Origin of the sequence: Janthinobacterium sp. NKUCC06_STL, from assembly GCF_019345455.1 — a bacterium.
GTDB lineage: Bacteria > Pseudomonadota > Gammaproteobacteria > Burkholderiales > Burkholderiaceae_D > Janthinobacterium > Janthinobacterium rivuli.
In genome coordinates this window covers 170,445-283,762 of the sequence record NZ_JAHKQY010000005.1, presented here as the reverse complement: position 1 = coordinate 283,762, position 113,318 = coordinate 170,445, and the positions used below count along the sequence as shown (strand labels likewise).

General features: G+C 63.6%; 111 protein-coding genes (2 of these 111 cut by a window edge). 53 read left to right on the top strand and 58 right to left on the bottom strand.

Going from position 1 to position 113,318, the window contains the following annotated elements; translation table 11 throughout:
- Positions 1-856 carry the 3' portion of an HAF repeat-containing protein gene (locus KO539_RS18555; protein ID WP_219310864.1) on the top strand. Its footprint begins 272 nt before the window's first position, so 856 of the gene's 1,128 nt are visible here — the last part of the coding sequence; its start codon lies off the left edge, out of view; the stop codon is at positions 854-856.
- A 66-nt stretch (positions 857-922) separates the two neighbouring features.
- Here KO539_RS18555 and rpoD read toward each other — a convergent pair whose 3' ends face one another.
- On the bottom strand, positions 923-3,481 hold the full coding sequence (gene rpoD / locus KO539_RS18550; RefSeq protein ID WP_035826456.1) for an RNA polymerase sigma factor RpoD: 2,559 nt from the start codon (positions 3,479-3,481) through the stop codon (positions 923-925).
- 568 nt (positions 3,482-4,049) lie between these two features.
- Here rpoD and KO539_RS18545 point away from each other — a divergent pair.
- From KO539_RS18545 to KO539_RS18535, 3 genes are read left to right on the top strand one after another with little or no spacing between them, the layout of a single operon-like run.
- Positions 4,050-4,559, top strand: coding sequence for a ProQ/FINO family protein (locus KO539_RS18545; protein WP_034758713.1), 510 nt, complete (start codon positions 4,050-4,052; stop codon positions 4,557-4,559).
- Positions 4,560-4,568: 9 nt separating this feature from the next.
- The gene (locus KO539_RS18540) at positions 4,569-5,219 is read left to right on the top strand and encodes a 3'-5' exonuclease (protein ID WP_219310863.1); all 651 of its coding nucleotides are present in this window, start codon (positions 4,569-4,571) and stop codon (positions 5,217-5,219) included.
- Between the two features lie 16 nt (positions 5,220-5,235).
- Positions 5,236-5,664 (top strand): SMI1/KNR4 family protein, encoded by a 429-nt coding sequence (locus tag KO539_RS18535; RefSeq protein WP_219310862.1) that lies wholly within the window; start codon positions 5,236-5,238, stop codon positions 5,662-5,664.
- 6 nt (positions 5,665-5,670) lie between these two features.
- On the opposite strand, the gene KO539_RS18530 is transcribed toward KO539_RS18535, so the two are convergent.
- Positions 5,671-7,089: a PLP-dependent aminotransferase family protein gene (locus KO539_RS18530; RefSeq protein ID WP_219310861.1), complete on the bottom strand. Its 1,419-nt coding sequence runs from the start codon at positions 7,087-7,089 to the stop codon at positions 5,671-5,673.
- Positions 7,090-7,236: 147 nt separating this feature from the next.
- Here KO539_RS18530 and KO539_RS18525 point away from each other — a divergent pair, with 147 nt between their 5' ends.
- The 4 genes from KO539_RS18525 to KO539_RS18510 all read left to right on the top strand — a co-directional run bounded on the left by KO539_RS18525 (position 7,237) and on the right by KO539_RS18510 (position 9,968).
- Complete coding sequence (locus tag KO539_RS18525) at positions 7,237-7,938, top strand: c-type cytochrome (protein WP_257626349.1); 702 nt, start codon at positions 7,237-7,239, stop codon at positions 7,936-7,938.
- Positions 7,935-9,209 (top strand): cytochrome c, encoded by a 1,275-nt coding sequence (locus KO539_RS18520; protein ID WP_219310859.1) that lies wholly within the window; start codon positions 7,935-7,937, stop codon positions 9,207-9,209. Before KO539_RS18525 ends, KO539_RS18520 begins: the two co-directional genes overlap by 4 nt.
- 64 nt (positions 9,210-9,273) lie before the next feature.
- Entirely contained in the window at positions 9,274-9,555 is a 282-nt protein-coding gene (locus KO539_RS18515; protein ID WP_035828903.1) for a type II toxin-antitoxin system HigB family toxin, read from the top strand.
- Entirely contained in the window at positions 9,543-9,968 is a 426-nt protein-coding gene (locus tag KO539_RS18510; RefSeq protein WP_099402639.1) for a type II toxin-antitoxin system HigA family antitoxin, read from the top strand. Before KO539_RS18515 ends, KO539_RS18510 begins: the two co-directional genes overlap by 13 nt.
- 46 nt (positions 9,969-10,014) lie before the next feature.
- Here KO539_RS18510 and KO539_RS18505 read toward each other — a convergent pair whose 3' ends face one another.
- A complete protein-coding gene (locus KO539_RS18505) occupies positions 10,015-10,650 on the bottom strand; it encodes an SAM-dependent methyltransferase (RefSeq protein WP_034758744.1) in 636 nt (211 codons plus the stop codon).
- 188 nt (positions 10,651-10,838) lie between these two features.
- Here KO539_RS18505 and KO539_RS18500 point away from each other — a divergent pair, with 188 nt between their 5' ends.
- The gene (locus KO539_RS18500; protein WP_219310858.1) at positions 10,839-11,633 is read left to right on the top strand and encodes a head GIN domain-containing protein; all 795 of its coding nucleotides are present in this window, start codon (positions 10,839-10,841) and stop codon (positions 11,631-11,633) included.
- Between the two features lie 60 nt (positions 11,634-11,693).
- Here the strand turns inward: KO539_RS18500 and KO539_RS18495 are convergent, their stop codons facing one another.
- Positions 11,694-12,236, bottom strand: a complete 543-nt coding sequence (locus KO539_RS18495) for a YaeQ family protein (RefSeq protein ID WP_034758748.1) — start codon at positions 12,234-12,236, stop codon at positions 11,694-11,696.
- Positions 12,237-12,275: 39 nt separating this feature from the next.
- Positions 12,276-13,157, bottom strand: a complete 882-nt coding sequence (gene purU / locus KO539_RS18490) for a formyltetrahydrofolate deformylase (RefSeq protein WP_034786194.1) — start codon at positions 13,155-13,157, stop codon at positions 12,276-12,278.
- A 344-nt stretch (positions 13,158-13,501) separates the two neighbouring features.
- Here purU and KO539_RS18485 point away from each other — a divergent pair, with 344 nt between their 5' ends.
- The 3 genes from KO539_RS18485 (at position 13,502) to KO539_RS18475 (ending at position 15,082) form a co-directional block, all read left to right on the top strand.
- Positions 13,502-14,014 (top strand): phasin family protein, encoded by a 513-nt coding sequence (locus KO539_RS18485; protein WP_219310857.1) that lies wholly within the window; start codon positions 13,502-13,504, stop codon positions 14,012-14,014.
- Between the two features lie 60 nt (positions 14,015-14,074).
- A complete protein-coding gene (locus tag KO539_RS18480) occupies positions 14,075-14,458 on the top strand; it encodes a KGG domain-containing protein (protein WP_219310856.1) in 384 nt (127 codons plus the stop codon).
- Between the two features lie 111 nt (positions 14,459-14,569).
- Complete coding sequence (locus KO539_RS18475; protein WP_099402635.1) at positions 14,570-15,082, top strand: YgjP-like metallopeptidase domain-containing protein; 513 nt, start codon at positions 14,570-14,572, stop codon at positions 15,080-15,082.
- 111 nt (positions 15,083-15,193) lie between these two features.
- Here the strand turns inward: KO539_RS18475 and KO539_RS30275 are convergent, their stop codons facing one another.
- The 13 genes from KO539_RS30275 to KO539_RS18410 form a co-directional block, all read right to left on the bottom strand.
- The gene (locus tag KO539_RS30275) at positions 15,194-15,787 is read right to left on the bottom strand and encodes a PEP-CTERM sorting domain-containing protein (protein WP_257626355.1); all 594 of its coding nucleotides are present in this window, start codon (positions 15,785-15,787) and stop codon (positions 15,194-15,196) included.
- Positions 15,788-16,099: 312 nt separating this feature from the next.
- A complete protein-coding gene (locus KO539_RS18465; protein ID WP_035828900.1) occupies positions 16,100-16,645 on the bottom strand; it encodes a TIGR00730 family Rossman fold protein in 546 nt (181 codons plus the stop codon).
- 11 nt (positions 16,646-16,656) lie between these two features.
- Positions 16,657-17,430 carry a hypothetical protein gene (locus tag KO539_RS18460; protein ID WP_219310855.1) on the bottom strand — a complete coding sequence of 258 codons (774 nt, stop codon included), beginning with the start codon at positions 17,428-17,430 and terminating at the stop codon, positions 16,657-16,659.
- A gap of 41 nt (positions 17,431-17,471) precedes the next feature.
- Positions 17,472-18,143: a TetR/AcrR family transcriptional regulator gene (locus tag KO539_RS18455; protein ID WP_034758777.1), complete on the bottom strand. Its 672-nt coding sequence runs from the start codon at positions 18,141-18,143 to the stop codon at positions 17,472-17,474.
- Between the two features lie 138 nt (positions 18,144-18,281).
- Positions 18,282-18,887 carry a phasin family protein gene (locus KO539_RS18450; RefSeq protein ID WP_219310854.1) on the bottom strand — a complete coding sequence of 202 codons (606 nt, stop codon included), beginning with the start codon at positions 18,885-18,887 and terminating at the stop codon, positions 18,282-18,284.
- Between the two features lie 150 nt (positions 18,888-19,037).
- The gene (locus KO539_RS18445; protein ID WP_219310853.1) at positions 19,038-22,676 is read right to left on the bottom strand and encodes an EAL domain-containing protein; all 3,639 of its coding nucleotides are present in this window, start codon (positions 22,674-22,676) and stop codon (positions 19,038-19,040) included.
- 302 nt (positions 22,677-22,978) lie between these two features.
- Complete coding sequence (locus KO539_RS18440; protein ID WP_219310852.1) at positions 22,979-23,935, bottom strand: triacylglycerol lipase; 957 nt, start codon at positions 23,933-23,935, stop codon at positions 22,979-22,981.
- Positions 23,932-25,572 (bottom strand): GMC family oxidoreductase, encoded by a 1,641-nt coding sequence (locus KO539_RS18435; RefSeq protein WP_219310851.1) that lies wholly within the window; start codon positions 25,570-25,572, stop codon positions 23,932-23,934. The genes KO539_RS18440 and KO539_RS18435 overlap by 4 nt, the downstream gene beginning before the upstream one ends.
- A 7-nt stretch (positions 25,573-25,579) precedes the next feature.
- Positions 25,580-26,107, bottom strand: coding sequence for a hypothetical protein (locus KO539_RS18430; protein WP_219310850.1), 528 nt, complete (start codon positions 26,105-26,107; stop codon positions 25,580-25,582).
- A gap of 72 nt (positions 26,108-26,179) precedes the next feature.
- Positions 26,180-26,752 carry a hypothetical protein gene (locus tag KO539_RS18425; protein WP_219310849.1) on the bottom strand — a complete coding sequence of 191 codons (573 nt, stop codon included), beginning with the start codon at positions 26,750-26,752 and terminating at the stop codon, positions 26,180-26,182.
- Between the two features lie 39 nt (positions 26,753-26,791).
- Positions 26,792-27,376, bottom strand: a complete 585-nt coding sequence (locus KO539_RS18420) for an MFS transporter (protein ID WP_219310848.1) — start codon at positions 27,374-27,376, stop codon at positions 26,792-26,794.
- A gap of 91 nt (positions 27,377-27,467) precedes the next feature.
- The gene (locus KO539_RS18415) at positions 27,468-28,370 is read right to left on the bottom strand and encodes a LysR substrate-binding domain-containing protein (protein ID WP_219310847.1); all 903 of its coding nucleotides are present in this window, start codon (positions 28,368-28,370) and stop codon (positions 27,468-27,470) included.
- On the bottom strand, positions 28,367-29,131 hold the full coding sequence (locus tag KO539_RS18410) for an RNA methyltransferase (RefSeq protein ID WP_099402625.1): 765 nt from the start codon (positions 29,129-29,131) through the stop codon (positions 28,367-28,369). The genes KO539_RS18415 and KO539_RS18410 overlap by 4 nt, the downstream gene beginning before the upstream one ends.
- Before the next feature lie 195 nt (positions 29,132-29,326).
- Here KO539_RS18410 and KO539_RS18405 point away from each other — a divergent pair, with 195 nt between their 5' ends.
- Positions 29,327-30,109: an inositol monophosphatase family protein gene (locus KO539_RS18405; RefSeq protein WP_035826389.1), complete on the top strand. Its 783-nt coding sequence runs from the start codon at positions 29,327-29,329 to the stop codon at positions 30,107-30,109.
- Positions 30,110-30,173: 64 nt separating this feature from the next.
- On the opposite strand, the gene KO539_RS18400 is transcribed toward KO539_RS18405, so the two are convergent.
- The 10 genes from KO539_RS18400 to KO539_RS18355 all read right to left on the bottom strand — a co-directional run bounded on the left by KO539_RS18400 (position 30,174) and on the right by KO539_RS18355 (position 39,137).
- On the bottom strand, positions 30,174-31,112 hold the full coding sequence (locus KO539_RS18400; RefSeq protein ID WP_257626348.1) for a type II secretion system F family protein: 939 nt from the start codon (positions 31,110-31,112) through the stop codon (positions 30,174-30,176).
- 18 nt (positions 31,113-31,130) lie between these two features.
- The gene (locus KO539_RS18395) at positions 31,131-32,099 is read right to left on the bottom strand and encodes a type II secretion system F family protein (RefSeq protein WP_176389497.1); all 969 of its coding nucleotides are present in this window, start codon (positions 32,097-32,099) and stop codon (positions 31,131-31,133) included.
- A gap of 5 nt (positions 32,100-32,104) precedes the next feature.
- Entirely contained in the window at positions 32,105-33,451 is a 1,347-nt protein-coding gene (locus tag KO539_RS18390; protein WP_099402623.1) for a CpaF family protein, read from the bottom strand.
- Positions 33,452-33,500: 49 nt separating this feature from the next.
- On the bottom strand, positions 33,501-34,661 hold the full coding sequence (locus KO539_RS18385) for an AAA family ATPase (RefSeq protein WP_219310846.1): 1,161 nt from the start codon (positions 34,659-34,661) through the stop codon (positions 33,501-33,503).
- A gap of 37 nt (positions 34,662-34,698) precedes the next feature.
- On the bottom strand, positions 34,699-34,971 hold the full coding sequence (locus KO539_RS18380; RefSeq protein WP_219310845.1) for a hypothetical protein: 273 nt from the start codon (positions 34,969-34,971) through the stop codon (positions 34,699-34,701).
- 9 nt (positions 34,972-34,980) lie between these two features.
- The gene (locus KO539_RS18375) at positions 34,981-36,486 is read right to left on the bottom strand and encodes a type II and III secretion system protein family protein (protein WP_219310844.1); all 1,506 of its coding nucleotides are present in this window, start codon (positions 36,484-36,486) and stop codon (positions 34,981-34,983) included.
- A gap of 31 nt (positions 36,487-36,517) precedes the next feature.
- Positions 36,518-37,351 carry a Flp pilus assembly protein CpaB gene (gene cpaB / locus KO539_RS18370; RefSeq protein WP_219310843.1) on the bottom strand — a complete coding sequence of 278 codons (834 nt, stop codon included), beginning with the start codon at positions 37,349-37,351 and terminating at the stop codon, positions 36,518-36,520.
- A gap of 42 nt (positions 37,352-37,393) precedes the next feature.
- The gene (locus tag KO539_RS18365; RefSeq protein ID WP_219310842.1) at positions 37,394-37,954 is read right to left on the bottom strand and encodes a prepilin peptidase; all 561 of its coding nucleotides are present in this window, start codon (positions 37,952-37,954) and stop codon (positions 37,394-37,396) included.
- 115 nt (positions 37,955-38,069) lie between these two features.
- On the bottom strand, positions 38,070-38,243 hold the full coding sequence (locus KO539_RS18360; protein ID WP_071650303.1) for a Flp family type IVb pilin: 174 nt from the start codon (positions 38,241-38,243) through the stop codon (positions 38,070-38,072).
- Positions 38,244-38,447: 204 nt separating this feature from the next.
- Positions 38,448-39,137, bottom strand: coding sequence for a response regulator transcription factor (locus KO539_RS18355; RefSeq protein WP_035826362.1), 690 nt, complete (start codon positions 39,135-39,137; stop codon positions 38,448-38,450).
- Between the two features lie 559 nt (positions 39,138-39,696).
- Between KO539_RS18355 and KO539_RS18350 the strand changes: the two genes are divergently transcribed.
- From KO539_RS18350 to KO539_RS18340, 3 genes are read left to right on the top strand one after another with little or no spacing between them, the layout of a single operon-like run.
- Positions 39,697-40,185, top strand: coding sequence for a TadE/TadG family type IV pilus assembly protein (locus tag KO539_RS18350; protein WP_219310841.1), 489 nt, complete (start codon positions 39,697-39,699; stop codon positions 40,183-40,185).
- Positions 40,185-40,799 carry a TadE/TadG family type IV pilus assembly protein gene (locus KO539_RS18345; protein WP_219310840.1) on the top strand — a complete coding sequence of 205 codons (615 nt, stop codon included), beginning with the start codon at positions 40,185-40,187 and terminating at the stop codon, positions 40,797-40,799. Before KO539_RS18350 ends, KO539_RS18345 begins: the two co-directional genes overlap by 1 nt.
- Entirely contained in the window at positions 40,799-42,172 is a 1,374-nt protein-coding gene (locus KO539_RS18340) for a VWA domain-containing protein (RefSeq protein ID WP_219310839.1), read from the top strand. Before KO539_RS18345 ends, KO539_RS18340 begins: the two co-directional genes overlap by 1 nt.
- A 13-nt stretch (positions 42,173-42,185) precedes the next feature.
- Here KO539_RS18340 and KO539_RS18335 read toward each other — a convergent pair whose 3' ends face one another.
- Both KO539_RS18335 and KO539_RS18330 read right to left on the bottom strand, forming a co-directional pair.
- The gene (locus KO539_RS18335) at positions 42,186-44,036 is read right to left on the bottom strand and encodes an amidohydrolase (RefSeq protein WP_219310838.1); all 1,851 of its coding nucleotides are present in this window, start codon (positions 44,034-44,036) and stop codon (positions 42,186-42,188) included.
- Positions 44,037-44,103: 67 nt separating this feature from the next.
- The gene (locus tag KO539_RS18330; protein ID WP_219310837.1) at positions 44,104-44,757 is read right to left on the bottom strand and encodes a hydrolase; all 654 of its coding nucleotides are present in this window, start codon (positions 44,755-44,757) and stop codon (positions 44,104-44,106) included.
- 218 nt (positions 44,758-44,975) lie between these two features.
- Here KO539_RS18330 and KO539_RS18325 point away from each other — a divergent pair, with 218 nt between their 5' ends.
- Positions 44,976-45,230 carry a hypothetical protein gene (locus KO539_RS18325; protein ID WP_035826351.1) on the top strand — a complete coding sequence of 85 codons (255 nt, stop codon included), beginning with the start codon at positions 44,976-44,978 and terminating at the stop codon, positions 45,228-45,230.
- Between the two features lie 6 nt (positions 45,231-45,236).
- Here KO539_RS18325 and KO539_RS18320 read toward each other — a convergent pair whose 3' ends face one another.
- The 3 genes from KO539_RS18320 to KO539_RS18310 form a co-directional block, all read right to left on the bottom strand.
- Positions 45,237-47,363 (bottom strand): TonB-dependent siderophore receptor, encoded by a 2,127-nt coding sequence (locus KO539_RS18320; protein ID WP_219310836.1) that lies wholly within the window; start codon positions 47,361-47,363, stop codon positions 45,237-45,239.
- A 74-nt stretch (positions 47,364-47,437) separates the two neighbouring features.
- Positions 47,438-48,865, bottom strand: a complete 1,428-nt coding sequence (locus KO539_RS18315) for a M23/M56 family metallopeptidase (protein ID WP_219310835.1) — start codon at positions 48,863-48,865, stop codon at positions 47,438-47,440.
- 3 nt (positions 48,866-48,868) lie between these two features.
- Positions 48,869-49,246, bottom strand: coding sequence for a BlaI/MecI/CopY family transcriptional regulator (locus KO539_RS18310; protein ID WP_035826344.1), 378 nt, complete (start codon positions 49,244-49,246; stop codon positions 48,869-48,871).
- Between the two features lie 416 nt (positions 49,247-49,662).
- On the opposite strand from KO539_RS18310, the gene KO539_RS18305 reads away from it, so the two are divergent.
- The 6 genes from KO539_RS18305 (at position 49,663) to KO539_RS18280 (ending at position 54,306) form a co-directional block, all read left to right on the top strand.
- Positions 49,663-51,033, top strand: coding sequence for a DEAD/DEAH box helicase (locus KO539_RS18305; RefSeq protein ID WP_035826342.1), 1,371 nt, complete (start codon positions 49,663-49,665; stop codon positions 51,031-51,033).
- Positions 51,034-51,164: 131 nt separating this feature from the next.
- Positions 51,165-51,965 (top strand): 2-oxo-tetronate isomerase, encoded by an 801-nt coding sequence (gene otnI / locus KO539_RS18300; RefSeq protein WP_035826339.1) that lies wholly within the window; start codon positions 51,165-51,167, stop codon positions 51,963-51,965.
- A gap of 88 nt (positions 51,966-52,053) precedes the next feature.
- Positions 52,054-52,860: a hypothetical protein gene (locus KO539_RS18295; protein ID WP_219310834.1), complete on the top strand. Its 807-nt coding sequence runs from the start codon at positions 52,054-52,056 to the stop codon at positions 52,858-52,860.
- Positions 52,845-53,315 (top strand): hypothetical protein, encoded by a 471-nt coding sequence (locus tag KO539_RS18290; RefSeq protein ID WP_099402609.1) that lies wholly within the window; start codon positions 52,845-52,847, stop codon positions 53,313-53,315. Before KO539_RS18295 ends, KO539_RS18290 begins: the two co-directional genes overlap by 16 nt.
- Before the next feature lie 80 nt (positions 53,316-53,395).
- Complete coding sequence (locus KO539_RS18285) at positions 53,396-53,815, top strand: VOC family protein (RefSeq protein WP_035826338.1); 420 nt, start codon at positions 53,396-53,398, stop codon at positions 53,813-53,815.
- A gap of 110 nt (positions 53,816-53,925) precedes the next feature.
- Positions 53,926-54,306, top strand: a complete 381-nt coding sequence (locus KO539_RS18280) for a TraR/DksA family transcriptional regulator (protein WP_219310833.1) — start codon at positions 53,926-53,928, stop codon at positions 54,304-54,306.
- 165 nt (positions 54,307-54,471) lie between these two features.
- On the opposite strand, the gene phbB is transcribed toward KO539_RS18280, so the two are convergent.
- A complete protein-coding gene (gene phbB, locus KO539_RS18275; protein ID WP_219310832.1) occupies positions 54,472-55,218 on the bottom strand; it encodes an acetoacetyl-CoA reductase in 747 nt (248 codons plus the stop codon).
- 168 nt (positions 55,219-55,386) lie between these two features.
- Between phbB and KO539_RS18270 the strand changes: the two genes are divergently transcribed.
- The gene (locus tag KO539_RS18270; protein WP_219310831.1) at positions 55,387-56,253 is read left to right on the top strand and encodes a universal stress protein; all 867 of its coding nucleotides are present in this window, start codon (positions 55,387-55,389) and stop codon (positions 56,251-56,253) included.
- A 21-nt stretch (positions 56,254-56,274) separates the two neighbouring features.
- Here the strand turns inward: KO539_RS18270 and KO539_RS18265 are convergent, their stop codons facing one another.
- The 7 genes from KO539_RS18265 to KO539_RS18235 form a co-directional block, all read right to left on the bottom strand.
- A complete protein-coding gene (locus KO539_RS18265) occupies positions 56,275-56,631 on the bottom strand; it encodes a hypothetical protein (RefSeq protein WP_099402604.1) in 357 nt (118 codons plus the stop codon).
- Between the two features lie 174 nt (positions 56,632-56,805).
- The gene (locus KO539_RS18260) at positions 56,806-57,372 is read right to left on the bottom strand and encodes a glycine zipper domain-containing protein (RefSeq protein ID WP_219310830.1); all 567 of its coding nucleotides are present in this window, start codon (positions 57,370-57,372) and stop codon (positions 56,806-56,808) included.
- 105 nt (positions 57,373-57,477) lie between these two features.
- Positions 57,478-58,221, bottom strand: coding sequence for an amino acid ABC transporter ATP-binding protein (locus KO539_RS18255; protein ID WP_219310829.1), 744 nt, complete (start codon positions 58,219-58,221; stop codon positions 57,478-57,480).
- Complete coding sequence (locus KO539_RS18250) at positions 58,218-58,910, bottom strand: amino acid ABC transporter permease (protein WP_219310828.1); 693 nt, start codon at positions 58,908-58,910, stop codon at positions 58,218-58,220. Before KO539_RS18250 ends, KO539_RS18255 begins: the two co-directional genes overlap by 4 nt.
- Complete coding sequence (locus KO539_RS18245) at positions 58,910-59,587, bottom strand: amino acid ABC transporter permease (RefSeq protein WP_219310827.1); 678 nt, start codon at positions 59,585-59,587, stop codon at positions 58,910-58,912. The genes KO539_RS18250 and KO539_RS18245 overlap by 1 nt, the downstream gene beginning before the upstream one ends.
- A gap of 20 nt (positions 59,588-59,607) precedes the next feature.
- The gene (locus KO539_RS18240) at positions 59,608-60,438 is read right to left on the bottom strand and encodes a transporter substrate-binding domain-containing protein (protein ID WP_219310826.1); all 831 of its coding nucleotides are present in this window, start codon (positions 60,436-60,438) and stop codon (positions 59,608-59,610) included.
- Positions 60,439-60,529: 91 nt separating this feature from the next.
- On the bottom strand, positions 60,530-62,620 hold the full coding sequence (locus KO539_RS18235; protein ID WP_219310825.1) for a serine hydrolase domain-containing protein: 2,091 nt from the start codon (positions 62,618-62,620) through the stop codon (positions 60,530-60,532).
- A gap of 164 nt (positions 62,621-62,784) precedes the next feature.
- Between KO539_RS18235 and KO539_RS18230 the strand changes: the two genes are divergently transcribed.
- Positions 62,785-64,434 (top strand): histidine kinase, encoded by a 1,650-nt coding sequence (locus KO539_RS18230; protein ID WP_219310824.1) that lies wholly within the window; start codon positions 62,785-62,787, stop codon positions 64,432-64,434.
- The gene (locus KO539_RS18225; protein WP_035826317.1) at positions 64,431-65,120 is read left to right on the top strand and encodes a LytTR family DNA-binding domain-containing protein; all 690 of its coding nucleotides are present in this window, start codon (positions 64,431-64,433) and stop codon (positions 65,118-65,120) included. Before KO539_RS18230 ends, KO539_RS18225 begins: the two co-directional genes overlap by 4 nt.
- 9 nt (positions 65,121-65,129) lie before the next feature.
- Here the strand turns inward: KO539_RS18225 and KO539_RS18220 are convergent, their stop codons facing one another.
- Positions 65,130-66,002, bottom strand: coding sequence for a zinc-dependent peptidase (locus tag KO539_RS18220; RefSeq protein WP_035826313.1), 873 nt, complete (start codon positions 66,000-66,002; stop codon positions 65,130-65,132).
- Between the two features lie 232 nt (positions 66,003-66,234).
- Entirely contained in the window at positions 66,235-66,735 is a 501-nt protein-coding gene (locus KO539_RS18215) for a winged helix-turn-helix domain-containing protein (RefSeq protein ID WP_223278908.1), read from the bottom strand.
- A 480-nt stretch (positions 66,736-67,215) separates the two neighbouring features.
- Here KO539_RS18215 and KO539_RS30595 point away from each other — a divergent pair, with 480 nt between their 5' ends.
- The 12 genes from KO539_RS30595 to KO539_RS18155 all read left to right on the top strand — a co-directional run bounded on the left by KO539_RS30595 (position 67,216) and on the right by KO539_RS18155 (position 80,221).
- Positions 67,216-67,452 (top strand): hypothetical protein, encoded by a 237-nt coding sequence (locus KO539_RS30595; protein ID WP_035826310.1) that lies wholly within the window; start codon positions 67,216-67,218, stop codon positions 67,450-67,452.
- A 398-nt stretch (positions 67,453-67,850) separates the two neighbouring features.
- Complete coding sequence (locus tag KO539_RS18205; protein ID WP_035826308.1) at positions 67,851-68,852, top strand: ABC transporter substrate-binding protein; 1,002 nt, start codon at positions 67,851-67,853, stop codon at positions 68,850-68,852.
- 42 nt (positions 68,853-68,894) lie between these two features.
- Complete coding sequence (locus KO539_RS18200; RefSeq protein WP_370385376.1) at positions 68,895-69,704, top strand: ABC transporter permease; 810 nt, start codon at positions 68,895-68,897, stop codon at positions 69,702-69,704.
- A gap of 11 nt (positions 69,705-69,715) precedes the next feature.
- The gene (locus tag KO539_RS18195) at positions 69,716-70,507 is read left to right on the top strand and encodes an ABC transporter ATP-binding protein (RefSeq protein ID WP_034786306.1); all 792 of its coding nucleotides are present in this window, start codon (positions 69,716-69,718) and stop codon (positions 70,505-70,507) included.
- A gap of 30 nt (positions 70,508-70,537) precedes the next feature.
- Positions 70,538-72,439 (top strand): ATP-binding protein, encoded by a 1,902-nt coding sequence (locus KO539_RS18190; protein ID WP_219310823.1) that lies wholly within the window; start codon positions 70,538-70,540, stop codon positions 72,437-72,439.
- Positions 72,440-72,442: 3 nt separating this feature from the next.
- A complete protein-coding gene (locus KO539_RS18185) occupies positions 72,443-73,789 on the top strand; it encodes a sigma-54 dependent transcriptional regulator (RefSeq protein ID WP_034758888.1) in 1,347 nt (448 codons plus the stop codon).
- 116 nt (positions 73,790-73,905) lie between these two features.
- Entirely contained in the window at positions 73,906-74,340 is a 435-nt protein-coding gene (locus KO539_RS18180) for a hypothetical protein (protein ID WP_219310822.1), read from the top strand.
- 27 nt (positions 74,341-74,367) lie between these two features.
- Positions 74,368-74,832 (top strand): hypothetical protein, encoded by a 465-nt coding sequence (locus KO539_RS18175; RefSeq protein ID WP_219310821.1) that lies wholly within the window; start codon positions 74,368-74,370, stop codon positions 74,830-74,832.
- A 165-nt stretch (positions 74,833-74,997) separates the two neighbouring features.
- Entirely contained in the window at positions 74,998-75,327 is a 330-nt protein-coding gene (locus KO539_RS18170) for a hypothetical protein (RefSeq protein ID WP_219310820.1), read from the top strand.
- A 69-nt stretch (positions 75,328-75,396) separates the two neighbouring features.
- Positions 75,397-76,077 (top strand): hypothetical protein, encoded by a 681-nt coding sequence (locus tag KO539_RS18165; protein WP_219310819.1) that lies wholly within the window; start codon positions 75,397-75,399, stop codon positions 76,075-76,077.
- 92 nt (positions 76,078-76,169) lie between these two features.
- Positions 76,170-78,485 (top strand): DUF3274 domain-containing protein, encoded by a 2,316-nt coding sequence (locus KO539_RS18160; protein ID WP_219310818.1) that lies wholly within the window; start codon positions 76,170-76,172, stop codon positions 78,483-78,485.
- The gene (locus KO539_RS18155; RefSeq protein ID WP_219310817.1) at positions 78,482-80,221 is read left to right on the top strand and encodes a DUF2875 family protein; all 1,740 of its coding nucleotides are present in this window, start codon (positions 78,482-78,484) and stop codon (positions 80,219-80,221) included. The genes KO539_RS18160 and KO539_RS18155 overlap by 4 nt, the downstream gene beginning before the upstream one ends.
- A gap of 2 nt (positions 80,222-80,223) precedes the next feature.
- On the opposite strand, the gene pbpC is transcribed toward KO539_RS18155, so the two are convergent.
- Entirely contained in the window at positions 80,224-82,314 is a 2,091-nt protein-coding gene (gene pbpC / locus KO539_RS18150) for a penicillin-binding protein 1C (protein ID WP_219310905.1), read from the bottom strand.
- A 17-nt stretch (positions 82,315-82,331) separates the two neighbouring features.
- Positions 82,332-87,995 carry an alpha-2-macroglobulin gene (locus KO539_RS18145; RefSeq protein ID WP_257626347.1) on the bottom strand — a complete coding sequence of 1,888 codons (5,664 nt, stop codon included), beginning with the start codon at positions 87,993-87,995 and terminating at the stop codon, positions 82,332-82,334.
- Positions 87,996-88,543: 548 nt separating this feature from the next.
- Here KO539_RS18145 and KO539_RS18140 point away from each other — a divergent pair.
- Together KO539_RS18140 and KO539_RS18135 are read left to right on the top strand one after the other, a co-directional pair.
- The gene (locus KO539_RS18140) at positions 88,544-89,569 is read left to right on the top strand and encodes an OmpA family protein (RefSeq protein WP_035826268.1); all 1,026 of its coding nucleotides are present in this window, start codon (positions 88,544-88,546) and stop codon (positions 89,567-89,569) included.
- Between the two features lie 70 nt (positions 89,570-89,639).
- On the top strand, positions 89,640-90,587 hold the full coding sequence (locus KO539_RS18135) for a YihY/virulence factor BrkB family protein (protein WP_035826263.1): 948 nt from the start codon (positions 89,640-89,642) through the stop codon (positions 90,585-90,587).
- A gap of 62 nt (positions 90,588-90,649) precedes the next feature.
- On the opposite strand, the gene KO539_RS18130 is transcribed toward KO539_RS18135, so the two are convergent.
- From KO539_RS18130 to KO539_RS18120, 3 genes are all read right to left on the bottom strand, one after another.
- Entirely contained in the window at positions 90,650-91,846 is a 1,197-nt protein-coding gene (locus tag KO539_RS18130) for an AI-2E family transporter (RefSeq protein WP_374106442.1), read from the bottom strand.
- Positions 91,847-91,918: 72 nt separating this feature from the next.
- Positions 91,919-92,230: a BON domain-containing protein gene (locus KO539_RS18125; protein WP_096234579.1), complete on the bottom strand. Its 312-nt coding sequence runs from the start codon at positions 92,228-92,230 to the stop codon at positions 91,919-91,921.
- A gap of 82 nt (positions 92,231-92,312) precedes the next feature.
- Positions 92,313-92,867 (bottom strand): hypothetical protein, encoded by a 555-nt coding sequence (locus tag KO539_RS18120; RefSeq protein ID WP_219310816.1) that lies wholly within the window; start codon positions 92,865-92,867, stop codon positions 92,313-92,315.
- Positions 92,868-93,136: 269 nt separating this feature from the next.
- Between KO539_RS18120 and KO539_RS18115 the strand changes: the two genes are divergently transcribed.
- Genes KO539_RS18115 through KO539_RS18105 form a run of 3 tightly spaced genes read left to right on the top strand, consistent with a single transcriptional unit; the run spans position 93,137 to position 94,142 of the window.
- The gene (locus KO539_RS18115) at positions 93,137-93,583 is read left to right on the top strand and encodes a glycine zipper 2TM domain-containing protein (RefSeq protein WP_034786328.1); all 447 of its coding nucleotides are present in this window, start codon (positions 93,137-93,139) and stop codon (positions 93,581-93,583) included.
- A 59-nt stretch (positions 93,584-93,642) separates the two neighbouring features.
- A complete protein-coding gene (locus tag KO539_RS18110) occupies positions 93,643-93,795 on the top strand; it encodes a DUF3309 family protein (protein ID WP_010396415.1) in 153 nt (50 codons plus the stop codon).
- Positions 93,796-93,839: 44 nt separating this feature from the next.
- Positions 93,840-94,142 (top strand): hypothetical protein, encoded by a 303-nt coding sequence (locus tag KO539_RS18105; protein ID WP_219310815.1) that lies wholly within the window; start codon positions 93,840-93,842, stop codon positions 94,140-94,142.
- 168 nt (positions 94,143-94,310) lie between these two features.
- Here the strand turns inward: KO539_RS18105 and KO539_RS18100 are convergent, their stop codons facing one another.
- The 7 genes from KO539_RS18100 to KO539_RS18070 all read right to left on the bottom strand — a co-directional run bounded on the left by KO539_RS18100 (position 94,311) and on the right by KO539_RS18070 (position 98,698).
- Positions 94,311-95,465 carry a patatin-like phospholipase family protein gene (locus tag KO539_RS18100; protein ID WP_219310814.1) on the bottom strand — a complete coding sequence of 385 codons (1,155 nt, stop codon included), beginning with the start codon at positions 95,463-95,465 and terminating at the stop codon, positions 94,311-94,313.
- Positions 95,466-95,611: 146 nt separating this feature from the next.
- Complete coding sequence (locus KO539_RS18095; RefSeq protein ID WP_035826249.1) at positions 95,612-95,950, bottom strand: hypothetical protein; 339 nt, start codon at positions 95,948-95,950, stop codon at positions 95,612-95,614.
- Between the two features lie 21 nt (positions 95,951-95,971).
- Positions 95,972-96,358 carry a phage holin family protein gene (locus KO539_RS18090; protein WP_034758936.1) on the bottom strand — a complete coding sequence of 129 codons (387 nt, stop codon included), beginning with the start codon at positions 96,356-96,358 and terminating at the stop codon, positions 95,972-95,974.
- A gap of 18 nt (positions 96,359-96,376) precedes the next feature.
- Complete coding sequence (locus KO539_RS18085) at positions 96,377-96,679, bottom strand: YqjD family protein (protein ID WP_035826246.1); 303 nt, start codon at positions 96,677-96,679, stop codon at positions 96,377-96,379.
- 58 nt (positions 96,680-96,737) lie between these two features.
- Positions 96,738-97,298: a bacterioferritin gene (locus KO539_RS18080; protein ID WP_374106441.1), complete on the bottom strand. Its 561-nt coding sequence runs from the start codon at positions 97,296-97,298 to the stop codon at positions 96,738-96,740.
- Positions 97,299-97,361: 63 nt separating this feature from the next.
- Positions 97,362-98,261 (bottom strand): OmpA family protein, encoded by a 900-nt coding sequence (locus KO539_RS18075; protein ID WP_034758945.1) that lies wholly within the window; start codon positions 98,259-98,261, stop codon positions 97,362-97,364.
- 32 nt (positions 98,262-98,293) lie between these two features.
- A complete protein-coding gene (locus KO539_RS18070; RefSeq protein ID WP_219310813.1) occupies positions 98,294-98,698 on the bottom strand; it encodes a DUF4398 domain-containing protein in 405 nt (134 codons plus the stop codon).
- Between the two features lie 256 nt (positions 98,699-98,954).
- Here KO539_RS18070 and KO539_RS18065 point away from each other — a divergent pair, with 256 nt between their 5' ends.
- Together KO539_RS18065 and KO539_RS18060 are read left to right on the top strand one after the other, a co-directional pair.
- The gene (locus tag KO539_RS18065) at positions 98,955-100,994 is read left to right on the top strand and encodes an AsmA family protein (RefSeq protein ID WP_219310812.1); all 2,040 of its coding nucleotides are present in this window, start codon (positions 98,955-98,957) and stop codon (positions 100,992-100,994) included.
- Positions 100,995-101,175: 181 nt separating this feature from the next.
- Complete coding sequence (locus tag KO539_RS18060; RefSeq protein WP_077401543.1) at positions 101,176-101,394, top strand: glycine zipper 2TM domain-containing protein; 219 nt, start codon at positions 101,176-101,178, stop codon at positions 101,392-101,394.
- A 118-nt stretch (positions 101,395-101,512) separates the two neighbouring features.
- Here the strand turns inward: KO539_RS18060 and KO539_RS18055 are convergent, their stop codons facing one another.
- Positions 101,513-102,289, bottom strand: a complete 777-nt coding sequence (locus tag KO539_RS18055) for a Crp/Fnr family transcriptional regulator (protein ID WP_219310811.1) — start codon at positions 102,287-102,289, stop codon at positions 101,513-101,515.
- Between the two features lie 186 nt (positions 102,290-102,475).
- Here KO539_RS18055 and KO539_RS18050 point away from each other — a divergent pair, with 186 nt between their 5' ends.
- From KO539_RS18050 to KO539_RS18035, 4 genes are all read left to right on the top strand, one after another.
- Entirely contained in the window at positions 102,476-103,129 is a 654-nt protein-coding gene (locus tag KO539_RS18050) for a glycine zipper 2TM domain-containing protein (RefSeq protein ID WP_219310810.1), read from the top strand.
- 166 nt (positions 103,130-103,295) lie between these two features.
- Complete coding sequence (locus KO539_RS18045) at positions 103,296-103,538, top strand: hypothetical protein (RefSeq protein WP_219310809.1); 243 nt, start codon at positions 103,296-103,298, stop codon at positions 103,536-103,538.
- A 183-nt stretch (positions 103,539-103,721) separates the two neighbouring features.
- The gene (locus tag KO539_RS18040; protein WP_010396376.1) at positions 103,722-103,868 is read left to right on the top strand and encodes a lmo0937 family membrane protein; all 147 of its coding nucleotides are present in this window, start codon (positions 103,722-103,724) and stop codon (positions 103,866-103,868) included.
- A gap of 203 nt (positions 103,869-104,071) precedes the next feature.
- Entirely contained in the window at positions 104,072-104,707 is a 636-nt protein-coding gene (locus tag KO539_RS18035; protein WP_219310904.1) for an OmpA family protein, read from the top strand.
- Between the two features lie 68 nt (positions 104,708-104,775).
- Here the strand turns inward: KO539_RS18035 and KO539_RS18030 are convergent, their stop codons facing one another.
- Complete coding sequence (locus KO539_RS18030; protein ID WP_219310808.1) at positions 104,776-107,622, bottom strand: pitrilysin family protein; 2,847 nt, start codon at positions 107,620-107,622, stop codon at positions 104,776-104,778.
- Between the two features lie 293 nt (positions 107,623-107,915).
- Between KO539_RS18030 and KO539_RS18025 the strand changes: the two genes are divergently transcribed.
- The 3 genes from KO539_RS18025 to KO539_RS18015 all read left to right on the top strand — a co-directional run bounded on the left by KO539_RS18025 (position 107,916) and on the right by KO539_RS18015 (position 110,467).
- Positions 107,916-108,191: a hypothetical protein gene (locus KO539_RS18025; RefSeq protein ID WP_219310807.1), complete on the top strand. Its 276-nt coding sequence runs from the start codon at positions 107,916-107,918 to the stop codon at positions 108,189-108,191.
- Between the two features lie 82 nt (positions 108,192-108,273).
- Positions 108,274-109,821: a TerC family protein gene (locus KO539_RS18020; RefSeq protein WP_219310806.1), complete on the top strand. Its 1,548-nt coding sequence runs from the start codon at positions 108,274-108,276 to the stop codon at positions 109,819-109,821.
- A 67-nt stretch (positions 109,822-109,888) separates the two neighbouring features.
- A complete protein-coding gene (locus KO539_RS18015; protein WP_219310805.1) occupies positions 109,889-110,467 on the top strand; it encodes a DUF3617 domain-containing protein in 579 nt (192 codons plus the stop codon).
- Here KO539_RS18015 and KO539_RS18010 read toward each other — a convergent pair.
- Positions 110,455-111,564, bottom strand: coding sequence for a porin (locus KO539_RS18010; protein WP_219310804.1), 1,110 nt, complete (start codon positions 111,562-111,564; stop codon positions 110,455-110,457). The two genes, KO539_RS18015 and KO539_RS18010, sit on opposite strands and share 13 nt — an antisense overlap.
- A gap of 317 nt (positions 111,565-111,881) precedes the next feature.
- Here KO539_RS18010 and KO539_RS18005 point away from each other — a divergent pair, with 317 nt between their 5' ends.
- Positions 111,882-113,318, top strand: partial view of a site-specific recombinase gene (locus tag KO539_RS18005; protein WP_035826217.1) — the 5' portion only. Its footprint extends 675 nt past the window's final position; 1,437 of the gene's 2,112 nt are visible here — the first part of the coding sequence; the start codon lies at positions 111,882-111,884; its stop codon lies off the right edge, out of view.

Below are 113,318 nucleotides of genomic sequence, written 5' to 3'. Positions count from 1 at the left end.
TACCCATGGCGTGGTGGTGGGCTCGGCGCAGACGGCCAGCGGCGCCTGGCATGCCTTCCGCTTTGAAGCAGCAGGCGGCATGCGCGACCTGGGCACCCTGGGCGGCAACAGCAGCTATGCCACGGCCATCACGCGCGACGGCATGATCGCCGGCTATGCCGATACCAGCGCCGGCGATTTCCACGCCTTTGTGACGAAAGCCGACCTCAGCCTGCAAGACCTGGGCACCCTGGGCGGCGCCAGCAGCTATGCCAGCGGCCTGAACACACATGGCGTGGTGGTGGGCACGGCCCAGCGCGGCGACGGCTACCGCCGCGCCTTCGTCTACCGCCCCGGCACGGGCATGCAGGAAATCGGCACCCTGCCCGGCGGACGCATCAGTTCAGCCACCGCCATCAATGACGCGGGCCTGATCGTGGGCGCCTCGGAAACGGAGAAACGGCGCTGGCACGCGTTTGCCTGGGACGGCAGGCGCATGCTCGACCTGGGCGCCATGATCGGCCAGGGCGACAGCTACGCCACGGCGGTCAACGCGGCCGGACACGTCGTCGGCAGCGTCAACATCAACGGCTTTGAACCGATGACCTTTGTCTACAAGGAAGGCGTGATGACGGTGCGCCGCCGCGACGACGGCCTGTACCTGACCAACAAGATCACGGACGCCGGGCTGGTGGTCGGCGCCGTCTACACGGGACATAAATTCCAGGCCTTCGCCGTGCCGTCGCAAGCGGCGCCCGCACCGCAGCGCAGCAATCCATTGGACTGGCTGTTCCTCACCTTCATCCTCGGTGCCAGCGGCGTGGCACTGTACCAGCTCCGCGCCGGCCTGCGTGGCCAGCGCACGTATTTCATGTAAGCCAACGCTAGGGATGGACGAAAAAAAAGAGGCTTGCGCCTCTTTTTTTGTTTGCTTGCCCTACGCTTAGTTTTGCGTCAGGAAGGTTTTCAGCTTGTCCGAGCGCGAAGGCTGGCGCAGCTTGCTCATGGCTTTCGCTTCGATCTGGCGGATGCGCTCGCGCGTCACGTCGAACTGCTTGCCCACTTCTTCCAGGGTGTGGTCGTTCGACATTTCCACGCCGTAACGCATGCGCAGCACTTTCGCTTCGCGCGGCGTCAGGGAATCGAGCACTTCCTTGATCACGTTGCGCATCGATGCGTGCAGCGCGGCGTCCAGCGGCGCCAGGGTCGTGTTGTCTTCGATGAAGTCGCCCAGTTGCGAATCGCCATCTTCGCCCATCGGCGTTTCCATGGAAATCGGCTCTTTCGCGATCTTCATGATTTCGCGCACCTTGTTTTCCGGCATTTCCATCTTGACGGCCAGGGTCGCCAGGTCCGGCTCGCTGCCCGTTTCCTGCATGATCTGGCGCGAGATGCGGTTCATCTTGTTGATCGTTTCGATCATGTGCACCGGCACGCGAATGGTGCGGGCCATGTCGGCGATCGAACGCGTGATGGCCTGGCGGATCCACCAGGTGGCGTAGGTCGAGAACTTGTAGCCGCGGCGGTATTCGAACTTGTCGACGGCCTTCAGCAAGCCGATGTTGCCTTCCTGGATTAGATCGAGGAATTGCAAGCCGCGGTTGATGTATTTCTTGGCGATCGAAATGACCAGGCGCAAGTTGGCGACCGTCATTTCGCGTTTCGCGTGACGCGCGCGCTTTTCGCCGGCAGCCATCTGCTTGTTGATCTTGCGCAAGTCAGCCAGCGGCAGGGCCACGCGCGCTTGCAGGTCGATCATCTTCTTTTGCAGTTCCTTGACGGCAGGCACGTTGCGGCTGAGGATGGCGCTGTACGGATACTTGCAATCAACTTCGCGGTCAACCCATTCCAGATCGCATTCATTGCCCGGGAACACCTTGATGAAGTGGGCGCGCGGCATGCCGCATTTGTTCACGCACAGTTCCAGCACGGCGCGCTCGATGTGGCGTACTTCTTCCATCTGGCCGCGCAGGGTGTCGCACAGCTTTTCCACGACCTTGGCCGTGAAGCGGATGCCCAGCAATTCCTGCGAAATGGCTTCCTGCGCCTTGATGTAGGCTTTCGAGTTGTAACCCTCGGGCGCCTTGCGCATCTTGTCGTACTGCGTCGAAATGACGTTGAATTTCTCCAACGCATTCTTTTTCAGCTGGGCCAGCTGCTCGCTGGAGAAACCGGCCGCGCCGCCATTGGCGTCGCCGTCTTCTTCTTCGGCTTCTTCTTCCTCTTCCTCGTCGTCACCGCTGGCGGCAGCGGGCGCGGCGGCAGCGGCGGGCGCCGGGGCATTGCTTTCGTTCAAGTCGACAAAGCCGTCGACCACTTCATCGACCTTGATTTCGTCGCGCGCGATTTTTTGCGACAGCGCAACGATTTCGCCGATGGTGGTCGGGCAGGCGGAAATGGCCTGGATCATGTCTTTCAGGCCGCCTTCGATGCGCTTGGCGATCTCGATCTCGCCTTCGCGCGTCAGCAGCGCCACGGCGCCCATTTCACGCATGTACATGCGCACGGGGTCGGTGGTGCGGCCGAAGTCGGAGTCGACGGTCGACAGGGCGGTCGCGGCAGCCGCTTCCACTTCATCGTCGCTGGTGACGGTGGCGACGTTGTCAGTCAACAACAGGCTTTCCGCGTCAGGGGCGCGCTCGTAGACGGCGATGCCCATGTCGTTGAAAGTGGCGATGATGCCTTCGATCGCTTCCGGATCGATGATGTTTTCCGGCAATTGGTCATTGATCTCGGCATAGGTCAGGAAACCGCGTTCCTTGCCCATGTTGATCAGGCCCGTGATCTGCTTGCGGCGGCGTTCCAGGTCCGCTGCCGACGCTTCCGGATCGCCCAGTGCATCGGCCAGGCCACCCTTGGCCTTGCGGTCGCGCGCTTTCGACACGGCCTTCAGTTCGGCGCGTTCGACGGCGTTGAGTGCTGCCACTTCATCGTTTTCCGGCGTGAATTCGCTAGGCTTGCGGCCACGGCGGCCTGGTACCTTGACGGTTGGCAGGAAGTAATTCGACGTGTCGATGGCGGCCAGGGCGTCGGCGTCCGTGGTCTTGCTGACCACTTGCGCGCCGGTGATGATGGTCACGGGCGCCGCTTCAGGCTTGGCGCGCACGACTTTCGAACGGGCTGCCGTCACTACTTTATTCGTGGCGGCGCTTTCGCTGACCTTGCGCGGCGCGGCCGGAGCCTTGGCGCCGGGGGCGATCTTCACGCTCGGCGTTTTGGCCGGTGCCGCTTCAGCGGCCTCGGTCACGTCGGCAACAGCCTCGGCGGCCGGGGCGCTGACGGCCGCTTCCGCAGCCGTTTCGGCCGCTGGCACGGCAGCCAGGCGCGAGCGGCTTTTCTTCACCACGGTGACGACGGTCGGCGCCGTCGTGACGGTGGCTTCCGGATTCGCTTGCGCATTATCGATGAAGTAAGATAAAGTCGTTTTGGGTACGGCAAGTGGCGCCGCGGCTGGGCGTGGCGCCTTGGCGGACAACGTTAAAGTTTTTGGCGTATTCTTCATGAGATATCTCTTAATGCGAGACCAGATGGTGTCGGCGCGAAGTGAATGATTCCACCTAAGCCTGCGAAACCGGACTCGATGGAGCGTATTGTTGCGGCTACCGTGTTAACGGCAGCGGCGCCTGTCTATCGGGACGTTCAAAGCCCGCGCATCCGTCATGGGGAGCGGCGGGCCGAAGCCGGGTCAGATAAATAAGCGATGTACATTGCGGAATGAAAAAAAGCCCGTACCAGAACGGGCTTGAATCTATTGTTGTTCAGTGAAGACACAGCGGAGAGCAAGATTATGCACGACGGCCAGTTATCTGGATAATTGATAAACAAAATATCTGATATCAAAAATACTAATAATTGGGGGCCTGCACCGCACTGCTCCTATCCCCTGCACACCTGAGCCAGACCTTTAAAAACAGGGTCCAGTCATCAGCGCAAGCCGACATTATACACATTTCCCGCATTTCGCGCTGTGCCGGCTGTCGCGCGCAGCCGCTTATTGCAGGTCAAGTTGCCAAAAAAGACAATGCACTTGCCTGTGGCGCGTGCTATGCTCCCCTTTTATAGCCCAACCAATGATGTCGATGACCAGCTCCACGCCAGACCAGCAAGCCACCACTCCTGACACGCCAGTCGATGCAGCCCCAGCGGCGGCACCGGCCGCAGCGACCACGCCGGCGCCAGCCGGCCTGACCGCGCGCGCCCTGCTGAAGCAGTTCCAGGAGCAATTCCCGCCATTCCGCGATTGCCTGCCCTTGTCGATCGGTATCGACAAGCAGATCCTGGCGCGTCTGCCGGACCTGGACCGCAAGCTGATGCGCACGGCGCTGGGCATCCACACGGGTTCGCTGCGCTACCTGCGCGTGATGGAAAAAGCCAAGGTACGCTACGACCTCGACGGCACGGCCGGCGCGGAAGTGACGCAAACCCACCGCGACCACGCCACGCAAGTATTGCAGCAGCGCTTCAAGAAGGAAGCCGAGCGCAAGAAAGCCGAACGCGACGCGGCCGCCGCCGAAGAAGCGAACCGCCTGCGCCTGGAAAAACTGAATCAGCTGACCGCGAAATTCTCGCGCAAAGGCTGATCCGGTTTCATGGACACAGCTGCCGCACCGCCACTGCCCCCGTATCAAGGCATCGCCCTCGACCACGTCAAGCTGGTACGCACCAGCGATGATGCACAGGCGGCCATGGCCGCCCTGCTGGCAGCGGACGCCATCGGCTTCGATACGGAATCGAAGCCGACGTTCGTCAAAGGCGAGTCCTCCACGGGACCGCATTTGATCCAGCTGGCCACCGACGACATCGCCTACCTGTTCCAGGTGGGCAGCACGCCGGCGCCGGCCCTGGCGGAACTCAAAGCCATCCTCGAATCGACCACCACCCTGAAAGTGGGTTTTGGCCTGTCCGACGACGTCAAGCGCCTGCGCAACAAGCTGGGCATCGCACCGGCCCAGGTGCTCGACCTGTCCGTCGCCCTGCGCGGCGGCCAGCGCAACGATCTGGGCGCGAAAACGGCCGTGGCCAAATTCTTCGGCCTGCACCTGCAGAAATCGAAAAAGATCTCCACCACCAACTGGGCCACCTCGCGCCTGACGGAAAAGCAGATTCTGTACGCGGCCGACGATGCGCAAGTAGCCCTGCGCGTGTACCGCCGCTGGATCGCCGACGGCGGCAAGGTCGCGCCGCAAAAAGCCCCGCGCCCGGCCGCCGCGCCACCGGCAGCGCCCGCTTCCCCGGCCTGATTCCACCGTCCATCGCATGCGCAAGAAAAACAGCACCGGTACCAGCGCCGCAGCCATCGCCGCAGCCGAGCAGGCACTGGGCCGCCCGTTGCCGCCATCGCACGCGGCATGGCTGCTGGACAACAATGGCCGCGCACTGGGCGCACTGACCTTGTTTCCCGTCTACGATGCGGACAATCCGCGCAAGACCTGGGAATCGATAGACCGCCACTACCGCGAAGGCTGGCAGGCATGGCTGGACAACTTCGCCGGCAGCGGCATCGATCACGCCAGCCTGCTGCCCTTCGCGCAATTCGGCACGGGCGACTACTATTGTTTCGACTATGCCCAGCCTGGGCCATCGGGCGAGCCGGTGGTCGTGTTGTGGTCGCACGAAACAGGAACCTCCAGCACGGTGGCGCCCGACTTTAGCGCCTTTCTCGCCCTGCCCGGCCGTCCCGGCTGACTAACCCTACGGCGCCAGTTGCTGCGCCGCCAGCCGCCCCAGCGCGGCGATGGCCGCCTCCAGCTGCGCGCTCCACGGGTGGCCGTAATTGAGGCGGATGCAGTGGCGAAACGCGCGCGTAGCGGAAAAGATGGGGCCGGGCGCGATGCTGATGCCGGCCGCCAGCGCGCTGCGGTGCAAGGCCAGCGCATCGATACCGGCAGGCATCTCCACCCAGACAAAATAACCGCCCTGCGGCCGCGTGACCCGCGTGCCGGGCGGAAAATGCACGGCAATGGCTTGCAGCATGGTATTTTGCTGCGCCGCCAGGGTCAGCCGCAGTTGGCGCAAATGGCGGTCATAGCCGCCTTGCGCCAGGTAATCGGCCAGCGCCATCTGCAGCGGTATCGGCGCCGACAGGCTGGTGGTCAGTTTCAGGCGCTCGACCTGCCGCGTGTAGCGGCCCGCCACGGCCCAGCCCAGACGAAAGCCGGGCGCCAGGGTCTTGGAAAACGAGCTGCAATGCATGACGAGACCCGCGCTGTCGTGGCTTTTCGTCAGGCCCGGACGCTGCTTGCCAAAGTACAGCTCGCCATACACGTCATCCTCGATCAGCGGCACGCCATGGCGCGCCAGCAATTCAACCAGTGCGCGCTTCTTTTCCGGCGACATCAGGCTGCCCAGGGGATTCTGGAAATTCGTCATCAGCCAGCACGCCTTGGGCTGGTGGCGCTGCAGCAATTCTTCCAATGCCGCCAGGTCGACGCCGTCGCGCGGGCTGGTGGCAATTTCCACCGCCTTGAGTTCCAGCCGCTGCAGCGCCTGCAGACACGCATAGAAGCTGGGCGACTCGATCAGCACCGTGTCGCCGGGCCGCGTGACGGCTTGCAGGCACAGGTTCAGCGCTTCCAGCGCGCCATTCGTGATGACGATGTCATCGCTGGAAACGGGCACGCCGCTCTGCTGGTAGCGCAGGGCGATCTGGCGGCGCAGCTCGGCATTGCCCAAGGATAAATCCGTGACGGTGCTCCACGGGTCGAGGCGGCGCATGCTGGCCGACACGGCGCGCGCCAGTTTTTCCATCGGGAACAGGTGCGGACTGGGAAACGCCGAGCCGAACGGCACGATATCGCGCGCCCCCACGGCGCCCAGCACCTCGAACACGAGGTCGCTGACGTCGACGGTGGTGCTGGCGTCGAGCGGATGGGAACTGTCCGGCTCGGGCGCCAGCGCGGCGCGCTGCGGCGCCACGTAGTAGCCGGAGCGGGGCCGCGAGACGATCATGCCGCGCGCTTCGAGCAAATAATAGGCCTGGAATACCGTCGACGGGCTGACGCCCCGGCGCGCATGCTGCTGGCGCACGGAAGGCAACTTATCGCCAGGCAACAACAGCTGCGTGCTGATCATGGCGGCCACTTCTTCCGCCAATTCCTCATATCGTTTCAACCCTGCTCCTCAAACTGATCCGTAGTTTTATTGCACAACTGATCCTGTCACAGTGACAGCACCCGGTATATGCTAGGGTAACAACATCCGGGCAGCAACACCGGCACGCGACACAGACCGACAGGTGATCTTCCCATGCGACTTTCCATGCTACTGCATTCTCCCCTCGCGCTGGTGCTGGCCATCGCCGCGCCCACTGCCATCTCCGCCAGCCACGACAGCCTGGAGCAGCGTATCAAGGCGTGCACGTCTTGCCATGCGCAACAGGAAAAGCACGACGCCTTCTTTCCCCGCATCGCCGGCAAACCTGCAGGCTACCTGTACAACCAGCTGCTGAACTTTCGCGAGGGACGGCGCCAGTATCCGATGATGAACTATATGGTGGAACACTTGCCTGACGATTATCTGCGCGAAATCGCCGACTATTTTGCGGCGCAGCACCCGGCCCCGCCGCCGGCACAGCCCAGCAGCGCCGGCGCGACGGCCCTGGCGCGTGGCAAGCAACTGGTGCTGCACGGCGACGCCGGCAAAAAGATTCCCGCCTGTATCGCCTGCCATGGCCAGCAGCTGGCCGGCGTGGCGCCCGCCATCCCCGGCTTGCTGGGCTTGCCACGCGACTATATCAATGCCCAGCTGGGCGCCTGGAAGAATGGCATCCGCCGCGCCCACGCGCCCGACTGCATGGCGCAAGTGGCGCAGCGCCTGTCGGACGCGGACGTGGGCGCCGTTTCGGCCTGGCTGGGCACGCAAGTGGCCAGCGCCGACGCACGCCCCGCCAGCAGCATCGCCCTGCCCTTGCCGCTGCATTGCGGCGGCGTACCGGGCTCCAGCGCGCAGGTGGCGCCATGAAAAAATGGATGATCGCGGCGGGCTTGCTGCTGATTGCCGGCGGCAGCGCCACATTCCTGCTGTATCCAGCCGACGACCTGGGCCCGCCCGCCGTGGCCAGCACCCTGAGCCAGGAACAGCTGGTCGCGCGCGGCGCCTATCTTGCCAAGGCGGGCGACTGCATGGCCTGCCACACGACGCGCGGCGGCGTGGCCTACGCGGGTGGCCGGGCCTTGCAGACGCCGTTCGGCAAGGTGCTCTCGCCCAACATCACGGCCGACAAGGAAACGGGCATCGGCAGCTGGACGGCCGACGATTTCTGGCGCGCCATCCACAACGGCAAGTCGAAGGATGGCCGGCTGCTGTATCCGGCCTTTCCGTACACCAACTACACCAAGGTGCAGCGCGAAGACAGCGACGCCCTGTACGCATATTTCCAGAGCGTACCGCCGCACAAGCAGGCGAACGCGCCGCATGCGCTGCGCTTCCCCTACAACCAGCAGGTCGCGCTGGCCGCCTGGCGCGCCCTGTATTTCAAGCCGGGCGTGTACCAGCCGCTCACAAACAAAAGCATGGAATGGAACCGCGGCGCCTACCTGGTGCAGGGCCTGGGCCACTGCAGCGCCTGCCATAGCAGCCGCACCACCCTGGGCGGCAGCGACGACGGCCTGTCCGGCGGCCTGATCCCAGTGCTGGGCTGGTACGCGCCGTCGCTGACGTCGGACGCGGAAGCGGGCCTGGGCGACTGGGACACGGCGCATATCGTGGAATTGCTGCAAACGGGCGTGTCGCCGCGCGCCACCGTCTTCGGCCCCATGGCGGAAGTCGTGCGGCAAAGCTTGCAGCACATGAGCCACGCCGACGTGCAGGCGATGGCCGTCTACCTGAAGAGCCTGCCAGGCCCGGCGCAGCCCGCGCAACGTTCGCCGCGCGACACGTCGGAGCAAGCCACGCAGCAACTGGCGCTGGGCGCGAAACTGTATGAGGCGCAATGCGCGAGCTGCCACCAGGCCGACGGCAAAGGCGTGCCGCCCGGCTATCCGCCGCTGGCCGGCAACCGCGCGCTGACGACGGAGTCGGCCGTGAACGCCATCCGCCTCGTGCTCAACGGCGGTTTCGCGCCCGGCACCCGCGGCAACCCGCGCCCCTACGGCATGCCGCCGTTCGGCCCCGTCATGGATGACGCGGAAGTGGCGGCCGTGGTGACCTATCTGCGCGCGTCGTGGGGCAATGATGCGCCGGCCGTATCGGCGCTGGAGGTGAATAAATACCGCAGCGTGCCGCTGGAGTAAGATCGTTTGACGATTATCTCAAATTGAGATAATCTGAGAATGATGGCATTACTTCGGCATGCATATGCGCATCGTCGCCAACAAAGCTTTGATGGATTTCGCCAGCAGGCATCCGCTGGCGGGAGAACCCATGCAGGCATGGCGCAAGATCATCGAATCGCGGTCATTTGCCAATTTTGCTGTGATGAAGTCGACATTTAACGCCACCGATCATGTTGGCGATTACTATGTTTTTAATATTGGCGGTAACAAGTACCGGATCATCGCCGCGATTCACTTCAATCGCCAGTTGCTGTTCATCCGGGAAGTGCTGACGCATAAGGAGTACGACGCATGGAAACCTTGATGCATCGTGAAATGATTACAAAAATCACTGTCCACTATCAAGCCTTGTCCAAACTGGTCCCTTTGCAGGCGATTCCTGATGCGGCCGCTTATGAACAAGCTGTCAGCGTATTGCATCAACTATTGGATGCCGGGGCGGCCGATGAAACGCACCCTTTGGCCGGGCTGGTTGACAGTGTCGGCCGGCTGATAGCCGATTACGACCAGGAACATTTTCCACCGCCCCCCGTCTCGCCTGCGGCCACGCTTCGCCTGTTGATGGAACAACAGGCGCTGACACAATCCGACCTGCCGGAAGTGGGAACCCAAGGCGTCGTGTCTGAAGTGCTCAACGGCAAGCGGGATCTCAATGTGCGGCAAATCAAGGCTCTGGCGCAACGTTTCGACGTCCCCACCAGTGTTTTTATTGCATGAGCTCGTAAAAAAACCGGCGCCGGTTTTTCATTTCAAACAGCCGCTTTCAGCGGAACTTGCTTTTGTGCCCCGTCTTCAAATCCAGCGCATAACGCACGCCATTGTCCGTCAGCATGACTTCATCGGGCGGCTCCTCGCCGGCCAGGGCGCCGTCGATCAGGGGCAAGCCTTCACCCTTGCGCATCAGGTCGTCGCAGCGCTCGTACACATTGGCGCAGCCGGTGGAGGCCATCAGCGATTGCACGATGGCCACTTTCCATGCGTCGACGCCGCCGGCGTTGAATTCGCAGATCAGATAGCCTTGCACGCCGCCGAACAGCTGCACCACCAGGCCCGGCAAGCCCTCGTCTTCGCCCTTGATCAGGGTCAGCAGCTGGTTTTCGCCCGCCTTCTTGATGGCTGGCAGTTTTTTCTCGATGGCGGCCTTGACCCGGCGCTTGATCAGCGCGTGGTCGACCGGTTCGTCTTCCTTGAAGCTCCAGATGCGCGCGCGGATCTGCGACTTCGAATTGTAGGCGGCGCGGGCGATGAATTGCTTGGAGGAGCTTTGCACGATGGCCGTCGAGCCGGGCTTCATTTTTTCCTGCGGCTTGCCTTCGACTTTTTCAATCGCGGACGCGTAAATCCACGATTGGCCCAGCAAGCTCTTTTCCTTGCCCTGTTTGATGGTGATGATCAGCATGTAATTCCAGTAGTGTGAGCGGCGCGTGCCGCTCGTCGTATGTCCAATACCGGCATGATACCTCATGCCATCCTGTCGCATCCTTCTGCATTCCATGCCACCGCTGGCGCAGTCTGTCGCAGGACGGTACGCGGGCGCGGCCGGCTGGCATACCATGCAAGTATACCAATTCAAAACAGGGAGCAAGAATGACACAGCCACTTTTCCACCGCCGCCACCGCCGCCACGCCAGCGCCGCGATCGCCCTGCTGCTGGCCGCCTGCGCGCTGGCCATCCCGGCCGCGCCGGCGCTGGCGTCGCCGCTCGACTGGATTTCCGGCAACAGCATCCAGGGCAGCGGCAAGCTGCAAAAGCAGACGCGCGACGTGGGCAGCTTCCACGCCGTGGCGCTGAACGTGCCGGGCACGGTTGAGCTGCGCATCGGCAACACGGACAGCGTCACCGTCGAAGCGGACGACAATATCCTGCCGCTGATCGAGACAGCCGTGGAAAACGGCACCCTGCGCATCCGCCCCGTCAAGCGCAACGCCAACTTCCGCCAGAGCAGCCTGACCATCGTCATCCAGGCGCGCCAGGTGGAGCGCATCAGCGTGGGCGGCTCGGGCAACATCACGGCAACGGGCTTGCGCGCCGAGAACCTGCGCTTCGACGTGGGCGGCTCCGGCTCCATCAATGCACGCGACCTCGACAGCCGCCAGGTCTCCATCGCCATCGGCGGCAGCGGCAGCTTCAAGGCCAGCGGCAAGACGGAGCAGTTGACGGCCTCGATCGGCGGCTCGGGCAATATCGAAGCGGGCCGCCTGGCCGCGCGCGAAGTGCAGGTGAGCATCGGCGGCTCGGGCGAAGCCACCGTGTGGGCCAAGGACGACCTGGCCATCAGCATCGGCGGTTCTGGCGAAGTGAGCTACTACGGCGATCCGCGCATCAGCCGCAGCATGCAGCGTTCGAGCAGCATCCGCCGCCTGGGCAGCGCGCCGAATTAAGCACCCGCAATGACAAAAGCCCGGAGCGATCCGGGCTTTTTGCGTTTCAGACAGCCGACATCAGCGGGCCGGCTTGACCGGTTCGCGGTCGATCAGGACCGTGTTGACGCTGTCCGTTAGCCAGATCTGGCCATCCTGGATCGTGCATTGCAGTTGCATGTTGCGCTGCGCCAGCTTGCTCATGTCCTGCGCCGCTTCCGATGGCAGGTTGATCACGGTCAGATTCTTCGCCCGTTCCAGTTTGTTGGCGATCTGTTTCCACCAGATGTGGCTGGTTGCGCCATAGCTGTAGACGATCACCTGCTCCGAACGCCCGCAGGCCTTCAGGATGCGCTTTTCGTCGGGCTGGCCCACTTCGATCCACAGCTGGATGGCGCCCGTCAGGTCTTTCTGCCACAGGTCGGGCTCTTCCGTATCGAACAGGCCCTTGGTGAAGGTCAGCGCCTCGTCGGCATGGATGGCGAACGCCAGCAGGCGCACCATCATGCGCTCGTCCGTCTCGGACGGGTGGCGCGCCAGGGTCAGCGCGTGATCCTGGTAGTAATTGCGGTCCATGTCGGCGATCTGCAGATCGGCTTTGAAAATTGTTGCTTTGAGGGCCATCGTGTTTCTGTCTCGGTAAAGTGAAGAGTGAAGTCGGTATCAGCGGAAGACCACGGTCTTGTCGCCATTTTTCAGGATGCGGTGCTCGACGAACCATTTCACGGCGCGCGCCAGCACCACGCACTCGACGTCGCGGCCGATGGCCGTCAGGGTCTCGGCATCCATCGCATGGTCGACGCGCTCGACGTCCTGCTCGATGATCGGGCCTTCGTCGAGGTCGCCCGTGACGAAGTGGGCCGTCGCGCCGATCAGCTTGACGCCGCGGTGATGCGCCTGCGCATACGGCTTGGCGCCCTTGAAGCTGGGCAGGAAGGAATGGTGGATATTGATGGCGCGGCCATCGAGCGCCTGGCACAGGCCCGGCGACAGGATTTGCATGTAGCGCGCCAGCACCACCAGGTCGATCTTGTGCGTGTCCATCAAGTCGATGATCTTCGCTTCCTGCGCCAGCTTGGCCGCTTCCGGCGCGCCGGCCGCCAGCGGCAAGTGGTGGAAGGGAATGTTGTAGCTGGCCGCCAGCTGGTAGAACTCCATGTGGTTCGACACGATGGCGGGAATTTCCACGTTCAGCAAGCCGCTCTTGTAGCGGAACAGCAAATCGTTCAGGCAATGGCCGATCTTCGACACCATCAGCATCACGCGCGGCTTGACGCGCGCATCGTGCAACTGGCCGTGGAAGGGGCCATTCAACTGCATGGCTTGCGACAGGTCGGCGAAGTCGCTGCGCAACTGGGCGTCGCTGACGGCGCCGTCTTCCAGCGCGAAATGCACGCGCATGAAGAACAGCTGGGATTCCTGGTCGCCGAACTGGGCGGAATCGAGAATGTTGCAGCCGCGTTCGGCCAGGAAGCCGGAGACGCGGTGCACGATGCCGCGCTGGTCCAGGCAGGACAGGGTCAGGATGTATTCGGGATGCGTCATGGTCGCGGAATCAGGTAAAAAGTAAGGCGATGCTCGGCTCAGCCACGCGCGCCGGCCATCGGCTGCGCTGCCGCGAGCCGGCTATTGTCGCACGGCCGGGCCTGTAAACCTGCATTTTCCACACAGCCATCATGGCGGACGCGACGCGCCATCTCATTCGCGTTCGTTTGATCTGGCGCAAAACCATCGCATTTTTCAAGCAGCCAGGGGCCATTCGCGCCTTAAACGGCCTCCTGGCGTGGAACCTGGCGCGCCATCCGGCGTCTATCTCTTTGCTTGTTTCACCATACGTCGCATCCGGTACACCGGGTGTTTTTTGGATCCGTTTTTCATTGAGGTAGAACATGTTCCCAAACAGTATGCCCCCCAGTTTCAGCCCCGCCCTGAAGTCCCATCTGGAGGCCCAGTGCAATTTCGCCACGGAACTATCGCGCAAGATGTTCGATACGGCGCAGCAACTGAGCGAGCTGCATTTGCGGCTGGCACAAGACTTGCTGCAGGAATGGAGCAACGCCAGCCAACAACTGCTGTGCGCGCGCGACTCGGGCGAATTCATGTCGCTGGCTGCTGGCCAGCTGCAACCAGGCGGCGTGAGGCTGCGCCAGTACCAGCAGCAGCTCGGCAATCTGGTCGCCAATGCCAATGTCGAGATGAACCGCACTGCGGAAACGCATATCCCCGAAGCGAGCCGCACGGCCGTCGCCTTCGCGGACGAAGTGGTGCGCAAAACCGCCGAGGAAACGGAAAAAGCCACGCAGCGCCAGCGTGAAATGATCGAAAAAATGCACGCCGCGGGCCACCGCAATGGCGCCGGCCACAGCCGCGACACCAGCAGGCAATCCGATCAGACGCATTGAGCACTTGAGTTGAACACCTGAGTTGAACACTAGACCCCACTCGACAGCAAGGAGAGCGACATGGCTAACAATCAAGGTAATGAACAGGGCAAAGGCACTGGCAGCAGCCAGAAAGCCGGCGAATCAGGCAGCGGCAAAGGCACAAGCAAGCGCGGCTTTGCCGCCATGAACGAGGAGCAGCAGCGCGAAATCGCCAGCAAGGGCGGCCAGGCAGCCCATCAAAAGGGCACGGCCCATGAATTCGACTCGGAAGAAGCACGCCGGGCCGGGCAGAAAGGGGGCGAAGCCGTCAGCCGCAACCGCGAACACATGGCGGAAATCGGCCGCAAGGGCGGCGAAAGCCGGCAATCGGCCCAGCGCGCCAATGAAAACCGCAGCAGCACGGCGGCACGCAGCGGCAGCACTGTCCGGCAGGGTAACAAGGACGAGGACGACAAGGGCTGATCCGGGGCTGCTCTGGCGGCCCCATGCAAGGGCTGGGGCAGCGCGTGGCGCGGCGGTATGGTACATTCTCGCCTTACCGACACCTCCGCGCCCCGCCCCGCCCTTCCCCGCATGCAGCCATCCCTGAAATACCTGAGCGCCTATTCCGAACAAACGCAAGCGCAAGTGCAGCAACTGATCGCGCAAGACAAGCTAGGCGACGTCCTGTTGAAACGCTATCCGAGCGCGCACGATGTACGCAACGACAAGGCTTTATACCAGTATGTACAGGACTTGAAGAATGAATTCCTGCGCAATGCCGAGCCTATCAACAAGGTGGCGTTCGACAGCAAGATCCATGTGATCCAGCACGCGCTGGGCTTGCATACCTCGATCTCGCGCGTGCAGGGTGGCAAGCTCAAGGCCAAGCATGAAATCCGCGTGGCCACCATGTTCAAGGAAGTGCCGCTGGAATTCCTGCGCATGATCGCCGTGCACGAACTGGCACATGTGAAAGAAAAACAGCATGACAAGGCGTTCTACAAGCTGTGCACGTATATGGAACCGCAATACCACCAGTACGAATTCGACGTGCGCCTGTACCTGACCCAACTCGACCTGTCAGGCCAGCGCCTGTGGTCATGAAGTCCTGACCATAACGGGCCGATCCTGAAGTCCACGAAACAATGCCGCCCAAGGTATCCACTGGGCGGCATTGTTCGGTATGCGCCGGCGGGGCCGGCAGCAAGTTCAGATTCAGGCGGCGTTCTTGCGGCGGCGCAGGAAGGCCAGCAGGCCCAGTCCGCCCAGCATCATGCCGTAGGTGGCAGGTTCCGGCACGGCGCTCACGCTGGCGGCGATATTGTCGACCTGGAAGGTGTGCAAGGCGCCTTCCTTCCACGATGCCGACAGCAGGTTGTTAAAACCCGTAAACGTGTAATCGCTGAAGGTATGGCTGCCATCGAGGCTGAAGGTCTGGCTCACCGTGCCGCCGCCCACCTGATGGCCGACGAAGGTCACGTCGTAGGCGCCAGGCAAGCTCACGAAGTCAGCCAGACTGATCGAGCTCAGCGAGAAAGCGGCGCCGTCGGTACGACTCAAGGTTGTCGTCGTCAGGAGCGTGGCGCCCAGGCCGGCCGAGCCAGCGTAGGCGAAGTTGCTCTGATGCGCAGAACTCAACAGGCCCAGGAAGCTGCTGTCGAAATCGTAACCGCTTTCCGAGTAGGAGTTGAAGACGGATCCGAGGATGCCGGGGTGTTCCAGCGCATCGAAGCCGATAGTGGTGGTTTGTGCGTGGGCGCCGCCAGCGGCGAGAATGGCGGCGACAGCGGTCGCGCGCAGGAAGGTCATGGTTTTCAAAATAGCATCCTTTCAAGATGATGAAGTAGCGAGGTTGTGGCAACTTGCAATACTTAGGCGTCGTCGCGGGAAACGGGAGGTGCCTCGCTGGGTGTCCGACATGCCTGTCTTTTGAACAAGTGCAGTAGAACACATTCATGCATAAAAAGCATCTTGATTTTCAAAAAAACATGCCTCAGTAGAAATATTCTGACCATATTTATATTAATTAGTTTATTGAGCTTGATCAGTTTTCCCGTACAGAAATAAAAAAGCCATGCACTTCACAGTGCATGGCTCTGAGAAAGGTTCCACAGGGAATCTTTACGGCGAAGAATCTTTCAGGCGCTGCACCAGGGTCGCAGGATCGGCGTCGGCATTCAGGAAGGCCGCGTGCTGCGGACGGATAAAACCCTGCTCCTTGCCGTTTTGCACGAAAGCGATCAAACCGTCATAAAAACGGTCGACATTGAGCAAGCCGATGGGCTTGGCGTGCAAACCCAGCTGGGCCCAGGTGAGCATCTCGAACAGTTCTTCCAGGGTGCCATAGCCGCCCGGCATGGCGATGAAGGCGTCGGACAGGCTGGCCATCATCGCCTTGCGCTCATGCATGTCCTTCACGATGAACTGGCGCGTCAAGCCCGTATGGCCCACTTCACGCTCGACCAGCTGGGTGGGGATCACGCCCGTCACCTCGCCGCCCAGGCGCAGCACTTCATCGGCGATCACGCCCATCAGGCCCACCTTGCCGCCGCCATACACGAGCGAGATATTTTCCGCCACCAGCACGCGCGCCAGCTCGCGCGCCGCCACGGCATAGTCCGGCGAGACGCCCGCGTTGGCGCCGCAGTACACACATAAAGCCTTGATCACAGTAATCCCTACCCTTTCAATTCATCGATCGCCGCCTCGACTTCGAGGCGTTCCTTGGCGTCCAGTGCCACGCACTCGGCCGCCTTTTCATACAGTGCCAGCGCTTCCGCCAGCTTTTTCTTTCCATCGAGCATGTTCAAGGCGCGCGCGTATTCGCTGTGCGCCAGCGCCGAATACGGCGTCAGGGCCAGCGCCGTCTTGAAATGCTGATAGCCGTCTTCCTTGTTGGCGCCGTAAGTCAGGCCGCCGATCATGGCGCCGACCTTGTCGATAATTTCCGTATGATAAATCCCAAACGCGATATGCGCTTCCGCATGCATGGGCGCTACAGTCATCGTGCGGTCCAGGCTGTTGCGCACGCGCGCGCCCATGCCCTGTGCCAGCGCCTTGACGACGGACGTGCCCAGCGCATAGCGGCCCAGGCTGTAGGCATGCCAGTAGTAGCCGGCCGGATTGCCGGGTTGCTCGCTCTGCTGGCGCTCGCAGCGCTCGGCGACCTCCTCGTACATGTCGAGTTTGCGGCTGTCGTCCACTTCCAGGTGCGTGGCGTAGATGCAGGTCGCCTTGTGCGCCACCGCATAGCCGGGCACGCCGACGGCCAGGCCCAGCTTCACGGCGCGCTCGAAGTCGCCTGCATGGAAGGCCAGCCAGGCTTGTACCAGCGCAGGGTGGGTTGGAAACGGTTCCACGTCGCCCGCATGCAGGCGCGCCCAGGCCGCTTCCAGGGTTTGCGGCGTGTAGACATATGCTTCGTCCGGATAAGGAAATTGTTTCCAAGCCATATATCTCTCCTGTAATGGACGACGGGGCGCCAGCAGCCGCGTCAGTCGTTCTTGAGTTTGGTCACATACTCTTCCGACAGTTTGCGAAACAGCAAATGCGTTTCATTGCGCAAATACGGCCCGATCAGGGACAGCACCTGGTAGCAGCCGCGCGCCAGCGCATCGGACATCGATTGCTGCTCGCTGTACTTGCGCGGATTGCGCACATACTCGTACGACAGCCAGTAGGTGGCAACGACCACCATATTCGTCGCCATCGCGGCCACTTCCATATCCGAAGCTTCCAGCGACTGTTCGCTGCGCAAGTCTTCGCACAGCTGCGTGGCCACCTTGATCTTGTGCGCCAGGATCAGCTTGAAATGCAATTCCAGCTTGCGGTTGCGCGACAGCAAATCGTTGAGGTCGCGATAGAAAAAACGGTAACGCCAGATCAGTTCGAACATCAGGTGCAAATACAGCCAGACGTCCTCGATATTCGAACGGCGCCCGTCGGGCACGGTCAGGATGCGTTCGATTTCCGCCTCGAACTGAACGAAGATCGAGTTGACGATGTCGTCCTTGTTACGGAAGTGGTAATACAGGTTGCCGGGCGAAATGTTCATCTCTTCCGCAATCACGGTCGTCGTGATATTCGGCTCACCAAACTCATTGAACAGGCGCAGCGACAACTCCAGGATGCGTTCGCGGGTACGGCGTGGTGCTTTTTGTAGCATGGCGGGCAATCTCTCTGTGTTCTGCCTCAAGCATACCACCTATGATAGCTGTAATGAAACACTCCGCCCCCAGGCGCGGGCGAAAAACGCGGACAAGAAAAAGCCTGCTCGCGCAGGCTGGAGGGATGTGGCGCCGGCTCAGGCGGCCGGCGCTTTTTTCTTCGCCGCCGGTTTGCTCACCGGCTTGCTCGTTGGCCTGGCTGCGGCGCGCGGCGCGGTCCTGGCCGCCGGCTTGGCCGGGGCCTTGGCGACGGCCGCCTTGGGCGCGGTTTTCAGCGCAGTTTTTGGTGCGGCTTTCGGCGCCGCCTTCACAGCGGGCCTGGCTGCAGCCTTCGGCCTGGGCGCCGGCGCAGCCTTGGCCGACAGCGCCGCCACTTGGCGGCTCAAGGCATCGATTTGCGCGTGCAGCGCGGCGAGATCCTGTTGCGTGGGCACGCCGATGGCGGCCAGGGCGCGCGCGACGCGCTCTTCAAACACCTGTTCCAGCTTGTCCCAGGAGCCGCTGGCCTGCTTGCCCACGCCATCGGCCAGCTTGCCGACGCTGTCGCTGACGTCGGCCACCTTGTCTTCGGCGCGCTTCTGGAATTCCGTGCCTTCTTTCACCAGCCGGGAAAACACGCGCCCCCCTTCTTCCTGCGCCTTGGCGAAAGCGCCGAGGCCCGCTTGCCAGATCTGCTGCGCGGACGAGCGCACGGCGTTCGCCAATTCCGCGTCTTCCGCCAGTTCCTTCAATTTCTTCACCATCGCCAGCTCCCGTCATGTGAAAGGCCATGCCACTCATGGATGCGTTTTATTCTAGAGAGCAAAACTAGAGACGGGAGTCTAATTCGATGGAAAACGGCTGCGCAAGGTGTGCCAGCGCACGCGGCGGCCACTTGCCAGTACCGCAAGCGCCTACGCCGCCGCTTTCACCTGGCCGTGCAGCAGCTTGTGCAGGCGGAAGCCTTCACGGATATTCTCGCGCAGCACGGCGCCTTTCCACGGTTTCGTGTAGAAGCGGTCGACGGCGCCGCGGTTGATGGCCGCCATGATGGGCGTCAGGTCGGCAAAGGCCGAGAGCATGATGCGGAAGGTGTCGGGGCACAGGTGCTTGACCCGCTCCATGAATTCGGTGCCGCTCATGAGCGGCATGCACTGGTCGCACAGGATCACCTGCACCTTGTGGCGCGCCAGGATGTCGAAGCCCTCGGCGGCCGTCTGCGCCGTCAGGATGCGGTAGCCGTCCTGCGCCAGGAAGTCGCTGAGCACGTCGAGCATGAAGACGTCGTCGTCGACGATCAGCAAGGTTTGCTGCTCTTCGCTGCCCGCATCCTCGGGCGCCTGCAGCAGCTGGCCTTTCATCAGCATCTGCTCGAATTCCTCGTGCGGCACGGGGCGGCTGAAATAATAGCCCTGCATCTCGTCGCAGCCGTGGCGCCGCAGATAGGCCAGCTGCGCATCGTTTTCCACGCCTTCGGCGATCACTTCCAGCTTCATGCTGTGCGCCATGCTGATGATGGCCAGCACGATGGCCGCGTCGTCCGGGTTGCTCGTCACTTCGCGCACGAAGGCGATGTCGATCTTCAGCTTGTCGATGGGGAAGCGCTTCAGGTAAGCCAGGCTGGAATAGCCGGTGCCGAAATCGTCGATGGAAATCTGGATGCCCAGCGCCTTCAGGTTACGCAGCACGGCGATGGTTTCCTCGGCGTTCGACATGAGCGAGCTTTCCGTCAGCTCCAGTTCCAGCAGTTCGGGCGCGATATCGTATTTTCGGATCGCCTTGAGCACCTCCTCTTCCAGGCCGCCGACGAAAAACTGGATGCCCGACACGTTGACCGACAGGTGCACGGGCCCGATGCTGCTGGCGCCCCACTCGCTGATCTTGCGGCACGCTTCGTCGAGCACCCAGTTACCGACGCGCACGATGAGACCCGTTTCTTCCAGCAGGGGGATGAACAGGGCCGGCGAGACCATGCCGTGGCCGGGGCGGCGCCAGCGTATCAGCGCCTCGGCGCCGCTGATGCGCCCCGAGATGATGTTCACCTTGGGCTGGAAGAACAGCACGAATTCCTCGTTGTCGATGGCGCGCCGCAGGGCATTTTCCATGTCCAGCCGCGCCATCGACTGCGCATTCATTTCCGCCGTGAAGAAGCGGAAGGCGTCGCGGCCCGCTTCCTTGGCGCGGTACATGGCCGTGTCGGCATATTGAATCAGGGTGTCCGCATCGACGCCGTCGTCCGGGTACACGGAAATGCCGATGCTGACCGTCACCGTCACTTCATGGCCTTGCAAGTCGAAGGGCTTGCGCATCGCTTCGCGGATCTTGTCGACCACGCCCACGGCATGCTGGGCGCCATCGGGCAGCACCAGGATGGTGGCAAATTCATCGCCGCCGAAGCGGCCGATGGTGTCGCGCACGCGCAGGCAGTCGACGAGGCGGCTGGAAAACTGGCGCAGCAGGTCGTCGCCGATGGTGTGGCCCAGCGTATCGTTGATATTCTTGAAGCGGTCAATATCCATGAACAGCACGGCCACGGCCCATTGGTGCTCCGCCGCCTGCGACAGCGAATGGGTCAGCGAAGCGTAGAACTGGCTGCGGTTCGGCAAACCCGTCAAGGTGTCGAAATGGGCCAGCTTCATCAGGCGCTGCTCGGCATCCTTGCGCTCGGTGATGTCGCGCGCCACGGCCACCAGGATCCAGCTCTGCCCCGAGCGCAGGGTGCGCCGCTGCACTTCCACCGACAGGGGCGAGCCGTCCTTGCGCTGCAGCTGCAATTCCGTCATCGGCCCGCCCTGGTCGCCGGCCAGCAGCTTGTTGTACAGCTCTTCCAGCTGGGATTCTCCCTCGTGCGCGCGGCCCGGCCCCACGCGCAGGAAATCCTCGCGCTCGAAGCCGAGCATGCGGCAAGCCGTCTGGTTCACGTCGACGAAGCACATGCCGGCGCGGTCGACGAGGAAAATCGCGTCGGCCGTGGCATCCATCGCCAGGCGGAAGCGGCGCAAGTCTTCATCGAGGCGGATGCGCGCCGCCATGTCCAGGGTCAGCTGCTCGTGGTGGCGCTTGATTTCGTCGTACAGCAGCAGGTTGTCATAGGCGACGGCGATCTGCGCCGCCACGGTGGCGGCGACCCGCTCGTCGACTTCGGAAAATTCATTCGCCCCCAGCTTGTCGACCAGGTACAGCCAGCCGTGGCTGCGCTCGCGCGAAGCGATGGCCACGCCCAGGAAGGAATGCACGGGCGGGTGCGTGTCGGGCAGGCCCAGCGCGCCGGGATCGCCCTTCAAGCCATTGACCCGGTAGGGCTGGCGCTGCTCCAGCAAGCGGTTCAAAATGCCCGTGCGCGGCGCGCTGGCGATGCGCTCGAGGTTTTTCTCGGCGCCGCACGAGGAAAAATAGCTGAGCTTTTCGGCGCCCTCTTCCAGCACGCCGATGCAGGCGTACCTGGAGACGCAGATATTCTGCGCCACCTTGCAGCCCGCCTCGATCAGGGCGCGCGGATCGCGTTCGGCGCCCAGCTCGATGCCCAGCTCGATCAGGGCCGTCAGGCGCAGGCTGACCGCCTGCAGGCTGGACAGCGAGCGCGACAGGCGCTCCGTCATGACGCCCAGGTCTTCGGGAATGGCGGCCTGGCCCTCGCGCTGGCTGGCCAGCTGCGAAATCTGCTGGCTGCTCGATTCGAGTTCATCAAGATAGCCGCTGACCTGGTGCTCGATGCCGGCCAGCTTGCCCGTGGCGGGAGGGGCCTCACCGCCGCCCGCGCCCGGCGCCGCCGGCACCTGGGCCGCCGGCGGCATCAGCCCCAGCGCCTCGTTGACGGTGCGCACGATGACCTCGGGATCGGACGGTTTGGGCAGCACCCAGCGCACGCCGCACGCCTGCGCCAGCAGGATCGCTTCCTGCTCGCGGTAGGTGGCCGTATAAAAGATGATGGGCACCTCGGTCAGCGCGGGATCGGCATGCACGCGCGTGACGAATTCGTAGCCGTCCATGTTCGGCATGAGGATGTCGGAAATGATCAGGTCCGGCCGCTCGGTACGCAATATTTCCAGCGCGTCGGCGCCATTCGCCGCTTCCAGCAGGCGGTGGCCGCCATAGCCCAGCAGGGCGGTCAGGAACTCGCGGTTCAGCACATGATCATCGACGATGAGGATGGTGGCTATGTCGTTTTTAACTGGCGTCGACGGCGCCCCGGGTAAAAAAGACTCCAGCTCCGCGACGAACAGGTCGGGCTCGATCGGCTTGCCGATGTAGCCATTGAAGCCCGCTTCGAGCAGGCGCTCGCGGTCGCCCACCATGGCCAGCGCCGTCACGGCCAGGGCCGGGATGGTGCGCAGCTGCGGGTCCTTCTTCAGCTCCGCCACCACGCCGTAGCCATCGAGCTTGGGCAAATGCACGTCGCAAATGATCAAGTCCGGCAATTCGCTGCGTGCCATGCGCACGCCCTCTTCGCCGTCATAGGCGGCCAGCGGCGTGTACCCGAAGGCGCGCAGCAAATACACCATCAATTCCATATTGGTGGCGTTATCTTCGATAATCAGGATACGTGCGGACAATTAGCGCCCCCAATAAAAACTGCATGGACTCATTTTCTGCCTGCGTTCAACTTTCCGTTTGCGCGATCTACATAACAATCCTACAACATCTTGCCATACATCCAGAAAAATATCTGTCCGCAGGATGCCTGCGGAACGGCGCAAGCGGCCCCAGGAACAAATTTTCGCCGGCTGTCTTCTGACGTTAGCTTAATACAGTACGCCAGTGGAAAACAGCATTTTCTGCCCCGTGCGTTGTTAAACAGAGGCAACAGCAGAGTCAAAACAGACAGTCTTGCCATGCAGATAAAACACAACAGGAGTCAGGCGAAATGGGGGGAGGAAGGGGGCTGAGCGACTTCGTTCTTGATAGTGATTTCTTCCAGCAGCTGACGCAGCACGCGTGCATCGCTGGCCAGCGCCACGTGGCCGATGCCGCCGAAGGCGAGATTGCGCGCGCCGGGCAGCTGTGCCGACGATTGCGGCGCGACGATATTGTCGTGATGCGAATAGATCGACGTGATCAGCGCGCGCGTCTCCGGCGTCTCGCTGGCGGCCAGTTGCGCCAGCCAGCCGCTCGGCGCGCCATCGATACGGCTCATCTGGCGCGCATTCGTCCCCGCCGCGAGATTGGCCAGCGCCGTGCCGTGGTGCGGCGTGCCGATGGTGATGATGCGGGCCACGCGGGCCGCGCCATGCCGGCGTAGCCAGGCGCGCGCCACCAGGCCGCCCATGCTGTGGGCGACAAGAATCACGCGGTCGCTGCCCGTGCGGGCGCACAGCTCGGTGATGGCTTGCTCGACCTGCGGCACGAACGCCTCGATGTCGCCGTTGATCGGTTCCAGATCGATCGCCTTGTGCACGATACCGGCCCGTGCCAGTTGCCCGCTCAGCTTTGTCCAGTAGCCGCCGTTGCACACATAGCCGTGCACCAGCAGCACCGGCAAGCCCTGGCCAGTGATGGTGTCGGCCGCATGCAGGCGCGGACGCAGCATGCCCCATGACGACGTCCACATGGTGGCGCGCAGTTCGCCGAAAAACAGGCGCGCGGCGCCCATGGCGCCCAGCTGGTACTCAGGCGGCACGGGGCTGCCCAGGCGCCTGCTTTCCCAGAAATTGCGCGCGACGATCAGCGCGCGCACGGCCAGCAGCATGGCCAGCGCCAGCAGCACGGCCATGGCCGGCGAGGCGACGCCCCACGCCTGCATGGCCAGGTACGCCACGCCCAGCACGGCCAGCACTTGCAGCAGCATCAGCCACTTGAGGATGCGCGCGATCATGCCGTCGTCGCAGCAGAGACGGGCACGGGCGCCGGCTTGCCCGTCAGCGCTTGCGCCAGGCCGCTGGCCAGGCGCGCGGCCAGCGCGTAGATCGTCAACTGCGGATTGGCGCCGATCGAGGTGGGGAACAGCGAACCGTCGTGCACGGACAGGTTGCGCACGCCATGGTAGCGCCCATCGGCGCCCGTCACACCCAGGCGCGCATCGTCCGACATGGCGCAGCCGCCCATCACGTGGGCCGACACCACGCGCGCCAGCAAGGCCTTCATCGGCAAGGCGCCGATGGCCTGTTTCGCCTGCGCCCAGCTCGTGTAATGGCTGGCCATTTCATGCACGGGATAGACGCTTTTCGCGCCGGCGGCGAACTGGATTTCCGCCATCGACAGCAGCGCGCGCCGCACGCCATCCCAGATGAAGGGCGTGAGCGGATAGTCGAGCACGGGCGCGCCGAAACCGTCGATCGCAACGCTGCCGCCCGCCGCCTCATGGTGAAAGCCGTCGCGCAGCAGCGCCAGCAAGGCGTGCGCATGGGGGAATTCGCGCATGGTGCGCGCATGTTCGTCGCCGAAGCCGCCCATGGTGGTGGCCATCAGCAGCGGGTGCAAAGGCGGCGCTTCGAGCTTGTAGCCGATGGGACCATCGATGGGCGCGACATGCAGGAAATGGTCGGAATAAATCGTCTGCGGCGCGCCCGCATAGGCGTCGACCCTCTGCGGGAACAGACCCGCCGAGACCACCGTCGGATGCAAAAAGGTGCGCCGGCCCAGCAAACCGTGCGGGTCGGGCGCCTGCGAGCGCAGCAGCAGCGCCGGCGAATTGATGGCGCCGCCGGCCAGCACAAAGTGCTTGGCGCGCAGCGTCAGGCGCACGCCCGTCGGCACTTGCCCGGCCGCGTCGAGCGCCGTCACCTGCAGGCTGTCGACGCGCTCGCCCTTGAAGGTAAAGCGCTCGGCGCGCGCATGCACGAGCAAGCCCGCGCCCAGCGCCAGCGCAGCGGGAATCGTCGTCACCAGCATCGACTGCTTGGCGTTAGTCGGGCAGCCCATGCCGCAGTAGCCGAGATTCCAGCAACCGTTCACGTTGCGCCGGATGGCGGCCGTGGGTATGCCCAGCGCCTGCGCGCCACGCCGCAACAAGTCGTTGTTTTCGTTGGGCGGCGCGGCCCAGTCGCTCACGTGCAGGCGCTTTTCCATCATGGCGAACCACGGCGCCATGGCATCGACGCCATAGCCGGACAAGCCGAAATGCTTGCGCCAGTATTCGAGGGTGCCGGGCGGCGTGCGAAAACTCGAGGTCCAGTTGACGGTGGTCGAACCGCCGACGGTGCGCCCCTGCAGGATATTGATCGCCTTGTCGCGCGTCTTGCGGGCGGCCGATTCCTGGTACAGCGCGGGATAGGCCTGCGCTTCGCGCATCTTGAAGTCTTGCGACGACTTCAGGCCGCCCTCCTCGACGATCAGCACTTTCAAGCCGGCCAGCGCGAGGATTTCCGCCGTCACGCCGCCGCCGGCGCCGCTGCCGATGATGACGACGTCCGCTTCCAGGGTACGGTCGGCGCTCAATGTGCTGGCGTCGGTGACGTTCCAGCCGGCGGCCACGCCGATGGCGATGGGATCGGGTATGGGGGATGTGCTCATGGATGCCTTATGCGCTCAGTTCGGGCAGCGGTCCCGGATAGCCGATGGCGGCCCAGTGGGCGGCATCGGCATACCAGGCGCCGAGGATCAGGTCGTGCAGGGCCAGGTAGGCCGTCTGCAGTGTCGCCAGGCGGTGCGTGCGCCACGACTGCAGAAAGGCGGCTACTTGGACCGGATCGGCGTCAAGCCAGCCGCCATGCACGCCGGCGACGAAGCGCCGCGCGGGTGCCAGCGCCAGCAAGCCAAACAGGTCCTGCACCTCCTGCTGCGCCGCCAGCGGCAAGCCACGGATGGCCGTGTCCACGCCGGTGATGGCGCCGTCGAGCGCCGTGGCGCGCGCGGGGGCTTGCTGCGGCAGCGCGCTGCCCAGCATGGCTGGCACGATGGCCGCCAGCGCCGCGCGCGCCCCGCCATCGAGCATGAAGCGGCCAGGCGGCGCCGGTCCGCGCACGAGACGGTAGGCGGCGCCGCCGGCGGCCAGCACCCCGGCGCCAAGCAAGCCCAGTTTCAGAAACGATCTGCGTTGCATCCCCATGTCTCCCCTTGTTTTGTACGGCCTTTTGCAGGCCAGTGTACGCCAAAGGCAGTGGGCGTTTGAACGCAAAAACTAGAGCGCAGAGTCTAGTTTGCGCGACTGAAACCACAGCAGCAGCATGGCCAGCAGCGCCGCCAGCGCGCCGCCGATGGCGATGCTGGGCAAGCCAAAAGCAACGATCAGCGCACCGCCGAGCGCGCCTCCAACGGCCGTCCCCGCATTGAAGGCGGCGATATTCAGGCCCGCCGCCACGGCGTCGCTGCCCGGGCAATGCTGCTGCGCCAGGCGTAGCAGCCGCATGGTCGACAGGGTCACGAGGGCAAAGAACAGCAAGCCCAAAGTGCCGCACAGGGCCAGCATGGCCAGGGGCTGGGCGCGCAACATATAAAAGCCCAGCAAGTTGAGCGCCAGCGCGGCCAGGGCCAGCACGGTGAAACGCAGCGCGTGGGGACGATCGGCGCACCAGCCGCCCAGCAGGTTGCCGCCGATCGCGCACGCGCCAAAGCACAGCATGGCGGCGCCCAGCCAGCCCGCATCGAGTCCGCCCAGCTGCAGCAGGAAGGGCGACACATACGTAAAGAAACTGAAGGTGGCCACGCTGACCAGCGCCGCCACGCCGGCCGCCAGCAGCAGGGGTGGCTGCAAGATGGCGCGCAGGCTGGCCAGCGCAGATACGACGGCAAGCTACTGGCGCGCGGCGGGCATGGCGTAGCGCAAGCCGGCGCCGCCGCACAAGGCCAGCACGCTGATGGCCGCAAATACCCAGCGCCACGACGAGACGGCGCCCAGCCACGTCCCCAGCGGCACGCCGCCGGCCAGCGCCAGGGTCAGGCCCAGCCAGACGATGGAGAGCGCCCTGCCCGCGCGCGACGGGTCGACCAGGCTGGTGGCCGCATGCGAGGCGACGGCCATGAACACGCCATGCGCGAGGCCCACGGCAAAGCGCACACCGAGCAGCGCGCCCAGTGCCGGCGCCGCCGCCATGGCCACGCTGCCAGCGGCCAGCACGAGCATGGTGGCCACCAGCACCTGACGCGTGGGCCGACGCGCCAGCATGGCCGTCAGGATGGGCGCACCGATGGCCGCCCCCAGCGCATACGCGGCGATGGCGCCGCCGGCCGCCGCCACGCTGGCGTGCAAGTCGCGCGCCATGGGAGACAGCAGGCCGGCGGCGATGAATTCAGATAAACCAAAGGCGAAGCTGCACAGGGAAAGAAGATAAATGGCGGGCGGCAGGGAAGCCGCGGCGCGGACAGAAACAAGGGACATGACGGCTCCAGTACAGGCAAAACGCCATGCTGGCCCCTGGATCACCATCTGTAAAATATCTTATTTATCTTGAAATGAGACCTTGCAAGTCTCAATGCGAGGCAGACAGTCGCAACTGCTCCAGCAGCCGCTCGCGCACGGGCGACGTGCGTTGCGGGTCCCACGCCATGTACAGGTCAAGCTGGCGCAGCGCTTCAGGCGCGCTGCTTGCCAGCGGCAGCATGACGACGCCGGCAGGCCTGGATGCGGCCAGGCTGGCCGGCAGCAGCGCGACGCCGAAGCCGGCCGCCACCAGTCCCAGCACCGTTTGCAAGCGGCGCGCCTGCTGCGCCACGTGCGGCACGAAGCCCGCGTGCAGGCACAGGCTGGCCAGCTGGTCGTGGAAACCCTGGCCCAGCTCGCGCGGCGAGGCGACGAAATCGTCACCGGCCAGCTCCGCCAGGTCCACCCGCGCCTGGCCCGCGCAGCGGTGGTTCAAGGGCAGCGCCACGACGATGTCTTCGCCGGACAGGCGCTCGAAGCGCAAGCCCAGCGTGCTGCGGCCCGGTGCGCGCAGCAGGGCGATATCGACCTCGTTCTTTTCCAGCCACTCGACCTGCTGCTGCGTCGACGCTTCGCGCAAGGTGAATTGCACGGCGGGCGAGGCGGCGCGGAAAGCGCGCAAGGCATCGAGTACGTGGGCATACGGCGTGATGTGGATGAAACTCAGGCGCAAATGCCCCTCGATGCCCTGCGCCACGCGGCGCGCAGCGGCCACGCCCTCTTCCAGGCTGGCCAGCACCTGGCGCGCCGTGGCCAGAAACGTGCAGCCGGCGGGCGTCAAGACAACCTTGCGGTTCGTGCGCTCGAAAACAGGGTAGCCGAGCGCCTCTTCCAGCCGCAATATCGCCTGCGACAACGGCGGCTGCGCCATGTGCAGCCGTTCGGCCGCGCGCCGGAAATTGAGTTCCTCGGCGACGGCGATGAACTGGCGCAGCAGCCGGGTCTCTATCATGGGCCTTTTTTGGCGACCGCCAGGATATGCCGGGCGATGCCGCGCAGGATATTGACTTCTTCCGTTTCCAGCCCCGTGCGCGAAAACAGGCGTTTTAAACGAGGCATCAGTTTTTTCGGATTGTCGGCGTCGAGAAAATCGATGGCCACCAGCGCCTGTTCCAGATGCGCATACATGCCGTCGACCTGCGCCAGGCTGGCCGCGTCGCCATGGAAACCGACGGGACTGGCGGCTTGTCCATCGCCGAGGGCCGCCACGCGGCATTCATAGGCCACCACTTGCGCCGCCTGCGACAGGTTCAGCGAGGAATACTCGGGATTGGCGGGAATGTTGATCAGCACATTGCACTGCTCGACGATCTCGTTGGGCAAGCCGAAGCGCTCGTTGCCGAAGATGACAGCCGCGTGCAGCTCTTCGCCGGCCGCAAGTTGCGCGGCAATGGCGCGCGGGGCCGTGACGGGCGGCGAAAATTCGCGCAATCTGGCCGACACGGCGGCCGCGTAATTGCAGCCTTCGAGCGCTTCGGCGATCGAGCCGACGATGCGCGCGCCCGACAAAATATCCTGCGCGCCGCTGGCGAAGGCCACCGCTTCCGCATCCGTCAAGGCATCGGGAAAACGGGGATTGACCAGCACCAGATCGGAAAAACCCATCGTTTTCATGGCGCGCGCGACGCCGCCAATGTTGCCAGGACGACTAGTTTCGACAAGAATAAATCGCAGGCGTTTGAAAAGAGACGTGTTGATTTCGGGCAGATTCATTTAAAATAGCGCTATTGCGCGGTATCGATACAGGAAATTTCGGGAAACGGGGTCACAAAACGCTGACTCCAGGCCGGGATTTTAACCACTTCAGCACCGCTCCGCTCTTTAATTCATTCTTGCACTCTATCGTACCGGCGCCGAAAGGCGACGCTGGGCGGTCGCGTGCTTTTAACGGAAGCTCACATGCACCCAATGCTCAACACGGCGATCAAAGCCGCCCGCCGCGGCGCCGCCGTCATCAATCGCGCCTCTTTCGACCTCGACCGCGTCGTCGTCACGGAAAAACAACATAACGATTTCGTCACCGACGTCGACCAGGCGGCCGAACAAGCCATCATCGAGGTGCTGTCCAAAGCCTACCCGGACCACGCGTTCCTGGCTGAGGAATCGGGAGCTTCCGCCAACTCGCACGACGAGAATGAATATCAGTGGATCATCGACCCGATCGATGGCACCACCAACTTTATCCACGGCTTCCCGCAATACTGCATCTCGATCGCCCTCGCGCATCGCGGCGTCGTCACGCAAGCGGTCATCTACGATCCGGTCCGCAACGACCTGTTCACGGCCACTAAAGGCGCCGGCGCCTACCTGAACGAAAAACGCATCCGCGTCACCAAGCTGGACCGCATCTCGAACGCCCTGCTGGGCACCGGCTACGTGGCCGGCAGCGCCCGCGCGCTGGACGAATACCTGAAGATGTACGCAATCATGGGCGAACGCAGCCAGGGCGTGCGCCGCGCCGGCTCGGCCGCGCTGGACCTGGCCTACGTCGCTTGCGGCCGCCTGGACGGCTTCTACGAAAAAGGCTTGAAGCCTTGGGATATCGCCGCCGGCGCCCTGATGATCACGGAATCAGGCGGCATCGTCGGTGAGTTCAGCGGCGAATCGGACTACCTGTACAAGGGCGACGTCATCGCCGCCAGCCCGAAGATCTTTGGCCAGATGATCACCCTGCTGACGCCATTCGCCTGATTGCCAGGCAAGAGCTGATGTAAAGAAGCTGCCGGAGGAAACTCCGGCAGCTTTTTTTTGCCTCTCAATTGCCGCGCATGGCCGGCAGCAGCACGCGATAAATCTGCAGGAACGCCGGGCCCATCAGCACGACCATCAGCGACGGGAAGATGAAAAAGATCAGCGGGAACAGCAGCTTGAGGGCGATCCTGGCCGCCGTTTCTTCGGCGCGCTGGCGCCGCTTGGTGCGCAGCTGGTCGGACTGCACGCGCAGCGACGCGGCGATGCTCGTGCCGAAGCGCTCGGCCTGGATCAGCAAGGTCACCAACGCATCGACGTCTTCCACGCCCGTGCGCAGGGCCAGGTTGCGCAAGGCCTTGTCCTTGGCGCTGCCGGCGCGCAGCTCCAGCGTCACCAGTTGCAGCTCTTCGGCCAGGACCGCGCTTTTCAGGCCGATTTCCTGCGCCACGCGCGCCAGCGCCGCATCCATCGCCAGCCCCGCCTCGACGCACACCGTCATCAGGTCGAGCGCATCGGGAAAGGTTTCGAACACTTCGCGCTGACGCTGTTTCAGGCAGTGCGACAGCCAGACATTGGGCAGGTAATAGCCAAGGGCGGCCGCCGCGAGCAGCCACAACGGCATATTGTGCCCGCCCTGGCGCAGCAGAAAATACAGCAGCAGCGGCAAGCCCACGAACAGGCCCGTCTTGGCCGCATAAAACAGGGCCGGCGCGGCCTGGCTGCGCCAGCCGGCATGCACGAAGCGGCTGCGGATGGGCGAACGTTCCCAGCCCTCGTCCGGCAGCGACAGCCTGGCCAGCGGGCGCGTCAGGCTGACGGCGTGCGCCACCCAGCGCCGCCTGGCATGGCGCTCGCGGTCGCCGGCGGCGGCATCGCCGAGCGCCTGCAGCCGCTCCTGCACGGCACTGCCGGCGAACAGGCGCAGCACCAGCACGGCCAGCGCGAAAACAATCAGGAACAGCAGGCCCAGCAAAGCCAACTGCGCCGCACTCATGCCGCTCATCGTGTCTTTTCTTTCATGTCACACCCGGATATGGATAATTTTTCGGATGCCGAGCACGCCAACCATCAGCAAGCCCAGCGCCACGCCGACCATCTTGCGCCCGCCCGCATCCGTGTACAGCACGGCAATGAACTGCGGATTCATCACGTGCATCATCAGCGCCGCGCCAAACGGCAGCAAGCCCAGCACCCAGGCCGACATGCGCCCTTCGGCCGACAGCACGCGCACCTGGCCCAGCAGTTTCAATCGGTCGCGGATGATGGCGCTGATGCTGCCCAGCAATTCAGTCAGGTTGCCGCCCGTTTCGCGCTGGATCAGCACGGCGATGACGAAATAGCGCAAGTCCGTGCTGGGCACGCGCGCGGCCAGGTTGCCCAGCGCATCGGCCATCGCCACGCCAAAACTGACTTCGTCGAACACGGCGCGGAACTCGTCGGCCAGCGGCCCCGTCATCTCCTCGCCCACCATTTTCAGCGCGGTGGGAAAGGCATGGCCGGCGCGCATGGCGCGGCCCATCAGGTCGAGCGCGTCCGGCAACTGCTGCTCGATGCGCACCAGCCGCCGGCTCCTGGCGCGGCGCGCCAGCAGATACGGCAGCGCGGCGCCGCCCGCGCCCAAGCCCAGGCGCACATACCATGGCAGCGGCAGCGCGCTGGCCAGCAGCAAGCCAACCGTCGCGCCCAGTGCGCAATAGCCGAGAAAGCCGGCCACCAGCCAGCGCATGCCCGCCTGCAGCAGCAGTTGCTCGACGCGCCGCGCGCCGGGCAAGCCTTCCAGCACGCCTTGCAGGAAGGGATAGACGCTCAGCGGGCGCTGCTTGGTGATCGACAGCGCCTGTTCGCCATCGCTGGCCGTATACATGGACTGCAAGCGCCGCGCCACCCGCGCCGCGCCCGGCCCCCGCGCCGCTTGCCACGCCAGCCAGGCGCCCGCCACCAGCAGCAGGACGGCCAGGAAGAGGAACACATAAACAAGGTAGGAAAGCATGGCGGTCAGCGCCCCGCCGCCGTGGGCTCGAACAGGGCGGCCGAGACGCCGATGCCAAAGCTGTTCAGGCGTTCGAGGAAACGCGGGCGGATGCCGCTGGCCGAGAAATGCCCGACCACCGCGCCGCCCTCTGCCACGCCCGTCTGCCTGAAGCTGAAGATTTCCTGCATCGTGATGACCTCTCCTTCCATGCCCGTGATTTCCTGGATCGACGTGACCTTGCGCTTGCCGTCGATCAGGCGCGACACTTGCACCACCACCGACACGGCCGAGCTGATCTGCTGCCGGATGGCCTTGCTGGGCAAATTCGCCGCCGCCATGCTGATCATGTTTTCCAGCCGCGTGATGGCGTCGCGCGGCGTATTGGCGTGGATGGTGGCCATCGAGCCTTCGTGGCCCGTGTTCATCGCACCCAGCATGTCGAGCGCCTCGGCGCCGCGCACTTCCCCCAGGATGATGCGGTCCGGACGCATGCGCAACGCATTGCGCACCAGCGCGCGCTGGCTCACCTCGCCCTTGCCCTCGATATTCGCGGGCCGCGTTTCCAGGCGCACCACGTGCGGCTGCTGCAATTGCAGCTCGGCCGCGTCTTCCACCGTGACGATGCGTTCCGTATGGCCGATGAAGCCGGAAATCACGTTGAGCATGGTCGTCTTGCCGCTGCCCGTGCCGCCGGAAATGAGGATGTTCATCTTCGCCTTGCCCAGGCCCTGCAGCACCTCGGCCATCTCGGCCGTCATGCTGCGGTAGGCGACCAGGTCGGCCAGGCGCAGCGGATCGACGGAGAAACGCCGGATCGACATCACGGGGCCGTCGATGGCCAGCGGCGGGATGATGGCGTTGACGCGCGAACCGTCGGGCAGGCGCGCATCGACCATGGGACTCGATTCGTCGATGCGCCGGCCCACGCGCGAGACGATCTTGTCGATGATTTTCATCAGGTGGGCGTCATCGTCGAAGCAGATGTCGGTCAGCTCCAGCCGGCCGCCGCGTTCCACATACACCTGCTTGTGGCCGTTGACGAGGATATCCGACACGCTGGCGTCCGACAGCAAAGTTTCGAGCGGTCCGAAGCCCAGCATCTCGTGTTGGATGTCGCGCGTCAGGCTCCGGCGCTCGGCGTCGTTGATGACCACCGCCTCTTCGTCCAGCAGGCGCTCGACCAGGCCGCGCAATTCTTCGCGGATGCGCTCCTGCGACAGGCGCTGCATGCTTTCCAGGTCGACTCTTTCCAGCAGCAGTCCATGGATGCGCAGCTTGAGGTCGCGGTAGCCGTGGTTGTCGATGGCGGCCGCGCGTTGCGGCGCGAGCGCGGCGATCTTGGCGCTGCCGAGCCGTTCGCGGATGGACAAGGCGGCGGTGGGGGAACTAGCCATGAAATGCTCCTGTTTAAAAGGTGAATCAGGCGCGCCGCAGAACACGGCCCAGCCAGCCCTGGCGCGCCGTGCTGGCCGCGCCGCCGGCCAGGCTGGCGGCGAACTCCTGCAGCGAGCGGGTGATCGGGCTGGCCTTGTCGAGCTGTAAAATCGGCATGCCCTGGTTGACCGAGGCGGCCGCCGAAGCGTAGTGATTCGGCACCGTGCGGTAGACAGCCGTGCCATACGCCGCTTCCAGGTCGCGCAGGCGGATTTCGCCGCCCTTGTCGTGGCGGTTGACGATGATGTGCACCTTTTCCTTCGCGTATTCGAGCGAGCGGAACATGCCCAGCAAGCGCTTGCCGTCGCGGATGTACGGCAAGGTCGCCTGCAGCACGGGAAAGATCATGTCGGCATGGTCGAGCGCGCGCACGCTGACGGCGTCGAGGTTGCGGCCCACGTCGAGCACGATGAAATCGTACTGGCGCCTCGCTTGCCGGATGATGGCGTCGATGTGCTCGGGCGCCACTTCACTGGCGTGGGCTGGATCCTCGGGCGCGGCCAGCACGCTGTAGTTGGGCAGGATGTGCAGCATGCTCGACCCGAGGAACGAGGAGTCGAGCCGGTGGATGTCGCGCGTGACGTCGGACAGGGTGGCCAGCGGTTTGTTCTCGGAAACGAAGAGCGAGGCGTCGCCAAAATGCAGGTTCATGTCGATCAGCGCAACGCGCTGCTGGCCGCCGGCGGCCAGCGCATAACCGAGGTTGCTGGCAATGAAGGTGGCGCCGCTGCCGCCCTTGCAGGAAATGAAGGCGAGCACCTTGCCGTTGCCATGCTCGCGCCGCTCCAGCTTTTCCTCGATGCGTTCGAGCGCCGCATGCAGGCTGGCCGGCGCGGCGGGAAATGGCAGCACGTCGCGCACGCCCGCGCGCATGGCCTGCAGCAGGAACTCGGGCGCCTGCTGGTGGCACAGCACGATGAAGGCCATGCGCGGATGCAGGTTGCTGAGGCGCTCGATGGCGGCCAGGTCGGCGCCCTCGTTCGATGGGCGGTCGAAGATCAGCACGTCGGGCAGCGACTGCGCCGCCAGCAGCGGTTCGAGCGAGTCGCCGCCGGCGCTGATCTCGTCGAGCCGGTTGCGGCTGCGCAGCAACCGTCCCAGTTCGGACAGGGTTTTTTCATCCCTGGAATGGATGGCGATTTTCACGATATGCCTTGCTGATTCTGTGGTGACGGTGCCAGGTTCACGGACGCGTCCCGACACCGATGGTAAAGGCGGCCCCTTGCGGCGCGGGCGCGGCAAAGCTTTTCTGGTACGCCGCGTAGGCGGCCTGGGCGGCCTTGCCATCGATGCCGGCCACGGGGTCGCGGTTCGCGCCCGCCTGCGGCGACAGCACTTGCCGCGCGCGCAGCTGCGCGACGCTGTGGCCGAACTGGCGGTCCAGGTTCGGCGTGGCGGCGCAGCCGCTGGCGGCCAGCGCGGCCAGCAGCACGGGAAAGTAAAAAGAATGCTGCATGATGTGCTCCTATTGAGTGTCCGGACCGGGCGCCGGTGTCTGCGCGGCCGCTTCCTGGCGTGGCCGTGGCGCGGCGGCGCCTTCCATTTTTCCCTGCAAGAAGAACTCGCCGCGGCTCGGCGCCACATAGGCGTCGGTCGGCAGCACGATATCGGCGCCATCGGCGGTGTCGAGCGGCTTGACCAGGTGCGGCGTGATGATGAACACCAGCTCGGTCCGGTCAGTCTGAAAATCGCTGCTGCGGAACAGCGCGCCCAGCACGGGAATCTCGCCCAGGAAGGGCAAGGCCTTGATGTTGGTCGTCACATTGTTCTTGATCAAGCCGCCAACGGCAAAACTCTGGCCATCGAACAGCTGCACCGTCGTGGTGGTGCGCCGCGTGGTAAAGGCCGGCAGCACCGCGTTGGCGGCGGCGCCCCCGCCGGTGGTGATGCCGATGCCTTCGCGGTTCAGCTCCGACACTTCCGGCGCCACCTTCAGGTTGATGCGTCCGCCTTCCAGCACGGTGGGCGTGAACTTGACGGCGATGCCGAATTCCTTTTCCTCCAGCGTGATCTTGTTGGTCGTGCTGTCTTGCGCGACCGGAATGAAAATCTTGCCGCCCGCCAGGAAACTGGCTTCCTGGCCGCTGATGGCCATGATGTTCGGCTCGGCCAGCACCTTGACCAGACCGTCGCGCTTTTGCGCATCGAGCGTCAGCCCGTTGCCATTCTTGCCGTGCACGGCGCCCAGCTGGCTGGGGTTGCCGCTGAGCAGGTTCGACAGCAGGCCGTAGCTCCAGTTGCCGCGCGTGCCGCTGAGGCCCACGCTGGCACCGAGCTGGTCGACGAGGGTCTTCGACACTTCGGCGATCTTCACTTCCAGCATCACCTGTTGCGGCGCCGCGATCGTCAGCATATTGATGACCTTGACGCCCCCGCCCGCACTGGCGGCGGCGTCGACAGGCGCGGAAGATGCAGCCGCCTCGCCCACGCCGCGCTGCGCATAGGCTTGCGCCATCTCGAGGATCTGGCTGGCCTTGACGCCGTCGCTCACCTGCCCCGACAGCACGATGCTGCCGCCGGCCGCACCGGCCTTGACGGCGCGCTCGCCAGGAAAGACATAGGCCAGCTGTGCCTGCAAGCCTTCGACGTCGATCTCGACTTCAATATCGACGATCACGGGGCGCTGCTGCCGGTCCCACAGGATCAGATTGGTGCTGCCCGGGGCCAGGCCCCAGACGAACAGCTGGCTGGACGAGCCCAGCATCCTGGCGCCGGCCACCCTCGCATCGTTGACGGCGATCTGCGACACCGGCAAGCTCAGCTTGCGCAAGGTGGACTTGCCCACGGCGATGCGCACGGGCTCGCCCAGTCGGGCGATATCGGCGCCCAGCGACATGGCCGGCGCCGCCACCGGCGACATGACGGCTTGCCTGGCCGGCGCCGCCGCGATGGCGATGGCTGGCCAGGCCAGTCCTGCCGCCAGGGCCAGGCGCATGCCCGCACTCGTGGCGTGCTTACGAAATGTGTTCATCGATCATCCTTGCTCGCTTGCCTGCTGATTTTTAAAATTGCTGGACGCTCGTATCCATGCCCTTGATGACGGTGATGCTGTCGCGCGCGGCGGCGCGTGCCGGGGCCGGTTGGCGCCGCGCCGCGCGCACGGGCGCGGCCGCCGGGGCCAGCGCCTTCAGTTCCAGCAGCGACTCCTTGGTGGCGCCGCCCGTGTTGACGGGTTCCGGATCGACCTGGTTGCGCAGCACCAGCGACAGGCTGCCCACGCTGCGCGCCAGGTCCAGCTTTTCCACCTGCTCCGGCGTCAGCTCCAGGGTCACGGCGTTGACCACCTTGGGCTTGTTGTCGTCGCGGCCCGACTCCTGCGCCACGGCCAGCACGAGTATGCGTTCAAGCACGATCTTGGAAATGGCCAGCGGCTCGCCGCCCGCCTGCCTGGCGCGGTCATCCTGCGTATGCACGAGAATGTCGACGAAATTGCCCGGCAGGGCGAAGCCGGCCACGCCCACCACGTCATTGACGCGCACGGTCATGGCGCGCTTGCCGGCCGCCACGATGGCCGACAGGCCGCCCGTGGCGCCGGGCGGCGCGAGTTTGCTTTCCAGCACAGGCTCGCCCTTGCTGACGGCGCTACGCGTGATGCGCCCGTCGAGCGGGCCGGCCTCGCCAAATGCTCCGGGCGGCATGGCGCCGGCCGGCCAGTCCATGCCGCGCAGCATGGCCGGCGTCACCTTCGCGCCCACGCCGATATCGACCAGCGCGACCATCACCGTCTGGCTGGCTGGCGCGCCCTGCCCTGACATCCAGCGCGCGGCCGCCAGCACGGCGCCCCCCGCCATCAGCAACGCCAGCAGCAGCACGATCGCAACGCGGCTATTTCTCATTGTTTTTCCTCTTGGTAAAACTGGGGTTTCCGGACGGACGCGTCATGCCTGGCCGCCGGCCGCCATGGCCAGCCAGATGGCGGTGCCGGCGGCAATGGCAATCGCATACGGCAAGTTGCCGCCCGGCGCGGCGGGCGCGTCAAGCTGCGGCGCCTCGCCCGCCGCGGCGCGCAGCCAGCCTTGCAGCAGCAACTGGCGGGCATTGACCAGCGACTGGCGCAGCGTGCCCTGGTACAAGGCCACGACCAGCGCCAGCACGCCGCCGGCGAGCAGGCTGCACAGCACGGCAAACACGGTGGCGCGGGGCCCCAGAAACGCTCCCACCATCGCCATCAGCTTGACGTCGCCCGCGCCCAGCGCCTTCAGCGCATGCATGGGCAACAGCAAGCCCAGGCCGGCGGCCAGGCCGCCCAGCGCCAGCCACGGTCCGGCCGGCGTTACCCCGGGCAAGGCCAGGCTGTTGAGCAGCACGCCCAGCACGGCGCCGGCAAACACCAGCCGGTTGGGAATGCGCCGGCGGCGCACGTCATGCCAGACAGCCGCGGCAAGCAGCCCCCACAGGACTATGGCGGGGCTGAACGTCCAGAAAGAATGAGGGTCCATCGTGTACCTGATGCAAGCCGAGCGCATGACAGCATGCGCATCGTTGGGCGGGAAGTCGGCAGGCCGGTGCGCATGGGCAGCCGGCCTGTCGGGTGCAGCGCGGTGGGCAAGCGTTTTAAATCGCCGCGCCCGTCAGCTTGGTGCCGATCGCCTTGAAGGCGCCATCGAGGCCGGTGGTGAAATAGCCGACGGCCGTGACCAGCGCCGCAGCCACCAGCGCCGCGATCAGCGCATATTCGATGGCAGTCACGCCATCTTCTTCGGCGATAAAGTTTTTAATGAAATTCATATTATTCCCTTTCAGGTCAAGTTTTAAACATGATAAAAACTGAAAATACAGTCTGAAAATAAAAACATTACCCTTGTTTTTATTTGCCAATTTCTGATGCGTGTATTTTATATAAACAAACATAAAATCGAATCAGAGAAAAGTCATTTTATGCGCAGTACAAAACATCTTAATTTTTTGTCTATAATCAGGACATATGTACTGTCACTCCGCATGGATGGGCTCGGCCAGCCGGTTGCGGGTGGCGTACACATATAATTCCAGGCGGTTGGTGACGTCGAGCTTGCTGTAGATCGATGTCAGATGATTACGCAAAGTTTGCTCCGAGATAAAAGCGCGCTGGGCGATTGCGCGGTTCAGCGCGCCATTTCCTTCCACCATCATGGCAACGATCTTGCGCTCCTTCAGCGTCAGCCTGGCGATCCGCTGCTCTTCCGGATCGGGCGCCGCTTCCGGCTTGTTCAGCACGCCCAGCATGCTGTCGAGCAGCGCCGGATCCAGGCACAACTCGCCCTGATGCAGGCGGGCGATGGCGTCGACCATTTGCTTGACGGGCGTTTCCTTGCCCACCACCGCGCGCGCGCCACTGCGCACGGCGCGCCCGCAGGCGGCCTGGTCCTGCGTGCCGCTGAACAGCATTGCGCGCGACACGCCATTGCCGAGCAGCTGCGGCAGGTAATCGATGGCGCAGGCGCCGCCGCAGCCCAGGTCGGCGTCCAGCACGATGACGTCGGGGCACAGGGTCCGCGCCAGCAGCAGCGCGCTGTCGATCTCGGTGGAACTGGCCACCACCTGCATCGCCGGCTGGGCGCTGGCGAACAACTGCTCCAGGCCCCACAGCCAGGTCTTGTGGTCCGACACCAGCATGACGCGGATGACATTTTGTGTTGACATGCTTTACCTCTTTACTTGAAGCCCACTCCCCTCGGGGAATGTTGTTGATCCGAATCGGGTTGCCTGCCTCGTCCGCGCGCGCCTTCTGCTGCCGCGCGCAGGGGGAAAAAGTCATGGGGGCACGAAGGAAGAGGCCTTGGGCCGGCACGCGCACACGCGGTGCGTGACCCAGGCCAGCGGACGCCGCATGGCGGGCGTGTGCCGATGGAGGGGCAGCGTGGCCAGGGCGGACGCACCGCGGGTGCGCCATCGCAGCTGCCACCGCTGCTGTTGCTTACATTGCAGCATTTTGTTGCATCACCTTGCAAAACAAGTCCTTGCCTGCACGCAGGACAATCCTGACACCAGGCCTGTTTTCCTACCCGCGCATATTACTCCCGGCCCTGTGGGGAAGGGGCCGGCACAATTGAAATAAGGCAGTTAATTACGATTATCTTGACCTGTAATAATTTAAATGGCGGACACGCCATTGAAAATCGATATAGAATAATCGCCAGTCAAATGGCGCAATGCCATCCGCCCGACATTCGTCATCGCGGAACTTAACCGGATTATTCCCATGCGTTTAAAACAGGCCGATTCCCGCATATTCCGCAAGCACGACGGACAAGGCGGCACCACGCTGCTTGAATTGGCCCTGATCACACCGGTCTTTCTCATGCTGATAATCGGCATCATCGAATTGAGCATGGCCTATTTTGCCAATATGACCATGCAGCACGCGGTGCGCGAAGGCGCGCGCTATGCCGTCACGGGGGCCAAGGACCTCGACCCCGACAGTGCCAACCAGCAGCGCTACCAGGCCGTGATGCAAAAAATACGCGACAGTTCCATGGGCATGTATGACAAGGTCAGCCCCGTGATCTCCGTCAACGGCAATGATGCGGTCGGCGCCGCCATGTTCGGCCAGGCCGGCGATGTCGTCGTCATTACCGTCGATTGCCGCTGGGCGTTTGCCACGCCCATGATCCGTGCCCTGTTCCGCGATGGCCAGGCGCATTTCGTGGTGGCCGCGGCCATGCGCAATGAAAGCTTTGGCGGCCTGTGATGCGCTGCCCTCCTCCTGCGCGCCGCGCCGCGCGCGGCATCGCCGCCATCGAATTTGCCATCGTGCTGCCCCTGCTGGCCTTGCTGCTCTTCATGCTGGCCGACCTGGCGCGCGCCATCCAGGCCAAGACCATCCTGCTCAATATCAGCCGCGAAGGCGCCAACCTGTCCGCGCGTGCCACGTCCGACCTGAGCGGTTCGAGCCAGGGCATCATGAACGCGCTGGCGGCCACCACCCCGCCGCTGGACATGCCGGCGCGCGGCATGATCTATATCACCAAGATCATGGGCCACGCGGCCGGCCCGCATGGCAGCGTGCGTAATATCGTGCTGGAGCAATACCGCTGGAACGCGGGTGCGCAGCGCAGCGCCTACCAGCCGGACAGCCAGGTATGGCAGTGCGCCAGCTGGATGGCGAACGGCGCCTGCGGCAATATCGGCAAGAACGACGCGGCGCCGGGCGCGAACCTGATGCAAGGCCAGCTGGCCGATGGCGAACTGATTTATGCAGTGGAAACCTTCTACCATTTCGACATGCTGTTCGGCGCGATCGGGACGCGCGCCGGCCAGGCGCCGCTGCTGGGCCCCGACCTGTACTCAATGACGGTATTCTGATGCGCGCACCACACAAAAAACAGGCAGGACAAATATTGGTGATGGTGGCGCTGTCGGCCGTCGTACTGATCGGCTCGGTAGGACTGGCGCTCGATTCCGCGCTGGGCTACCTGGTCAAGGCCAAGCTCAATGCGGCGGTCGACGCCGCCAGCCTGGCGGCGGCGCGCGGCGTCAGCGCCGGCGACAGCCGCGACGCGCAGGAAGCCAATGCGCGGCTGTCGGCACGCAAGTTCTTCAACATCAACTACCCCGACAAATTCCTGCTGTCCACGCCGACGCTCGAGCCGGTCGAAGTGCATTTCGACGGCGGCACCGTGACAATCGACGTGGCGGCCCGCGCTTCGCTGCCCGTCTCGCTGATGGGCGTGCTCGGTTTCAAGACGCTGGAAGTATCGGCGCGCGCGCAAACCGTGCGCAAGGACCTCGACATGGTGCTGGTGATGGATACCTCGGGCTCGCTGGTGAAGAATGCCGAGGCAGTGAAGGCGGCGGGCATCGCCTTCCTCGACAAGTTCAATGCCAGCATGGACCGGGTCGGCCTGCTGCATTTTTCCAGCGGCGCGCAGATCGATGTGCCGATCCGCACCGTCGAGCGCGGCTTCGACCGGTTTGCCGCCAGCACCGCCATCGGCCAATACCACTTCGACGGCGGCACCAATTCGGCCGAAGGCATGTGGCATGCCCGCAACCAACTGCGCAAGATAGACGCCTCGCGGCGCTCCAGCCTGCGCGTGATCGTATTTTTTTCCGATGGCTCTCCCGCCGCGTTTTCTTCGCACTTTTTCCCTGCCGACAGCGGCAACTGCCGCAAGGCGGGATCGATCGCAACATGGACCGACCTGCCCCAGGGCTCGGCCACGGGCGTGGACGGCCTGTACCGGATCGACGTGGCCGGCAACAACAAACTCAGTCCGGCCGAGGATTGCAAAGCCAGCGCCCTGGCCAGGCTGCCCGACTGGTACAACGCCAGCCACGACGGCGAGACGGCAAGCCAGGCAGCAGGCTTGCACGAATTCCCCATCGTGACCAATGCGCCGCGCGTGGTCACCAGTTCACTGTCGACGCCGCAGCGCGGATGGACCAATGTACACCGCGCCTCGCGCAACCTGGTCGAAGCGATGGCGGCCAAGGCGCGCCAGGAAGACATCTTCGTCTTCACCCTGGGCATGGGCAGCTCGCTGACCAAGCCCGAGGGGCCGGACAAGGAAAAAGGCGAAGACCTGCTGCGCTGCCTGGCCAATGCACCCGATGCGAAAGCGGCTTGCCGCAAGCCGGCCGAACCCGTGGGCCTGTACTGCTATGCGGCCACCGAAAGCGAGCTGAGTCCCTGTTTCACGCGGCTCGCCTCGGCCATTTTGCGCATTTCCAAATAAGGCCCGCCACCGGCTAGAAGGCGAAACAGCTGCAGCCGAGCGTGCCCCAGAAACCGGAAAAGTCACTGATCGGCACGGCCGACTTGCGCGCCCGGTCGTGGGCGTGCGCATGCACGCCGCAGGCGCCCGCGCACTGGTGCGGCATGGCGGCTTGCGCCTGCTTCGCCACGGGCCGGTAATGGCCGGGCACCGCGCGCACGGGCGACCACTCGGGCAACACGGGAATCGGCGGCGGCGCCAGGGTCGCAAATTCCGCCTGGCCGTAGACGACCTTGCCGCCGACGATGGTCAGCACGGATTCGATGGACTTGATCGCTTCTTCCGGCACCGTGAAATAATCGGCCGACAGCACGGACAGGTCGGCCAGCATGCCCTCGCGGATGCGCCCCTTCTTGCCTTGCTCGCTGGAGAACCAGGCGCTGCCCGCCGTCCACAGTTCCAGCGCCGTGTCGCGCGACAGTCTGCCCGCCGCATCCGTCAGGGCCAGGCCGCCCACGGTACGCCCCGACACCAGCCAGTACAGCGCCGTCCACGGATTGTAGCTGGCGACCCGCGTGGCGTCCGTGCCGCCGCCGACGGGCACGCCTGCGTCGAGCATGCGCTGCACGGGTGGCGTGGCCTTGGCGGCATCCGCGCCATAACGCTCGACGAAATACTCGCCCTGGAAGGCCATGCGGTGCTGGATGGCCAGGCCGCCGCCCAGCGCCCTGACGCGGTCGATGTTGCGCGGGCTGATGGTTTCCGCGTGGTCGAACAGCCAGTGCAGGCCGGCGAACGGCGTGTCGCGGTTGACCTTTTCAAACACGTCGAGCATGCGGCTGATCGATTCGTCATAGGTGGCGTGCAGGCGGAACGGCCAGCGCTGCTCGACCAGGTGGCGCACGACTTTTTCCAGTTCATCCTCCATGCCGGCCGCCAGCTCGGGGCGCGGTTCGAGGAAATCCTCGAAGTCGGCGGCGGAAAACACCAGCATTTCGCCGGCGCCGTTATGCCGGTAAAAGTCCGTGCCGTCGCCCGGCTTGATCATGCCGGTCCACTTCTGGAAGTCCTGCAATTCCGCGCCCTTGTTTTGCGTGAACAGGTTGTAGGCGATGCGTATCGTCAGCTGCTCCTTTTGCGCCAGTTCGTCGACGACGGCGTAATCCTCGGGATAATTCTGGAAGCCGCCGCCCGCATCGATGGCGCTGGTTAGCCCCAAGCGGTTCAATTCGCGCATGAACTGGCGCGTGGAATTGACTTGCAGCTCGCGCGGCAGGCTCGGGCCTTTCGCCAGGGTCGCATACAGGATCATGGCGTTCGGCCGGGCGATCAGCAGGCCGGTCGGATTGCCTGCCGCATCGCGCACGATTTCGCCGCCGGGTGGGTTCGGCGTGTTCTTGTCGTAGCCGACGGCGCGCAGGGCGGCGCGGTTGAGCAGGGCGCGGTCGTACAGGTGCAGGATGAAGACGGGCGTATCTGGCGCGGCCGCATTGATTTCATCGAGGGTCGGCATGCGCTTTTCCGCGAACTGGAATTCCGTCCAGCCGCCCACCACGCGCACCCATTGCGGATTCGGCGTGCGCAAGGCTTGGTCCTTGAGCATGCGCAAGGCGTCGGCCAGCGAAGGCACGCCTTCCCAGCGCAATTCCAGGTTGTAGTTCAAGCCGCCGCGGATCAGGTGCAGATGCGAGTCGTTCAAGCCGGGAATCACCGTGCGGCCAGCCAGGTCAATCACCTGCGTGGCGGGGCCGCGATGGCGCATCACGTCTTCCACGTCGCCGACGGCGAGAAATTTGCCATCGGCGATGGCGACGGCGGACGCCAGCGGCTGCGTCCTGTCGACCGTGTGGAAACGGCCGTTGAGCAAGATGGTGTGTGCGTGCATGGGAACTCCCCAATCAAATGAAAACACGGCCCCGCCGGCGGGCGGCGGAGCCATAGTCAGTGAAAAATCAATGGCCTTCGCTGGCGTTGAACATCGATTTGGCGTAGATCAGGCCCAGGCCATAGCCGCCGCCGTGCGCCACGGCCGTCGCCACGGTTTCATTGTAGGTTTCGCCGCGGGCCCAGTCGCGCTGCAGTTCCAGCAAGTATTGCACGGACGTCATCGGCTGCGCGCCCGCCTGTATCATGCGCTGCATCGCCATCGCATGGGCTTCGTCGGAGACGTCGCCGCTGGCGTCGGCGATCACGTAGACGTCAAAACCCTGCTCCAGCGCCGACAGCGCGGGACCGACGATGCACACCGACGTCCACAGGCCGGCCAGCACGATCTTGCCCTTGCCGTAGCCATTCACCTTGTCGGCGATGCGCGCATCTTCCCAGGTGTTCATGCTGGTGCGGTCGATCGGCGCCTGATCCGGGAAGACGGACTGGATCTCGTCGAAGATCGGGCCGGAGAACGATTTCGCCGCCACCGTCGTCAAAATCGTCGGCACCTTGAATTCCGCTGCCGCCTTGGCCACCAGGGCCGCGTTGTTACGCAGCAGGGCCAGGTCGATGGAACGGGTGGCGAAGGCCATTTGCGACTGGTGGTCGATCATGATCAGGGTATGATCGTTCGGGGTCAGCAGTTTTTTGGCGGCTTGGGCGGTGGCGATAGGCATGATGTTTTCCTTAGTGAAAATAATTGAATATAAAAAAGAGAGATCGTTATACGGTGCTGCTGCTCCTGCCCTTGCGTCACGCTGTGTGTGCCGGGCCAGTGCTATGCAGTATGGACGAGATGGTTTGAAAACAAAAACGGAAAGAATGCCAAGCTATGTGCAATTTTTTCGATAATGAAAAATGACCGCAACAGCAAGCGACACATCAAGGAGAAAACATGGGATTTGAATTCAGGATCACGGCCAGCCTGACGCAGGAACAGCGCCAGCACCTTGCACAGCTGCCAGAGTTGGTGGCTCCGGCGCCGCGCCCGCCCGGCGGCGCCATGCCCGACACCGAGGCCAGGCTGACGGATGCCGGCCTGTATGTGTGCCAGCACCTGCGCCCGGACCCGTGGCACGGCCTGGAGACCGTGCGCGCCTGGCTCGATGCGCAGGGCGTACGTTATGCCGTCGACGAGATCGACGACTGAATAAACCTACAAGGCGCCTTCGAGCATGACGCGCAGGGTGCGGTAGCTGTCCGTATCGACCGTGCGCAGCAGGCTGCCGGCGCCATCCGCATACAGGCTGCGCGTGCGCTCACGCTGGCGCAGCAGATTGGCGCCCGACACGCGCAGGCGCAGCTGGTCGCTGAAGGTCCACAACGCGTACAGATCCAGTTCGCGCCGGGCGCCCTGCCAGGCCAGCAGCTGGCTTGACTCGCGCGTCCGTCCACCGCCCTGGTAATGCAGATTGCCGCCCAGGGTCAAGGGCTTGCCGGCCAGCCGGTAATCGGCGCCCAGGTTGGCGCTCCACGGCAGTTGGCCATCGAGGCGGTTGTCCGGGCCGGCGACGGCGTCCAGCGTCGACCAGTTGCGCGCCACGTTCGCCCGCAGGTCCAGCGCGGGGGCGCCCGCCCACAGCGCCGACAGCGGCAGCTTCGCTTCCAGTTCGATGCTGCGCACCTGCGCCCTGCCCTGATTGACGGGCGTGGCCACCCAGCGCCCCTGGTCCTGATACAGCCGGTCCAGCATCACATCGCTGATGCGCCGCAGCGAGGCGCTGGCGCCCAGCATGGCGCCTTGCCCAAGGTAGTATTCATAGGCCGCATCCAGGCCCCACGCCAGTTCCGGGCGCAGCGCCGGGTTGCCCTGGTTGTCGGGGTTCACGGGACTATTGCCGTTGTCGTTGAGGTAGGGGCGCGGGATCAGCTGGAAAATCTGCGGCGCCTTGTAGGTGCGGGTGACGGCCAGGCGCACCTGATCCTTGCCTCCCAGCTTCCACAGGCTTTGCAGCACGGGACTCCATACCTGCGCGCGCACGTCGACGCGGCGCTGCGCGCCACCATTGGCGCTGGCCGTGCGCAAGGTTTCCCAGCGCAGCCCCAGATACAGCGACCAGCGCGCGGAGATATCCCATTCATCCTGCGCGAACAGGGCCAGGCGCCGCACCGTGGCCGCATAGTCTTCGTCCGACAGCACGGGTGGCCCGCCCGGCGACAGCTGGCGTTCGCGGCGGAACTCCGTGCGCCGCCGGCTGCCCGCATCCCAGCCCGCCGCCAGCGCATGTCCCTGGCCCAGAGCCCGGCGATAGGTGCCGCTGGTCTGCACGCCCACATCATCGAGGCCCGCATCGACCCGGCGCACATTCGCCGGCCCGGGCGCGGCGCTGACGCCCTGGAACAGGTAATCGCTGCCACGGTGATTGGCATCGAGGCCCAGTTTCATGTCGAGGCTATCCCCTGATCCGAACTTGCGCAGCCAGTGCAAATCGCTGCGCACGGTGCTGCTGTCCTGGCTGAACGCGGCGTCGTTGTCCGGATAGGCGGTATGGCCGCCCAGGTAAGCCGTTTCCACAACCTGGCGGCGGCTGGCCAGGCGGCGCAGGCTGACCAGGCTTTGCCAGGCCAGGCTGCCTTCGCCCGCCAGCGCCCATTGCAAACGGGGCGCCAGCTCGAACGTATCGCTGGTCACGCGCTCGGTCAGCGGCATATGGCGCACCACCGTGGGCCTGCCTTCGCCATCAAATGCGCGGTTCCACTCGTCGAGCAAGCCCCGGCGCCCCGTGTGCGCGAGCGTGCCGGCCAGCGCATACGACAGGCGGCCGTCCTTGTCCGCCCACTGCACGGTGGCGCTGCCGGCGGGCATGCCGTGGCTGCCGGACGCCCCCAGCTTGAAGGTGCGTTCGCGCCGCTTGCCCGATTTTTTCAGCACGACGTTGATGGAACCGGCGATCGCCTGGGCGGAAAATTGCGCCGTGGCGGCACGCATGATTTCCACGCGCTCGACCAGTTCCGGGTCCAGTGAGTCGGGCGAAAAACCGGGCGGCACGGGCACGCCGTCGAGCATGATCAAGGTATAACCCTGGCCCAGTCCGCGCAGCTGGATTTGCCCGCCAGCCGTGCCGCCGAGGGTAATGCCGGGCAGGCGTTTCAGGGCGTCGGACAGGGCACGGTCGCCCTGGCGTATCAATTCCTCGTGGCCGACGACGATGGCGGCGACGGTGTCGTTGCGGCGCTGCTCCACCTTGCCCGCAGTGACCGTCACGGAAGGCAGGACGTCTTCGGCACGCACGTGCGCCATCAAGGGCAGCGCAAGGCTGCACAATACAATACTCAATCGCATGGGAAATCCTGAAAGGTCTGTGGTGGTGTCGGCGGGCGCGTTCCCGCGCTCAGCCGACCCGTGGCCAGCTCACGCTAATGGCCGAATTGTTCCTTGCGCATGCGCAGGGCGCGCGCGGTGGCGTTGGCATCGAGGCCGGCCAGCCACTGTCGCGGATCCTGCAAGCGCCCGCCGCGGGTGACCTCGAAATGCAAATGCGGCCCCGTCGCCAGACCGGTGGCGCCCACGGTGCCGATGGCCTGCCCTGCCGTGACGGCCATGCCGGTCGTCAGCGTGACCCGGTCGAGATGGGCATACAGCGACGCGACGCCAGCGCCATGGTCGATGCGCACGGCCTTGCCAAGGCGCGCATCTTCGCTGACGCTGACGATGCCGTCGGCCGCCGCATGCACGGGCGTGCCGCGCCTGGCGCCCAGATCGATGCCGCGATGGCCTTGCGGTGTCAACTCGCGCACGACGCCAAAGAAGCCGGTCACGCGCATGCTGTCCAGCGGATTGCGCAAGAGAGCTGGCGCCGTCGCCGGCACAGCGAGCATGCTTGCCGGCGCGGCTGCCACGGCCCACGCCAGTGCCGGCTGCAGCGCCAGGCTGGCCGCGCCGATCGCGCACAGCAGCAACGCCGTCAGCACCCGCAGGGCCGCGGATGGGCGCGCCTGCCCGTCACGCATGCGCAGCAGGCGCTCGGCCATGCCGCCGCCGCCAAAGGCCAGCCCCGGCAGCGGCTGGGCCTGCAAGCCCAGCTGCCTGACCAGGGCCGCCGCATATTGCTGGCGCTGGCGCGGGGGGCGGCCAGCCAGTACCTGGCGGTCGCAACCGAGTTCTTGCGCCCAAGCCAGCTGGCCGGCCAGCCAGCGCGCGGCCGGATTGAACCACAGCAGCGCCTGCAGCATGTTGGCCAGCAGCAGGAGCACGGGGTCGCGCCGGCGTGCATGGGTCAGCTCATGGGCGATCACCAGCTGCTGCTGTTCCGGCGTAAATTGCGCCAGGTGCGCCGGCAACAGCAGACGCGGCCGCCACACGCCCACCAGCATCGGCGAGATCGGCGCCGCCACTTCCAGCACGTCCATGCCGTGCAGGCGGCGGCGCTGCGCCAGTTGCAGCAAGCTGCGCAACATGGCGTGGCCACGCTGCCAGCGCCAGGCTGCGCAAGCGACGCCCAGCAGGTAGATCAGGCCCCATGCGGATGGCACCAGGGCCAGCCAGGAAGCAGTGGGTGGCAGCCCGGCAGCTGGCCCAGCCATGGCCAGCTGCACGTCGGGCGCGGCGCCGGCCAGCGAAACGGGCACGCTCAGTTCGGGCACCACGCTCAGTTGCCGCGTGTCAGGCAGCAGCGGCAGCACGAACACGGCGGCCAGCACCAGTTGCGCGACTAGCCACACGCTGCGCTGCGCCGCCAGCGCGGGCCAGCGCCGTTGCGCCAGGCTCAGCAATGCCCACAGCAGCGGGCCAGTCACGAGGCAGGCGACGCTGGCCTGCAACAGCGTGAGAGAAAACAGCAGCATCGCTTAGTCCTTTCCCTCGAGCGGCCAGTCCTGCAGCAGTTGCTCCAGCGCCGCCAGTTCCTGCTGGTCCACGAGTTTGCTGCCCGTAAACATACTGACCGGCAAGGGACTGTCAATTTCCATCACGCGCCGGCCAAAGTCGTGGGCGAACGCGGCCAGGGTAGCCACCTTGTCCACGTTCGCTTCATACACGAGCACGCCATGCACGCTGCGCTGCAGCAGCATGCCCTTGTCCAGCATGCGTTCAAGCGTCTTGCGCGTGGATGAAAACGACCATCCCAGTTCGTCTTCCACCCTGGCGTGCAATTCACGCGCGGATAGCGGGTGGTCTTTCCACAAGGCTTTCAATAACGACAGTTCGGTGACGGAGGGCGTGCTCATGGTGCATCCTTTCAGTGACTATTGACACAATTATGCGACAAGAGTCACACACACGCAAGCGCTATGTGCGACAACTGTCGCATGCACTAAAACGCCTCCCGCGCGTCTTGCGCTCGGGCACGCCATGTGCAGGTGGCGGCGAAAGGCCGCCTTAGCCCGTGATCACGTCGCCGCTGCCCCGTTTCCCTATCGTATAGCTGAGGCTTTCCAGGACGGCAGCGCGCCTTGGCCTGACTTTTCTTTACTTGCGGCATTGCAAAGCTGAAACAAAACAGGCGCGTTTTTGCCATGCTGTTATACTTCGCGTGTGCGGCACATATGACCAGTCCCCTTGCCGCTGTCTTTCGACCCCTAATCTGATTGCCTGCGACTGGCGCCCCCCGATGGCGACAGGCCGATCTCACAATAAAGTTACCATGTCCTTTTCCTCCCTCGGATTGTCCGACGCTATCGTACGTGCCGTTACCGAACACGGCTACACCGTGCCGACCCCGATTCAGTCGCAGGCGATTCCCGCCGTGCTGGCTGGCGGCGACTTGCTGGCCGGTGCACAAACCGGTACCGGCAAGACAGCCGGCTTCACCCTGCCCGTGCTGCACCGCCTGTCGACAGACGCCAATGGCGCGTCCATCACCAGCAACACCTCGACGCGCCCGATCCGCGCCCTGATCCTGGCCCCGACGCGCGAACTCGCCGCGCAGGTCGAGGAAAGCGTGCGCGCCTACAGCAAGTACACCAAATTGAACTCGACCGTGATCTTCGGCGGCGTCGGCATCAACCCGCAAATCAAGCAATTGAAGCATGGCGTCGACATCCTCGTCGCCACGCCAGGCCGCTTGCTGGACCACATGGGCCAGGGCACGGTTGATCTGTCGAAAGTGGAAATCCTGATTCTGGACGAAGCCGACCGCATGCTCGACATGGGTTTCATCCGCGACATCAAGAAAGTGCTGGCCGTGCTGCCGCCAAAACGCCAGAACCTGCTGTTCTCGGCCACCTTCTCGGAAGAGATCAAGGCCCTGGCCGACGGCTTGCTGAACAAGCCAGCCATGATCGAAGTGGCGCGCCGCAATTCGACCGTGGAAGTGATCAAGCAAAAGATCCATCCGGTCGACCGCGACAAGAAGCACCCGATGCTGTCCTACCTGATCAAGTCGAACAACTGGACGCAAGTGCTGGTCTTTACGCGCACCAAGCATGGCGCCAATAAACTGGTCGAGCAGCTGGGCGCGGACGGCATTGGCGCCCTGGCCATCCACGGCAACAAGAGCCAGTCGGCACGCACGCGCGCGCTGTCCGAGTTCAAGGATGGTACCTTGCAAGTGCTGGTCGCCACCGACATCGCCGCGCGCGGTATCGATATCGACCAGTTGCCGCACGTCGTCAACTACGACTTGCCGAACATTCCGGAAGACTATGTGCACCGTATCGGCCGCACGGGCCGTGCCGGCGCCAAGGGCGAAGCCGTGTCGCTGGTCTGCGTGGATGAGCACGAAATGTTGAAAGACATCGAAAAGCTGATCAAGCAAACCCTGCCGCGCGAAGTCATCGAAGGTTTCGAGCCCGACCTGAACGCCCGCGCCCAGCCTGTGCAATTGCGCAGCGGCACCGGCGGTCACCGCAACAACAGCCGCGCGCCAGCCGGCGCCGTGGTGCGCGTGAAAACCGGCGGCAGCGGCGCCAAGCCACGCAGCGCCGGCCCAGCGGGCGGCGGTGGCGGCGGCAACCGTTCGGGCAATGCGCCGCGTTCGGCGGCAAACCACAGGTCTGGTGGCCGCGGCCGCTAATACCCACGGGTAAGCGTATCGCAGCAATAAAAACCGTTCCAGGACTTGCTTCTGGAACGGTTTTTTTATGCACGCCACCGATTGCCGATTTGGGCTAGGATAGTGTCCATCCTATTGACCTGCGTGCCGCCATGCCGAACTTCGCTGCCAACCTCAGCATGATGTTTACCGAACTGCCCTTCCTCGACCGCTTTGCCGCCGCCAGGGAAGCGGGTTTCGATGCCGTCGAATTCCTGTTTCCCTATGCCGTCGAGGCGCGGCAGATCGCCATGCGGCTGGAACGCCACCATCTGCAACTGGCCGTCTTTAACTTCCCGCCCGGCGACTGGGAGCACGGCGAGCGGGGCATTTCCTGCGATCCGCGCCGCGGCGAGGAATTTCGCAACAACGTGCAACTGGCGCTCAATTACGCGCTGGCGCTCGGGGCGAAACAGCTGCACTGCATGTCCGGCATCGTGCCGCCCGGCATGAGCCTGGAGCGGGCGCGGCAAAGCCTGATCGGCAACCTGCAATTTGCGGCCGACGCCTGCCGTCCGCATGGCATCAACGTACTGATCGAGCCGATCAACCGCTACGACATGCCCGGTTACTTTCTGAACCATAGCCAGCAGGCGGCCGACATCATCGCCGACTGCCAGCGCAACAATATCTTCCTGCAATACGACATTTATCACATGCAGCGCATGGAGGGTGAACTGAGCAATACCATCCGCGCCCTGCTGCCCCTGATCCGCCACATCCAGATCGCCGATACGCCGGGCCGCCATGAACCGGGCACGGGCGAGATCAACTACCGCCATCTGTTCAAGCTGCTCGACCAGGTCGGCTACGCAGGCTGGGTCGGCTGCGAATACCGTCCCGCCAGCGACACTGTTGCCGGACTGGGCTGGCGCGAGCAATTGACAGGCACAGCGGGCACAATCGGCGCCTGATCGCAGCGCGCTTGCGCCGGCACAAGGCGGGCGGCGCAGGCCGGCACGACAATACCTTTCCATACAGTATTTCCTGTCGAGAGGTGACGTGTCTGCCCTGCCCGCCCGCCATTGCCGCGTCCTTGGCCTCAACCTTTGCCTGGCGATTCTGCTGTGCGGCTGCGCCACCGCGCGCCCCGAGCTGGCGCAGGTGCGCGCGCTGGCCGCCGGCACCGATGCCCTGACCGCCTTCGGAGAACTGTCGCAGCGCCACGTCGACAGCTACCAGCGCGCCCGCCCCTATCTGTCGCCGGCCGAAGACGCGCGCGAACGCCTGCTCGATGCGCAGCGCCGCGCCGCGCAGGCGGATGTCGCGCGCCTGGCGCAAGCCGTGCGCCTGTACCTGCAGGCGCTGGGCCGGCTGGCCGATGCCGATGCATATGACGTGCAGCCGGAACTGGCTGGCGCCGGCGCCGCCATCCGCGCCTGGCCCGGCAGCGGCATCGACGACCGCCATGTGAGCGCCTACACCTTGCTGCTGCAGCAATTGTCGCGCCTGGGCGGCGCGGCCAGCCAGCGGGCGCAGCTGGCGCAAGTGCTGCACGATGGCGATGCGCCGCTGCAAGCCCTGCTGGCCGCGCTCGACAGCTTGCTGGCGCTGTACGACAAAAGCGGCGATAACGAGCGCGACATGGTGCTCGGCTTGCTCGACGTGGAAATCGCGTATGCGGACACGCCGCCGCAGCGCCTGCTGGCCGTGCTGGCGAAAAACATGCAGCAAAGCAAAACCGAGGAATACCGCCTGCTTGGCTTGCGCCATACCCTGGCGCGCCGGCAACTGGCGGCACTGGGGCGCGAACACGCGCAGCTCGCTGCCGCCCTCACCACCACGGAGGCAAGATGGACGGATCGGTAGGCACCAGCAGCAGCGAACGGCGCGAAGCGGCTCTCAGCAGCGCCATGCGCGTCGAGCAACTGGCCGACAGCCTGTCGCAGGCGGCCGTCACCCTGCACGGCGCCGTCATGCGCGCCATCCGCAGGCGCGCCAGCCAGGGAGAAAATGGCATCAGCCACAGCCAGGCGCAAGCCGTCTTCGCCCTGGAAGTGGCCTTGCGCCAGCAAGCCAACCAGCTGTATGCCGATGCGGCCGGGCACACGGTGGCCGGCCTGGACACGGCGCAGCGCCAGCTCAGCGGCCTGCTCGACACGGTGCGCCTGCGCATCGCCCGCAACGACGACGTGCGGCACTGGATCAGCCTGGCGACGAGCTTGTTGCACTTGGGCAGCGCCGTGCTTGCCGGCAACCCCGAACGCATCCTGGGTACCTTGGGCAAGGTGCGTGAGCGGTTGCAAGAGATGGCGCCGGACTGATTGAAATCGGCCGGCGAGCGCCTATACTGGGACGTCCCCGCCTGGCAATCGTGCCTGCGGGACGACCAGAGGAGACCAACATGCGTATCGAACCGTATTTGCAATTCGATGGAAACTGCGCGCAAGCGCTGGAATACTACCGCCAGCACCTGCACGGCACCGACCTGTGCCTGATGCCGTATCGCGGCACGCCGATGCAGGAGCAAGTCAAGGAAGACTGGTATGACAAGATCATGCACGGCTCGGTGCAGCTGGGACCGACCATGCTGATGGGCTCGGACGGCGGCTGCAGCGAAGATGGCGCCAAGGGCATGCACGGCAGCTCGATCTGCCTGACCGTCGATACGCCGGAAGAGGCGGAACGGGTCTTCGACGCGCTGGCGCGTGACGGCAACATCCAGATGCCCCTGGAGGAAACGTTCTGGGCCAAGCGCTTCGGCATGCTGAAAGACCAGTTCGGCGTCGCCTGGATGGTCAACTGCCTCAAAGAACCAGCATAGAATGGCCCCTGCCCGCCTGCGCCGCGTCAAACGCGGCGCGGGTGGTAGCGCAAGCAGAGCAGCCAATCTTGGACTACCATGATGGAAGTAACCTCTACCGGGTGACAACCATGAATGGATTGCCGCAAGACCAGCTGCAACGCCTGCAGGGCGTGCTGGAGCAACGCAAGCTGGCGTTGCTGGAACAGATCGAGAACGAAGCGGCAGAAGCGGATGCGCGCGCCTCGCTGCTCAATGAAGTCGAAGCCTCGCCGGCCGACAACGCCAGCGTGCGCACCTTGAACGCCCTCGTCAGCGAAGCGGCCGAGCACAACCTGGCCCAGCTGGCCATCATCAAGCACGCGCTGGCCAGGTTTGCCGATGGCAGCTACGGCCTGTGCGACAACTGCGGCGAAGCCATCGGCCTGTCGCGCCTGAACGCGCGTCCCGAAGCACGGCTGTGCATCGATTGCCAGACGCGGCTGGAAAAAGTCCGGCGCCCGGTGCCGTGAGGAGAGCATAACGACGGCGCAACAACAAAGGGCAAGGCATCGCTGCCCTGCCCCGTGTTTTCCAGCGTGACTGCCATTGCCTGCCGTCCTGCGCCAGCGTCTGTGCGCCGGCTGGGTGGACGGGTCTCCTCTACTGCCATTGCCTTGTGCAAGCTACACGCTTGCTTAACTCATGTGCTGTCCGCCATTGATGGCGATATTCGCGCCCGTGACGAACGCCGCCTCGTCGGACGCCAAGTAAGCAACCAAGGCCGCTACCTCGTCCGGCTCGCCCAGGCGCCCCAGGGGAATCTGCGGCAGGATTTTCGTTTCCAGGATATCGGCCGGCACGGCCGTCACCATCTGCGTGCGCAGGTAGCCGGGCGAGACCGTGTTGACGGTGATGCCGTGGCGCGCCACTTCCAGCGCCAGCGCCTTGCTGAAGCCATGCACGCCCGCCTTCGCGGCCGCATAGTTGCACTGGCCAAACGCGCCCTTCTGGCCATTGACGGACGAGATATTGATGATGCGGCCCCAGCGCTTGGCCAGCATGGGTTCGAGCACCTGCTTGCTCATGTTGAACAGGCTGTCGAGATTGGTGCGCATGACCTCGGCCCAATGCGGCAATTCCATCTTGCGCATGCTCTGGTCGCGCGTGATGCCGGCGTTGTTGACCAGCACGTCAACCCTGCCGAACTGCGCCAGCACGCTGGCGACGGCCTCGCTGCAGGCGGCGAAATCCGTCACGTCGAGGGCCAGCGGATGAAAAGCATAACCTTGCCCTTGCTGTTCGCCAAGCCAGCTTTCCACCCGCGCATTGCCCGGCGTATGCGCCGCCACGACGGCAAAGCCCGCCGCATGCAGGCGGCGGCACAAGGCCGTGCCCAGGCCGCCCATGCCACCCGTGACCAGCGCTACCTTTTGTTCTTTCATGACTGTCTCTCTCCGCTTGTTATGGTTGTTCTGCGTGGCATCAAGTGTAGGAGCAGTTTTTATTGGCAGCTTTGCGCCAAATCAAGTGCTCAGCCTGATGCAGTCGTGCGCGGCCGGCACCCCGGACTGTGCCAGAATGGCCGCTACCGCACAGCGAGAGGACAGGCCATGACATATAAAACCGTATTGCTCCACATCGACGACAGCGCCGGGCGCGCCGCCCGCATCGACGCGGCCGCCAGCATCGCCCAGGCTTGCGGCGGCCACCTGACGGGCGTGGCGCTGACGGGCGTGTCGCGGCTGCTGTACCAGAACCAGCCCGACCTCGATGCCGATCCGAACCTCAGCTTGCATTTGAATTTCCTACGGGAACGGGCGACGCGCGCCCTCGACGGTTTTGAAGCGCAGGTGCGGGCGGCCGGCGTCGCTTCGTTCGAGCAGCGCGTGCTTGACGACGAGGCGGCGGGCGGCATCAGCCTGCTGGCCCGCTATGCGGACCTGGTCGTCATCAGCCAATACAATGCCAAGGATAAATCGCCGTCCGTGATGCGCGACTTTCCCGCCTATGTGCTGCTGCATTCGGGCCGTCCCGTGCTGATCGTGCCGTATGCGCCGCCGCTGCCCCTGCTGGCGCCGCCGGCAGCGGCGCGCAATGTGCTCATTTCCTGGAATGCCAGCAAGGAAGCGAGCCGCGCCGTGAGCGCCGCCCTGCCCCTGCTGCAGCGCGCCGGACAAGTCCACGTGGCCATCTTCGATGCCCAGGTGCATGCCGCCGAGCACGGCGAACAACCAGGCGCCGAACTGACGCACTACCTGGCGCGCCACGGCGTGGAAGCGCGGCTGCATTTGCTCGATGGCGGTGGCGTGCGGCGCGGCGACATCGGCGAAGCGCTGCTGTCGCAGGCGGCCGACCTGTCGGTCGATTTGCTGGTGATGGGAGCGTATGGCCATTCGCGCCTGCGCGAAACCATCCTCGGCGGCGTCACGCGCACGATTTTGCAAAGCATGACGATCCCCGTGCTGATGGCGCACTAGACCATTGGGCTGATGGCAGGGTTAGCCGCCCTGCCAGGGCTGGCTGCGGATCTTCGCCACCTGGCGCTGCGCCAGCCACTGCCACAGCTGCAGCGCGTCGTCCTGCGGCAGGGCCGACATGTGACGCGGCGTGGCCAGGGCGATTTCACAATCGCGGTCCGACCACTCCTCGAAAGTGACTTCGCCTCCGCTAGCGACCTCGACCTGATACATCAGGCCATCGTCGTAGCCAAAGCGCAACAGGACGGCGGCCGGGCTGCCGTCCTGCGTGACGCCGCCGCGGTAGACCTCGGCCAGCGCATCGGCCAGCTGTGCCGGCGAGGGCGCGCAGATGTCGCGCCCATCGGCCCGTGTCAGAATGAACCATGCCTGTGTCATGACGCGCCCTCCTATCCATACTCGTTAGCATGCGAGGCAAGTACTACAGGCAGTCACCTTGGTCCAGTGTCACTACGGGCGCGCGGAAACTATCCCTGTCGGCATTATTTACCAATAATTACTAATACTAACAAGGATCATACCTAAATTTCATGCAGCTCGGAATTTATGAATTCACGCCACCAGCACGGGAATGCTGAGCGGGTCGAAATCATGCCAGTCGCCATTGGCGATCGTGCCTTCCGCTTCCTCGATATGCTCGGCGCCGAGCCGGTGCAACGCTTCGAGCGCCCGTTGGCGCTCGTCGGGGCCGCCCAGCGCGACGGCGATCAGCATGCCCGGATGGCGTGGCTGGCGGCGGTTTTCGGCGTTCCCCTCGCCATTTTCTTCCGGCTCGCCCGCGTCCTTCATCTTGTTGAAACTGTAGAGCGAGCCCACGTGCGCGCCCACGAGCGCCCCCACCACCGGGCCAAGCGGCCCCGTCGCCAGGGTGGTGGCCGCACCGATGCCCGCCCCGACGGCGGCCCCGACAGCCACGCCCTCGACCACGCCTTCCGGCGTCTCTTTCGCTCCCGGCGACATGTCGCGGTCGCCACCGAGCGCATGCAAGTCGTGCTGGCCCGGCTGGTTGACAAAGAAGGCGCTGATGCGGCTGTCGGGAAAGCCCGCCTGGTTCAGGGCCGCGCGCGCGGCGTCGATCTGTTCCTGCAACTGAAAATGACCTGCGATGATGCGTGACATGATACGGCCCTCCTCGTCGGCTGCTGGCGCACCGTGCGCCGCTTGCCTGGCTAGCGTGCGCCTGCCGCCGGCGAAATACCGTTCGCTTGCGCACACAGCCGCCAATCATGCGGCCGCGCTGAACGGGCTGCGGATATCGGACAGGAATTGTTGCGCGCGCGCATGTTGCGGCCGCGTAAAGAAATCCTCGGGCGTGGCCCGTTCCAGCACTTGCCCGTGGTCCATGAACCAGACGCGGTCCGCCACTTCGCGCGCAAAGCCCATTTCATGCGTCACGCACACCATCGTCATGCCGCCCTGCGCCAGGTCGCGCATCACTTGCAGCACCTCGCCCACCATTTCCGGGTCCAGCGCGCTGGTCGGCTCGTCGAACAGCATCAGCGGCGGCTGCATGGCCAGCGCGCGGGCAATGGCCACGCGCTGCTGCTGCCCGCCCGACAGGGCCGCCGGCATGGCGCGCGCCTTGTGCGCCAGGCCCACCCGGTCCAGCAACGCCAGCGCCCGCTCTTCCGCCTCGCGCCGGGTCAGGCCGCGCAAGCGCTGCGGCGCCAGCGCGCAATTGTCCAGCACGGAAAGATGCGGAAACAGGTTGAATTGCTGGAACACAAAACCGATGTGCGAGCGGAAGGCATTCACGTCCAGCCCCGGCGCGTGGATGTCCTGGCCGGCCACCGTGATGCGGCCCGAAGCGATCGCCTCCAGGCGGTTGATGGTGCGGATCAGGGTCGACTTGCCGGAACCGGACGGCCCGCACACGACCAGCACCTCGCCCTTGGCCACGTGTTCATTGATGCCGCGCAAGGCGTGATAGTCGCCATAGTATTTGTTGACGTTGTCAAAGCTGATCATGCTGCCGCTTTCAAGAGACGCGCCTGGCGCCGCTCAAGCCAGAAGGCGGCGCGCGACAGACTGAAACATAAAACAAAGTACGTCATGCCCAGCAAAAAATACACTTGCACGGGTTTCGTCAGCACCAGGCCGTTCACTTGCGAGGCGATGAACGACACTTCGGCCAGGCCGATGATGGTGCCCAGCGAGGTTTCCTTGATGGTCGAGACGAACTGGTTGACCAGGGACGGCAGCATGTGGCGCAGCGCCTGCGGCAGCACGACCTGGCGCATGCTGTCCAGGTAGTTCAAGCCCAGGGAACGGGCCGCCTCCACCTGGCCCGTGGGCACGGCTTGCACGCCGGCACGCACGATTTCCGCCAGATAAATGCCGTCGAAGATGACGAGAGCCGCCAGCATGGTGCCGAATTGCCCGCTTTCATGGCCCGTGATGCTGGGCAGGAAGAAATACGCCCAGAAAATGACGAGCAGCAAGGGGATGCCCCGCACCACGTGGATCAGCGCGGCGACGGGCCAGCGCAGCAGCCGCCAGGGACTGAGGCGCGCCAGTCCCAGCAGCAAGCCAACGGGCAGACTCAGCACCAGCGCCAGGCTGGCCAGCACGACCGTCAGCGCCAAGCCGCCCAAAGGTCCCTCGGGATAGCGGCCGACGAGAAAATACAGCCAATAATCATGGAGCAGTTCCAGCATCAGCACACCTTCTTTTGCAGCCAGGCCGCCAGGCCCGCGATCACCAGCGACACGGCCAGATAGGCAGCACTGGCGAAGACGAAGGCCTCCACGCTGCGGAACGAGGCCGCTTCCACGCGCTGCGTCTGGTACATCAGCTCGGCCACGCCGATGACGGTGGCGATGCTGGTGTTTTGCCACAGGTTCAGGGTTTGCGACAGCAGCGGCGGCGCGGCCAGCCGCAGCGCCTGCGGCACGATGCACAGGCGCATGGTGGCGAGAAAGCTGAAACCCAGCGCCCTGCCCGCCTCGAATTGCTGGGCAGGAATGGCGCGGATGCCGCTGCGGATGTCTTCCGCCATGTAGGCGGCCGTATATAAAGTCAGGGCCGTGACGGCGCTGACGGCTTCGATATTGCCGGCATACAAGCGTTCCTTCCACGTATCGGGCAGCAATTCGGGCGCACCGAAATACCAGAACAGGAAGTGGGCCAGCAAGGGCACGTTGCGGATCAGCTCGACATACGCGGCGCCCAGCCCATTGAGCAGACGCGACGGCGCCAGGCGCAGCATGGCCACGCCGCACGCCAGCGGCAAGGACAAGAGCAAGGTGATGCCCATCAGTTGCAGGGATAGCAGCAGGCCGGAGAGCAACCAGTCGCGGTAATCGCCGGCCAGCAGAAAGTTCAGATCAAACATGCGGAAGCGTCAGGCAAGGATCAGGCGTCGATCTTGTCCGAGTCGATCTTGAAGGTACGTTTTTGAAATTTGACGTTGCTGGTGGGGCCATACCATTTGAAAAACAGTTTTTCCGCCTCGCCCGATTTCTCCAGCCCGCGCAGCACCTGGTCGACGGCTGTCTTCACGCCCGTCTCGCCCTTGCGGATGCCGAAGGCAAACACTTCCTGGCTGATGTTTTGCGGCAGCACGATATAGTCTTTTTGCGCGGCGCCCAGCTTGGCGTAGTTGTTGAGCAAGGAGACTTCATCGTCGACATAGCCGACGCCTTTTCCCTGCTGCAAGCCCAGATAGGCCTGGCCCGCCGTCTCGAACGTCACCACGTCCACGCCGGGCACGGCCTTGCGGATATTCGGTTCCTGCGTGCCGCCCTTGACGGTCAGCACTTTCTTGCCGGCCAGACCAGCGACCGTCGTGATATTGCTGCTTTTTTTGACCAGCACGCGCTGGCCCGTGTAAAACGTGGACAGGGAAAAATCGACCAGCGCTTCGCGTTCCTTGTTGTGCGTCAGGGACGCCGTCAGGATGTCGATGCGGCCCTGCTGCAATTCGGGAATGCGGGCGGCCACGGCCAGCTGCTTGATCACCGGCTTGACGCCCAGGCCCTGGGCGATGGCGCGGCACAGGTCCACTTCATAGCCGACCAGCTGGCGCGACCTGGCGTCGATGAAGCTGTTCGGCTCGTCCGTGCCCAGGGTCCCGCAGACCAGCTCGCCCTTTGCCTTGATGGCGGCCAGCTGGTCCGCTTGCGCCACCTGCGCAAAGGCGATGGAAGTGAAAAGAAGCGCGGCGAAATGAAGGCGGGTCTGCATGGAATTCCTCTGGTGGATAACGAATGCCGCCATTAGACCGCAGCACGCTTATTTCCAAAAAGGAATCTTTTCAGCCTTGCATATGAAGAATTCATCTAAGGCGGATGATCGCCGCCCTGGCGCCCACGGCGCCCGGATAGCGGGGATCGAGCTGCAGCGCCTGGCGATAGGCCTCGACGGCCTGCGGGCGCAAGCCTTGCTCGACATAAAACTCGGCCAGGCTGTCCTGCAAATTCGCGTCGCGCGGATGCAGGCTGACGGCCGCCTGCAGCACGGCCATGCCTTGCGCCACGGCGCCGCTGCCTTTCAGTCGATACGCTTCCAGATTCAGCGCCGCCGGACTGGCCGCGCCCAGCGGGTCGCGCTCCAGCGCCAGGCGCAGCGCGGCGAGGGCCGGTTCCGTCTTGCCGGCGCGCAGCAAGGTCAAGCCTTGCAGCGCATGCGCGCGGTCGCTGAGCGGATACAGTTCCACGGCCAGGCGGCTGGCCGCCAGCGCCGCGTCTGTCTCGCCGCGCGCGGCCGATGCTTGCGCCAGATCAAGCAACTCGGGCACGAAATCGGGATAGGCGCGCTGGCCGCGGAAGGCCGCGCGCAGCTGGCCATCGCGTGCTGCCGTGAGGACGGGCGCTGCCGGCCAGGCGATGGCGGCCGTGCGGTCCCAGCTGCCGGCCAGGGCCACGATGGCTTGCTCGAAAGCGGCCTCAAAACGGGGCAAGGCGCCGGCCTTTGTCCCTTGCGACAACAGGACATAGTCGCGCGCAAATGCCAGCGCGCCGCCGCGCGCATAGTGATTCAGGTCGACGCCCGCCTCGCGCAACTGCCTGGCCATGCTGGCCCCGGCCGTGAGAAACACGCGCCCGCCCGCAGGATGGCGAGCCGCGTCGATGTAGGCGCGCGCCGCCCTGGCGTCGGGCGCCAGCGCTTGCCCGTTGATTTGCATAAATGCCTCGCGCGTGGCGGCCGCATCGGCATACGGCTGATCCGTGCGCTCGGCATATGCCCGGCCTTCCTCGAACAGGCCTTGCGCCACCTGGTAAGCGCGCTGCGCGCCCGCATCGGCGATATACGTGTTCAGCTGCCACGGCTCGCCCGTGAGCACCTCGAACAGGCGCTGCACGAAAGCTTCCGGATTGACGCGCTCGAGATTGGCGGCGACGGCAAGGGTGAGCTTGCGCGAGGGAAAGCTGTACAGATAGGTGACGGTTTCCGGCTGCTGGCCGCTGTGGGCAATGGCGTAGCGCCCGCCCGTGGGGAAGATTTCCCAGCCCATGCCATAGTTCGTCAAGCGGCCGGCGCGCGTGGCCATCGGCTGCACCATGGCGGCCACGCTGGCCGCCGACAGTACCTTGCCGTCGTGGACGCCCCTGCCGAACGCCAGCATGTCGGGCACGCTGGCGCGCGTGCCGCCGGCCGAAAAGCGGCTGCTGATGTCGACGAATTCCGAATTCTTCCACTCCTTGCCGGCCAGCCGGTAGCCGCGCACGCGGTGGGCGATCACGGCGTCCGGGTCATCCAGCACGGTGGCGTCCATGCCCAGCGGCCCCCACACGTGGCGCCGCATGTAGCCGCCATAGCTTTCGCCCGAGGCGCCCTCGATGACGGCGCCCAACAAGTTGTAGCCATAGCTGGTGTAGCGAAAGCGCGTGCCCGGTTCGGCGATCAGGTCGAACTGCTCGAAGACGGCGATGGACTGGCGCGTATCCTTGTGCTCCTTGAAATGCTGTTCCACCTGGCTGTTGCGGTAGGCGTCGATGCCGCCCAGGTGGCCCAGCAGCTGGCGCACCGTCACGGGGAACGGCTTGACGGGGAAGTACGGCACATAGGTTTGCACGGGCGCATCCAGGTCGATCTTGCCCTGTTCCACCAGTTGCAAAATGGCCACCGCCGTCATGGGCTTGGTGACGGACGCCAGCCGGTAGCTGGAGCGGGCCGTGGCCGGCACGCGGTTTTCCAGGTCGGCATAGCCATAGCCTTTTACCCATTCCACGTCGCCCTGGCTGAAACCGACGGTCACGCCCGGAATGCGTTCCGCGCCCATGCGCTGGGCGACCCAGGCGTCGAACTCCGCCAGGCGCGCGGCCAGTGTAGCGGAGGGAGCCGATGAGGGCGCGGAAGCGGCTTGCGCCACGCCGCAGAACAGCGCCAGCGCGCCGGCGAAACCGTAGTATTTGCTGCTTTGCATAGTCATGATTCCATGGTGAGGGCCGTGTGCACAGCACGGCGCTGATGCATGGTAAGTGTCTTTCACACACTATTGTCGGGCCGTGCACGAAATGCACGCAGCCCGCACGAACGACACCAAAGTGGATGAAAATGTTGCAAATGGTTGGCAAATGAGCAGCTACAATGCCCGCCATGCCCTCCTTCTTCCGCTGCCTTCTGCTGTGCTGCCTGGCCTTGCCCTCGTTCGCCTGCGCCATGACTCCGCTCTGGCTGGACGAAGGCTGGCGCGCCTGCGGCAACCCGCCGTCCGCACCCGCCGCCACGCTGCAGCAACTGGTGCGGCCGGGCCAGCTGCTGTGCGTGGAGCGCGTCGTCACCCTGGCCGCCACGCCCTCGTCGACGCAGCTGCTGGTGCTGTCGGCGCTGGCTTCCAGCGAGCTGTGGCTGGACGGCGACTTGATCGGCAACAATGGCCAGCCGGCCCGCCAGGCCAGCGGGGAGCGCGCGGGCGACATCGATTTCGCCATCCACCTGAGGCCCCAGCAATTGACCATGGGCACGCACCACTTGCGCCTGCTGCTGTCGACGCAGCAGGTGCCAGCGCACCTGGCGTCGCCCTTTTATGCGCTGTATCTGGTCGATCGGCAAGACTACCGCACGGGGCTGGCCTGGTACCGGCTGCCGCCACTGCTGCTGGCCGGGGCGCTGGGCGCCGTCGCCCTGCTCTTCCTGGCCCTCACGGCGCTGTACCAGCGGCAACGGCACTGGGCCATGTTCGCCACGCTGTGCCTGGTAGCGGCGCTGCTGCTGGTGGCGGAACTCTGGCGCAGCTTTGCCGGCTATGCCTACCCCATGCATTTGCTGCGCCTGTACGCCGTCAGCGCCCTGACCTGGCTGTTTTCCGCCTTGCTGCCCCTGTATTTTTATACGGCCTACCGCCTGCCGCGCTGGCCGCTGGCGGCGGTGGTACTGCTGGCATGCATCGCGCTGGCCGGCGCGCTGCCCGCGCATTTCGACGCTCGCTGCTGGTGGATGTTTTTGACGAGCCTGGCAGCGAGCCTGGCGCTCAACCTGATCGCCGTGTGGCGCCGTCTGCCGGGCAGCCGCGGCGGCACCTTGATCGCGCTGGCCTCATGCGCCCTGTTCCTGCTGACGGGCAGCCAGTTTGCCGAAGGCGGCTTCGCCCTCGTCGTGTGCTTTTTGCTACTGCCTTTGTGTGCGCAATTGCTGGCGCAACTGCTACGCGAACGCAGCAAGGCAGCGAGCGCCCAGCAGCTGGAAAACCAGCTCTTGCGCAAAAGCATGCAGCCGCATTTTCTGATGAATTCCCTGAGCCTGATCAGCGAACTTAACGCGCAATCGCCGCAGGCGGCCGAAACCTTCATCGAAGCGCTGGGCGCCGAGTTGCGCATGCTCAACGAGTTTGCCCAGCAGCCCAGCATTGCCCTGACGCAGGAACTGGCCCTGTGCCAGAATTATCTGAGCATCATGGGCACGCGGCTGCAGCAGCCGTGCAGCCTGCTGCTCGACGGCGAAGCGGCGGGCATCACCGTGCCGCCGGCGCTGTTGCTGACGGCGCTGGAAAATGCATTCAGCCACAACCGCTACCGCCACGGCGCGGCCTTTATCCTGCGCATCGCACGACATGCGCAAACGCAGGTGCTCACCCTGCTCTTGCCCGAAGGCGAAGCGCGCCCGCATGCGGGCGGCGGCGTGGGCGAACAGTACATCCGCGCCAGCCTGCACGCCGTGTTTGGCGACATGGCCCACTATGCCAGCGAACGGCAGCAGGCAGGCTGGCGCCTCACCTTTACCTTGCCGGCGGCGCCATGAATGTATTGATACTGGAAGATGAACCGCTGATCGCGCAAGGCCTCGAACGCGAGGTGCGCGCGCATTTCGGCAAGCGTCTCGGCAATCTCGCACTGCATGACAATGTGCCGCAAGCGCTGGCCGCCCTGGCCCAGGAACAAGTCGACTTGCTGTTGCTGGACTTGAATCTGCACGGCGCCGACGGCTATGAGCTGCTGCGCCTGGCCGCCGATGCACGCTTCCAGACCATCATCGTCTCGGCCCACGCGGAACGCTCGATCACGGCCTTCGAGTTCGGCGTGCTCGACTTCGTTGCCAAGCCGTTCAGCCGCGAACGCCTGCACAAGGCGCTGCAACGCTACACGGAGCGGCACACGGACGCCGCTTCGCTGGCCGTCAAGAAACGGGGGGCGCTGGAATGGATCGCCATGGCCGACATCGACCACGTGCAAGCCGATGGCCACTACAGCAATATCGTGCTGCGCAGCGGCGAACAGTGTTTTCATGACCTGGCCATCGACAAGCTCATGGCCTTGCTGCCATCGCACTTCCTGCGCGTGCACCGCTCCTACATCGTCAACAGCCTCGGTTTCAAGCGGCTGCAGATCGCGGCGGGCGGCAAGTATGCGCTCGATACGCAGACGAGCACGGGCATTCCCGTCTCGCGCAGCAGCTATCCCGCGCTGAAACAGCGGCTGCTGGGCTAAAGTCCCCGCTTACCAGTGCTGGGCAAAATTGGGAAATGGCGAAGCCATGTGCTCGGCTTCCACGGGCGGCGCCATCCAGTCGCGCGGGTCGACCTTGTAGTACTGCAAGAATTGCGCGTACAGCTCCTCGTGGTGCTCAGCCATCTGGTATGGCTTTTCAAAGAAGGTTTCCGTGGCCACGGCAAAGAATTCGGCGGGATTCGTGGCGCCGTAATGGTCCATCACGCTGTGCTGCTGGTAGATGGCGTCGTGGCGCAGGTTGTCGAAGTCGCGCGACAGCACCGTGGCCCAGCTGCGGTAGCTCGATACGCTGGGCAGATAAGGTGCGCCATTCGCGGCGCCCGATTCGCTGTCGAGCTGGTGGGCGAATTCATGCAGCACGACATTGTGGCCATCGGTCCAGTCGGCCGCACCGCGCTGCACGTGATCCCAGGCCAGCACCACTCTGCCATCGCCCCAGGATTCGCCCAATAAACCATTCGCCGATGGCGTCACCACGCCGCCCGGTCCCACTTCATCGCGCGTGACGATGAATTCCGTCGGATACACGAGGATGGTGTCGAGTTCCGGATACACCTGCGTCTGGCGGTTCAGCAGCAGCAAGCAAGCCTGTCCCGCGATGGTGTAGCGCATCTCGTCCGTGATCTCCAGGCCGCCGCAACCGACGAATTTCTTCTGATACAGGAATTGCACGACGAGGCGGCGCAACTGCTCCTGCAGCGGCGCAGGCATGCGCGGATACACGGGGATATTCTTTTCCAGCACGGCCAGGCCTTCAGCCGGCAAGGGCCTGGACAGCGCCCGCTTCAGGCGCCAGCGGGGAAACCACAGCGACAAGACGATGGCGGCCGTGACGAGGGCGATCCACAGCAGCGGGTTCATGCGGCGGCCCGCTGCGGGACAATCAGGCCAATGGGGCAAAGGGACACGGCGTAGGCAGACAAGGACAAGCTCCTTCAAGTGAACCCGCGTCGCGGGCAACAGTCCAGCCCACATGGGGATGCTTGCAGTCTTTTCAATCAGACTACGTGAAACGGCCTGCGCCAACGCCAAAAGCCGGGGCGTAACCCGGCTTTCATTACAAGCTCACAACGCCTGACTAAACCGTCAGGTGTTACTCGGCCGACTTTTGCTGTGGCGCACCGAACAAGGCAGCGACGAGCGGATCGCGCGTCACGGGACCGCGGTTGACGCGGATGGCGTAATGCGTGTCATCGGCCAGGATGTGGAAGTGACGGCCGCTGCCTGCCATGCTTTGCTCGCGCAAGCCTGGACGGTCTTTGCGCGGTGGCGCGCCTTCGCGTTTTGGCTGGACGATGGCGGCCAGGAAGGCGCGCACGCGCTCAGGGTCTGGCGTCAGCTGGTACACTGCCTTGCCCAGGTAGGTGGCGGTGCCTTCGATGTAGCGGGCCAGTTCGATCACGCCCGCTTCGCGCAGGTCGCGGATGTATTTGCGGGCGCCCGATGGCGAAAACTTGAGGAACCAGGCGATTTCATCGGCCAGCATCTCGTGCAGCGACAATTCGCCGATCAGCTTTTGCATGTTTTCGATGCGGCGCAGGGTTGCCGACGTCGAACGCACGCGCTCGATCGGTGCCATGGAAATGGGGTTCATGCGTTCCGGGGGGATGGGTGCTGCGCGTTCTACCATTTGCGAGCCTTTTTCGGGGCTACGAAGTTCCTGGTGCGCTGCCTTTAATTCGCTCTTCACGTGAGACTGAGTCATTGCATGCATTTGAATACTCCTTTTAAACAGATTGCCGGTAGCCCGAATTGTTAAGTTCTTGGCAATTTTTATACCAGAACACCACGAATCCTGAGCGTCTGGGCACAGAATGCCTGTGTCGGCGGCTACGGTCTGTGCGTTAACGAACATTAGAAGCAAGAAAGTGAAAAATATTGCCCTACCGAATCATTTCTCGCATGGCATCTAAAAATGACATCTAAAATCCCTGTATGACTACCGTGTGCTCCCATTCGTGGCGCAAAGTGAAATAGCGAACAGAAGCGCAAGCGCCATTGCAATAAATTCAAGCTTCGCGCGCAGCGCCTGCCGCCCGCATCGCGATCCTTCGACTCTTGCAAAGGAAACATCATGAAAATACCTGCCCTGTTGGCCGCCGCCTTGCTCGTCAGCCTGTCCGCCTGTAAAAAACCGGCCGAGGCGCCCCTGCCCGAAACGGCGCCCAATCCCAGTTCCGCGCCACAAGTAATGCCGGCCCCCGTCACGCCAGCCACGCCAGACACAGGCCCTGGCAGCACGACGCCGCCTGCGCCGCTGACCGATCCCGCCACGGCGCCCGCCCTGCCACCGGCCACGGCGCCAAAGTAAGCCCGGCAGACGGAGCTATCCATCAGGCGCCCGCGCGGCGCCGCCCCTACTCCACGGGGGAGTTACGCGTTGCCAGCCTGTTTGCAACGCGTTTTTTTTACGATTGGAGTCGGCCGCGCCCTGAAGGTTCACCGGCATGCGGCCCCGCCAGCCAACCTCGAAGCGGCCACCGGAAATGCGGCTATCCGCACAGCCTTTCCCCTCGCCGTGCGGAAAAGCGGAATCCCGCCATTTCCCATTTTCAATGGATTCAAATTAAACCTTTATAAACAATCACTTGCAATAAACGCCAAAATGCGCTCCACTGGCACGGAAGATGCTTTTATATTTTCATAACCGCCATCAGAGCGGCAGCCTGACCCACTATATAAAACCATCTACCTTTTGGAGACAACAGCATGGCACGCACCTTCCGCATCTCGTCCTTCCTGAACACCAAGGCACTGGCCGTGGCCGTCGCCCTGGCCGCGCAATTCCCGCTGGCCGTCCATGCGGCCGACCTGGTTCGCCTGGGCAACCTGAAATTCGCCCATTACGGCGCCGTCGCCTACATGAAGGAAATCGCGCCGAAATACGATTTGAAAATTGAAGAGCGCATCTTCGCCAAGGGCCTCGACATCGTGCCAGCCATGATCGCCGGTGAAATTGACGTGTCCGCCAGTGCGCTGGAAGCGGCCATCACGGGCCGCGCCACGGGCTTGCCCGTGTACCTGGTGGGCGGCTTCGCCAAGGGCGGCGTGCAGATCGTCGGCCGTCCCGACCTGAACATCAAGGGCATCGCCGACCTGAAAGGCAAGAAAGTCGGCGTCACGCGTGGCGGCCCGCAGGAAATCCTGCTGTTTGCCGAACTGACCAAGGCCAAGCTGACCTGGTCCGACAAGCCGGGCAAGGACGTGCAGATCCTGTACATGGGCTACCCGGACTTGAACCAGGCCTTGCTGACCAAGGATATCGATGTCATGAGCCAGTCCGAGCCGTACTCGACCCAGGCGATCCACAAGAAATACGGCGCGGCCATCCTCAAGCCTTACGACACGCCGCTGGGCGAGCCTGTGCGCGCGCTCGTGATGACGGAAAAAATGTACAAGGAAAAGCCGGCCGTGGCCCAGCGCTTCATGGATTGCTTCGTCGCTGCCACGCGCGCCTTCCTGGCCGACCCGAAACTGGCGGAAAAATACGTGCGCGAATCGATGTTCAAGAACCAGATCACCTCCGACGATTACCGCGACGCCATCGACAACGCCATCTTCACGGAAGACATCACGCAAAGCCACGTGCAGCTGACCACCGACTACATGGTGAAATTCGGCGTGGGCCGCATGGCCAAAGCGCCTGCCGCCAAGGATTGGGTCAAGCTGGATCTGCTGGAAAAAGCCAAGAAGTCCTACGCACCACGCTAACCACGACCTCGCTAATCTGAAAGTATCACGATGAATATTCAAATGATGAAACGCTTCGCGCACGGCGCCGCCGTGCCCGTCGCCGTGCTGCTGCTGTGGCAAGCCATGTCGACGTTCGGCTGGATCAACCCGCAAATCCTGCCCTCGCCCGTCGCCGTGGTCGTGAAATGGTATGAATACCTGATCCCCATGGAAGCGTACACGCCCGAAGCGGGCAATTACCTGGTGTGGATGTTCTCCGGCGAACTGCCGCATGACGCCTGGGCCAGCCTGTCGCGCGTGCTGGGCGGCTTTGCCATCGGCGCCGGCCTGGCCTTGCCGCTGGGCTTGCTGATGGGCACCAACAAGACCATCTATAAACTGTTCGACCCGCTGGTGCAGGTGCTGCGCCCGATTCCGCCGATCGCCTACATTCCGCTGGCAATTTTGTGGTTCGGCCTGGGCAACCCGCCCGCCTTCTTCCTGATCAGCATCGGTTCCTTCTTCCCCGTGCTGATGAATACCATCGCCGGCGTACGCCAGGTCGACGGCATCTACATCCGCGCCGCGCGCAACCTGGGCGCCAGCCAGATGACCATGTTCCGCCGCGTCATCCTGCCGGCAGCCACGCCGTACATCCTGGCCGGTGCACGCATCGGCATGGGCACGGCCTTCATCGTCGTGATCGTGGCGGAAATGATCGCCGTGAATAGCGGCCTCGGCTTCCGCATCCTCGAAGCGCGCGAGTACTTCTGGTCCGACAAGATTATCGCTGGCATGTTTACCATCGGCCTGTTCGGCCTGGCCATCGATATCGCCATGAATGCCCTGAATAATCATTTGCTGCAGTGGCACCGCGGCCTGGAACACTGAGAGGAACGGCCATGACCACGATCAATATCAATGCAGTCAACAAAATCTTCACCACGGGCGGCGCGGACGTCATCGCCCTGAAGGACATCAACCTGGAAATCGCCAGCGGCGAGTTCATCTGCCTGCTGGGGCCGTCGGGCTGCGGCAAGTCGACCCTGCTCAACGCCATCGCCGGCTTTTCACAGCCGACGTCGGGCCAGATCCTGGCCGGCGGCAAGCTGATCACCGAGCCCGGTCCCGACCGCGGCATGGTGTTCCAGGAATACGCGCTGTTCCCCTGGATGACCATCGAGAGCAATATCGCGTTCGGCCTGGAAATCGCCGGCAAGACGCCAGCCGAGATCAAGGAACGCGTCGACATGCTGCTGAGCATGCTGGGCTTGACGGAGTTCCGTGCCCGCTACCCGAAAGACTTGTCGGGCGGCATGCGCCAACGCGTGGCGATCGCACGCGTGCTGGCCCTCGATTCGCCGATCATGCTGATGGATGAACCGTTCGGCGCGCTGGATGCCTTGACGCGGCGCAACCTGCAAGATGAATTGCTGAAAATCTGGAAAGTCTTCGGCACCACCATCGTGTTCGTCACGCACTCGATCGAGGAATCGATCTACCTGGCCGACCGCACCATCGTCATGACCTACCGTCCCGGCACCATCAAGCGCGACGTGGCCATCGACCTGCCCCGCCCGCGCGACCCGAGCGACCCCGAGTTCAACCGCCTGAAACGCATGCTGGGCGAGATGGTGATGGAAGAGCAGCAGCGTCATCACAATGCCGAAACCATGGCCAGTACCGCCGATTGAGGGAGCTTGATTAAGCGACCGCAAACTTATTTGGGGTCTGACCCGGCGGGTCAGACCCCAAGGCCATTCGTCCCCCTGCTGGCCGTGGGGTCGCTGGTCGTGCTGACGTGGGCGTCGTATGCCTGGGTCCAGCAGCGCCAGCTCGATGAATTGCACCGCACGCTCGATTCGCGCGCGGAACTGTATGCGGCATCCATCGGCGGCGCCCTCAATAAATACGAATTCCTGCCCCTGGCCGTGGCCCAGAGCGATGCCGTGGCGCAATTGCTGGAGCAGCCCAGCGCCGACAAGGTCACGCAGATCAACGCCTACCTGGTCGACATGAACCGCCGCGCGGGCGCCTTTGCCGTCTACGTGCTCGATGACAAGGGCACGACCCTGGCGTCGAGCAACTGGCAAGAGCGCAGCTCGTATGTCGGCGTCAACTACGGTTTCCGGCCCTACTTCAAGGATGCGTTCGCGGGCGGCATCGGCCGCTTCTACGGCATTGGCGCCTCGACCTTCGAAGCCGGCTATTTCATTTCGCAACCCGTGCAGCGCAACGGGCGCATCATCGGCATCGTCGCCGCCAAGGTCAACCTGGACTGGATCGAGCAATCGTGGCGCACGCCCGGCGCTGGCGAACAGATCTGGGTCAAGGATGCAAATGGCGTGCTGATCCTGGCCACCACACCCGCCTTCAAGTTCAAGACACTGGCCCCGCTGTCGGCGGCCGCGAAGAACAACATCAGCGAACAGCGCCAGTTCCTGCAGGAAAACCTGCCCATCCTGCCGCACCGTGTCAGCCGCCAGTTCGCCGATGGCGCCAGCGTGATGACACTGGAACGACCGCAGGCGGGCGACACGCCGGCCCTGTCCGGCAGCGCGGACAAGGTGGATTACCTCGCCGTGAACCGCGCCCTGGGTCCGCTGCAATGGCAGATCACCGTGCTGGCCGAACTCGACCAGGTTGACGAGGCGGCGCGCAACGCGGCCATCGCCGCTGCGCTGGGCTGGGCCTTGCTGCTGCTGGCCCTGATGTATGCGCGCCAGCGCCGGCGCCGCATCGCCGACAAGCTCAATGCGCAACAAACCCTGGCGCGCGCCTATGAACAGCTGGAAATCAAGGTCGAGCAGCGCACAGCCGACCTGGTCCACGCGAACGGCCGCCTGCAAGCCGAGGTGGCCGAGCGCGAGCGGGCCGAACAGACCTTGCGCTATGCCCAGGCGGAACTGGTGCAAAGCGGCAAGCTGGCGGCCATCGGCCAGATGGCGGCCGGCGTGACGCACGAACTGAACCAGCCGCTGGCCGCCCTGCAAACGTTTTCCGACAATGCCAAGGTGTTTCTGGCAAGGGGCCGCATCGACGATGCGCTCGACAACCTGTCGACCATTTCCGACCTCGTCAAGCGGCTCGGCTATGTGACCTCGCAATTAAAAGGCTTTGCGCGGCGCAGCGACGATGCGCGCAAGCCCGTCAGCGTGCGCCAGGCATTTGCGCAAACCATGCTGCAAATCCGCACGCGCAAGCATTCGCAGCGCTTGACCCTGCATGAAAACTGGCATGAGGACGACATCATCGTGCTGTGCAACGCCATCGGCCTGGAGCAAGTGTTCACCAACCTGATCACCAACGCCATGGATGCCGTGCCGGAAAACGAGCCCGTGCAGATCTGGTTCCAGGTGCGCCGCGAAGGCGACCTCGCCGTGCTGCATATCACCGATAATGGCCCCGGCATCCCGCTGGCCTCGCTCGACAAGATCTTCGACCCCTTCTATACCACCAAGGAACACGGGCTGGGCTTGGGATTATCGATCAGCGCAGGCATACTGCGCGCGGCCGGCAGCGCCCTGGCCGTGCGCAACCGCAGCGCGCAGGAAGGGGGCGGCGCACAATTTACCATCACCCTGAGCTGCGCCCCGGGGGAGCATAAGATAGAGACGAAGGAATAGGGAATGCACGAGAATAATTTTGAAGGCATGCAAGTGCTGCTGGTGGAAGACGACGCCGTCGTACGCAAGGGCGCCCGGCAATCTCTGGAACTGGCGGGCCTGCAAGTGACGGCCGTGGCCACGGCCGAGGAAGCGCTGCCCTACCTGGTGCCTGAATTTGCCGGCATTTTATTGAGCGACATCAAGCTGCCCGGCATGGATGGCTTGAAACTGCTCGATATCGCCGTGGCGCAGGATGCCAGCCTGCCCGTCATCCTCGTCACGGGCCACGGCGACGTGTCGATGGCCGTGGGCGCCATGCGCCGTGGCGCCTACGATTTCATCGAAAAACCGTTTTCCGCCGACTTGCTGGTGGAAGTGTGCCGCCGCGCCCTGGATAAACGCCACCTGGTGCTGGAAAACATGAACTTGCGCCGCCAGCTCGAGCAGCGGGTCGGCATCGAAGCGCGCATCGTGGGCCGCAGCGCGGCCATGGCCAAGGTGCGCCAGCTGGTGCTGAACCTGGCGCCCAAGTCTGCCGACATCATCATCCTCGGTGAAACGGGGACCGGCAAGGAACTCATCGCCCGCTGCCTACACGACTTCAGCGAGCGGCGCGACCACCCTTTCGTGGCGATCAACTGCGGCGCCCTGCCCGAATCGATCTTCGAGTCGGAACTGTTTGGCCACGAGGAAGGGGCGTTTACGGGCGCGCAGCGCCAGCGCATCGGCAAGATCGAATACGCGAACGGCGGCACCTTGTTTCTCGATGAAATCGAAAGCATGCCGCTGGCCCTGCAAGTGAAACTGCTGCGCGTGCTGCAGGAGCGGCAGGTGGAGCGGCTCGGTTCCAATAAACTGATTTCCGTCAATTTCCGCGTCATTGCCGCCGCCAAGGAAGACTTGAATGTGCTGGCGGAACAGGGCAAATTCCGGCCCGACCTGTATTACCGCCTGAACGTGGCCAGCCTGACCCTGCCTGCCCTGCGCAACCGGCGCGAAGATATCCCCCTGCTGTTCGAATTTTTCGTGCTGCAGGCAGCGCTGCGCTATGGTCAGCCGGCCGCCCTCGTCAGCGGCGAACTGATCGCCTCGCTGATGGCGCAGCGCTGGGCCGGCAATGTGCGCGAGCTGCACAATGTGGCCGACCGCTTCGTGCTGGGCTTGCTTGACGACACCCTCAGCCCGGCCGGCTGCCGCGAAGCGTCGCTGGCCGAGCAAGTCGACACCTTCGAGATTTCCATCATCGAGGAAGCCTTGCGCCGCCACAACGGCAACGTCATCGACGCGGCTGCCAGCCTGAATATTCCAAAGAAAACCCTGTACGACAAGCTCAAGCGCTTCGATATTTCCACCGAGCAGTTCCGCTGACGCCTGCGCCGCGGCCAGCCATGCACCCACAGCTGCGGGCGGCGCGCTCCTACTTGCCGGCCTGCCCGCGCATGCCAGAATCGTGACTCCACTTCCTGCCAAGAGAAGGAGTTCCCATGAAACCATCCGCATTGATGCTGGCCATCCTGCTGTTCGGTAGTGCAAGCGCCCTGGCACAGGCCCAATCGACGGGCACTGGCAACACCGGTACGTCCGCGCAGCAAAAAACATCGCAAGACGACGCGACGACGACGCGCAAGAATGGCAAGAAACAGCACAAGAAATCCGGCAAATCGCGCAACCACGATACGGGACAATCGACCAGCGCGGGACAATCCACCAGCGGTACCAACTCGGGCGGCGGTGCCCCGGGCAGCGCTGGCCAGTCCGCAGGCAACACCGCGCGCAGCGGCACGCAGAACATGAACGGCAATACGGGCGGTACAGGCACGTCGGGGACATCGGGGACATCGGGAACTTCCGGCAATACCGGCACCTCTGGCACGTCGGGCAACACGGGCGTGGTACCGCCGCGCCAGCCTGGCCGCTAAACGCCGGCAACGCGGCACGGGATAGCCATGACGGCGCTGCAGGCCGCGCTGCTGCTGCACGGCCTGCTGGGCGGGATCGACGTCATCCTCAACCACGAGTTGCTCGTGCGGTTGCCGTCGCGCCCGGGTGCGGCCGCCGAGCAGCGCCTGCACAACGCCCGCGAAGCCATCTTCGGCCTGCTGTTCCCCTCGCTGGGCCTGTTCAGCTGGCATGGCTGGCTCGCTTGCTGGCCTGTAGCTTTGCTGCTGGCGGAAATACTCGTCTCGCTGCGCGACACCGTGGTCGAAGGCGACACGCGCCGCTTGCCCGTGCCCGAACGCATCCTGCACGTCCTGCTATTCATTAACCTGGGCGTGGTCGCCACCTTGCTGCTGCAGGCGCTGCCCGGTTGGCTGGCCCTGCCGACGGCCATGCAAGCCCTGCCGCCCAGCGGCCCCGGCCAGTGGCTTGGCCGCCATGGGCGCCATCTCGCTGGCGTGGTGCGTGCGTGACGGCCTGAGCGCACGGCGCCTGCGCTTGCGTGCAAGCCAGCATGCCTGAACACTGGCAATATGCTCACACGCGCATGCGGCATATTCCTACTTGGAAACGGCGGCACGCATGTGACAATCCAGTCTCGACAGCAATATCCCAACTTTCTACACAGGACACGCACCATGAAAACTCCCGCTCTCTTGCTGGCCGCCACCCTGATGACCGTTGGCGGCGCCTGGGTGCAAGCCCAGTCGACGACGAATCTGAACCAGACGGGCAACCACACCAACAATGCCAGGGATCCGGGCCAGCAATCGGATGCCTCCGACAAGCTCGACAACAAAGGCAAGCTGATCCACGACGGCAAGACCAGCAAAACACGCACGGACAAACGCACGCGGCGCGGGAAGCCGACAGCCAACCCGGAAAACAAGCCCCACGCCGGCGCTCCAACCGAGCCGCCAGCGTCCACACCAGCGGTGCCCAGCATCCCCGTCGCCCCCACGAAATAGTGTCAGCGCTGCGCCACGTTGCTTTCAGGCACGCTATCATCGCGCCTTTACAAGATAGCCAGGAAGACAATGAAAGCAGCATGGTGTGGAATGATGGCGGCAGGGGTATTGACGGCCGCGGGCGTACAGGCGGCGCCCACGGTGGGCGAGTGCATGGAACTGACGACGGGCATCAAATTCAGCAAGAACAATGGCGACGCACAAGTCAACGTCGAGGAACTATTCGAGGGCAAGACACAAAAGGGCATGCAGCTGATCCTCAACGGCGGCGTGCTGCTAGCCACGTCCTACCAGGACATCCGCGATGGCCAGGTATTCCTCACGGGCAACGTCCACTACAATGAAGACGGCACCGTGCGCAGCAAGAACGTTTACACGCCGCAGTCCGCCATCCCCGCCACCATGCGCCCCGGCCAGGAAGTGCGCGTGCAATTTTCGGACACGCAAACGAGCACCCACTACCCGCTGGCGGGCCTGTCCGACAAGATCACCACCTCGACGCGCACGGACGAGCGCAATTTCTCCATCACCTTCCTGGGCTGGGAACGCCTGGAACTGGGCGGCCGCCGCTTCCCCGACGCCTGCAAGTTCGAACTGCATGACGTGGGCGGCAAAAGCAAAGGCAAAAGCGGCGAATACGTATGGTACGCGCAGGGTTTCGGCGTGATCATGACGGACAAGCTGGACAAGAATGGCGAAGTCCAGCCGGCGTATCGGATTGCGCTGACGAAGATCATCAGTGCACCGTAAGACCGCCTTCTTTTCCGCAATGCTTGCGTAAACGCAATTAATCCGCCATCCCGCCACTCTACACTGGCCTGCCTGGTCAGCATGGAGCGGCGATGGCGTATCCCAAACTTCCCTACACCAGCGGCAAGAGTACCGCCCTGCTCCATGGCGACCGCCTCAACGACGCCATCGTGCGCATCCGCCCTGAACTGCCGGGCAACGTCATCGTCATCCATGGCGTGAACGACGTCGGCACCAGTTTTGGCGCCGTGGAAAAAGGACTCTGCCAGGGACTCGATGCGCGCATGTATGGCGGCGGCCACGTGTTCACCCCGGCCACCTACCGCCTGCCACAGGAGGCCGACAAGCGTGAAGTGATCGCCGATCCGGACGCCGTCTACTTCAAACGCAAGCATGATGACACGACGTACAGTCCCGTCATCCCGTTTTACTGGGGCTTTCGCGAACAAGGCAACGCCAGCAAAGTGGTCAACGGCCAGAACACGGACCGCTATGGCAACCGCCTGGACAAGGATATGTCCAAGAACGGCGGCCCGTTCGGCAATGCCACCAATACCCTGCCCGACATGTGGAACAAGGGATTATTCTCTCCGTACGACGTGGGCGGCGATCCCGTACGCCCTTTGAAGACGGCGCCGGGCCGCATGTACATGGTGCTGGCCGCCAAGCGCCTGGCCGCGCTCATCGCCATGATCCGCGATTACGACAGCGACGACGTGGTTTCCATCGTCGCGCACAGCCAGGGCTGCTTGATCTCGCTGCTGGCGCAAGCCTTCCTGCTCGACGAAGGCAAGCGACCCGCCGACACGCTGATCCTCACGCATCCGCCCTACAGTCTGGTGGAAGACACGACCATGTTCTTCGGCGCGGCGGAATCGAGCCGCATCTTTGGCGGCGGCCGGGATGCGGTAATGGAAAGCCAGTACGACGCCATCAACAACCGCCAAACCCTGCATGCGCGCCTGCAAACCCTGGCGCAGATCGTGCAAGGAGTGGTGGCAAAAAAGCACGCCACGCCCGCCTTTGCGCACATCAAGGATCACGCCGTCTGTCATGGCATGGCAGGTGCGGCATGGCGCGCGGAAGCTGACCGCGACAACCGGGGCAAGGTTTACCTGTACTTCTGCCCCGAAGACATGACGGTGGCACTGGATAATATGCAGGGCATCGGCTGGCAAGGCATACCCGACCACATCGATGGCCATGGCCTGTCCAAAACCAAGGGCAAGACGGACAAAAGCATCTGGGGTGACGGTCCCACCTACTGGGAAAAGGATTTCCAGCGCCGGCAACCGCTAGCGGAACTGGGTAAAGGATTTTACCAGCGTGTGTTTACCAACAAACAGCGCCCCGATGCGGCTGGCAAAAACAATGGGCCGGTGCTGGTAGGCACGCCGCCGCACGACTTCGCCCTGCGGCTGGAAGGCGAGGACGACCATGCCCACGTGGCCGGCGCCAACCGGGGCCACCGCGGCAACCATGACGAGGCGCCATGGCCGCCCGTCAAACCCAGCAAATGGAATATCTTTTCCACGGAAGCGGGTCGGCGCGAAGGCTTGCGCACGATCAATGGCGAAGCCTTGCGCGTACCCGGGAAAGCCGTGCTCGACGGCGGCGAGATCCGCCCTGGGCAATTCCCGAAGGAGTCCGACCAGGCCAGGCTGCCGCGCGACCAGCAAGGACCGTGCGAGGAAGTCGACCCAATCGATGCGGCCATCGCGGTGACCAGCAAGAAAGGTTTGCAGATGCGCAAGCAGGAAATCATCGCCGACCCGCGGCCGCTCAAACATCGCATTCCCGAGTACGGCGTCGGAATGTTCGGCGCGGGCGAGCGCGATCAAGTGGAAAAAGCCTTGAACCTGGGCAAGGAAGCGGGCGACCAATGCAGGATAGAACGCGTCTCGCGCCATCCGGGCGGCGGCGACAAGCTGATTGTCGACCGCGAAGAAACGCCGAACGAGGCGCGCAAGCGCTGGCAGAACGAGGTCAGCCCAAAATCCTTCCACGGGGCCATCATCGGCAACGCGGAAAACCATCGCAACGTGACGGCGTATGACGTGGCCATCGGCGGGGGCAAGGCGAGCAGCGATCCGAGTTTTTATCGGTATTTGTGTGCGGTGGCGGATTGGCGGCTGAAAACAGATGACAAAATACCACGTCCATCCATATTGAAATGGGATACCTTTGCAAAAAATTTCGCGGTTTACTTGTCTGCCGAGCCTGCGGCGCGTAAAGCGATCATCGTAGGTAATGCGCGCTATTACAGTTCGGGAGAACTTCCCGCTTGTATTCCCGCCCTACATGAGGGCCTGCCTTCCACCGTTGTATGTGAAATAGTCAACGGCAGGCGTACTGATTCAGTCGTCACGCCGGTCGTCCATAAAGCCAGCGACGAAATACCAAGATGAAAAGCTTATTCCTCCGCTTGCAATATCCGCTGTATGCAGTCGCCAGTGTACTGGCACTGCTATTGCTTTGGTCATTACTGATCAGCCCATCACCTTTCTTGCTGGAGTCCACGATGAGCAGCAAAGTCTTGAAGTACCTGCATGGGCTGTTGCTGATCCCGCCTCTCGTGGCAGCCACATTGCTAGGCTCACGCTGGCTGCATTCGTCCAAGCCTATGGTCGTCGCAAAGCCGCAAGTGCAGCAGATGGTACCCAGCGAACAGGAAAAGCGGGAATATGTGCTGGAGGTTATCGGTCTCGGCGTCACCCTGGACAAATACCGACAAGGGAAATTGTGGGAAGCCCTGCAAAAGGGAAATGCCTATGCCAGCATCCGCGAACAAGATAAGAAGAAATATCCATGGAGCAGCCAGGACAAAGCAGGCACCAGTGGGGGACGCGCAGGCGACTCGCTCGAAAATGGCGCGCTGAACACCCCTATGTATTTTGCCGTGCCCATCTTTAACGCCGAAGGTCCCATTGCAGATCCTGCACTGCAAGATACACCACACTCGCCCATTATGGGTTTGGCAGGTAGCACCGCCTCTTCCGGCATGCACTGGCATCTGTTTGTGGCGGGGCCACGACGCTTCGAGGAACATCCCGAGCATATTCTAGAAGATGTTTTCGCATTTTTTGACGCCCATCCTGACGTGCCATACATCATCTTGAATTCGCATGATGGCATGGAATCGCGCGATATCAATCGCAGTCCCGACACTCCCGAATTGCTCAAAGATGGCTACTACATTCCCGAAATGCCCGACGCCTCCGCTCTGTTCGTGCTGGCCAGGCGTGAGCGCATCGACGCCGTGCGGAAGTTTGCATATGACGATGCGCCGCCCGAGGACAGCGTCGATGACCTCAACACCTACGGCGTGGCGCGGCGCCTGTATCTGGCATATGACAAATTGATGCGAGCAGTGCCCCATCCAGACAAAAAAGAAGACCCGAGTGCATTCACCCAGCGTCAGCCCTCAATCTCCGAATGGCTCCCCGTCGCCGCGCAATTCGCGCAGCGCTCCGATATCCGCGGCACGGGCAGCTTCAGCATGCTCGACAGGCTCCAGCACAAGACCTACCAACCGCCCAAAGACTGGCAACCCACGCCCTGGTTTCCCTTGCCCTTCAACAAGGAACAGCTGGCGCAGCTGGACCGCCTGCCGACCTTCGGTTTCATCCATCGGCCCACGTTTGTCAGGATGACGGATGAGCACGGCAAGCCCCTGACGCGGCGCGATCAGCGCGAGCAAGCCTTGCAGGCGGGCTGGCAGCAAGCCTTGCGAAGCTTGCCGGAAGCCGAGCGCCCCGCCGCGCCGGCGCGCCTGGTCGCCGCCACCGGTGGCAATCAGGCGCAGCTGGTGGCGCTGCACAAGACCTTGCTGAGCCATGCGGAAGATGGTGGCACGGAACTCGACAGTGGCAAGCCGCAGCAGTGGATAGATACGGACCAGCGCCTGGGCAACACGGGCGCGGCCACCCTGTTCGTGCAAATGGCCATCGCCGTGATGGGCAGCTACCGCGATGGCGGCGTCAGCGCCGTGGTGAACCTGCGCAACCCGGACGAAGCGACCATCGTGCTGGTCAGCCCGCCGTCGGACGAAAAACGCCGCACGCAAAAGCATCCGCACGGCGGCGATGTGCTGCGGCATTACGTCACGCCAGCCATCGACCCGGCGAATTATCCATCGAACTGATCTCAGTGCGCGGCAAGCGGCGCCAAGGCGTTCCCCCGCACCTGAAACGCCACCTTCGCCACCGTCTTGCCAGCATCATCGACGAGGGCCAGCGCGTGCTTGCCGGGCACGGGGCGCCAGCTGATGCTGTCAAGCGCAGCGCCCATGTCCTTGCCGTCGAGCACCCAGCGCAAATCGCGGCTACCCTGGGCCTGGAAGAACACGCGCTGCAGGGCGGGCGGGATGTCGGGGTCGATGGCGAGGATGCTGTCGTCGGCCGGATACACGATGGCAGGCGGCTTGACGGTGTCGCCCAGCACGGCGATGACGGGGCTTTCCGTGCCGGTGATAAACCATTCGCGGCGCGGCGCTTCCAGCGCGGGCTGGTACGCCACCATCTGCTGCAGCACGCCTGGCGGCACTTTCGGGGCATGGCTGGGCACGTTCTTGTGCAGGTAATCCATCACGTCGCGCCACACGGGCGCGGCGCCGGTCACGCCCGACACGTCCCACATGGGCTTGCCATCAAAATTGCCCACCCAGACGCCCACCGTGTAGCGCGCCGAGTAACCCATGCACCAGTTGTCGCGCATGTCCTTGCTCGTGCCCGTCTTGACGGCGCTCCAGAAATTTGTCCCCAGCTCGTTGCGCAAGCCAAACGTCATGCTGCGCGCGGCGCGGTCGGCCAGGATGTCGCCCACGATGAAGGCGGCGCCCGGCTCCATCACGCGGCGCCTGTCCTTGCCCGCTTGCCCCGGCTGCAGGCTGGCGGTGCTGTACAGTCCGCCATTGGCCAGCGCGCGGTAGGCGTTGGCCAGTTCCAGCAAGGTCACTTCGGATGAGCCCAGCGCCAGCGAGGGGCCGTAGTACTCGGCCGCTTCCGTCAGGCTCGACAGGCCCACGTCCTTCAGGCGGTTATAAAAGCCGTCCTGCCCCGTCAGCAGCACCGTGCGCACGGCGGGAATGTTGAGGGAACTGGCCAGGCTGGTGCGGGCGCTGACGTAACCCTTGAAATTGCGGTCGTAGTTTTGCGGGGCGTACATGCCGGACGCCGTGGCGACGTCCAGCGGCGAGTCGTCCATGACGGACGCGGCCGTCATCAAGCGGCGCTCGATGGCCAGCTCATACAAGAACGGTTTCAAGGTGGAACCGGCCTGACGCAGGGCCGTCACGCCATCGACGTGGCTGCCGCCCGCATTGCCCACATAGGCGAGGATTTCTCCGCTGCGGTTATCTAACACAATGATGGCGCCATCGTTGACATTGCGCTCGCGCAAGGACGCCAGTTGCTGGCGCAGATTTTCCTGTGCGAAGCGCTGCAAGGGGCCATCCAGGGTGCTGGCGACTTGCGCGCCCGGCTGCTTCAGCAGCTGCTGCGCCACTTGCGGCGCCGGCGCCAGTTCCGCATACAACGCGTTGCGCTGCAGGGCCGTCTGCACGCGCTGGCCGATCAGCTGGCAACTGCTGTCCATGCGCCACTCTTTCGCCAGCGCGCAGGCGCGCCGCGTGACGGTGGCCGGCGGCGCGTTCGGTGCCCGCACGAGGCTGGCCAGGATGATGGCGTCCGTCTGGTTCAGGCCCGACGGTGCCTTGCCGAACAGGCTGTACGAGGCGGAGGCGATGCCTTGCAGCTCGCCGCGGAATGACACGAGGTTCAAATACGCTTCGAAAATCTGCCCCTTGCTCCAGCTATCCTCGATGGCTTGGGCCGCACGCATCTGATCCCATTTCTGGCGCAGGCTGCGTCCGCCCGAGGACGCCTGCAAGTCCGCATCGAGCTGGCCCGCCAGTTGCATGGTGATGGTCGAGGCCCCCCGGGGCTTTTTCGAAAACAGATTGTCCCAGGCGGCCGTGGCCAGCGCGGACACATCCACGCCGCCATGACGCATGAAGCGCTGGTCTTCCGCCAGCAGCACGGCCTGCTGCACGGCCGGTGAAATGTCGGCCAACGGCACCCACGGCAAGCGCCGCACCTTCATGTCCACGCGCAAGGATTGCAGCGGTGCACCGCTGCGGTCCAGCAACTGCGCTTCCGAACTGCGGTAGGCGGCTTGCACCTGGGCTGGCGTCAATATCGCTTCAGCGAAGACGGGGCCGGCCAGCAGGCAGCCCATGACAACGATGACACTCCTCACTGCCCCACCTTCACATTCGCGTTCGGCGACTCGCCAAACATCTCGGGCGAATACATGGCTTCGATGCGCGTGGCCGGCAGGCTGAAGTCACCTGCATTGTTCAGGCGCACCGTGTATTCCACGCTCCAGTTACCCTTCGGCACAAAGGCGTAATACGCGCGGAAGGCGTCGAAGGCCCGTTCCTCGAACGTGGGCCAGACCCAGCCCGTGGATTTTTCGCCGGCCGTCAGCAGCTGCGAATCGCGGCCCAGGCCGTTGCCCAGCACCGTGGCGCTGGCCGGAATCGGGTCGTCGACCACCACCCAGCTCATGTCCGCCTGCGCGGACAAGTCCAGGCGCACGCGGTAGACATCGCCGCGCGACCATAGGCCCGTGGTTTTCTGTTCCACTGGCGTAATGGTTTTCTTGATCGTGTAGCCGCTGGACACGGGCGCCTTGAGCGGAATGGCCGCCAGGCTTTGCACGGTGGCCCAAGGCTTGCCGGTGCCGCTGTGCGCCAGGCCCAGGGTATCCGTTCCCTTCGGCCACGCTTGCAGCACGGGGCCGACCTTCGCCGCGCCATTCCACACGAGCGCTTGCGTATCGCTGCCCAGCTTGACGGCGCTGGCGCCCGTCACGGGGGTGGATTCGAACTTGGCCGAGAATTTATTGATGGCCAGGGTACCCCAGGCATTGGCTACCGTCGTATCCCAGCGGCCCTTTTTCTGGCGGCCCATGCTGCCACGCACGAGGCGGCCGATGTCATCCTTCCACGCCGGATCGTCCATCACGGCCAGCAACAGGCGGTTGGCATTGACGTCGCCCGAGACCATCAGCCACCACCAGTTATCCTTGCGCTCGGTGGAAAAGCCCATGGTCGTGCCCTGGAAATTCAGGCGCGAACGCAAGATCTGCTGCGCCTCGGCCAGCAGGGCATCACGGCGTGCCAGGCTTGGCGTGCGTTGCAACAACAAGCTCCAGTCGATGACGGCGGAAGTCGGCCACAGGTTCGGGTTGATGCTGATGCTCTCCAAGGCATCGGGCGGCACCTTGTTCGAACGCGACAACGCTTCCAGCGCAGCAAGTTTACGCACGGCCAGGTCGGTCGTGTCCAGCGCGGAACGGCGCACGATGCGGCCTTGCACGAAGGCCGTCAAGGCTGCTTCCATGCGGTTTTTCGTCTGCTCGGGAATCGCATAGCCCGCTTCCCTCGTTGCCGACAGCACGTACGCCGTCAGGCTGTCGCTGCCCTGTTCCATGATGGGGAAGTATTTCAGCAGGCCGTCGCTGTCCAGGTAGGCGGGCAGGCTGGCGGCCAGCTTGTTCCACGCCTCCCGGTCTTGCAGGGCGATGGCTTTCGACGTGTTTTGTTCGAAGCACGTGTAGGGATAGGCGGCCATGTACTCGCGCACGCCGGGCAGCTCGCCACCGAGCTTGGCGACAAAGCTGGTCTGGATGCCGCCCCGGCCCGGCAAGGCGCCGGCCGGCATTTGCACGGACATATTGACGGGCTTGTCGATCTGCTGCAAGGTTGCCTGATACGTGCGCACGGGCGTCGCCTGGCCCACTTTTTGCGTGATTTTCAGTTTATCGCTGTGGCTGCCCGCTTTCGCGCTGATATCCCACACGACCGTTTGCGCGCCGAGCGGTACCTGGTAATCCCACCCCACCTCGCGCGCTTCGCCCGCCGCCAGACTCAAGCTCTGGCGCGGCAGCGCCTTGCCGGCCGCCGTGGCATTGAGGTCCACGCTCAAGGAGGCGGCCGAGGTGTTGCGCACCGTGAATCCAGCGCGCAACTGGTCGCCTTCACGCACAAGGGTCGGCAAGCCCGACATCAAAATCAAGTCTTGCGAGCTGCGGATGTCCGTGCTGCCCGTGCCAAACAATTCCTTGCCAGCGCTGGCGATGGCGACGATGCGGAACGCTGTCAAGGAATCGTTGAGCGGCACTTGCACCGTCGCTTCGCCCTTGGCGTCGAGCTTGACGGTGCCCTTCCAGAACAGCAGGGTGTCGAACAGTTCGCGGCTGGCGCCCTTGCCGCCGCCACCGCCGACCGGGAAGGCCTTGCGGCCGAAGTGGCGCTTGCCGATCACCTGCATCTGCGCCGTCGCCGTTTCCACCTGCAGGCTGCGCTGCGCCATCATGGTGTCGAGCAGCTTCCAGCTATCGTTGGGCATCAGCTCCAGCAGCCCCGTATCGACGGCCGCCAGCGCCACTTCTGCGCCGGCCGGCAACGGCTTGCCATCGGCGCGGCGCACGCGCACGGACACTTCCGCCTTGTCACGTGTTTTATACACCTCCTTGTCGGACACCACCATGACGTTCAGTTCATGCGCCTGCCACCCCACATTCAGGGGCGCGATGCCCATCTTGTAAGCCGGCTTGCCCAGGTCGACCAGGGCCGTCGGCTGCACGCCATCGACCCTGCCCCGCACGACAAACACGGACACATACACATTCGGTGCGTAGTTCGGTTTGACCGGAATAGTCACCACCGGTTCCCGGCCATTGAGCTGGCGCACATAAGTGTCGAGGATGCCTTCGCGCTCGACCGTGATCAGCGCCGTGCCCGAGCGGAACGGCATGCGCACCTGCAAGCTCGCCTCCTGGCCCGGTTCATAGCGTTTCTTTTCCGGCAAGACGTCGATGCGGTCATTGTCGCTGGCGTTGAACCACCAGTCGCCGCTGCCGGCCACCCAGGTTTCGCGGTTGGCGACGGCCGCGTTGCCGGATGCATCCTGCGTGCTGGCGCGCAAGACCAGATTGCCGCTGGCGGGCGCCTTCACGTCGCAGATCAACAAGCCCTTGCCATCCGTCTTGCCCGAGCACGCCGGACCCAGCTTGACGACTTCGCTGCTGTTTTCATACGCATAGAAGCCGCCGATCAGGCGCCGGCGGTGCGAATAGCTGTTGCGCTGGAAGAAGTCGACGGCGACCGGGGCATTCGCCACGGGCTTGCCATTCGTGCCGAGCACGGCGACCGTGAACTTGAAGGCATCCTTGCTCAAGGCCCAGGCGTCAGGCTTGATGCCGATCACATAGTTCGATGGCCACAGCGGTACGCGCGTGGCGACCGATGCCGTCTCGCCATTCGCATCCTGGAAAGCCATTTCCGCCACCAGGTCGCGCGGCGTGGACAAGTGCGGCAGCTGGTCGATGACGATGCGCGCGCCGCCCGCCTTGTCCAGGCTCAAGCTTTGCGTGCGCGCGGCCGTGGCGCCGGGGCCACCCGCGCCATGGCCTTCATCCTGCCATTCGCCCTCATCGTCGTCATAGCCCGTGCCCTGTTTCACAAGACCTTCCTTCACGTCGCCATTGCTGAAGCTATAGTCGGGATAGTCGGCAAACGTCACGCTCTTGTCTTGCAGCACCGTGCGCAGCTTGACGGGCGCATTCGTGGCGGCGCCGCCGGCCAGGTAGGTGATTTGCGCATCCAGGGCCAGCTGCTTCGCCTGCACGGCGGGCGCTTTCGGTCCCTGCAGCACGGCTTTCATGGTCGGCACGCGGAACGCTTCGACGCGGAAACTGCCGGACGGGCGTCCCGCCATCGTCACGCTGTATTCTCCCTGCTTGGCGTCGGCGGGAATGACCCAGTCGCTTTCCGCCGTGCCGCTGGCGGACCAGCGCAGGGGCAATTGATAGTTCTGGTCGCTACCCTGGTGCGTGATGACAACAGAGGTGGCGCTGCCGGGGCCGTTGTTCTTGTCGACCAGGCTCATGCCCTCGCCCGTGTGCTTGCGGATGAAATGCTTCATGTGCACGGTTTCGCCGGCGCGCAGCAAGGTGCGGTCAAATACGGTCGCCAGCAGGGTGTTGTCGGCGCGCGTGTCGTCGGTGGGCAAATTGAAACGCCAGGCTTCGATGCCGCCCACCCAGTCCGACAGGGTGAACGTCATGTCGCCGCCGCTGCGCGCACTGATAAAGTAGCGGCCATTGTTCTTGCAGCTGGAATTGGCCAGCTCGCCGGGGATGTGCGCCACGCCGTCTGCGCCCGTGGCGCCTTGCCACAGCAGCTTGCCGGCGCAGTCGCGCACGGCCACTTGCGCTTTCGCAACAGGCGCGCCCTTGTCCAGCGACGTCACCCACACGAGCGACGATTGCGCGCCATGCTTGAAGTGGGCCGCCAGATTCGTCACCAGCGCGGCCGTGCGGATGTAGGCCGTCGTCGGTTTGCCGAGCAGCACTTTACCGAGGATCGGGCTGGCCAGCTCGACTACATAAAAGCCCGGTTTTTGCAAAGGAATGCCGATCACTTCAAAGGTTTTCTTGCCATCGGGGCGCGGCAGGCTGATGGGGCGCGTGCCGGCCGCGCCCGCCAGCACGGATTTGCTCATGTTGCCCGCATATTGAGCATACGGCTGCCAGTATTCGCCGCCGTCGCCAGTGCCGGCCAGGCGCTGCATCCACTCGATGATGAACTTGTCGTCATTGTCGGGCACGCGCAAGGTGGCGCCCGTGGCGGCAGCCGATGGCTGCGCGATTTCCTTGCCCGACAGCACGGGCTCGATATTGCGCACGGTGACGGGCAGCAAGCCGTCGCCCTTGGCTTCGATGATGCCGAACGGGGCCGGGAATTTGAGCAGCGGCGGCTGTTCGCCCGTGCGCACCGTCATGGGGAAGCGCGCGCGGTTGAGCAAGGCGCGGCCCGCGTCATCCGTCAGCTTCGGCGGCAAGTTCAAGATAAAACTGGCTTGCACGGGGAAGGGGCCGTTGAACGTGGCGCCATACAGGAATTCCGCCTTTTCGTCTTCTTTTGAAATCGTCGGCGCATACGTCTTGCCGCCGCCCTTCAGTGTCATGGCGCGCACCTGCGCCGCGCTCACGGGCGCGGAAAATTGCACGCGCATGGGCAGGAAGGGGATGCACTGCTCCTTCGGATTGCTGCGCTCGCAGCTGAATTTGGCCGTGAAGTCGGGACGCGTCTTGAACTGCAGCGTTTGCGCCTTGTCCGTGGCGATGCCGCTGGCGCTGGCGATGCCCTCGCCCCACACCAGCGACACCTTGGCGTTGGCAGGGAAGCTGCGCTTGCATTGCAGCACGGTGACGGGCAGCGGCGGCGCGCCCTTGCTGGCGACGGGCATGCCCACTTTCCAGACCGTGCCGCGCTTCTTGAAGTACACGGTCAGGTAGCGGTCGAGAAAGCTCTTGCGCAGGGTTAATACCTGCTCCAGTTCCTTGCCTTTAAGCAGGCGCACGGGAATTTTTTCATTGATGCCGTCGGCCCGGCAATACGCGTTCGCGGCCACGCTGGCCTCGTTCGGCGCGGCATCCAGACCCAGCACGAAGATCTGGTTCTCATCAATATACGGCTGGCCGTCATACGGTACGGCTTCGACGATGGCCGGGCCGCCCGTGGTGAAACGGTAGGACGCCGTCCCCTGCAAGGGCTTGCCGGCCTGGTCCTTCAGGCCCGGCTTCAAGGTGAAGCTGCACGCCACGCCGGCCGGCAAGTCGCGCTCGAAATCGTAGTTCCAGTTGCGCTCGTCAGCCCAGCGCCCCGCGCCCGCCACGACGGCAGGTTCAGCCTTGCCGCAATCGATGGCGAACGGCGCGGGCAAGCCCATGTCGCCGAACGGCACCATCGGCGTGGCGAACTGGGCCCGCACCTGACGCACGGCCTTGACCGTGCCGCTCGGTGAAAACAGGGACACGCCGCTATCGGCCCAAGCCGGTAGAGCCATGCCCAGCGACAGCAACAGACATAGTGGGCCCAGTTTGCCAGATAGCGGGGAAGAAACAGCACGGGGGTGGTCAGGCACGGGTGACTCCTTGATGAAAAGTGGCGGAGCTGGCTGCGGCGCACGATAGTTGCCCGAGAGAAGCCCGGCAAAGCAAGCGAACGCGGCAGAAATACAACATCAATGTAATATTAGTTATCAAGCTCATCATTGTTGCTAATATACAGTGGCACGCTGGTAACAAGTCGTACGATTGCCTCCAGTTGCGGCGCCAGGATGTGGCCGTGATTGCAAAAGTTTCCGGAGGCGAATTAGTTTTTTTCAATATCGAAGTATTTGTCGTGAATCTGCAACACCATTGATATACCGCAATGCTTTGTGCGCCAGCGCACCGACCACGTGAACCTGCAACCGTATTCTCTACTCCAACAGCAGTGCATTTATCGCAAGAAAGCGCACCTGGAATTGTTGTCTATCTCTAGCAAAGCATGTCTGGCAGTTGTCGCATTGATGCAGTAGAGAAAATCTCTTATCAACGTTGGGAGTTACTTGTGAATAATCTAAAAAAAATCGCCGTTGCCGCCGCAGTACTGTGCTCCGCCCTCGGCGCACAGGCCCAGGAAATCAATCCCTCCTGGTACATTCAACCCAGCCTCAACGCACTCAAGCCAGATTCCGACTTCGCTACGGATAAAACCGGCTATGGCGCAGGCTTGCGTTTCGGTAAACCCGTTTCGCCGGACTGGGATATCCAGCTGGGCACCACGTATGCCCGCTCCAAGGATGGCGGTCAGCGCTACCAGCAAAATACGCTGGGCGTAGACGGTCTGTACATGTTCTCGCGTAAAGCTTTCCGCCCCTTCCTGCTCGTTGGTGCCGGCATGCAGCGCGACAAGGACACCAGCTTCGCTTTTGGCGAACGCAGCAAGAGCTCGCCTTACGCCAGCGTCGGTCTGGGCTTCCAGTCCACGATCAACGATCAATTGTCGTTCCAGGCTGACATCCGCAATGTGCACGGTTTCCTGCGCGGCAATACGTTCGACCCGAGCAGCAAGTCCAACAACTACTATGTCACCGTGGGCCTGAACTTCGCGTTCGACAAGCCAGCTGCACCGCCGCCGCCACCGCCACCGCCGCCAGCGCGTGAAGAAGTCGTCGTGGTCGTGCCGCCACCACCGCCGCCACCGCCAGCACGCTTTGAAAAAGTGACGATGGCGGCAACGGAATTGTTCGCGTTCGACAGCGCCAAGCTGGGTCCGACACAGACCAAGCTCGACGAAATCGCCCGCGTGCTGAACGCCGCGCCGGACGTCAACAACGTCGTCATCAGTGGTTATGCCGACCGCATCGGTTCGCCCAAGTACAACCTGAAACTGTCGCAGCAGCGCGCTGATGCAGTCAAGGAATACCTGGTCGGTCACGGTGTCGCCGCCAACCGCCTGACGGCCGAAGGCAAGGGCTCCACCAATCCTGTCGTCACCTGCGACAACAAGAAACGTGCCGACCTGATCAAGTGCCTGGAACCAAACCGCCGCGTTGAAGTGGAACAAATCACCATCGAACGCCGCGTGCAGTAAGCTCAACAGTGGTACGCCACTTGTGAATAAAAAAAGGGGCTCGCGCCCCTTTTTTGCATTGAAAGCCATCATGAATATTTCTACCCGCTATCCCAAGCTGGCCGGCCTGGCGCCGTTCAGCAAGCAGATGCGCAGCGTCATCGTCTGTTCCGTCACCGAATGGCTGGAACACCGCGCCTCAAGCAAAGGCGCCGCCCTCGCCTATTACACCCTGTTTTCCATCGCCCCCATCCTCGTGCTGGTGATTGCCATCGCCGGCTTTTTCTATGGCCCGGCCGCCGCGCGCGGCGAGCTGATGGGACAACTGCAGGGCTTGCTGGGCACACAAGGCGCCGAAGCCATCCAGCTGGTGCTGGCCGGCGCGAAAAACCATGAACAGGGGCGCATCGCCACCCTCATCGCCAGCGCCCTGCTGCTGTTTGGCGCCACCAGCGTGTTTGCCGAGCTGAAAGCCAGTCTCGATGAAATCTGGCAAGTGCCGCCGCTGAAGGAAGCGGGCGCCTGGGACATGCTGCGCACGCGCCTGCTGTCCTTCGGCCTGGTGCTGGTGCTGGCCTTTCTGCTGATGGTGTCGCTGGTGGTCAACGCGGCCATGGCGATCCTCGCCAACTTCTGGGAAGGCGTGTGGAAGGACACGGCCGTGCTGTTTACCATCCTGTCGAACCTGATCGGCTTTGCCGTCATCGCCAGCCTGTTTGCCGTCATCTACAAAATGCTGCCGCGCGTGCGCCTGTCCTGGCGCGACGTGGTGATCGGCGCTGTGGGCACGGCCTTCATGTTTTCATTGGGGAAGTATGCAATTGGCGTGTATATCGGCAATAGCGGCGTGGCCAGCAGCTATGGCGCGGCCGGTTCGCTGGTAGCCTTGCTGCTGTGGGTGTATTACTCGGCGCAAATCTTCTTCCTGGGCGCCGAATTCACGCGCCAGTTCGCCCTGCAACTGGGCAGCATGAAGGATATGCCGAAGACGGACGATGGCGATGTGCAAGTCAAGATATTGAAACGCCACCAGTCCTGATTCCCTCGCTCCACATGCGAAAACGGCACCCGCGGGTGCCGTTTTTCTTGCGTTGTAGCAAACTACTCGCCCAGCAATTCCGCCACCACTTCCATGCCCTGCACGCGCTCGGCCACGACCTTCACGATGACGATGATGGGCACGCCCAGCAGCAAGCCCCAAACGCCCCACAGCCAGCCCCAGAACAGCAGGCTGATGAACACGGCCGTGGGATTCATGCGGGCAATGCGCCCCGTCATCCAGGTGGTGACAAAAGTGCCGACCAGGGTGGCGATGGCCATCGACGTGCCCGTCACCAGCAAGACCATTTCCAGCGATTCGAACTGCAGAAAAGCGACCAGGCCCGTGGCGATGGTGATGAGCAAGGGGCCGAAATACGGCATGATGTGCAGCAAGCCGGCCACGATGGCCCAGGCGCCCGCATTTTCCAGGCCGATCACGCGCAGGGCGATCCACATCAGGACGGCCAGCAAGCCATTCGTGACGAGCAGCATGAACATATAGTTCTGGATCGAGGTATTGATGTCTTCCAGGATGTGCACGGTGACCTTCTTGCGGCTCAGCGACGGCCCCGTCAGCTTGACGAGCTTGCGCTTGAAGGTGTCGCCCGACAGCAGCAGGAAAAACACGAGGAAGATGACCATGGTGGCCTGGCTGAGGAAACCCACCAGGCCCAGCGAACCGGCCCAGACCCAGTCCATGATCTTGAAGTTGGGCGCCTCGGCCGCGGCGGCGCGGCGGTTGTTGCGGCGCGCTTCGGCGCCGGCGGCCACTTGCTCGATTTCATTGGCCACGGCCTGCATCTTCTGGAAGGTGCTGTTCTTGCCGCCCGTACTGGCGGCGATCAGGCGCGACAGCTTATGCGTGGCGGCCGGCAATTCTTCCACGATGGATTCGAATTCGCCCTGCACGCGCTCGACCACGACGAGGGAGCCGAACAGGATCAGAGCCGTGACGGCCGTGGCGCCGATGGCGCGCGGCAGGCGCAGCTTTTCCAGCCAGGCGACGACGGGATTGAGGGTGTAGGCAATGAAAATGCCGAAAATGACGGGAATGAGGAATTTCTGTGCCCACTGCAGCGCATAAATGAAGCTGACGGTGGCGATGATGCCCAGCGCCAGACCACGCGCATTGACATGCAGCGGCAAACGCAAGGATGAATCGGGGTGCTCCACGGGCGTGCCGGGAGGTGGCCCGGCAGGCTCTGTGGAGGCAGCCGCCACCGGCTCGGGCGGGGTATCTGAAGGCTGGATATGCATGCGATTCCCGCGACGGTCGGTGGAGGGCCACAGGGCCAGCCGTGGGGCTGGCCGCTGCGGCAGGTCATGCCATTACTTGACGCGGATGTCGTTTTTGACCGACTTCACGCCCTTGACGCCACGGGTAATTTCACCCGCTTTGGCGGCATCGGCTGGCTGGGCCACGAAGCCGCTCAGCTGAACCACGCCCTTGAAGGTTTCAACGTTGATTTCCGTCGATTTCAGGGTAGGCTCGTTGAAGATGCTGGCTTTCACTTTGGTGGTGATGGCCGCGTCGTCGATGTACTCGCCCGTGCCTTCTTTGGTTGGGGTCGAAGCGCAACCTGCAACAGCGAACAGGGAAGCGATGAAAAGGCCAGTAGCGATAGATTTAGTGAATTTCATGGTTTTTTCCTTAGGAGTGGTCAATCAATGTGCTCACAATGAGCTTCTTATACCAGTGTGGTGACTGCGCGCCGGAGGGAGCTCAGTAGCCAAACTGGGTTTTTGCAGCCTTGATACAGTCATCCTTGGCTGCGCCGGCTAATGCATCGCATTTTTCTGTCGCGACCTTGTACTCGGCTTTTCTTTTTGCTTCACGCGCATCGCTGCGCGCTTCGATGACTTTCTTGTCTGCCTTGGCATCGGCCAGGGCCGCCACTTTGGTGGACTTGGCCAGCTTGACGCAGACATCCTTGTCGTTGCCCGTCAGCGCATTGCAGCGCGTCAGGTCGACGTCGTAGTTGGCATCGGCAATCTTGATGCGCGCCTTGGTGTAGGCACGCAGGGTATTCGTGTATTGCGCCTGGGCCACCGCTTCATCGTAGGCACGCACGGCTTTCGCTTCGGCGACGCAGACATCTTTCGGGTTGCCCGTGATTTTTTCGCACTCGGCATGTGCCAGCTTGTAGTTCAGGCCAGCCTGCTCATTGGCCGCCTTGTAGGCTGCTTTCGCTTCCGGCGTGGCCGCCACGGCCTGGCCGCCCCAGGCGGCGCATGCCAGACTGACGACGATGGCGGTGAAAAGCTTATTCTTGTTCATATTGTGTTTCTCCCTGGTGGTAGCAAGCATGTCTGCTTGGCATGACTACCGTTTTACGTGGATCGTCGCTTCTCTTCTGTACGCTGCCGTACACAAGTAATTTATTTTGAAAGCGGAAGGGATACAGGGATAAATAACAACGTTTTGATGGATCGCCACGGTAAAAAATACCATTTTCGGCAGCAAATAACTACGTGCGGCAGCGTACAGACCGGAAACAGGGGCATGACTAAGATGGCACTACACCCTCACCTCGTCAGGAGAATAAAATGAAAACCAACGCCACCTTGGCTGCACTGATGCTCGCCGCCACCGCCGCACTGAGCGGTTGCGCCACCGGTCCTTCCCAGTCACAACAATATTACCCGGCCAACCAGCCTGAATCGGCCATGTACGGCACCGTCGACTCCATCCAGATCGTGCAGGGTGGCGGACAAACCAGCGGCGCCGGCGCCGTGGTCGGCGGCATCGCCGGCGCCCTGCTGGGCAATACCATTGGCTCGGGCGGCGGACGCACGGCCGCCACCGTGGCGGGCGCCGTTGCCGGCGGCGTCGTGGGCAACCAGGTCGAAGGCCGCAGGCAGCAAGCGCAGGCCTACCAGATCAGCGTACGCCTCGACAACGGCGAATACCGCACCGTGGTGCAGGACAACGCGAATGATTTGCGCCCGGGCAACCGCGTGCGCGTCGTTGACGGCCGCGTCTACCGCTATTAATCCCTTGGCCGGGCTTGTCCTCAAGCCTGCGCCAGACCATGCACCAACAAGGAGATACCATGGGCACCATCATTCTGATCATCTTGATCCTGGCCCTGGTCGGCGTCCTGCCTACCTGGCCGCATAGCCGCAACTGGGGTTACGGCCCCAGCGGCATCGCCGGCCTGGTCGTAGTGATACTGATCCTGCTATTACTGACGGGCAGGTTGTAAAAAAAGGCGCTACGGCGCCTTTTTTATTTCAAGGAGGAAATATCATGACTATCCACAACACACTCTTGGCCACCCTGTTCGCCTGCAGCCTGGCGCCTCTGGCACAGGCCCAGACGGCCGCGCCGCAACCGGGCGACCCGCAACGCTGGTACCAGGAAGACAGCACGGCGCAAGCCCAGCTGCGCACCCTGCGCAAGGAAATCGCCGCCGCCCTGGCCGAGGCCAAAAAAGCCTGCCGTTCGGAACCATCCGCCGCGCGCGCCACCTGCCTGAAGGACGCACAAGACACTTACCGCCAAGACATGGCGAACGCGGAAAAACTGCGTGTAGCGGCGCATCCGCAGTAATGAGCCGTGCTGTTGCGATGCCGGACAAACCGCAACGCCTGACAAAACCGTAGCGAGCGGAAGGGAGAGGTGGCTAAGAAGCGCAACCGTACGAAGGTACGGGGGCGCCGAGCCGGTGAGCATCGCAGGCCGCCTATACCGACGCGCAGCAGGTTTTGACAGGCGTTACTAAGCGGCGTCGCGCTCGTATGGGGGCAGTTCATGTACCACCAGCGGCGTGTCTTCCGTCACAAAAGCCAGCCAGCCGGCAGCCTTGATTGCGCGCAAGCCATCCTGGTAGCCCTGCTCCCAGCGCCAGTCGATGGAGCCCTTGGAGAAATTGATGTCCTTGGCCGCCATGTGCCAGTCGCGCCCCGCGTACGGCAGGCGCACGATGTGCATGGTGCTGTCGCAACCGAGCGCAACGAGCTCCTCCGTCTGCTGGCGGTTGTGCTTGGTGTCGGGCAGGCCGGCGTACAGTTCGCGCAATTTGCGCTGCAAGGTATGCGTATTGACGTAATCGGCGATATGCCGCTTCGAGCGCGAGGCGAAGGTGACGTCCTTTTGCCGCGTCTGCACTTCGTCGAGGGTGGTCGGTTCCGGCCCTTCCGAGCTCCACAGGTCCACCATGAAGACCAGGGTGTCGACGTGGGGCGTGTCGTCGAGCACGGTTTCCAGCGGCGTGTTCGAGTACAGGCCGCCATCCCAATATAAATCGCCATCGACGCGCACGCCGGCAAAGCCGGGCGGCAAGGCGCCGCTGGCGCGGATGTGATCGGCCGTCAGCGGCTGCTGCTGGCTGTCAAAACTGGTGAGGCTGCCGCATTTGACGCGCAGGGCGTTGACGGTCAGGCGCATGCCGCCGGGCTGGTTCAGGTAATCGAAATCGACCAGTTCCTCGAGGGTGCCGGCCAGCTCGCTGGTGTCATAAAAACTGGCCTCTTCCGGCTTGACGGCGATTCCAGCGGGAAACAGGCTGAAGGTGCGCGGCTTGAAGAAGCCGGGCACGCCGCGCAGCACCGTATCGAGCGTGGCCAGCCAGATGTTCGAGCGGCGCTGCTGGTCGGAGACCAGGTTCATGTCGATGCTGTCGCGGTGCGCCACGCGCTGCCAGAACTCTTTCAGACGCACGAGCCTGTCCTCGTGCTTGTTACCGGCCAGAATGGCCGCATTGATGGCGCCGATCGAGGTGCCCACCACCCAGTCGGGCGCCAGGCCATGCTCGTGCAGCGCGTGGTAGACGCCGGCCTGGTAGGCGCCCAGCGCGCCGCCACCCTGCAGCACCAGCACGATACGCAGGCGCGAGGGATTTAACTGATTGATCGGTGTCTTCGAATTCGTCATCAAGATGGTCCCTCTGTCCGCCGCGGGGTGCGGCGTGAATCATTGTAAGGGATTGCGCGCGATGGCGTGTCTGCGTGCCGGACCTTGCGTACATGCAAAAAAAAAACGCCGTCAATGACGGCGTTCCTGTACAACACGACTGGCGTTCAGCGCTTGCGGCGCAGCCAGCTGGCGGCAACGGCGGCCACGGCCACGAGGACCAGGGCCGGCTTGACCAGTTTCTTGCGTCCGATAAAGGACAGCGCCGTCAGCACGTAAGGCATGGCGCCTTGCAAACGCATGCCGCCCGGCGCCAGCAGGGATTCGACGCGGTGGCCGGCAAAGCCGACCGCCGTCTCGACCACGCCCTGCAGCATCGATTCGGGGCGTAGCGCATAGCCCACGTTGGCGCGCGCATGCACGATGCCCACGCGGTACATTTCGCCCTGGGCGATCAGCAGGCGCTTGCGGGCGGCTTGCGCCGCCAGTTTGTCGTTTTCCGACATGAATTCTCCTCGTGAGGCCGCTTACATCAGCATGTCGCGGTCAGCCTTCAATTCCGCCATGGTGGCCGGCATGGACAGCTTTCCTTGACGCAGCATGGCGCGCGCATACATCACCAGCGCGATGGCCAGCAGAACGAACACGACCGTCATGATCGCCAGGATCTTCCAGCCCAGGCTATCCCAGGCCAGGAAGACGATCAGCACGCTGCCGTAAGCGATGGCAAACAAGCCCGCCACGGTCGCCAACGCGAAAATGACAATCAGCTGCAGCATGTGATTGCGCACTTCCGACAGTTCGATGGTGGCCAGTTCCAGCCGCGACAACATCAGTCCGACGGCGTTTTTGGCCAGGCCGGCAACCGAGCCGATCAATCCCGGCCCCTGGTGAGACGAAGCAGACTTGTCCATATCGCTCCTGACAGTGGATTACTTGCGGCCCAGGATGAAGCCGACCAGCACGCCGACGCCAGCGGCGACAGCCACGGTGCGCCATGGGTTTTCCTTGACATAGCCGTCAGCCTGGGCAGCCATCTGCTTGGTGGCAACGATGGCCGACGCTTGCGCTTCATGCGCCTTGGCCAGGGCCGCATCGAGGGTTTTCATGCCCTTGACGCGCACTTCGTCGGCTTTTTCGCCCGTCAGGGCGGCAGCGGCGCTGAACAAGGCTTGCGCATCCTTGACCAGGGTTTTGACATCGTTATTGACGGTGGTGATATTGTTTTCCAACATGGTTTAGCTCCTTAGCTGTGGATGAATGTAGTTACTATACCTACTTTACTCAAAAACACTATTCCATTAGATCGCGCATATCATCGGCGTGCTCTTCCTCGACAGCCATGATTTTGATCAACAAATGGCGCGTGGTCGGGTCTTTGTCGCCGATTTTCACGATCATCTGGCGATACGACTCGATCGCTACCCGTTCCGCGATCAGATTGGCACGCACCATGCTCTGCACGTCTTCGGAGTCATCATACTCGGCATGGCTACGCGCAAGCAATGTTGCAGGATTAAAATCTGGCTTGCCGTTCAGTTGCACGATGCGTTCAGCCAGCCAGTCGGCGTGCTCCTGCTCCTGCTGCGCATGCTCAAGGAACTCGGCCTTGATGCTGCCGTTGTCGCGCCCGCTCACGGTGTAGTAATGGCGTTTATAGCGCGCAATACACACCAGTTCGGTGGCCAGCGCCCCATTCAACAGGGTGATCAACTCCTGACGGTCGCCCTGGTAGCCGGCAGTCACGGCGCCGTCGTCCAGGTTTTTGGCGGCGGCGCGGATGGCTGCCGTATCGATGCCAGCTGGAATCTCAACAGATGTTTGGGTCATGATGTTTCCTTTCAAGTCTTGCATGGGTATCCACCGGCCAAGCTTCGGCCGGTGCTGCCTTTCTACTCCCGCGTCAACTGACGCGGCTTAGCGGCGGGCGGGAATGGCCGTGTTGTCCTCGGACAAGACGATTTCCACACGGCGATTCAGCTGGCGGTTTGCCGCCGTGTCGTTGCCGGCGGCCGGATAGGCGGCGCCATAGCCTTTGGTGGCGATACGGTCGCGGCTGATGCCTTGCTCCAGCAGCGCGTTGCGCACGGATTCGGCGCGGCGTTGCGACAATTCCAGGTTGTGCGCGGAGCCGCCCGTGCTATCCGTAAAGCCTTCGATCAGCACGGTGCGCTGCGGATTGTTTTTCAGCACGTCGGCCAGCTTGCGTGCCGTATTCGCGCCATCGGCCGTCAGGTTCGCCTTGTCCGTGCCAAACAGCACGTCGCCCAGGGTGATCACCATGCCGCGTTCGGTTTTCTTGGCGGCCAGGTCGGCCAGCTGCGCCTCGAGTCCGGCGGCGCGGGCTTGCGCATCGCGGGCCGATGCTTCGGCCGCTTGTGCCTGGGCCTTGGCCGCTTCCGCATCCGCTTGCGCCGACTGGGCGCGGGCCGTGGCCTGGTCAGCCTGCTGCGTGCGCGCATCGAGGCGCAACTGATCGCGCTGCTTGCCAGCGTTGGCGATATCAGCTTCCGCTGCCTTCTGTTTGGCGACTTCCTGCGCCGTGGCTATCTTTTGCTTGGCCAGGTAGGCCAGCTTGTCGACTTTTTCGCTATCTTCCTGGCGCGTGGCGGCCGCGTTCGCCGCTTCCAGCGCAGCGCTCGCTTCGCGGAATTCGCGTGGCGCATAGGTCGACACGATCGGGTTCGACTGCGCCGCCATGTAGTCGCCGCGCGTCTGGTCGAGCAGGCTGGTGGTGGTCGGTGCGGAGCTGCAGGCTGCAACAAAGGCGGCCATGGCCAGCAGGCCGGGAATGGTGGTGTAAGTAGCTTTTTTCATGATGGGGTCCTGTTATTAGTTATTGTTGTGGCTTATTGTTTTGGGGCTTGCTGATTGGCACGGTCGAGCTCTTCGCGCATGACGCGGATGTTCTCGTTGATTTCATCGGCGGCGCTGGTGGCCTTGGCCGAATTGGCCTTGCTTTGCGCCAGCTTGGCATCGGCTTGCGCCTGGTCGGCCAGGTCGCGCGCCATCTTGTAGTCGCGGTCTTTCAGGGCCTGGTTAGCCATGCGCATTTTTTCGCGGGCCGAACGCATCTCATCGGGTGCCAGGTCGGCGGCGCCGGCGCTGGCGGCGTTATCGACGGCGGCGCGCGACACGGCGACGTCGGCCGTGGCTGGCGTTTTCAGGCTGGAGCAGCCCGTCATCAGGACAACGGCGGTGCCGCAGGCGGCCAAGGCGGCCAATGGGGACATCTTGAAATCTCGGTTTGTCATTTTTCTTCTCCTGGAGAATGTTAAGCGTGAGGGTTAGATGCGGTGCATCTGAAATCAGGAACTGCGTTTGATGTATGACGTTATAGGCTCCGGCTCCCCGCATATCCGTTCGGTGCCGCACATAGGGTAAGAAATCGACAATACTTGCATTGGCAACGTGCGCCAGCGCACGTGTCCGCCAGCAAAAGCTGAAACAGGCCCGGCTTTGGAGCGATTCCTGTAGCATCGCAACTACTTGTCCAGAAAGAATCAGCTTATGCCGCTCTCCCGCCGTCAGAAAATCACCCTCGCCAGCACCGCCGTGCTCATCGCCCTGCCCGTCACCGCCGCCATCGTCCTGTCGAACATGGATTGGAACCGCGCCAAGCCCTGGCTCAATGCGCGCGCCAGCGACGCGCTGGGACGGCCGTTCGCCATCGAGGGCGACCTGGCGCTGACGTGGCATCAGCCAGCCCGTACCGCGGGGCAAAAAACCTGGCGCGACCATTTGCCCTGGCCGCACCTGCAGGCCAAGGATGTGCGCCTGGGCAACCCGAGCACCATGACGGACACGGATGGCCAGGCGCAGCTGGCCACCGTCAGCCAGCTGGCGTTCTCGCTCAACCCGCTGGCCTTGCTGGACAAGAAAATCATCATCCCGCAATTGCGCTTCGACACACCGCAGGTGCGCTTGCTGCGCAGCAAGGATGGCAAAAATAACTGGACCTTCGACAAGCAGGAGCAGCCATCGCCGTGGCAGCTGGAATTGCAAAGCGTAGTCTTCAGCAAGGGCACCGTCTATCTGGACGATGGCGTCAGCAAAACGGCGATGCGCGCCGATGTCGACACCATCGCGGACGATGCGCGCTACGGCATCGCGTGGACGCTGTCGGGCAAATACCATGGAGAAAGCATCAAGGGCGGCGGCAAGGCGGGCGGCGTGCTGTCGCTGCAGCGGCAAGGCACGCCCTTCCCCATCCAGGCCGACATGCGCGCGAGCGGCAGCAGCATGGCCATCGAAGGCACCCTGACGCGCCCGACCAACCTGGCCGCGCTCGACGTGCGCCTGAAGCTATCCGGACCCAGCATGGCCCGCCTGTATCCATTGACGGGCGTGCTGCTGCCGGAGACACCGCATTTCAGCACGGAAGGCCATTTGACGGGCACCCTGGCGCCGCGCGGCGGCGAGTGGGTGTACGACAAGTTCAGCGGCAAGGTGGGCTCGAGCGACATCAGCGGCAAGCTGGCCTTTTCCGCCAGCACGCCGCGCAAGCGCCTGACGGGTGAAGTCCATTCGCGCCTGCTGCAATTTTCCGACCTCGGTCCGCTGGTGGGCGCCGATTCCAGCGCCAGCAAGAAGGAGCGGGGCGTGCCGTCGACGCAGCCGGCCGGCCGCGTGCTGCCGGTGGAAACCTTCAAGACGGAGCGCTGGACCAGCCTGGACGCTGACGTGCGCTACACGGCCGACAAGATCACGCGCGATGCTGATTTGCCGATCAGCAAGCTCGACACGCATGTGGTGCTGACGGACGGCGTGCTCTCGCTCACGCCCCTGAATTTCAACGTGGCGGGCGGCACCCTGACGTCGCAGATCAAGCTCGACGGCAGCGGCAAAGTTATCGCCAACGGCATTGCGGCCGAACTCAAGGCCAGCGCCCGCCATCTGCACATCCAGCAACTGTTTCCCCGCCTGCCCGCCCTGCAGGCGAGCGTGGGCGAAATCAATGGCGATGCCTCGCTGTCGGCCACGGGCAATTCCGTCGCCACCCTGCTGGGCAGCTCGAACGGCGAAGTGCGCGCGCTGATCAACCGGGGCAGCATCAGCAAACTGCTGCTGGAAGAAATGGGCTTGAACATCGGCAGTGTCGTGCTGGCCAAACTGTCTGGCGACAAGCAGGTCAGGCTGAACTGCATGGCCGCCGATTTCGCCGTCACCAAGGGACTGATGCGCACGCGCCAGTTCATCGTCGACACGGATGACGCCGTCCTGAATATCGATGGCACGGTGAACCTGGCCGATGAACGGCTGGACCTGACCCTGCGGCCCGACAGCAAGGGCTTGCGCATCTTTTCGCTGCGTTCGCCCCTGTATGTGCATGGCACCTTCAGCAAACCCGACGTGAGCGTGGACAAGGGCGTGCTGGCCCTGCGCGCCGGTGGCGCATTGGCGCTGGCCGTGGTGGCGCCCGTGGCGGCGCTGCTGCCGCTGGTCAATGCCGGCCCCGTCGAAGATAGCGAATGCGCGGCCTTGCTGGCCCAGGCGCGCGTGAAACCGGTGGCGCCGAAACCGGGCAAGGCACCGCGCAAAAGCCAGTGAGAAATATGCAGCCGTGCACGATTACAATTGTTACACCCCTATGTGCGTTGCCGAACAGACCCTGCCTTGCCACAATCCTATTCTGTAATCGTGCCTGAAACACCCAAGACGTGGCGATACGAAGTCCCACCGGCCCATACCATGCCGGCGCCACGAGGTCCGAATTCATAGGAGAACTATCATGCAAATCATTAAAAAAATCGCCGCTACCACTTCCGTTGCCGCCCTGCTGCTGAGCTTGACGGCTTGCGCCAACATGTCCGGTCAGGATAAAAACACCGCCATCGGCGCTGGCGTCGGCGCCGTTGCCGGCTCCGTGCTGACGGGCGGCAGCGCCATCGGCGCAGTCGGCGGCGCCGCCGTCGGCGGCGTGATCGGTAACCAGGTCAAGCCGAAGTAATTGTTGATCGAGAAAGCGGGGTGGGTGCGCAGGCGCCCGCCCCGCTTTTTTGCGTCTGCTGCACAAGGATCAAAGCAGGAAGGATGAAGGCCAGCCTGAGGCAGGCAAGCGGGAAGAATCAGACGAAGACGTTGGCCATGCCGATGGCGCCGCTATCCTTGACCAGCTCGTAACAGCGGCAGGAAACGGCTTCGAGGCCGGCAGAATCGAGGATCTCGATATTGCCGCGGCTGTAGGTGATGAGTTTTTGCTGTTGCAGCGCGCTGGCCGCCTTGGTCACGCCGACCCGCCGCACGCCGAGGGTGTGGGCGAGAAATTCATGCGTGAGGTGAAATTTTTCGGACTGCAGGCGGTCGCGCGTGATCAGCAGCGAACGGGCCAGGCGCGCTTCGAGCACGTGGAAGCGGCTGCACACGGCAATCTGGATGGCTTGCGCCAGCAGGGTGTCCGTGTAGCGGTACAGCAAACGCTGCAGGGACTCAAGCTGGGCGAACTCGGCGCAGAAGTCGGCCCGCGCGATGCGGCTGGCGGTGCCGGAACGCTGCACCACGGCACGCACTTGCGCCAGGTCATGACCGAGCGCGACGGACGCGCCCAGCACGCCTTCGCGGCCGACGGAGCCCACTTCCAGCGTCATGCGGCCTTCCGCCACGGCCAGCAGCGAAATCAGGCAATCGCCGGGGAAATAGATGTGGCCGATAGGCTGGCCCGGTTCGTACAGCACCTCGCCCACCTCGACCGTGACGCTATCGAACAGCGCCGTCAGGTGCCGCAAGTCGTGCTCGGGCAGGCTGGCCAGCAAGCGGTTGCCGGCGTCAGGCGCGCCCACGGTCGACCCCAGGCCGGATCGGCCTGCATCGCGGGACAGGGTCATGCTGGCAGTCGTTGGTGGCATTGCTTTTCCTTGGTGTCGTTACAACTCGACATAATTTTTACTTAGCCTACGGTGCAGTACCGGCCCTGTATGTACGGTGACGCACGGAAGCGGAGCAAGCGGCACAGCACACTGGCAACAGACGCAAATAACACGCAGAACACGCATCACCCTTTTTATTATTTTAAAAAAACCAAGGAGCCTTCCATGACCACCACCACCAAATCCCTCCATCCGCTGGTGCTTGCCGCCGCCGTCGCCGTCCTGCTGTTTTGCGGCGTCGGCACGGCTGCCCTGATGGGCTGGCTGCCTTCCTCCCAGGGCGATAGCCAGCCGCTGGCGGCCAGCACCTCGGCCGAGCAAATGGCCAACCTGCAGGCGAACCAGCCGCAAGCGAACTTGCAGCCGTCCGGCGCGCAGCCGCTGGCCGCCCTGCCGCCACAGCAGCAACAGCAACCACAGCAGCAGCCGGTGCGCCAGCCGCAGCCACAGCCACAATATGCGGCAGCACCAGCGCCGCAAGTGTGCGGCAATTGCGGCGTGATCGAAGCCATCCATGAAGTCAATACGCGCGCCGAAGGCAGCGGCGTGGGCGCGGCGGGCGGCGCCGTTGTCGGCGGCTTGCTGGGCAACCAGGTCGGCGGCGGTCACGGCAAGCAGCTGGCCACCGTGCTGGGCGCCGTCGGCGGCGCCGTGGCCGGCAACCAGATCGAAGGCAGCGTGCGCGCCACGCGCAGCTACAACATCGTCGTGCGCCTGGATAACGGCAAGACGCGCACCGTACACCAGAGCGCCGCGCCGAACTGGCGCCAGGGCGACCGCGTGCGCGTCGTCAACGGCGGCTTGCGCGCCATCGGCTAAGTTGGCCAAGGCAGCGGCAGCGCCGCGGTGCGTTGCAAACTGAATACACGCCCGGCCTGTCCGGGCGTTTTCTTTTTGGCAATGTTCGTTGGCGTACAGATGAGCTTGACGTCTCGCGAGATGATGCATTCAGGAAAGTTCAACAGAGTCTCATCAAGGAGAAGCCATGCAAGACGACAAGGCAGGCAGCAACAGTATCTGGCTGGGATTGATTGGCGGCGGCTTGCTGGCCACCGCGCTGGGCTTCTGCGCGCTGGACCTGGCGCCGCAAGCGGGCAGTCCCGTGTTCGGCGTCATGCTGTTGCTGACGGGCGGCATGGTCAGCTGCCTGGCTGGCGTCGTCGGCATGGCCGGCATGCTGGCATGGGTGCCAGGGATGGCCGATGAACACGCCGACCGCTCGCGATAGTTAAGCCTTGTGTACGACAGCGTACAGAACGCAAGGGAAACAAAGTAGACACTTAGTCATGGCATCAGCGTTCAGCGACCCGGTCGCCGCGCAATGACAAGAACCGATGACGGCGCCACGCGCCAGCGCCTGCAAGGCCAAGGCAGTCGCCGTCATCCACACATTACTCTCGGAGGACACATCATGCTGTATACAATCGCCGTCGTACTCATTATTCTTTGGCTGCTGGGCCTGGTAACTTCCTATACCATTGGCGGCTTCATCCACATCCTGCTGGTGGTCGCCGTGATCATGGTGCTGCTGCGCCTGATCAGCGGGCGCGGTTTATAGCCCAGGCCGTTAATCCGGCCTGACAGGAGCGGCGCGCGTGCAAACGGGCGCCGCCCTTTTGCGTACAGTGCGCGCACTGGCAAGCAGCGCCATTTTGCAGTAACGTGTACGGGTAGTCCTGGGTATGTCCCAATAACAAAACAAGGAGAAAATCCATGAAAGAAACATTCAAAAAAGGCCCTGGCGCCAAATCCCTGATCGGCATGCTGGTGATCGCACTGGCCGCCAGCGGCTGTGCGGATATGTCCTCAACGCAACGTGGCACGGCCACGGGCGCCGGCATCGGCGCGGGCCTGGGCGCCTTGATCGGCGGCACCACCGGTGGCGGCAGCAGCGGCCGCACGGCCGGCGGCGCCCTGCTGGGTGCGGCAGCTGGCGCCGTGGTCGGCAATATCTGGTCGAACCGTATGGAAAACCAGAAGCGCGCGATGGAACAAGCGACACAGGGTACTGGTGTGCAAGTGTCGCAGACGGCCGATAACCGCCTGAAAATGGAAATTCCAAGCGACATTTCCTTCGACACCAACCGCGCCGACATCAAGGGCAACTTCCGCCCCATCCTCGACCGCTTTGCCGCCACCCTGAACGAAAACCAGAACACCACGGTCAGCATCATCGGCCATACGGACAGCACGGGCAGCGCTTCCATCAACGAACCGCTGTCGGTGGAACGCGCGGCCCACACGCGCGACTACCTGTCCATGCGCGGCGTCTCGCCGACCCGCGTCGTCACGGAAGGCCGCGGCGCCCGCGAGCCGATCGCCTCGAATGCGGATGCATCGGGACGCGCACGCAACCGCCGCGTGGAAATCTACGTAGCCGAAATGGCTCCGCGCTAAGTTGACATGTTCAATAAAAAACCCGCCGGCAAGGTAACTTGCCGGCGGGTTTTTCCATGTAAAACAGCTTATTTCGACGTCGTTGCCTTGGCGCCGCTTTCACCCTCTTTCGCCACCTTGGCGAAGTCGCCCGCCACCACCACCGAGACGGCCGATGGCTTCAGGTATTCGCGCAGGCCCTGGTTCACTTGCGCCAGGGTCAAGGCGGCCACTTTCGCTTCCAGGTCCTTGTCGTAAGCCATGGTGCGGTCTTGCGCCAGGTAATCGGCCAGACCGCGCGCCAGGCCACTGTCCTGCGTGCGGCCCACTTCTTCCGATTGCAGCCAGCCTTTCTTCGCTTCGGCCAGTTCCTCTTGCGTGAAGCCGTCGGCCAGCACCTTGGCGATTTCCTCGCGCAGGGCCGCTTCCACCTTGACCGTGTTTTGCGGCGCGCTGATGGCGTATGCCATCCAGTAGCCGGCCGGTTCGCGCGACGGCACGCTCACTTGCGAACCGACGCCGTACGACAGGCCTTCCTTCTGGCGGATGCGGTCGGCCAGGCGGCTGCGCAAGGCGCCGCCACCGAGCATGTGATTGGCGATCAGCAATGCCGGATAGCCGGCGGCGTCATCCTTCAGGGGTAACGGCTGGATGGCGAACAGCACGCTGTTGGCCTTGTCCGGTGTTTCCAGGGTGACTTTCTCGCCGCTGACGGGCTTGACGGCGTCGGGAATGCGCACATACGGCTGCTGCGCCTTCCAGTTGCCGTACAGGCTAGCCACTTGCGCCTTCAGCGCGGCCGGGTCGAAGTCGCCCACGGCGGCAAAAGTCGCGTTCGCCGCGCCATAGTAGGCGCCATGGAAGGCTTTCACATCCGCCACTTTGACGCCCTTCCAGCCAGCCAGTTCGTCCGGCAAGGTGCTGACATGGCGCACATGGCCTGCCGGCGTGGCGTCGAGCAGGCGGCGGAAGGCGTTCACGGCCAGCGGTTGCGGCTCAGGCAGCTCCTGCTCCGCGCGGCCGACGCGCTCGCGCTGCAATTCCAGGAATTCCGTTTCGTTCAGGGCCGGCTTTTGCAGCACTTGCGCCAGCAAGTCCATGGCGGCCGGCAAGTTCTCGCGCTTGCCTGTCAGCATGGCGGTGACGCCTTCGGCGCCGCCCGAAATCGCCACTTGCATGCCCAGCTGGTCGAACTTGTCCTTCACTTCCTGGCGCGACAGTTTATCCGTGCCGCGCGACAACAGATTGGCCGTGTAGCTGCCCACTTGCGCCTTGCCGCGCAAGTTCTCTTCGCTGCCAATCTGCAATTTCAACACGACGCTGACGGTGCTGCCCTTGGTTTTCTTCGGCAGCAAGGCGCCTTTCAAGCCGTTCGGCAAGGTGAAGCGCGTGGTGCGCGCCTCGATATTGTCGGGGCTCGGATCGAACGCTTCGCCCTGCGCCACGACCGCGCGGCCCGTGTAGCCGGCCAGTTGCGGCGCCACGTCGGCGTAGGCCGGCACGACGGTGCGGTCCGGCGCATCGGTAGGAATGAAGCGGCCCAGGGTGCGGTTCGAGCTCTTCAGGTATTTCTCGGCCGCCGCCTGCACCTGCGCCGTCGTCAGCTTGTCGAGCTGGTCGCGCTGCAGGAAGAACAGGCGCCAGTCGCCTGCCGCCAAGGACTCCGTCAGGGCAATCGTCAGGCTGGCCGTGTTCGAGGTGGCCAGTTCGATCTGTTTGTTCAATTGCTGTTTCACGCGCGCCACTTCCGCGTCCGTGATGGGCTGCGATTTCAGCTCTTCCAGCACTTTCAGCATGGCCGTCTGCGCCGCATCGAGGTTGCCATCGAGCGGCACCAGCGCGCCGAACAGGTTGTAGCCCGGCTCCAGGTTGCTCACGGAGTTGTATTCGATCTTGCTGGCCAGCTTGGTTTCCACCAGCGCCTTGTGCAGGCGGCCGGCCGGTGCATCCGTCAGCACGTGGCCCAGCACTTCGATGGCGACGGCGTCCGGGTTGCCGGACGGCGCCACGTGGTAGCCGGCGCCGACGAACTGCGTGCCGCCGCTGCGGCGCACCGTCACGGCACGCTCGCCATCCTGCACCGGTTCGGCCGTGTAGGTCGGCTCGATCACGCGCGTCGGTTTCGGGATCTTGCCGAACAGCTCATTGATCTGCTTCAAGACCTTGGCTTCGTCGAAGCGGCCCGCCACCATCAGCACGGCATTATCTGGCTGATAATATTTATGGTAAAACGCGCGCAAGCGGGGAATGTTGACCTGCTCGATGTCGGAACGGGCGCCGATGGTCGACTTGCCATAGTTGTGCCAGTCGTAGGCGATGGCCTGGATGCGCTCGCTGGTCACGCCGATCGGGTCGCTCTCGCCCATCTCGAACTCGTTGCGCACGACGGTCATTTCGCCCTTCTGCGTCTTCGGATTCCACAGGTCGTTCTGGTCGATGGCCGCGTTGACCATGCGGTCCGCTTCCATGGCCAGCATCTGGCGCAGGTTGTCGTCGTTGGCCGGGAAGGTGGCGTAGTAATTGGTGCGGTCGTACCAGGTGGTGCCGTTGAACTGGGCTCCCGTCGAGTTCAGGATCTCGACCGGGGTTTTCGTGCCCTTCTTGACGCCGAAGTTGGCGCTGGGCTTGAACAGCAAGTGTTCCAGCAAGTGGGCCATGCCCGTTTCGCCATAGTTTTCATGGCGCGAGCCGACCAGGTAGACGATGTTGGTGGTCAGGGTCGGCTTGCTGGCATCGGGGAACAGCAGCACGCGCAAGCCGTTGGCCAGGCGGTATTCGGTGATGCCTTCGACGGACGTGACCTTGACGGCGGCGGCGCGGCTGGGCGCAGCCTTGCCGGTTTTCTGGGTCGGCGCCGCTTCCACGGGGGTGGCGGCAAGGATGAACGAAGGCGAGAGGATGCCGGCGGCAAGCAGGAGGGCGGTAAGGGGTTTCAAGGCAGATTCCTGGTAACACTACATGATCGGGCAAGGCGCAACAGCAAGCGCCATGGAATACATACTGAGTGCAAGAATGATCACGGGGCCAACGCTGCGTCTTCGCCGCCACGTGAAATTATTGCCATTTCGTAATTTACGGCATACGTATCACTAATGCAAGTCCTGACATCGAGCGCTTATGTGACCGTGTTATACTCCACGGTTCCAGAACTATCTGCCTGTATATGAGACGAGCTCTCGTCCTGCTCTGCCTTTTTGTTTTCATCGCTTTGCCCCAGGCGTTCGCCAGCATGGCTTACGCCAGCCCTTCCCCATTCCAGCATGCAATCGCGGCCGGCACTACCGCCACGCCCGCCTTCAGCATCGACTGTGCCGACGCCAGCCTCCATGCGGGCCTGCCTGGCGACAGCTGCGATACTGAAGAATGCGACAACGACCCCATCACACTGTACCCGAGCTCGCGCCAGGCCGTGCCGTTTTACGCCATCATTTGGCAAGCGGGACCGGGCGCACTTGCCGAAGCGGACGTGCGGCTGGCCACCCGGCCGCCGCGCGTCCGCCTCTGAAGACATGCATGCAGCACCCACGCGCCCGGGGCTTTAGCCGCCGGGCACGCTTTACACTGATCGACTTTACAAGGTTACACACATGGAATGGTTATTTGACCCGACAATCTGGGTCGGCCTGCTGACGCTGGTCGTACTAGAAATCGTACTGGGTATCGACAACCTGATTTTCATCGCCATCCTGGCCGAGAAACTGCCGCCGCACCAGCGCGACAAGGCCAGAGTGCTGGGTCTGACCCTGGCCCTCGTCATGCGCCTGGGCCTGCTCTCGCTGATTTCCTGGCTGGTCACCCTGACCACGCCATTGTTTTCCATATTGACATTCTCGTTTTCAGGGCGCGACCTGATCCTGCTCGTCGGCGGCCTGTTCCTGCTGTTCAAGGCCACCAGCGAGCTGCACGAGCGCCTCGAAGGCGTCACGCACGCCCAGACGGGCCCGAAAGTCTACGCCGGCTTCGGCCTCGTGGTGGCGCAGATCGTCGTGCTCGACGCCGTCTTTTCGCTTGACGCCGTCATCACGGCCGTCGGCATGGTGGAAAACCTGTACGTGATGATGGCGGCCGTCGTCATTTCCATCGTCGTCATGATGCTGGCCTCGAAAGTGCTGACGCGCTTCGTCAATGCCCACCCCACCGTCGTCGTGCTGTGCCTGAGCTTCCTGCTGATGATCGGTCTGTCGCTGGTGGCCGAAGGCCTGGGCTTCCACATTCCGAAAGGCTATCTGTACGCCGCCATCGGATTCTCGATCGTCATCGAGTTCTTCAACCAGCTGGCGCGCCGTAACTTCCTCAAATTGCAGTCGAACGCCCCGCTGCGCGACCGCACGGCACAAGCCGTCCTCAGCCTGCTGGGCGGACGCAAGGGCCGCGAAGCCGTGGAAGAACATGAAGTCAAGGAAATACCCGATGTCTCCGCCTTCGGCGTAGAAGAGCGCAACATGGTCAGCGGCGTGCTGACCCTGGCCGAACGCTCGATCCGCTCCGTCATGACGCCGCGCGGCGACGTGTCCTGGGTCAACCTGAACGACAGCAGCGACAAGATGCTGCAACTGCTGCGCGAGACGCCGCACAGCATGATTCCTGTCTGCAATGATGACCTCGACAACGTGGTCGGCATCGCGCGCAGCAAGGACCTCATCGAGGATCTCGTCTCGCGCGGCAAGATCGACCCGGCCAGCATGCGCGAAGCCGTCGTCGTGCCGGAAGCGGCCGGCGTGCTGAAAGCCATGGAAACGTTAAAGCGCTCGCGCGGCCAGCTGGTGCTGGTGGTCGACGAGTTCGGCACCGTGCAAGGCGTGCTCACGCCGATCGACATCCTGGAAGCCATCGCCGGCGAATTCCCCGACGAGGACGAACAGCCCGACGTGGAAGTGCTGGGCCCCGGCCACTGGCGCATCGATGGCGCGACGGATTTGCATTACCTGGAACAAGTGTTCGAGACGGAAACCCTGGTCAGCGAAGACGGCGAGTACAACTCGCTGGCCGGCTTCCTGCTGGCGCACTTTGAAAACATGCCGGCCGTGGGCGAAGTACTGGAACTCGATGATCTGCGCTATGAAATCCTCGAGGCGGACGAGCGCCGCATCGCCAGCGTGGACGTGCGCCGCATCGAACCCGATCACAGTTTGTAACACAATGGCAAGCGTGCCCCGCTTGCCATGCCGTATGCTGGGGTCTGCCTTTTCTGGAGACGCCAACATGAAACATTCTTTGCTACGCCTGAGTTTACTGGCTTGCACCGCCTTGGGCAGCCACGCCGGCGCCCAGGCCGCCTCGCCATCGGCCACCATCAAGCCGGGCCTGTGGCAAGTCGACAGCAAGATGGCGTCGCCCGACGCCGCCACCGACAACGCCATGTCCATGGTGCTGCAGCAACTGGGCAACCTTCCTCCCGATCAACGCAAGCAGCTGGAAAGCATGGCGGCCAGCCGTGGCATGGCCATGCCCACCGTGGGCGCCGACGGCGCCGTGCGCGTGACGGCCTGCGTAACGCCTGACATGGCGGCGCGCAGGCAGATTCCCACGGGCCAGCCCGGCGATTGCAAATCGAAAAACACGGACATCGCGGGTGGCATGCATGTATCGTTCACTTGCGCCAACCCGAAATCGAGCGGCGAAGGCAAGGTGCTGTTTACGGGCGACCAGGCGTTCAGCATGCAGCTGGCGGTGACCACCAGCGCGCGCGGCACGCCGGAACAGGTGAATGTGACGAGCAACGGCAAGTGGCTGGGGGCAAGCTGCCCTGCCCCATCGGCGACAGCAGCTCAGAAGCCGTGACGAAAGCCCATGTTGAAGGCGGCGTCGCCGCGGCCCGCATCGCTGGCGTTGCCCACAGTGTAGCGGGCGCCATTCTTGTTGTGGATCTTCGCGTAGGACGCGTAGAAATCGCTGCGCTTTGACAGGGAATACGTGAGGCCGACGGCCACCTGGCTGGCGTCGCGGTTGGCCAGGTCGCGGTCATCCTTGCGTACCCACGACGCCAGCAGTTTGAAGCCGCCCACGGGCACGGATACGCCCAGCAAGGTGTCGCGGCTGTCCGACGACGACATCGACAGGGCCAGCGAGCTGTAGGCATTGTTCGGATCCCACGGCGAGCTGCCATAGCCCTTGTTCACGCCCACGGCGGCAAAGGCGGTGGCCACTTTCAGGTCGATATTGGCCGCGATCAGGGTGTTGCGGGCGGACATGTCGATGGCGGGCAAGGTGCCGGAGGCGAGGATGAAGTTGTTCTTGCGCTGGTGCGACACGCTGACATTCACGGCGCCGGCCGAATAGCCGAGGGTGGCGCCATACGCGCGGTTGTTGGCGTTGCTGTACGGCGACTCGCCAAAGCTGTAGATGGCGCTGGCGGTCACGCCGCGCAAGGCCGGCGTCACATATTTGACGGTATTGTCATAGCGTTTCACGCTGTAGCCGGCCAGGTTGCCGGCGCTGCCGGCCATGCCGCCCTTGAACGGATCGGCCACGTCGGTCAGGGTCAGGTATTGCAGGTTGTACTGGCGCCCCAGGGTCAGCGCGCCGAGGCGGCTGTCGAGGCCAACATAGGCCTGGCGGCCGAACAGCCGGCCGTCTTCCGACTGGCCCGTATCGTTCTGGATGCCTGCTTCCAGGGTAAACACGGCCGTGACGTCATTGCCCAGCGCCTCGCGGCCCTGCACGCCCAGGCGCGAACCGGAGGCGACGCCGCCGGACACCTTGGCGCCGGCGCAACTGGCGGCGCAACCGCGCTCGGCCACGATGCCCGCGTCGAGCACGCCGTACACGGCAACGTTACTGGATGCGGCACTGCCTGCGCCATCGGCAGCCTGGGCCGTCGCGCCCAGCGCGAAAGGCCCCATCCCTATCACAGCAAGCGCAAAATACGAGGTCTTCATGATAAATATCTCGGTGACGTGGGTGAAACTTCCCGGTATTGATCAGGACATGCGCTGTGTGTCTGATCTCAGTGTTACCTTATCCCCGTTTTTTGTCCAGCGTCCGTGCGTTGTACAACAGAAACTTCAGCTTAGCCCCAGGAAACACGTCGCACACTGACAACACGCAATATTGACCATGATTGTGGCAATTTGCGGCAAAATGGCGTGAATTGCAGGCCCTGCCGTAAAGCAACGTTCGGTGGCGAACGTTGCGCGATTTGACGCAGGCGGTACACTACTGGTTTTACCGACAGCGGCTCGCCCGTTTTTTCTGCATGCTAGCTATCCTCGAACGCATTGACCCCAACTCCAGCAATATCGACTTGCTGGTGGAATTATTCAACTCACTGCGTCCCAAGCGCTCCCACGACAGCGCTACCGCGATTGCCAACGTGCGCACCCTGCGCCAGCTTCTCAAAGGTAACCCCGCGCAAGCGCGCGCCCTGCACGAATACGTGCTGCGCGTGCTGGCCGCGCGCCGCCATGCCAGCCTGTACACCGACATCGGCGTGCTGTCGAACAGCGGTTTCTTCACGGAATTGAAACGCCGCATCGCCTACCGCATGCTGCCGCCCGCCCTCGGCGACGAATACCTGAACGACGCGCTCGACCAGGTGCTGTACCTGAAAACCGATTATTTGTGGATCAGCAACGTGCCCGCCACGGACTGGCTGGAACTGTTCGACGTGCTCACCAGCGACGACATCGAACTGGCCGTCGGCGATGGCAACATCATGCTGCCTGGCATGCTCGACGCCATCCGCACCCTGTCCTACCGCGTCTGCGCCATGGGACTGGAACCGGAATTGACGCGTTTCCACAATGAAATCGAAGTATTCCAGTCGCCGTTCATGGTCCAGAACACGGAAGTGAACGCCTATTTGGATGCCTACACGAATCTGCTGCAAGGCGACATCGAGCACATCGAGGATGCGCGCCATCTGCTGGTGATGCTGGACCAGTGCGACGCCGTCATCGCCAAGATCCGCAAGAAAGCGCTGTACCAGGGCACCAGCATTCCCCTGACGTATTTATTGGTGGCCTTGGCGCAAAGCATCGAGCGCCTGCGCAAGCTGCTGTTCCTGGTCGACACGAGCGGCGAGCTGCCGGCATCGAACAACGTGGACATCGCCGCCATCACGGTCGACGCCACGCAGGATTTGCTGCACCCGCAACCGGTCAGCCGCCGCCGCGCGGGCGCCGTCGGGCTGGCGCTGGAACTGATACGCGCGCATAACCACAAGTACAAGGTCAGCGACCTGTTTTCCGACAATATCAACTTGCTGGCGCGCAATGTGACGGAAAACGCCAGCCGCACGGGCGAGCACTACATCGCGGAAAACCGCCGCGAGATGGGAGCCATGTTCCTCTCGTCCGCGGGCGCGGGCGTGATCATCGGCTTCATGGCCCTGTTCAAGATATTGATGTCGTATTTGCGCTCGGCGCCGCTGGTCGAAGCCTTCATGTTCAGCATGAATTACTCGATCGGCTTCATGTTCATCCACTTGCTGCATTTCACGGTGGCCACCAAGCAGCCGGCCATGACGGCCTCGCGCATCGCCGCCGGCCTGCACAGCAAGGATGGCCGGAACATCGACCTCGACAGCATGGCGGAACTGATCAACAAGGTCTTCCGCACGCAAAACATGGCCGTGCTGGGCAACCTGGCCACCGCCATCCCCACGGCCTGGCTGATCGCGCTCGGCTACAAG

Bases quoted from the DNA above. Each gene is read 5' to 3' on its own strand.
- rpoD (WP_035826456.1), bottom strand. From the start codon at position 3,481: ATGAAGAATACGCCAAAAACTTTAACGTTGTCCGCCAAGGCGCCACGC.
- KO539_RS18545 (WP_034758713.1), top strand. From the start codon at position 4,050: ATGATGTCGATGACCAGCTCCACGCCAGACCAGCAAGCCACCACTCCT.
- KO539_RS18540 (WP_219310863.1), top strand. From the start codon at position 4,569: ATGGACACAGCTGCCGCACCGCCACTGCCCCCGTATCAAGGCATCGCC.
- KO539_RS18535 (WP_219310862.1), top strand. From the start codon at position 5,236: ATGCGCAAGAAAAACAGCACCGGTACCAGCGCCGCAGCCATCGCCGCA.
- KO539_RS18525 (WP_257626349.1), top strand. From the start codon at position 7,237: ATGCTACTGCATTCTCCCCTCGCGCTGGTGCTGGCCATCGCCGCGCCC.
- KO539_RS18520 (WP_219310859.1), top strand. From the start codon at position 7,935: ATGAAAAAATGGATGATCGCGGCGGGCTTGCTGCTGATTGCCGGCGGC.
- KO539_RS18515 (WP_035828903.1), top strand. From the start codon at position 9,274: ATGCGCATCGTCGCCAACAAAGCTTTGATGGATTTCGCCAGCAGGCAT.
- KO539_RS18510 (WP_099402639.1), top strand. From the start codon at position 9,543: ATGGAAACCTTGATGCATCGTGAAATGATTACAAAAATCACTGTCCAC.
- KO539_RS18505 (WP_034758744.1), bottom strand. From the start codon at position 10,650: ATGCTGATCATCACCATCAAACAGGGCAAGGAAAAGAGCTTGCTGGGC.
- KO539_RS18500 (WP_219310858.1), top strand. From the start codon at position 10,839: ATGACACAGCCACTTTTCCACCGCCGCCACCGCCGCCACGCCAGCGCC.
- KO539_RS18495 (WP_034758748.1), bottom strand. From the start codon at position 12,236: ATGGCCCTCAAAGCAACAATTTTCAAAGCCGATCTGCAGATCGCCGAC.
- purU (WP_034786194.1), bottom strand. From the start codon at position 13,157: ATGACGCATCCCGAATACATCCTGACCCTGTCCTGCCTGGACCAGCGC.
- KO539_RS18485 (WP_219310857.1), top strand. From the start codon at position 13,502: ATGTTCCCAAACAGTATGCCCCCCAGTTTCAGCCCCGCCCTGAAGTCC.
- KO539_RS18480 (WP_219310856.1), top strand. From the start codon at position 14,075: ATGGCTAACAATCAAGGTAATGAACAGGGCAAAGGCACTGGCAGCAGC.
- KO539_RS18475 (WP_099402635.1), top strand. From the start codon at position 14,570: ATGCAGCCATCCCTGAAATACCTGAGCGCCTATTCCGAACAAACGCAA.
- KO539_RS30275 (WP_257626355.1), bottom strand. From the start codon at position 15,787: ATGACCTTCCTGCGCGCGACCGCTGTCGCCGCCATTCTCGCCGCTGGC.
- KO539_RS18460 (WP_219310855.1), bottom strand. From the start codon at position 17,430: ATGGCTTGGAAACAATTTCCTTATCCGGACGAAGCATATGTCTACACG.
- KO539_RS18455 (WP_034758777.1), bottom strand. From the start codon at position 18,143: ATGCTACAAAAAGCACCACGCCGTACCCGCGAACGCATCCTGGAGTTG.
- KO539_RS18450 (WP_219310854.1), bottom strand. From the start codon at position 18,887: ATGGTGAAGAAATTGAAGGAACTGGCGGAAGACGCGGAATTGGCGAAC.
- KO539_RS18440 (WP_219310852.1), bottom strand. From the start codon at position 23,935: ATGATCGCGCGCATCCTCAAGTGGCTGATGCTGCTGCAAGTGCTGGCC.
- KO539_RS18435 (WP_219310851.1), bottom strand. From the start codon at position 25,572: ATGAGCACATCCCCCATACCCGATCCCATCGCCATCGGCGTGGCCGCC.
- KO539_RS18430 (WP_219310850.1), bottom strand. From the start codon at position 26,107: ATGGGGATGCAACGCAGATCGTTTCTGAAACTGGGCTTGCTTGGCGCC.
- KO539_RS18420 (WP_219310848.1), bottom strand. From the start codon at position 27,376: ATGTCCCTTGTTTCTGTCCGCGCCGCGGCTTCCCTGCCGCCCGCCATT.
- KO539_RS18415 (WP_219310847.1), bottom strand. From the start codon at position 28,370: ATGATAGAGACCCGGCTGCTGCGCCAGTTCATCGCCGTCGCCGAGGAA.
- KO539_RS18410 (WP_099402625.1), bottom strand. From the start codon at position 29,131: ATGAATCTGCCCGAAATCAACACGTCTCTTTTCAAACGCCTGCGATTT.
- KO539_RS18405 (WP_035826389.1), top strand. From the start codon at position 29,327: ATGCTCAACACGGCGATCAAAGCCGCCCGCCGCGGCGCCGCCGTCATC.
- KO539_RS18400 (WP_257626348.1), bottom strand. From the start codon at position 31,112: ATGAGCGGCATGAGTGCGGCGCAGTTGGCTTTGCTGGGCCTGCTGTTC.
- KO539_RS18395 (WP_176389497.1), bottom strand. From the start codon at position 32,099: ATGCTTTCCTACCTTGTTTATGTGTTCCTCTTCCTGGCCGTCCTGCTG.
- KO539_RS18380 (WP_219310845.1), bottom strand. From the start codon at position 34,971: ATGCAGCATTCTTTTTACTTTCCCGTGCTGCTGGCCGCGCTGGCCGCC.
- KO539_RS18375 (WP_219310844.1), bottom strand. From the start codon at position 36,486: ATGAACACATTTCGTAAGCACGCCACGAGTGCGGGCATGCGCCTGGCC.
- cpaB (WP_219310843.1), bottom strand. From the start codon at position 37,351: ATGAGAAATAGCCGCGTTGCGATCGTGCTGCTGCTGGCGTTGCTGATG.
- KO539_RS18365 (WP_219310842.1), bottom strand. From the start codon at position 37,954: ATGGACCCTCATTCTTTCTGGACGTTCAGCCCCGCCATAGTCCTGTGG.
- KO539_RS18360 (WP_071650303.1), bottom strand. From the start codon at position 38,243: ATGAATTTCATTAAAAACTTTATCGCCGAAGAAGATGGCGTGACTGCC.
- KO539_RS18355 (WP_035826362.1), bottom strand. From the start codon at position 39,137: ATGTCAACACAAAATGTCATCCGCGTCATGCTGGTGTCGGACCACAAG.
- KO539_RS18350 (WP_219310841.1), top strand. From the start codon at position 39,697: ATGCGTTTAAAACAGGCCGATTCCCGCATATTCCGCAAGCACGACGGA.
- KO539_RS18345 (WP_219310840.1), top strand. From the start codon at position 40,185: ATGCGCTGCCCTCCTCCTGCGCGCCGCGCCGCGCGCGGCATCGCCGCC.
- KO539_RS18340 (WP_219310839.1), top strand. From the start codon at position 40,799: ATGCGCGCACCACACAAAAAACAGGCAGGACAAATATTGGTGATGGTG.
- KO539_RS18335 (WP_219310838.1), bottom strand. From the start codon at position 44,036: ATGCACGCACACACCATCTTGCTCAACGGCCGTTTCCACACGGTCGAC.
- KO539_RS18330 (WP_219310837.1), bottom strand. From the start codon at position 44,757: ATGCCTATCGCCACCGCCCAAGCCGCCAAAAAACTGCTGACCCCGAAC.
- KO539_RS18325 (WP_035826351.1), top strand. From the start codon at position 44,976: ATGGGATTTGAATTCAGGATCACGGCCAGCCTGACGCAGGAACAGCGC.
- KO539_RS18320 (WP_219310836.1), bottom strand. From the start codon at position 47,363: ATGCGATTGAGTATTGTATTGTGCAGCCTTGCGCTGCCCTTGATGGCG.
- KO539_RS18315 (WP_219310835.1), bottom strand. From the start codon at position 48,865: ATGCTGCTGTTTTCTCTCACGCTGTTGCAGGCCAGCGTCGCCTGCCTC.
- KO539_RS18310 (WP_035826344.1), bottom strand. From the start codon at position 49,246: ATGAGCACGCCCTCCGTCACCGAACTGTCGTTATTGAAAGCCTTGTGG.
- KO539_RS18305 (WP_035826342.1), top strand. From the start codon at position 49,663: ATGTCCTTTTCCTCCCTCGGATTGTCCGACGCTATCGTACGTGCCGTT.
- otnI (WP_035826339.1), top strand. From the start codon at position 51,165: ATGCCGAACTTCGCTGCCAACCTCAGCATGATGTTTACCGAACTGCCC.
- KO539_RS18290 (WP_099402609.1), top strand. From the start codon at position 52,845: ATGGACGGATCGGTAGGCACCAGCAGCAGCGAACGGCGCGAAGCGGCT.
- KO539_RS18285 (WP_035826338.1), top strand. From the start codon at position 53,396: ATGCGTATCGAACCGTATTTGCAATTCGATGGAAACTGCGCGCAAGCG.
- KO539_RS18280 (WP_219310833.1), top strand. From the start codon at position 53,926: ATGAATGGATTGCCGCAAGACCAGCTGCAACGCCTGCAGGGCGTGCTG.
- phbB (WP_219310832.1), bottom strand. From the start codon at position 55,218: ATGAAAGAACAAAAGGTAGCGCTGGTCACGGGTGGCATGGGCGGCCTG.
- KO539_RS18270 (WP_219310831.1), top strand. From the start codon at position 55,387: ATGACATATAAAACCGTATTGCTCCACATCGACGACAGCGCCGGGCGC.
- KO539_RS18265 (WP_099402604.1), bottom strand. From the start codon at position 56,631: ATGACACAGGCATGGTTCATTCTGACACGGGCCGATGGGCGCGACATC.
- KO539_RS18260 (WP_219310830.1), bottom strand. From the start codon at position 57,372: ATGTCACGCATCATCGCAGGTCATTTTCAGTTGCAGGAACAGATCGAC.
- KO539_RS18255 (WP_219310829.1), bottom strand. From the start codon at position 58,221: ATGATCAGCTTTGACAACGTCAACAAATACTATGGCGACTATCACGCC.
- KO539_RS18250 (WP_219310828.1), bottom strand. From the start codon at position 58,910: ATGCTGGAACTGCTCCATGATTATTGGCTGTATTTTCTCGTCGGCCGC.
- KO539_RS18245 (WP_219310827.1), bottom strand. From the start codon at position 59,587: ATGTTTGATCTGAACTTTCTGCTGGCCGGCGATTACCGCGACTGGTTG.
- KO539_RS18240 (WP_219310826.1), bottom strand. From the start codon at position 60,438: ATGCAGACCCGCCTTCATTTCGCCGCGCTTCTTTTCACTTCCATCGCC.
- KO539_RS18235 (WP_219310825.1), bottom strand. From the start codon at position 62,620: ATGCAAAGCAGCAAATACTACGGTTTCGCCGGCGCGCTGGCGCTGTTC.
- KO539_RS18230 (WP_219310824.1), top strand. From the start codon at position 62,785: ATGCCCGCCATGCCCTCCTTCTTCCGCTGCCTTCTGCTGTGCTGCCTG.
- KO539_RS18225 (WP_035826317.1), top strand. From the start codon at position 64,431: ATGAATGTATTGATACTGGAAGATGAACCGCTGATCGCGCAAGGCCTC.
- KO539_RS18220 (WP_035826313.1), bottom strand. From the start codon at position 66,002: ATGAACCCGCTGCTGTGGATCGCCCTCGTCACGGCCGCCATCGTCTTG.
- KO539_RS18215 (WP_223278908.1), bottom strand. From the start codon at position 66,735: ATGAACCCCATTTCCATGGCACCGATCGAGCGCGTGCGTTCGACGTCG.
- KO539_RS30595 (WP_035826310.1), top strand. From the start codon at position 67,216: ATGAAAATACCTGCCCTGTTGGCCGCCGCCTTGCTCGTCAGCCTGTCC.
- KO539_RS18205 (WP_035826308.1), top strand. From the start codon at position 67,851: ATGGCACGCACCTTCCGCATCTCGTCCTTCCTGAACACCAAGGCACTG.
- KO539_RS18200 (WP_370385376.1), top strand. From the start codon at position 68,895: ATGATGAAACGCTTCGCGCACGGCGCCGCCGTGCCCGTCGCCGTGCTG.
- KO539_RS18195 (WP_034786306.1), top strand. From the start codon at position 69,716: ATGACCACGATCAATATCAATGCAGTCAACAAAATCTTCACCACGGGC.
- KO539_RS18185 (WP_034758888.1), top strand. From the start codon at position 72,443: ATGCACGAGAATAATTTTGAAGGCATGCAAGTGCTGCTGGTGGAAGAC.
- KO539_RS18180 (WP_219310822.1), top strand. From the start codon at position 73,906: ATGAAACCATCCGCATTGATGCTGGCCATCCTGCTGTTCGGTAGTGCA.
- KO539_RS18175 (WP_219310821.1), top strand. From the start codon at position 74,368: ATGACGGCGCTGCAGGCCGCGCTGCTGCTGCACGGCCTGCTGGGCGGG.
- KO539_RS18170 (WP_219310820.1), top strand. From the start codon at position 74,998: ATGAAAACTCCCGCTCTCTTGCTGGCCGCCACCCTGATGACCGTTGGC.
- KO539_RS18165 (WP_219310819.1), top strand. From the start codon at position 75,397: ATGAAAGCAGCATGGTGTGGAATGATGGCGGCAGGGGTATTGACGGCC.
- KO539_RS18160 (WP_219310818.1), top strand. From the start codon at position 76,170: ATGGCGTATCCCAAACTTCCCTACACCAGCGGCAAGAGTACCGCCCTG.
- KO539_RS18155 (WP_219310817.1), top strand. From the start codon at position 78,482: ATGAAAAGCTTATTCCTCCGCTTGCAATATCCGCTGTATGCAGTCGCC.
- pbpC (WP_219310905.1), bottom strand. From the start codon at position 82,314: ATGGGCTGCCTGCTGGCCGGCCCCGTCTTCGCTGAAGCGATATTGACG.
- KO539_RS18145 (WP_257626347.1), bottom strand. From the start codon at position 87,995: ATGGCTCTACCGGCTTGGGCCGATAGCGGCGTGTCCCTGTTTTCACCG.
- KO539_RS18135 (WP_035826263.1), top strand. From the start codon at position 89,640: ATGAATATTTCTACCCGCTATCCCAAGCTGGCCGGCCTGGCGCCGTTC.
- KO539_RS18130 (WP_374106442.1), bottom strand. From the start codon at position 91,846: ATGCATATCCAGCCTTCAGATACCCCGCCCGAGCCGGTGGCGGCTGCC.
- KO539_RS18125 (WP_096234579.1), bottom strand. From the start codon at position 92,230: ATGAAATTCACTAAATCTATCGCTACTGGCCTTTTCATCGCTTCCCTG.
- KO539_RS18120 (WP_219310816.1), bottom strand. From the start codon at position 92,867: ATGAACAAGAATAAGCTTTTCACCGCCATCGTCGTCAGTCTGGCATGC.
- KO539_RS18115 (WP_034786328.1), top strand. From the start codon at position 93,137: ATGAAAACCAACGCCACCTTGGCTGCACTGATGCTCGCCGCCACCGCC.
- KO539_RS18110 (WP_010396415.1), top strand. From the start codon at position 93,643: ATGGGCACCATCATTCTGATCATCTTGATCCTGGCCCTGGTCGGCGTC.
- KO539_RS18105 (WP_219310815.1), top strand. From the start codon at position 93,840: ATGACTATCCACAACACACTCTTGGCCACCCTGTTCGCCTGCAGCCTG.
- KO539_RS18100 (WP_219310814.1), bottom strand. From the start codon at position 95,465: ATGACGAATTCGAAGACACCGATCAATCAGTTAAATCCCTCGCGCCTG.
- KO539_RS18095 (WP_035826249.1), bottom strand. From the start codon at position 95,950: ATGTCGGAAAACGACAAACTGGCGGCGCAAGCCGCCCGCAAGCGCCTG.
- KO539_RS18090 (WP_034758936.1), bottom strand. From the start codon at position 96,358: ATGGACAAGTCTGCTTCGTCTCACCAGGGGCCGGGATTGATCGGCTCG.
- KO539_RS18085 (WP_035826246.1), bottom strand. From the start codon at position 96,679: ATGTTGGAAAACAATATCACCACCGTCAATAACGATGTCAAAACCCTG.
- KO539_RS18080 (WP_374106441.1), bottom strand. From the start codon at position 97,298: ATGCAAGACTTGAAAGGAAACATCATGACCCAAACATCTGTTGAGATT.
- KO539_RS18075 (WP_034758945.1), bottom strand. From the start codon at position 98,261: ATGAAAAAAGCTACTTACACCACCATTCCCGGCCTGCTGGCCATGGCC.
- KO539_RS18070 (WP_219310813.1), bottom strand. From the start codon at position 98,698: ATGACAAACCGAGATTTCAAGATGTCCCCATTGGCCGCCTTGGCCGCC.
- KO539_RS18065 (WP_219310812.1), top strand. From the start codon at position 98,955: ATGCCGCTCTCCCGCCGTCAGAAAATCACCCTCGCCAGCACCGCCGTG.
- KO539_RS18060 (WP_077401543.1), top strand. From the start codon at position 101,176: ATGCAAATCATTAAAAAAATCGCCGCTACCACTTCCGTTGCCGCCCTG.
- KO539_RS18055 (WP_219310811.1), bottom strand. From the start codon at position 102,289: ATGCCACCAACGACTGCCAGCATGACCCTGTCCCGCGATGCAGGCCGA.
- KO539_RS18050 (WP_219310810.1), top strand. From the start codon at position 102,476: ATGACCACCACCACCAAATCCCTCCATCCGCTGGTGCTTGCCGCCGCC.
- KO539_RS18045 (WP_219310809.1), top strand. From the start codon at position 103,296: ATGCAAGACGACAAGGCAGGCAGCAACAGTATCTGGCTGGGATTGATT.
- KO539_RS18040 (WP_010396376.1), top strand. From the start codon at position 103,722: ATGCTGTATACAATCGCCGTCGTACTCATTATTCTTTGGCTGCTGGGC.
- KO539_RS18035 (WP_219310904.1), top strand. From the start codon at position 104,072: ATGCTGGTGATCGCACTGGCCGCCAGCGGCTGTGCGGATATGTCCTCA.
- KO539_RS18025 (WP_219310807.1), top strand. From the start codon at position 107,916: ATGGCTTACGCCAGCCCTTCCCCATTCCAGCATGCAATCGCGGCCGGC.
- KO539_RS18020 (WP_219310806.1), top strand. From the start codon at position 108,274: ATGGAATGGTTATTTGACCCGACAATCTGGGTCGGCCTGCTGACGCTG.
- KO539_RS18015 (WP_219310805.1), top strand. From the start codon at position 109,889: ATGAAACATTCTTTGCTACGCCTGAGTTTACTGGCTTGCACCGCCTTG.
- KO539_RS18010 (WP_219310804.1), bottom strand. From the start codon at position 111,564: ATGAAGACCTCGTATTTTGCGCTTGCTGTGATAGGGATGGGGCCTTTC.